Here is an 86,772-nt window from a genome sequence, read left to right as displayed (position 1 = left end):
CCGCCAGCGGGTCTTGCACAACCTCGCCCAGCGTGCCAAGACCATGGGGATGCAACTCGTGGCTACTGAAAATCCCGTTTGAAAACACCATGCAAATCAATCAGTTGTGTGGTGTTTCTTGAGAGCCTCACGGCTGGGGTTGTCGAACGACATCCCCAATGAGTCCAAACCGAGCGGCGGTGTTGCGATAGCGATCGTTACCCGAATGGGACAAGACAAGCCCGGCGATTTGCAGGTTTGGCTTGGTTCGAAGAATAGAGCGCGGGCTGAAAGCATCGTCAAAATTTTCCGGCTTGAACGCAGAAAAAAGTGCGACTTATCTCAAAAACCGCAGCGCAGGAGACACCGGCACAAAACGGGCACACTTCCGGTGCAAAACGGGCGCAATTTTGGCGGAAATTAAGTAATTTGCCATCATAAAAAATCGCATTCAAAATGCGTACAGACGAAAAAAATCCCTTGTAAATTATTGATTTACAAGGGATTTTCAATACTAACTGGCGGAGCAGGCGGGATTCGAACCCGCGGTGGGTTTTACCCCACGCACGCTTTCCAGGCGTGTGACTTAAACCGCTCATCCACCGCTCCGAAGCCCGCTAGTTTAACCGAGCCAGCTGGTTGTTTTTCGCAAAACTGCCAAAGTGGCAACAAAAAGCCATCCGAAGGTGGCTTCCCGGAAGGGGTGGAACTGAATTAATTCAACGCGACCTTCTTGCCGTCCTTGTAGGTGGACAGCGTCATTGACGGGTTTTTCATTTCACCGGTCTTCTCGAACGCGATGTTGGCGGTCACGCCTTTCAGGTTGGTTGACGCGATGAAGGGGATGTACACCTTCGGGTCAGCCGAGTTGGCGCGCTTCATGGCATCTGCCAAAACGAAGGTGGCATCGTACGTGTAGGGGCTGTAAATCTGGAACTGGCCGGGGTACTTGGCATCGTACTTGGCCTTCCATGCCGTGCCACCTGGCATCTTGGCAATGGAGGAACCACCTTCTGCGCAGACCACGCCGTTCAGGGTCTTGGCACCCGCTGCGATTTTGATCAACTCGTTGGTGCAAATGCCATCACCGCCAAAGTACTTGACGTTGGACATGCCCAGCTGTTCCATCTGGCGCAACATTGCACCAGCTTGGGCGTCCATGCCACCAAAGAAGATCGCATCAGGCTTCTTGGACTTGATTTGCGTCAGGATCGCCATGAAGTCGGCTGCTTTGTCGTTGGTGAACTGTTGGTCAACAATTTCAATGCCTTTCGCCTTGGCATCCTTGATGAACACTTCAGCCAGAGGTTGCCCGTAACCGGTGCGGTCATCAATCACGGCAAATTTCTTGAGTTTCATCGTGTCGGCTGCGTAGGCAGCCAAGCCACCGCCCAGCGCCAGGTCATTGGCGATGATGCGGTAGGTGGTGTTGTAACCAGGCTTGGTCAGGCTGGGGTTGGTCGCCGCGCCAGTCACATGAGGAATGCCACAGTCGTTGTAAATTTTGGACGCAGGAATGGTGGTGCCGGAGTTCAGGTGGCCCACCACGCCAGCAACCTTGGCGTCGCACAGTTTTTGTGCAACGGCGGTGCCCTGTTTTGGATCAGCGGCATCGTCTTCGGCTGCCAGTTCGAACTTGACCGTTTTGCCACCAATGGTGACTTTCTGAGCGTTCAGGTCTTCAATGGCCATGCGCACGCCATTTTCGTTGTCTTTGCCGTAATGGGCCTGGCCACCCGACATGGGGGCGACGTGACCAATCTTGACGACCATCTCTTGAGCCAGAGCAACGCCACCGGCCACCGCAATCGCTGCAGCCACAGTCAATTTCAATTTCATTTGCATAGACAACTCCAGGTTAAAAAAAATAATTGTGAATCAAGCGATTCAGCAACGACAACGATACAGCAATTTTTGCGCCAGCCTCATAGGGTGTTCACCAAGGAAGCAGCGGTTATTTGGGTCTCAACCGTGCGGATGGGTGACCGCAGGCGCATTCTGGCTGCCCAGCGCATCAATCACGGCCTGACGCACAAACATGTCCACCTCGACTTGCAGTTTGGCGCTGACATCGTCCCACTGGCGGGCCACCAAGGTACGCACCAGTCGATCAACCTCTTCCTGAAGTCTGCGCTCAAAGATCGGCTGCACCTGGCGCTGCACCTGAGCAATCAGCGCTTCGACATCAGGTTTGCTTTGCCGTGCCGTGGTGGTGAGGCTGGCCGGGTCGACCACCTCGGTCAATGTCGGGATAAAGCGGGGGGGGTGACGGTTGGGGGAGTTCATGGCGTTGTCCTGAAGCCAAGATCATGTTGAATCAGTTCCAGACCCGACTTGGTGTAGTGTTTCCAGCGCAGTCGGGCCTGGCTGCGCTCCATCGGGTCGGCGGTGACCACCTCAATCAGCCGGTTGAACCCTTCAAAACCAACAGGCACAGTGTCCGCCAGATTGAGCAGCACGTTACGCGAGGGAGCACCATGCAAGGATTCGCACAGCAGCACGGCGGACTTCTCCACCAGCGATGCGGGGTCACCGACACGGGCATGGGGCAAAAAATCGGTGGCTGACAGCGCCCACAGGTCCCGGTCAAACTGCGCTAGCACTTCTGGTGGTCCGGTTACCGTCAGTGTGGTGCCCGCAGCCACGGCCTTGCGCACCAGCCGACAGCTGTAATGCAGCCGGTTGTCCACATTGAAGTGAAACGCAACCTGGGTCACGCTTGTTGGTCCTGCGCGTCAAGTGCCATGAGGTAGTCCACCAACAGGCCCACAGGCCGACCGGTCGCACCTTTGGCCTTGCCACTTTTCCAGGCGGTGCCGGCAATGTCCAGATGCGCCCACGGAAACTTGCCGGTAAATTTTTGCAGGAACTTGGCCGCGGTGATGGCACCGCCCGGGCGCCCGGCCACGTTGGCCAGGTCGGCAAAATTGGTTTTGAGGCCCTCGGCGTAGTCGTCATCGAGCGGCATCGGCCAGCACAGGTCTTGGGACGACTCGCCTGCCATGACCATCGCCCGCGACAGGTCTTCATCGGCGCAAAAAAAGCCGCTGCGCACAGCGCCCAGGGCAATCACGCAGGCACCGGTCAAGGTGGCGATGTCGACCACCGCATGGGGTTTGAAACGCTCTGAATAAGTGAGCGAATCACACAGCACCAGCCTGCCTTCAGCATCTGTATTGAGGATCTCAATGGTTTGGCCATTCATGCTGGTGACCACATCACCCGGCTTGATGGAGCGGCCACTTGGCAAATTTTCACAGGCCGGGATCAAGCCCACCACATTGATGCCGGGTTGCAGGTCGGCCAGCGCCCGGAACACCCCCAACACGCTGGCCGCGCCGCACATGTCAAACTTCATCTCGTCCATCTCGGCAGCGGGTTTGATGGAAATGCCGCCGCTGTCAAAGGTGATGCCTTTGCCCACCAACACCACCGGCGCTGCCGATTTGGCCGCACCGCTGTAGCGCAAAACAATGAAGCGAAGTGGCTCGTCAGAGCCTTGCGCCACCGCCTGAAAGGCGCCCATGCCCAGCTTGGCGACTTCCTTGGGGCCCAGAATGTCGCATTTGATCTTGGGCAACTTGGCCAGATCACGCGCGGCGTGGGCCAAATCCGTTGGCGTGGCGTGGTTGGCGGGACGGTTGCCCCATTCCTTGGCCAGCTCAATCCCGGCCACGGCGGCAACTGCGCGGTCAAACTCCACCCGCAGGGACAGCGCATCTGGCAACATGAACGTCGCATTTTGAACCGTGCGGCCTTCGGCTTTGGACTTGGTCGCGGTGTAGACATAAGTGGCATCCGCCAGTGTGGTCACTGCCACGCGCAGCGCCAGCGCCGTTGGCGTTTGCAGAAAACTCAGGGTCAAGGCCTTGGGTTTGGCGCTTTTGATCAGACCCTCAGCGGCCAAGACAGCCTTGCGGATGTCCGCAACCGCACCCTCCCCCACATGCAGCAGCACCAGGCGGGAACAGGCCAGGCCGTCAGGGCGGAAAATATCCAGCACTTGTCCGGCTTGGGGCGTCAGGTCACCAGATTTCATCACCTTGGCGATCCAGTTTGACAAGACGTCTTTCTCGGGCTTGAAGGCGGTGGTCAAAAAAACCAATAAAACGTCTGTTTTTTCGCTGCTTAGGCGGCGCAAATCGAGGGGCTTGAGAGCAAAGTTCATAATCGCGGGTTTCCTTTAGCGCCATGTTATTCCATTCCTCTTTACGCAAAGAGTTGTCCCGCAGTTTCGGCGCCACGCTGGTGGTGTTGGTCACGGTCGTCATGACCATGACGCTGATCCGCACGCTGGGTCGGGCCACACGCGGTACCTTCAACCCGTCGGACGTGACGCTGATCATGGGTTACACGGTGCTGGGGTACATGCCGACCCTGCTGACCATGGGCCTGTTCATCGCCATCATTGCCACCTTGTCGCGCATGTACCGCGAGAGTGAGATGGTGATCTGGTTTTGCAGTGGCAAAGGGCTGGGCAGCCTGGTGGCGCCGCTGATGCGCTTTTCCTGGCCCATTTTTGCCGTGGTGGCGGCCTTGGCGCTGCTGGTGCTGCCCTGGACACAGCAGCGTATTGAAATACTCCGGACCCAGTATGAACAACGGGGTGACTTGGACCGGGTCGAGCCGGGCCAGTTTCAGGAGTCCAGCAACGGTGCACGGGTGTTTTTTGTTGAGAAAAACACCACCGGGGAGGCGTCTGGCTCGAATGTGTTCATTGCCTCCACCGAAAACGGCAAGGAAACGGTGACCTCGGCGCGCAACGGCCGCATCGAGATGTTGCCGCAGGGACAGTTTTTGGTGCTGAGCAATGGCCAACGGCTTGAGCGCACCATTGGCGCCCAGGATTTGAAAATCAGCGATTTTGAGGTCTACGGGGTGCAGGTCAGCGCCAAAGTGGCCGGCGTCAACCAGGCCATACCGGTGGATAACCTGCCCACACTCACCTTGCTGCAAAACCGCACACCCGCGCATCTGGGTGAACTGGCCTGGCGGATCGGGTTGCTGCTGGCTTGCATCAACTTTGTCATCATTGGGGTGGCCATCTCCAACGTCAACCCGCGGGTCAGCAAAAACGTCAACCTGTTTTTTGCCATGTTTGCCTTTATCGCCTACCACAACCTGCTCAATCTGGGCCAGAACTGGATCGCATCGGGCAAGATGTCGTTTGCCGCGTTCATGCTGTTGTTGCACGGCAGTGTGGCGCTGCTGGCGCTGTTGTGGCTGGCCAAGGGGCACAACAACTGGCATTGGCGCAAGCTCATCGGGCGCAGCGTCACCCCCTCAGGGACGACACCATGAAGACACTACGCAAACTGCTGTATGGCGAGGTGATCAGTGCCATCGGTTTTGTGGTGCTGGGGTTTCTGTCGCTTTTTTTCTTCTTTGACTTTGTCGACGAGGTCAAGGCGGTGGGGCAGTACGCGGACGCCGGTTACAGCCTGGGGCGCGCCCTGCTGTATGTGCTGCTGCTGATTCCCAACCACCTGTACGAGTTGATGCCGATTGCGGTGCTGATCGGCACCATTTATGTGATGGCCAGGCTGGCACAAAGCTCGGAGTACACCATCCTGCGCACCAGCGGGCTGGACCCCTGGCGCGCTTTGAAAGCCTTGCTCATTCTGGGGCTGGCGTTTGTGGCGCTGACCTTTGCCATTGGTGACTATGCCTCGCCAGCCGCTGACCGCGCAGCCCAACTGCTCAAGGCGCGCTACACACGGCATATCTCGGTCGGCCAGACCGGTGCCTGGTTAAAGGAGAAACAGGCTGATGGCACCTATGCGGTCAATGTCGGGCAACTCGCGCCCGATGGCAGCTTGCGCAGCATTCGCATTTTTGCGTTTGATAACCGGGGGTTCCTGGCGTCCATGACGCAGGCCACGTCAGCGGAGATCCAGCGCGACGGGGCCTGGGAGCTCAAAGATGTTGACCGCACTGAATTCGCCATCCAAGACGGCACAAGCGCGCAAATTGACCGGGCCAACCAGGCCTCCCTGCGTTGGCCCAATGGCATCAGCGCTGAAATGGTGTCAGCCGCCTTGCTCAAACCCGAGCGCATGAACACGCTGGACCTGTTCCAGTACATCCAGCACCTGCAGGCCAATTCCCAGACCGCCCAGCGCTACGAGATCGAATTCTGGCGCAAGGTGTTTTACCCCTTGAGCTGCCTGGTGATGGTGGTGCTAGCCCTGCCTTTTGCCTACCTGCATTTCCGCGCGGGCGGCATCACCACCTATGTGTTTGGCGGCGTGATGGCAGGCATCAGTTTCTTTTTGCTCAACAACGTGTTTGGCTACATGGGCAACCTGCAGAACTGGCAGCCTTGGCTGACCGCCGCACTGCCCGGCCTGATTTACTCGGTGTTGTCGCTCACGGCGTTTGCCTGGCTGGTCTTGCGAAGGTAGGAAAGTGAATTTATGAACTTGCACCAGTTTCGTTTTGTCCAGGAGGCCGTGCGCCGCGACCTGAACCTGACCGAGGCCGCCAAAGCGCTGCACACCTCGCAACCAGGGGTGTCCAAAGCCATCATCGAGCTGGAGGATGAACTCGGCATCGAGATTTTTGCCCGCCACGGCAAACGCCTCAAACGCGTCACCGAGCCGGGCCAGCAGGTACTGAAAAGTATCGCCATCATCATGCGCGAGGTGGGCAACCTCAAACGCATTGGTGAACAACACTGCCTGGGCGACAGCGGCACCTTGTCCATTGCCACCACGCACACCCAGGCGCGGTACTTTTTGCCCGAACCGGTGGCCAAACTGCGCCAGAACTTTCCCAAGGTCAACATCAGTCTGCACCAGGGTTCTCCCGAACAGGTGGCGCGCATGCTGCTCGATGAGGTGGCAGAGATTGGCATCGCCACCGAATCGCTGGCCAATTTTGAAGACCTGGTCACCCTGCCCTGTTACGAATGGCAGCATGTCTTGGTGCTGCCCGCAGGGCATGCCCTTGCCAGCAAAGAGCACATCACGCTGGAAGACATTGCCAAAGAGCCACTGGTCACTTACCACCCGTCTTACAGCGGACGCACCAAAATCGACCGCGCCTTCGCCACCCGCAAGCTCGAGCCGCGCATTGCGCTGGAAGCCATCGACTCGGACGTGATCAAAACCTATGTGCGCCTGGGGCTGGGTATTGGCATTGCGGCAGAAATGTCGGTACGCGATGTGCTGGAAGAAGGCGCCAAAAGTGCGCTGGTCATCAAACCCGCCGGGCACCTGTTTGGCCAAAACGTGGCGCGGGTGGCCTTCAAGCGCGGCGCCTATCTGCGCCAGTTTGTCTACCAGTTTGCCGAATTCCTCAGCAGCCGGCTCGATCGCAACCTGGTGGCCCGCGCCATGACCGGCCACATCAATGACTACGAACTCTGACCATGCCCTGCCCCACCCTGACCTCCAGGCTGCCCAATGTTGGCACCACCATTTTCACGGTGATGTCGGCGCTGGCGGCTGAAAAAAATGCCGTCAACCTGGGCCAGGGGTTTCCAGACTTTGCTTGCGACCCGCAATTGGTGAATGCCGTCACCCGGGCCATGCAGCAAGGCCTGAACCAGTACCCGCCAATGGCCGGTGTGCCCGTTTTACGAGAAGCCATTGCTACCAAATTACAAGCCATGTATGGCCGCAGCTATTCGGCTGCAACCGAAATTACCGTGACGGCCGGGGCCACACAAGCCATTCTCACCACCATCCTGGCCATTGTTCACCCCGGTGACGAAGTGATCGTGCTGGAGCCGTGTTATGACAGTTATGTGCCCAACATCGAACTGGCAGGCGGGGTGGCGGTGCGGGTGCCACTGACCCCTGGCACGTTTCGCCCCGAATTTGGGCTGATTGGCGCTGCCATCACGCCGCGCACCCGCGCCATCCTCATCAACACCCCGCACAACCCCAGCGGCACCACCTGGTCGGCGGCTGACATGCAGCGACTGGAACAGTTGCTGGCCCCCACCAACGTGCTGCTGATCAGCGACGAGGTGTACGAACACATGGTCTATGACGGCCAGCAGCACCAGAGTGTCGCGCGCTTTCCCGGCTTGGCTGAGCGCGCGTTTGTGATTTCCAGCTTTGGCAAAACCTACCACGTGACGGGTTGGAAAGTCGGCTACGTGGCGGCGCCCGCCGCACTCACGGCTGAATTTCGCAAGGTCCACCAGTTCAATGTGTTCACCGTCAACACGCCGGTGCAATACGCCTTGGCCGACTACATGGCTGACCCGGCGCCCTACCTGACCCTGCCGGACTTTTACCAGCACAAGCGCGACCTGTTTCGTGCGGGCCTGGCCACAACACGCTTCAAACTGCTGCCATGCGAAGGCACTTACTTTCAGTGTGTGGACACCTCGGCCATCAATGACCTGGGTGGCGCCGAGTTTTGCCAGTGGCTGACCGCAGAGGTTGGCGTGGCAGCGATTCCCCTGTCCGCGTTTTACGGCAACGGGTTTGAGCAGCAGGTGGTGCGTTTCTGCTTTGCCAAAAAGACCGAAACGCTGGCGCTGGCGCTTGAAAAGCTGCAGACCATCGGATAAAAAGCGGTTTGTCATTGGGGTGATCACCCAAGCCATACCGGGGTTGGCGCCCCATACCACCAAGGAGTCGTGTCATGCACCTGAGATCAAGCCCGGTCGTCCTGTCGTTCAGTCTGATTTTGGTTTTGTCGGGCTGTGCGTTTGCGCCTCCACAGGGTGCCGAACGCGACAAAACCTACCGCCTGACGGTGCTGCACACCAACGACCACCACGGCCACTTCTGGCAAAACAGCGACGGTGAATACGGCATGGCCGCGCGCAAGACCGTCATTGACGGCGTGCGCAAAGAGGTTGCCGCACAAGGCGGGCAGGTTTTGTTGCTCGATGGCGGCGACGTCAACACCGGCGTGCCCGAGTCTGACCTGCAAGACGCCGTGCCCGACTTCAAAGGCATGAACCTGCTGGGCTACCAGGCCATGGCGGTGGGCAACCACGAGTTTGACAAACCGCTGGCGGTGCTCAAAATGCAGCGCGATCTGGCGCAATTCCCCATGCTTTCGGCCAACATTTACGACAACGGCCAGCGCATGTTCGAGGCCTACAAGGTGTTCAACCTGGGTGGCCTGCGCGTTGGCGTCATGGGTCTGACCACCGAAGACACCCGCAAGCTGGCGTTGCCAGACAACGTGGCGCACCTCGACTTCCGCAACCCAATCACTGAAGCCGCCAAGGTGGTGCCCGAGTTGCGCGCTAAAGCGGATGTGGTGATCGCCGCCACCCACATGGGCCACTATGAAAACGGCCAGCACGGCAACCAGGCCGCGGGTGACGTGGAAATGGCGCGCGCCGTGCCCGGCATTGACCTGGTGGTGGGCGGCCACACCCAAAACCCGGCCTGCATGAAGGCAGAGAATGTGCTGGACCGTGCCTATGTGCCGGGCGCCGCCTGCCAGCCAGATCGTCAAAACGGCGCCTGGATTGTGCAAGCCCACGAATGGGGCAAATATGTGGGGCGGGCCGACTTTGAATATCACAACGGCGAATTCAAGCTGGTCAGCTATGCGCTGATCCCGATCAACCTGAAAAAACCGGTGAAGTCTGCTGACGGTAAAACCACCTTGGTGCCCTACACCAACCCCATCCCCGAGCACCCGGACATGCTGGCGCTGCTGGCGCCCTACCAGAAATTTGGCCAGGACAAACTCGCCATCCAGATCGGCACCACCGATGCCCGGCTGGAAGGTGACCGCAGTGTGGTGCGTAGCCAGCCCACCAACCTGGGTGTTTTGATTGGCCGGGCCATGATGGCCAAAACCGGTGCGGATCTGGCCATCGTCAACGCCGGTGGTGTGCGCGACGCCATGGGTGCGGGCGTGATCACTTACAAAGATGTGCTCAAAGTGCACCCCTTTGGCAACACCGTTTGCACCGTGGATTTGACGGGTCAGGAACTGCTGGACTATCTGAACGCAGCTGCCAGGATGGCACCGGGCTCTGGCGCCTTCCCGCAATTTGCCGGCGTGGCGCTCCACATCAACGCAGGGGTGGTCAGCCAGGTACGTATCGCCGACCAGGCCCTGTTGCCAGGCAAAACCTACCGATTGGCCATCAACAACTTTCAAGCCAGCGGCGGCGACGGCTACCCCAAGCTGTCCAGCCACCCCGGTTTTGTCAACACCGGCTTTGTGGATGCCGATGTTTTGCGTGCCTTCATCAGCAAAAACAGTCCCTTGAAGGCGGCTGACTTTGCGCCCGGCTCGGCCGTGGTGCGCCGATAATCCAAGCACTTCACGCCGCGATGGCGCGCAGGCAATCAACTCAGGAGAACTGTCATGGCCAAAGGTCAGCAAAGCCAAAAAATGGTGAAAAAACCCAAAAAAGACACCTCTCCCCCCAAGCCCGTGTCAGCAGACGCTGTGCGCCCGACCATCGTCACGGTGGTGCCGGTACGTGGCAAGCTTAAAAACGCACCGCGTTGATCCGGCCATGACACGGTGGATGGCAGCGGCACGCGCCGCGCCGTCCTGATGCGGGTGCGCATGAGGAAACCTCTTCGAGCCAGTTCACACCCAGCGCCGTCGGCGCTGCCCGTCAAACAACGGTTGGGCGGCCCTGAGCGCCGGGTGATGCCGTCAGGCGGTGGTGTCTCCACGGCCCGCCTGGTCGATGACCTGCGCCACTACCAGTCAGAGCTGGAAATCCAGAACAAGGCGCTGCGTTTCAGCCAGAGTGCGGCCGAGGGTGCGTATGAACGCTTTGTGACGCTGTTCTCGAACGTCCCGCTGGCGCTGATGGTGGTGGATGACAGCGGCCAGATCCTCGAAAACAACGCCCGGGCCCTGGCCTTGCTGCGCCCGGTGGAGAGTGACCCGCCGCTGACGTATTTTCAGCCGCTGGTCCATGCCAACGACCTGAACGCGGTGCTGGAAGGATTTGCCACCGCGCGGCTGGCCGGTGCCTGCGAGCTCAATGAGTTGCGGTTTGACGGCGCCTCCAATGGCACCATCACCGGTGACCTGCATATCTCGCGCATCGATTCCACCCAGGAAGACCGCAACACCTTCATTTGCGCCATCATTGATCAGGGACCTTTGCTCACCCAGCGCAGCGCGCTGCAAGCCAGCGCCGACACGCTGCAGCAGCGCAACACCGAGTTGTTGCAAAGCAAGACACATCTGGCGGCCATCATCAATTCGTCGCTGGATGCCATCATTTGTGTCGACCGGCTGCAGCGCATCATCGTTTTCAACCCTACCGCCGCGACTCTCTTCCGTTGCCCGGCAGAGCAGGCGCTGGGGCGCTTGCTGGTCGATTTTTTGCCTGACGCGGTGCGTGCCTTGTCCTACAGCGACATCACCAGCCACGCCCAGCTGGGCGAAATGTCCGGCATCACCACCGAGGGCGACACCGTCCCGCTGGACATCAGCCTGTCGTTTGAGCATCACCCGGATGGCGATATCGTCACTTTTTTCGCCCGCGACCTGACGGCGCAAAAAAAGATGGAAGCCCACCGCGCCACGCTGGAGTCGCAGCTGCGTGAATCGCAAAAAATGCAGGCGATCGGCACCATGGCAGGCGGTATTGCGCACGATTTCAACAACATCATCAGCGCCATCCTGGGCAATGTGGAGCTGGCCCGCGAAGACGCCCATCTGGACTCGGCGGTGGCCACCAGCCTGCGCGAGATCGACAAAGCCGCGCGGCGGGCGCGCGATCTGGTGCGGCAAATTCTGACCTTCAGCCGCAATGAGCCGCCGAACCGCATCCCCGTGCAACTGGCCGATGTGGTGATGGAGACCACCCGCCTGCTCAAGGTTACCCTGCCACCGCAGGTGGATCTGGTGATGGACATCCAGCCCGACACCCCCCCGGTGCTGGCCGATGCCACACAAATCGAACAAGTCCTGCTGAACCTGTGCACCAATGCCATTTACGCCATCGGCAAACGCAAAGGCACGATCCGCGTGACGCTGGACTACACCCGGCGCAGCCGCAACACCCCTGGCGAGCGGCGCGCCGGGTTACGTGCGCAGCACATCAAACTCACCGTCAGTGACACTGGCGTAGGCATGTCCGAGGAGGTTTTGCAGCGCGTATTCGAGCCGTTTTTCACCACCAAACCGGTCGGACAAGGCACCGGCCTGGGGCTGTCCGTGGTGCACGGCATCATGCGGGCGCACTTGGGTAGCGTACGGGTCCAAAGCACGCCCGGCCAGGGCAGCACCTTCACCTTGTTGTTTCCGTTCAACGGCGATGTGCCGCCACCGGCCCCCAGCTTGAAGCCGCCAGGCGTCGCGCCAGCCAGCGCCCCCTGCGGCACGGGCCAAAAGGTCATGTATGTGGATGACGACGAGGCACTGGTGTTCCTGGTGCAGCGCTTGCTGACCCGCCGCGGTTACGCGGTCAGCACCTTCACCGACCCGAAACAGGCGCTGCAAGCGCTGCGGGCCGACCCGACCCAGACCGATCTGCTGGTGACGGATTTCAACATGCCAGGCTACAGCGGTGTCGAGTTGATTCGTGATGTGGCCGCCCTGCGGCCCGATCTGCCGACCGCTTTGGCATCGGGTTATGTCACGCCCGAAATCGAACGCGATGCGGTGGCTGCCGGTGCCCGGGCTTTGATCCACAAGCCCAACGACATCGAAGAGCTGTGTGACACGGTTCAAAAACTGCTGTGCCAATGCCGTGTCGACCCCTGAGCCCGATGGTTATGCCATCGTCTACCAGGACGATGCCTTGTTGGTCCTGGACAAACCCGCCGGCTTGTTGAGTGTGCCGGGTCGTGGTGCGGACAAGCAGGACTGTTTGTCGTCGCGGGTACAGCGCAGTTACCCCACCGCCAGCGTTGTCCACAGACTGGATATGGGCACCTCTGGCCTGATGCTCATGGCCCTGAACGCTGAGGTGCAGCGCCTGCTCAACGACGCCTTTGCCAGCCGCACCGTTCACAAGCGCTACCAAGCCGTGGTCGATGGGCTGGTCACCGTGCCTGAAGGCAGCGACAGCGGCGCGTGGCAACAGATCGATTTACCTATCGCACTGGATTGGCCCAACCGGCCTTTGCGTGTCATTGACGTTCAGGCGGGCAAACCCAGCCAGACGCGCTGGCAAGTGGTGTCGGTGAACCGGGCCACCCACACCAGCCGTCTTCAGCTGGAACCCCTGACGGGGCGGTCTCACCAACTGCGGGTGCACCTGCGGGCCATCGGGCACCCCATAGTGGGCGACGCCCTCTACGCGCCTGCCGATGTGGTGGACAAGTCAGCGCGTCTGTTGTTACACGCCACCGAACTGGCCTTGATGCACCCCGTCACCGGGCAGCCCATCCGGTTTGTCAGCCCGACACCGTTTTAAGCCAGGTCCGGGCTGACGGCGCCCTGCGTGTTCGCCGGCACCCTGCGGGCCTGGGCCCACAATCTGTAGATGGTGTAGCTGTTGGTGGCGGCAATGATGACTTCCAACGCAGTGCCGCCAATCGAGCCGGACAGCACGTTGTTGGCAATCCAGAACAGGGTGCCCAGCAACATCAGCAGACGCATGCGAATGCCGGTGAACAGAAACATGGCCAGGGTGCCGGCTGTAGAAGCCATCAGCGGCAACCAGTTCCACCAGACCGTGGCCAGCTTGAAGCCCAGCGCCACATTGATACCGACAAAAATCAACGCGATCCAGACCGACCGGGTGTAAATGGACACCACCGAGCGTGTGACCGACACCAGCGAACTCGCCGCGGCAGACGGGTTGCCCAGCAACATGAAATGGGCCATGTAGGCGCTACATTCCAGCGCCATGAAGATTTTGAAGCGCCTGTCGGTCTTCTGTAAAAAAGACGCCACACCCAGCACAAATGCTGCGTAGCCAAACAGTTGTGCCGTGTCAAGCCAACCCTGCACGACCCGCCCCTCGGGTGCTCAGCTGGCCGCTTGCGCTTTGGACGCACGCCAGGCGCCATAAGCCGCGGCGGTGCCGTTCAGGGTGTTGGCAAACATCTGCCACCATGAATCGTAGGCCCAGGCGTTGTACATCCACAGCGACGCCACACCGATCATGGCCACCCGCAACGCCACACCACGCATGAAAAACATGGCGTAGGTGGCCAGCATCGAGCCTGCCATCGCAAACAAGGTCGTCATGCCGTCCCAGGTCAAGGCACCAATGCCCAGCGTCACCACCAGGAAGGCCAGACAGGTGAACAATTTGGTGCGATCACTTCTCCCCTGCACCGACGATGCCGACACCTGCCGCCCGACACTGAGCACACTCAACGCCGCAGCACTTTGGGCACCGATCAACAAATTGTTGGCAGCCCAGAGCGCAGACGCCCATCCCGTGGAATGGCGCAGTGAGCGGTCGGAGGTCCGCACCAGCCCTGCCACGTTGAGGGTCAGAGCGGCCATACCGGTCACGTCGATGAGATGAAGGGACATGGTGGAAGGCGCCAATGCCTTGGCGCGGATGAGTAAGAATTCAGAAAGGTGTGAATTCTAAGGGTAAACCCTAATCCCTGCCGGCATCGACGGGAACCTGAGCCCGCACCTGTGTCCGGCGCGTTGCCTGCTGTCGCGGCGCTTCAACGGCCCCCGTCAGCTGGAAGCGCTTTCCTGGGAAAGCACCGGTGACAACGCACAGAAACCCTGCGGCGGCACCTGCAGCGCGGCGTTGAACTTGCTCGACAGGTTCTGAAACGAAATCAACGCGGTCAGTTCGATGATGGCGTCGTCGCTGAAATGGCGACGCAGGGTGGTGAACACCTCGCCCGATGACCGCTGATCTGAATGTGTCATGGACTCGGCGTAAGTCAAAGCAGCTTTTTCCCGTTCCGAGAACAAAGGGCTGTCGGCAAAGCTAGCGACAGCCAGCAATTTGGCTTCGCTGATGTCGCGTTTTAACGCTGTGGCCGCATTGACGTCCACACAAAAGCTGCACCAGTTGATTTGGGATACCCGCACCGTGATGAGTGTTCGCAACGACGGCTCAAGGGGTGACGAACGCCGGTCCAGCGCGCCGTACAGCAGCGCCAAGGCCGCAAACACCTTGGGGGTACGGCCCCAAAGGCGAGCGGGCTCCAAAATCGCCCCGTAGCGGCGTTTTTGATTCCAAAAGAACACCCGGACATACCAGGGATAAACATGCGACTCGGGGGTGGTGATGGAGAGCACGGCGCTGCCTTTTCGTGATGCTGTAAGCCGCCGGTATGATAGGCCACGATCTGCCCACGGGCACCGCCGCTCCAGCGTGATGAAGGCACAGGCCTCACACCGGGATGCGGTCCGGCCACCGCGGGCTTGGCTCGCCACACTGACACCCACACCCTGAACGAAAGAAAAAATGATTGATACCGCCGCCCCATGGACGCCGCTTGAAACCTTCGACGACTTTGACAACGGCCTGTCCGAGCTGATCGACCTGTGGTCCGGTCCCTCAACGCCCGACATCAAACAAGCTGCACTGGCCCATTTCAAAGCGGATCTGGAAGCGGCAACCCTCACATGGGTCGACAACCGGGCCAAATCCAAAAAATATGCCGCCATTGCCGCAGAGCTGGCTGAATTTGAACAAGCGCTGGCAGAAGGCGACGACACGGCGCCCCAAGGCACCGCCTGACCACCCGCCAGGCAGGCGCCATGATCCGGCCAGCCCATAGAGCGACGCCCCCATGACCCACACCCGACACTGGAGTCTGGGCGCCAAACTGTTGATGGTGGGGGCGCCGTTCATGCTGCTGGTGTTCATGGCCACGGTGGCCACGCTGTGGGTGTCGTGGCAGCTCGACGGCGGTGCCGCAGCGGTCAATGAAGCCGGGCGCATGCGCATGCAGTCTTACCGGCTGTCGTTGTCCATTGGCACGGGCAACACCCAACTGGTGCCCGAACAGGCCGCCGAATTTGACCGCAGCCTGGCCACGCTGAAACAGGGCGACCCGAACCGACCGCTGTTTGTGCCCTGGGACGACGACACGCGCCAGCGTTTTGCCGTGGTGGAGACCGACTGGGCGCGTTACCAGCAGCGCTGGATCCAGGCCGCCCCGCAACGGTTTGAGGAACTCAGCTCGGATACCGTGCGTTTTGCTGCGGATATTGACCATTTTGTCAACGGCATCGAGGTGCATCTGGCCCGCTGGACCGCGCTGCTGCATTTGTTGCAGCTGAGCATGCTGGGCTCGGTCATCCTGGGTGCCACGGTCCTGCTCTACACCGGTTACATGTTTGTGCTGGAGCCGGTCGGCCAGCTCAAACAAGCCATTGAAAAGATCCAGCTGGGTGACTTTGAGGCCCGGGTGGCGCGCGTCACCAGCGACGAATTCGGCACCCTGGCCGAGGGCTTCAACGGCATGGCCGAACACCTGCAGTCCATGTACCGCAATCTGGAGAGCAAGGTGGCCGAGAAAACCCGGCTGCTGCAGGAAAAGTCCGAGCGGCTGGCGAGCCTGTACGAGGTCACCGCGCTGGTGACCAAGGCCACCTCACTCGACACCTTGGCGCAGGAATTCACCCAAAGTCTGGCCAAGATTTCGCACGCGGATGGTGTCGCGCTGCGCTGGTCCAGCCAGGGTGGGCAGCGTTATCTGCTGCTGGCCACCCATGGGCTGCCGCCGAACATGGTGGACGCTGAACAATGCATTTATTCGGGTGACTGCGCCTGTGGTTCGGCCGACCCGGGCGCGGGCCTGAGCGTGATCCCGATCCACAACCTGTCTGCCACCCAGCAACCTCACTGTGCCCGGGCCGGGTTCGAGACCCTGGTCACCATCCCGGTTCGCCTGCACGGGCATTTCATGGGGGAGGTGGATTTGTTCTTCCACGCCAGAACCGAGCCCACGCCCGCCGAACGCTCGCTGTTTGAAGCCCTGAGCAGCCACCTGGCCAGCGGCATGGAAAACCTGCGCCTCAATGCCCTGGAAAAGGAAGCCGCCGTATCGCAAGAACGCCACCTGCTGGCGCGCGAGTTACATGACTCGATTGCCCAATCACTGGCGTTCCTCAAAATTCAGGTGCAGCTGATGCGTGATGCGCTGAAAACCGGCCAGGCCGACGAGGTGGCCAAAATTCTCGAAGAAATCGATGTGGGCGTGAAAGAGAGTTACGGCGATGTGCGCGAGCTGCTGCTGCACTTTAGGACCCGCACCAACACCGAAGACATCGAACCTGCCCTAGCCACCACCTTGCAAAAGTTTGAACTGCAAAGCGGCATCAAATCAACCTTGAGCATGCAGGGCCAAGGCTTGCCGCTGAGCCCCGACGTGCAGATTCAGGTGCTGCACATCCTGCAAGAGGCTTTGTCCAACATTCGCAAACACGCGCATGCCTCCCAGGCGTGGCTGGACGTGCAGCAGCAACCCAGCTGGCGCTTTGAGGTACGAGACGATGGCATCGGCTTCAACCCGGACGCCGACCAGCACGACCAGACGCATGTCGGCCTGCGCATCATGGCTGAGCGCGCGCAGCGCATCGGGGCCCAGATTGACCTGGTATCCACCCCATTGCGCGGCAGTTCGGTGATTCTGACCTTGCCGTCTGTGCCACACCCCAGCGCGCACAAACCCGTCCAGCGCGAAGCCGTGCCTGCCCTGCCAACCCCATGAGATTGAGATGAACACGCCTGACAACACACCAATCCGGATCCTGGTGGTTGACGACCACACGCTGTTTCTCCGCGGCCTGACCGCCTTGTTGTCGCGCGACCCGCTGCTCACCGTGGTCGGTGATGCGGCGGACGCCGGGCAGGCCCTGCGCAAAGCCCAGGAGCTACAACCCGACGTGATCCTGCTGGACAACCATTTGCCCGGCGTCAGCGGCGTCGATGCCCTGCCCTCGCTGCTGGAAGCCGCGCCCAACTGCTGCATCCTGATGCTCACCGTCAGCGAGGACGAAAGCGACCTGTTGGCCGCCTTGCAGGGCGGCGCCAGCGCCTACCTGCTCAAAACCATGGAAGGTGACGCGCTCACCGCGGCGGTCCACCGCGCGTTTCACGGCGACAGCGTGATCGCCCCGGAAATGATGGGCAAACTGGTGGCCGCCTACAAAGGTGCGTCGACCCGCGTTGCGCCGGTCAGTCAGGCCGAGCCGGTCGCCGACAGCCCCAGCCGCAGCCCCCAAGCCTGCGCACTGGCCAGCCTGTCACCGCGTGAACAGGATGTGCTGCGCGGCATTGCCCGCGGCGCCAGCAACAAGGAGATTGCCCGCGATTACGGCATTGTCGAGACCACCGTCAAGATCCACGTGCAGCACATTCTGCGCAAACTGGGGGTGAGTTCGCGGGTGCACGCCGCCGTGATGGCGTCCGAGCACGGGCTGCTGTGATCAGGACGCAGCGGGGCTTAATCCTCGCGAAACGGGAGCCCAGGAATCGGCTGCAGGTGCCGGGTATTGACCGCAGACGCTGAACGAGCAGGCGCCGCAGACGCCACCAGATCGGCCAGCGTGACGCCGTCCAGCACCGCCAGGTAACGCTGCGTGGCCTGAGAGAGCACCGCTTTGAGTCGGCAATGCTGGCTCATACGGCATTGGTTTTGCACCGGGTCAAAACACTCCACCATCGCGAAATCGGTCTCGGTGGCGCGCACCACCTCACCCAGAGCGATGTCCTGCGCGGGTTTCAGCAGACGAATGCCGCCCCCGCGGCCGCGTGTGGTTTCCAGCCAGCCGCGGGCGCCGAGTTCCTGCACGATTTTGGTCAGGTGGCTGCGCGAGATGCCATGCTGCTCGGCAATCTCGGTGATCGTGACCGGTTGCGCTCGCCCCTGGCAGGCGGCGCAATACATCAGCACACGCAAGGTGTAATCCGTCCACTGGGTCAGGCGCATAGGTCAAAAAGGGGTTCGTTAAAGAAACATCACGCGTGAATGTTAACGTCTAAAATAATATTCATCGTAAATTCACCTTTAAAGGATTTGACCCATGTTTGCGCAACCTGACACCTTGGCAGCCAACACCTACACCCCTGACGCGGCGCATGCCCTGGGTCAGATCGCGGTCAAGCTGCCGGGCGCTACCGCCGTTTTCCGACGCTTGAAACTTGATTTTTGTTGTGGCGGCCAGATCAGTCTGAGCCAGGCCGCCGCCGCCAAGGGGTTGGACGCTCAGGCGGTACTGGCCCAACTGCAGGCCTTGCGGCGCGACGCCAGTCAACCCGTGGCATCAGACCCACCGGCGCTGATCGATCACATCCTGACCCGATACCACGCCGTGCACCGTGACCAGTTGCCAGAGCTGATCCGCATGGCTGATCGGGTGGAAGCGGTGCACCGCAATCACCCGCTGGTGCCGACTGGCCTGGCCGATCTGCTGGAAACCATGGAGCAGGAACTGTTGGCCCACATGGAGAAGGAAGAGACCATTCTTTTCCCCATGCTGCTGGACGGCGGCAACCCGTTCGTGGGCGACCCCATCGACATGATGCGGGCCGAACATCTGGACCACGGCGCCCTGCTGGACCAGTTGGCGGCGCTCACCCACGATGCCACCGCGCCTGAGGACGCATGCACCACCTGGCGGGCGCTGTACGGCGGCGTCAACCAGCTCACCAACGACTTGATGAACCACATCCATCTGGAGAACAACCTGTTGTTTGCGCAGTTTGACGCCCCCGCCAACGGGCAGCCAGAACGGTCGTTGTGAAGAAGCCATCCGCCGCCCGGGTCATCCCGATCCGGCTGGTGCCAGGGGGCGCCGGACCTGACGACGTGTTGTCGCTGTACCAGGAACAGGTCAAGCTCTACCCGCGCGCGGTGGCGGGCTGGTACGCGCGCTGGCGCTGGGTGATGGTGTGGGTCACGCAAATCGTTTTTTATGGCCTGCCCTGGGTGAACTGGAACGAGCGCCAGGCGGTGTTGTTTGACCTGGCGGGTGGCCGGTTTTTCATCTTTGGCCTGGTCTTGCAACCGCAGGACCTGATTTATCTGGCTGCGCTGCTGGTGCTGGCCGCCCTGACGCTGTTTTTCTTCACTGCTGTGGCCGGGCGGCTCTGGTGCGGTTACGCCTGCCCACAAACGGTGTACACCGAGATCTTTCTCTGGCTGGAGCGCCTGAGCGAGGGTGACCGGCTGGCCCGTATGCGGCTGGACGCCAGCGCCTGGGGCGCTGAAAAAGTCGCCCGCAAAACCAGCAAACAGGTCTTGTGGATCGGGCTGAGTCTGGTCACGGGTTTGAGTTTTGTCGGCTATTTCACGCCGATCCGGGAGCTGCTCGGCGACCTGGCGACTTGGTCCTTGTCACCCTGGGAGGGCTTCTGGGTGCTGTTTTACGCGTCAGCCACCTATGGCAACGCCGGTTACCTGCGCGAACAGTTTTGCAAACACATGTGTCCGTACGCCCGGATCCAAAGCGCCCTGACCGACATGGATTCGATGGTCATCGCCTACGACACCGAGCGCGGTGAAGCACGCGGATCACGCTCGCGCAGCGCCGACCCGAAGGCGCTGGGGCTGGGCGACTGCATTGACTGCACGTTGTGTGTGCAGGTCTGCCCCACCGGCATCGACATCCGCGACGGGCTGCAAAACGAGTGTATTGCCTGCGCCGCCTGCATCGACGTCTGTGATGAAGTCATGACCAAGATGGATTACCCCAAGGGGTTGATCCGGTATTCATCGGGCAAGGGCATGACGGAGAAACTGACCCAGCGCCAGATGCTCAAGCGCGTCTGGCGGCCACGGGTCTGGGTCTACGGCTTGCTGCTGCTGGTAGGCAGCGGCCTTTTCATCGGCGGCTTGTCGATGCGCCAAGGTTTCTCGGTGGACGTGATCAAGGACCGCGGGGTGATGGCGCGCGAAGTGGGCAACGGCGATGTGGAGAACGTCTACCGCCTGCAAATCATGAACAACACCGAGCAGGCCCACAGCTACACCACCAGCGTGCACGGTCTGCCGGGCTTGACCCTGGTCACCGACGCCACCCTGAGCGTACCGCCCACCGGCATCGGCTCCTTGACCGTGCGCCTGAGTTTGCCCGCTGGCGCAGCGCAAGGGCTTCGCGGCCAGGCCCACCCGATCCGTTTTAAAGTGCAGACCCAGACGGCCGAGCAGCCGCAGGTCATCGATGAGAAGTCCACGTTCCTGGTCCCGCGCTAGCAGTACGCACACTGAACCCACACCCTGTCATGGCAAAAATATTCCCTATCCACCCGGCCAACCCGCACCGCATCTGCTGGGGCTGTGATCAATACTGCAGCGTGGACGCCATGGGGTGTTCCAACGAACGCTCACCGCACCCGTCAGAACTTTTCGGCGACGACTGGCAGGCCTGGGGCCAGCGGGAACTGGACCGACTGGCGCAGGCGGACGCGCAGCCTGTCGTCTCCGAAAACACGGTGGCCGAGATACCGAAGCCAGGGTCCATCCGCTGAGGTGCTGGCGCCTGGTGTGGGCCATGTGGGGTTGGGCAGGGGGCCTCAGACGCGCAAGCTTTGCGACATCGGCCCCCTACCCAACCCCACACGGCCTGCGCGCGGCGGGTGATTTCACACATTTGAGGACTCCGGTTATTGAACGCTGGCGTACCTGGGCGCCAATACCCCACCCGCTGCCACCCAAGACTGGCGAGCGTCCTTCGTCCGTCCGCCCGCGGCCGTGACGTAGAGGCCGAGCTGATCAGCCACCTATCGGCTGATCTATCCAGCAAAACTGCACGCACCCGCCAAAGAAGTTGATGGCCACGGCCCCAGCCCGTCTTCGAAGCCACCCATTTGATCCAGCGCAAACCAAGCTAAAACAGTTGAACCGGTAGTTCTTCAGAACTAGGCCAGGCTCAGCGACCTAGTTCCAATGCGCGGCGCCACCTGTTCTACAGAGGGATACCGCACAGACGCTGCCAAACCTAAAGTCCTGACCAAAGAAAAGGAATCTTTGTCATGACCAAAAAAGGGCAAGCCCTCTCGGTATTGATCGTCAGCACCCTCGCCTTCACCGTGTGTTTCATGGTGTGGATGATGTTTGCGGTGATTGGCATCCCGATCAAGAAAACGCTGGACCTCAATTCCACCCAGTTCGGCCTGTTGATGGCCACCCCGGTGCTGACCGGCTCGCTGGTCCGGGTCCCGCTGGGCATCTGGACCGACAAGTTTGGCGGGCGCATCGTGATGACGCTGCTGATGGCCTCGACAGTACCGGCGATCTGGCTGATGTCTTACGCCACCGAATACTGGCAATACCTGACGATTGGCTTGTTTGTCGGCCTGGCCGGTGGTTCGTTCTCGGTCGGCACCCCTTACGTGGCGCGCTGGTTCCCCAAGAAGCAGCAGGGTTTTGCCATGGGCATTTACGGTGCTGGCAACTCGGGCGCCGCGGTCAACAAATTTCTGGCGCCAGCGCTGGTGGTGGGTTTTGGCTGGACCATGGTGCCGCAGGTGTACGCGGCCATCATGCTGGGCACGGTGATCCTGTTCTGGTTTTTCAGCCACAGTGACCCGGCCCACCTGGTGCCCAGCCATGTCACCTTCAAGGACCAGCTCAAGACCCTCAAAGACCCCAAGGTCATCAAATACTGCCAGTACTACAGCATTGTGTTTGGCGGTTATGTGGCCTTGTCGCTGTGGATGGTGCAGTACTACGTGGGTGAGTTCGGGCTGGACATCCGCACCGCGGCGCTGCTGGCGGCCTGCTTCTCGCTGCCCGGCGGTGTGCTGCGGGCGGTTGGCGGCTGGTTGTCAGACAAATATGGCGCCCACGCCATCACCTGGTGGGTGTTGTGGGTCAGCTGGGTGTGCCTGTTTTTGCTGAGCTACCCACAAACCGATTTCACCATCGCCACGGTGGACGGCCCGAAAACCTTCCACCTCGGCCTGAACGTGTACGTGTTCACGATCCTGATGTTCACCCTGGGCATTGCCTTTGCGTTTGGCAAGGCCAGCGTTTTCAAGTACATCAGCGACGACTACACCCACAACATCGGCACCATCAGCGGCATGGTCGGCCTGGCCGGAGGTCTGGGCGGATTTGTGCTGCCCATCCTGTTTGGCGCGCTGATGGACCTCACCGGCATCCGGTCCAGCGCTTTCATGCTGATGTACGGCGTGGTCTGGGTGTCGCTGATCTGGATGTACTGGACCGAAGTGCGCACGGGTGATTACCTGGGTCACCCGTCCAAGCGCCTGCAATCGCACACATGAACTCCCCTTCGCTTTGAAAGTCTGACATGAACTCCCCCAAAACCTCTTCCGCCGACCTCACCGACTGGCGCCCCGAAGACCCGGCGTTCTGGGAGAGCACCGGCAAAAAAATCGCCTACCGTAACCTGTGGATCTCGATTCCGTGCCTGCTCTGCGGTTTCGCCATCTGGGGCATGTGGGGCATCATCACGGTGCAGATGCTCAACCTGGGCTTTCCGTTCACCCAGGCTGAGCTGTTCTCGCTCACCGCCATTGCCGGTCTGGCGGGCGCCACCATGCGCATCCCCGCCTCGTTCCTGATCCGGGTGGCTGGTGGCCGCAACACCATCTTTTTGACCACCGCCATGCTGCTGGCCCCGGCGATTGGCACCGGCATCGTGCTGCAGCACCCGGACTGGCCGCTGTGGACCTTCCAGCTGATGGCTTTGTGGTCAGGCGTGGGCGGCGGCAACTTTGCCAGCTCGATGTCCAACATCAGCACCTTTTTCCCCAAGCGCCTGCAAGGCACGGCGCTGGGCCTGAACGCCGGTCTGGGCAATTTTGGCGTGACCACCATGCAGATCGTGATCCCGCTGGTGATGACCATGGGCCTGTTTGGCAGCTTCGGCGGTGAGCCCACCGCCCTGATCAAGGACAGCGGCTGGATCTTCGGCAAGATTGTGGCCGGCACCCCCACCTGGATCCAGAACGCCGGTTTCGCCTGGCTGCTGTCGCTGGTCCCGCTGTCGGCCATCGCCTGGTTCGGCATGAACAACCTGACCACCGTGTCGCCCAACATCGGCAGCACGATCGGCGCCTTCTTGAAGATCATCTGGATCTACACCCTGTCCTTCATACCCGCAGGTCTGGGCCTGTACCTGTACCTGCCCGCCCCTACCGGCCTGGGCCTGCTGAACATGTGGGTGGCGATGCCGCTGATCATTTTCAGCACGCTGATGGTGATGAAGTTCACCGCTTTTGGCACCATGAAGGACAACATCAGCAAGCAGTTTGCCATCTTCGGCAACAAACACACCTGGTCGCTGACCGTGCTCTACATCGTCACCTTCGGCTCGTTCATCGGCTTTTCGATGGCGCTGCCGCTGTCCATCACGGTGATCTTCGGCATCAGCCACGTGCCTGACGCCGAAGGGGTGATGCAGCACACGCTGAAAAACCCGAACGCGGTGTCCGCATTGACCTACGCGTGGATCGGGCCCTTTGTTGGTGCGCTGACGCGGCCCATTGGTGGCTGGATTTCGGACAAGCTGGGCGGTTCCATCGTGACCCAGGTGATTTCGGCCGTGATGGTGGTGGCCTCGGGTGCGGTGGGTTACGTGATGATGCAGGCCTACGCCTCAGCCACGCCTGAGCAGTATTTCTCAACGTTTATGTGGCTGTTCGTGCTGTTGTTTGCCGCCACCGGCATCGGCAATGGCTCAACCTTTCGCACCATCGGCGTGATTTTTGACCGCCAGCAGGCCGGGCCGGTGCTGGGCTGGACCTCGGCGGTGGCTGCATATGGCGCCTTCATCGCCCCGGTGGTGATTGGCGCGCAGATCAAGGCCGGCACGCCGGAGATTGCCATGTACGGGTTTGCCGTCTTCTATGCGCTGTGCCTGGTGCTGAACTGGTGGTTTTACCTGCGCGCTGGCTCAGAGATCAAGAACCCCTGATATCGCTGCTGAATCATGTTGTCCATTGTTGATATGTGCTTTTTTGCCGTTGATCTTTGCTCGCCTGAGCGCAGCTTTGGCGCGGTTCATCGGGTCTCCGGCGCGGGGAAGTCAGGTTCGTTGGAACTCAGGCCGACGCGGCACTCAGCTCCGCGGCTGTCCCCCGGCCTGCGGCCTCCTCCTTTATGCCGCTGCGCCGAGCGCCACGCCGACCTGAGTCGGCCAGCGTTAGGGCACGCACAGGTTGCGAAGACATGGGAGCCGAATGCATTGGGGATGAAAGCCATGGGTACAAATGCCTTGGGTTCTCAATCGTTACGCACCACCACCGCTGGCAGCCGAGGGCAATGGGGTGAATGGTGCAGCGTGGACTTGGGGTTTTGCCAAATAAAGGAGGAGGCCGAAGGCCGGGGGACATTCGCGGAAGCATTTACCCCGTTGCCCTCGGCCTCCACAGATGCCCGCGCACCAAACAACCCACACCAACTTGCGCAACCAAGAAATAACCCTTTTGAACCCGCCATGAACGCCAAAACCCATTTCAACTGGAGCACCCAATGAGCCATTTTCTGGACCGACTCACTTACTTCTCACAACCCAAAGAAGCTTTCGCAGGTGACCACGGTGTCACCACCGGCGAAGACCGCACCTGGGAAGACGCCTACCGCGACCGCTGGGCCCACGACAAGATTGTGCGCAGCACCCACGGCGTGAACTGCACGGGTTCTTGCTCCTGGAAAATTTACGTCAAGGGCGGCATCGTCACGTGGGAAACCCAGCAAACCGACTACCCCCGCACCCGCTGGGACATGCCCAACCACGAACCGCGTGGCTGCGCCCGGGGTGCCAGCTACAGCTGGTATCTGTACAGCGCCAACCGCGTCAAATACCCGATGGTGCGTGGCCGCCTGCTCAAACTTTGGCGCGAAGCGCGTCAAACCATGGACCCGGTGGACGCCTGGGCCTCCATCGCCCAGTCGGATGACAAGCGCAAGAGTTACCAAACCCTGCGCGGCATGGGCGGTTTTGTGCGCGCAGGCTGGGACGAGGCCAACGAGATGGTGGCAGCCGCCAACGTCTACACCATCAAACAATACGGGCCGGACCGCATCATCGGCTTCTCGCCGATTCCCGCCATGTCGATGGTGTCCTACGCTGCCGGCAGCCGCTACCTGGGCCTGATTGGCGGCGTGCCGATCAGCTTCTACGACTGGTATTGCGACCTGCCTCCGGCCAGCCCGCAAATCTGGGGCGAACAGACCGACGTGCCCGAGTCGGCTGACTGGTACAACTCCAGCTACATCATCGCCTGGGGTTCCAACGTGCCGCAGACGCGTACGCCTGACGCCCACTTCTTCACCGAGGTACGTTACAAGGGCACCAAGACCGTGGCCGTGACACCAGATTATTCTGAAGTCGCCAAACTCTCCGACATCTGGATGAAACCCAAACAGGGTACCGACGCCGCTGTGGCCATGGCCATGGGCCACGTGATCCTGAAAGAGTTTTACTTCCCCGACGGTGGCAAGCCGCGCAGCGCCTACTTTGACAACTACGTGCGCAGGTATACCGACATGCCGATGCTGGTGATGCTCAAAGAGCAAACCCTGCCAGACGGCCAAACCGTGATGGTGCCGGACCGGTATGTGCGCGCCTCTGACTTCAATGGCAAGCTCGGCGCCGCCAACAACCCTGACTGGAAAACCGTGGCGCTGGACATGAGCGGCAAAGTGGTGCTGCCCAACGGTGCCATCGGTTTCCGCTGGGGCGCCGACGGACGGGCCGATGAAGGCCAGTGGAATCTGGAAGCCAAGGAAGCGCGCCACGGCACCGATGTGACCCTGAAACTGACCGTGCTCGAAGGTGAACAGGCCAGCAGCGAAACCGCCAAGGTCGGTTTCCCCTACTTCGGTGGCATCGTCAGTGAACACTTCCCCAACAACGCCACGGGTGACGCCGCCAACAACGTGTTGGTGCGCACGGTCCCTGTGCAACGCATTTCGCTCGGCAAGGCGGGCGAAGAACGCAGCGCCCTGGTCGCCACCGTGTTTGACCTGCAGGTCGCCAACTACGGCGTGGCACGCGGTCTGCCCGGTGAAATGGCGGCCAAAGACTTCAACGACGACACACCCTACACCCCGGCCTGGCAGGAACGCATCACTGGCACCCCGCGTGAACAGCTCATCACCGTGGCGCGCCAGTTTGCCGAAAACGCCGACAAAACGCATGGCAAATCGATGGTGATCATTGGCGCGGCCATGAACCACTGGTACCACGCCGACATGAACTACCGCGGTGTCATCAACATGCTGATGATGTGTGGCTGCATCGGCCAGAGCGGCGGCGGCTGGGCGCACTATGTGGGCCAGGAAAAACTGCGCCCGCAGACCGGCTGGACGGCGCTGGCCTTTGCCCTGGACTGGATCCGCCCGCCCCGGCAGATGAACGGCACCAGCTTTTTCTACGCCCACACCGACCAGTGGCGTTACGAGACGGTGGGGGTCGATGAAATCCTCTCGCCGCTGGCCGACAAGTCCAAATTTGGCGGCAGCATGATCGACTACAACGTGCGCGCCGAGCGCATGGGCTGGTTGCCCAGCGCACCACAGCTCAAAGTCAACCCGCTGCAACTGGTGCGCGACGCCACTGCCGCCAAGATGGAGCCGAAAGACTACCTGGTCAAGGGCCTGAAAGACGGCAGTTTGACGATGAGTTGTGAAGACCCGGACCACCCGGCCAACTGGCCGCGCAACCTGTTTGTCTGGCGCTCCAACATCCTGGGCTCCAGCGGCAAGGGGCATGAATACTTCCTGAAGCACCTGCTGGGCACCACCCACGGCGTGCAGGGCAAGGACCTGGGCGCCCAGCAAGCCAAACCGAAAGAAGTGGTCTGGCACGACAAGGCCCCCGAAGGCAAGCTCGACCTGGTCGTGACACTCGACTTCCGCATGAGCACCACCTGTCTGTACTCGGACATCGTGTTGCCCACGGCCACCTGGTACGAGAAGAACGACATGAACACCAGCGACATGCACCCGTTCATCCACCCGCTGTCCACCGCGGTCGACCCGGCCTGGCAATCCCGCAGCGATTGGGAGATCTACAAAGGTTTCGCCAAGAAGTTCAGCGAACTGTGTGTGGGCCATCTGGGTGTGGAGCGCGACATGGTGCTCACCCCCATCATGCATGACACCCCGGCCGAAATGGCCCAGCCGTTTGGTGTGCAGGAGTGGAAAACCGGCGAGATCGACCTGATCCCCGGCAAAACTGCCCCGAGCATGACCGTGGTGGAACGCGACTACCCCAATGTCTACAAACGTTTCACGGCGGTCGGCCCGCTGATGAACAAGGTCGGCAACGGCGGCAAGGGCATCGCCTGGAACACGCAGATCGAGGTCAAACAGCTCGGTGAACTCAACGGTCTGGTGACCGAGCCGGGTGTGACCTGCGGCATGCCCAAGATCGAGAGCGACATTGACGCCTGCGAAGTCATCCTGCAATTTGCGCCCGAGACCAACGGCCATGTGGCAGTCAAAGCCTGGGAGGCCCTGGGCAAACAGACCGGGCTGGACCATACCCACCTGGCGATCCACCGCGAAGACGAAAAAATCCGCTTCCGCGACATCCAGGCGCAGCCGCGCAAGATCATCAGCAGCCCCACCTGGAGCGGCATCGAGAGTGAAACCGTGTCGTACAACGCCGGCTACACCAACGTGCACGAGATGATCCCATGGCGCACCCTGACCGGTCGTCAGCAGTTCTACATGGACCACCCGTGGATGACGGCGTTTGGTGAGGGCTTCAGCAGCTACCGCCCGCCGGTGGACCTGAAAACCACGCACGGCATCCAGAACGTGAAGCCCAACGGCAACACCGAGATTGCGCTGAACTTCATCACGCCGCACCAGAAGTGGGGCATCCACAGCACCTACAGCGACAACCTGCACATGCTGACCCTGAGCCGCGGCGGCCCGATTGTCTGGATCAGCGAAGACGACGCCAAAAGCGCCGGCATTGTGGACAACGACTGGATTGAGCTGTTCAACCTCAACGGCGCGCTCACCGCCCGTGCGGTGGTCAGCCAGCGTGTGCGCAATGGCATGTGTTTGATGTACCACGCGCAGGAAAAACTGGTGAACATGCCGGGCTCCGAAATCACGGGTGGCCGCGGTGGCATCCACAACTCGGTGACGCGGATTGTGCTCAAACCGACCCACATGATCGGCGGCTATGCCCAGTTCAGCTACGGCTTCAACTACTACGGAACCATCGGCACCAACCGTGATGAATTTGTGGTGCTGCGCAAGATGGCCAAGGTGGACTGGCTGGATGACGAAGGCTCATCGACCGATTCAACCGCAACCCACGCTTAGTTACTTGACTTAGCGCCTTGATCACGAAAGGTCAAATATGGCTCAACAACATGCGGCGACCGGGCAAGTGATTGCGGCAGGACCTTTGGGTTCTCAGCTGTCTGCCGCTCAGTCTCTTACTTTGGTCATGGACAGTGATTTGCAAATCTCACGTCTGGTTCTAGCACAAGGACATTACCTCAAACCCCACAGGGTGCGACAGCGTCTGGTCATCCAATGTCTCGAAGGGCAACTGGTCTTTGAAACCATGGGCCGCGTGCTCACACTGACCCCAGGTGATCTTTGTCACATCGCACCCGAAGAGGAACACGCTGTGCGGGCACTCACAAATGCTTCGGCGCTGTTGACCTTATTCGGCACACATACGGATCCATCCGACAATTCTGGAGATATTGCATGAAAATACGCGCCCAAATCGGCATGGTGCTCAACCTGGACAAGTGCATTGGTTGCCACACCTGTTCCGTCACCTGCAAAAACGTCTGGACCAGCCGCCCCGGCATGGAATACGCCTGGTTCAACAACGTCGAGACCAAACCCGGCATCGGCTACCCCAAGGAATGGGAAAACCAGTACAAATGGAACGGCGGCTGGATCCGCAAGGCCGACGGCAAGATCGAGCCGCGCCAGGGTGCCAAGTGGAAGCTGCTGATGCGCATCTTCGCCAACCCGAATTTGCCCGAGATCGACGACTACTACGAACCCTTCACCTTTGACTACGCGCACCTGCAGTCGGCGCCGGAGTCCAAGGCCGTGCCTACCGCGCGCCCGCGCAGCCTGATCACCGGCCAGCGCATGGAAAAAATCGAGTGGGGTCCGAACTGGGAAGAAATCCTCGGCGGCGAGTTCTCCAAGCGCAGCAAGGACAAAAACTTTGACGACATCCAGAAGGACATCTACGGCCAGTTCGAGAACACCTTCATGATGTATCTGCCGCGCCTGTGCGAGCACTGCCTGAACCCGGCGTGTGTCGCATCGTGCCCGTCAGGCAGCATCTACAAGCGCGAGGAAGACGGCATTGTGCTGATCGACCAGGACAAATGCCGCGGCTGGCGCATGTGCATCAGCGGCTGCCCGTACAAGAAGATTTACTACAACTGGAAGAGTGGCAAGGCCGAAAAGTGCATCTTCTGCTACCCACGCATTGAAGCGGGCCAGCCCACCGTGTGTTCCGAGACCTGCGTCGGCCGCATCCGCTATTTGGGTGTGTTGCTGTATGACGCCGACCGCATTCAGGAAGCCGCCAGCGTGGAGCATGACCGCGACCTGTACCAAGCCCAACTCGACATCTTCCTGGACCCCAACGACCCCAAGGTCATTGAGCAGGCCCGCCTGGACGGCATTCCCGACAAATGGATGGAAGCCGCCCGCAACAGCCCGGTTTACAAGATGGCGGTGGACTGGAAGGTGGCCCTGCCGCTGCACCCCGAATACCGCACGCTGCCGATGGTCTGGTATGTGCCGCCGCTCTCGCCGATCAGTGCCGCCGCCAATGCCGGCCACATCGGCAGCAACGGGGTGATTCCTGACGTCAAGCAATTGCGCATTCCGGTCAAGTACCTGGCCAACCTGCTGACGGCCGGTGACACCGCGCCGGTGGAGCGCGCCCTGGAGCGCATGCTGGCCATGCGCGCCTACCAGCGTGAGAAACATGTCGACGGCCGCATCAACACCGCGGCCCTCGACCAGGTGGGTATGACCCAGGCTGAAGTCGAACACATGTACCACGTGATGGCGATCGCCAATTACGAAGACCGCTTCGTCATCCCCAGCACACACCGCGAATACGCCGAAAACACCTTTGACGTGCGTGGCGGTTGCGGCTTCTCGTTTGGCAACGGCTGCTCGGATGGCGCCAGCGAAACCAGTCTGTTTGGCGGCACCAAGCGCCGCACCATCCCAATCCAGGCAGAGGTCTAGAAATGGCTCCCCCCCGTTGCTTGCTCACTGCGTGTAGCCGCATACCCCCTCAAGGGGGCAACGCCAGTGGCCCGGCGAAGCCGGTTCCACGGCATTTCTGGGTTGGCGCGTCACCAGCGCTCGCTATCAGTCCATTTTCAGAGAAGGCTTTTGTATGAATAAGTCATCCTCCATCACCCTGCGCGTGCTGGCACGCCTGCTGTCGTATCCCAACGCCGCCCTCAAAAGCGACCTGGCAGACATGCAAAGCGCCCTGCATGCCGAACAAGCCCTGGCCAAAGACCGCCTGGCCGAGATCGACGCCCTCATCAGCCACCTGGCACACGCTGACCCGCTGGACATCGAGAGCGACTTTGTCGAGTTGTTTGACCGCGGCCATGCCACCTCGCTGCACCTGTTCGAGCATGTGCATGGCGACTCGCGTGACCGGGGCCCGGCCATGGTCGACCTGACCCAGACTTATGAAAAAGCCGGGCTGTTTCTGGCGCCAGACGAGCTGCCCGACTACCTGCCGGTGGTGCTGGAATTTGTGTCGACCCAGCCGCCCAAGGAGGCCAAAGCCTTTCTGGCGGAAATGGCGCACATCTTCAACGCCATTTTCAGCGCCCTGCAAGACCGCAAAACCGCTTACGCCAGCGTGCTGGGCGCCTTGATTGAACTCAGTGGCGAGAAGGCCCAAGCCGTCAAGGTGGCGGCAGACGAGGCGCTGGATGCCACTTGGGAAGAGCCCGAGGTGTTTGGCGGCTGCTCGGTCAAGGGCCAAGGCAAACCCGACCAGCCCCAACCCATCCACTTTGTCAAAACCAATGCAGGCCAGGCCCGCGCCGCTGCATCCGCTGGAGCATCACTATGAACTACCTTGATCACCTGTTGTTTGGTCTGTTCCCCTACGTCGCCCTGGTGGTGTTTCTGGCGGGCAGCCTGTTGCGGTTTGACCGCGACCAGTACACCTGGAAGAGTGATTCATCGCAGATGCTGCGCGCCGGGCAGCTGCGCTGGGGCAGCAACCTGTTTCACATCGGCGTGTTGTTCCTGTTCTTTGGCCACCTGTTTGGCATGCTGACGCCGCACTTTGTGTATGAGAGCTTCATCAGCGCCGGTGACAAACAGCTCATGGCCATGATCAGTGGCGGGCTGGCCGGTGTGCTGGGCTTCATCGGCGTCAGCCTCCTGCTGCACCGGCGCCTGTCTGACCCGCGCATTCGCATCAACTCCAAAACCAGCGACATCGTGCTGCTGGTGTTGTTGTGGGTGCAACTGGCGCTGGGTCTGGCCACCGTGCCTCTGTCGGGCCAGCATCTGGACGGCAGCATGATGATGCAGCTGGCGGGCTGGGCCCAGGCCATCGTCACCTTCCAGCCCGGCGCGGCGGCCATGTTGGCTGACGTCGGCTGGGTCTTCAAGACGCACATGTTGCTCGGCATGGCCATCTTTTTCATCTTCCCGTTCACCCGGTTGGTCCACGTCTGGAGCGGTTTTGGTGCGGTGGCCTATCTGGTGCGACCCTACCAGGTGGTGCGCTCGCGCCGCCTGAATGTGCCCGCCGGGCAAAACCAGCCGCGCCAGCCTGGCGCCGGCGTTTAAGGAGCAAAACATGACCACACTGACCCTTGAACACCCGCTGGCCCGCGCGAACGGCGTGGCTCTCCACGCTGTTGGTGCCACCTTGACCGCTGATGAACTGAACCAGCGGGCCTACTCCGAGCTGCTGCGCCAGACCGCCATTCAAAAAGGACTGCTGGCCATCAGCGACACCCCGAATCTGGACGGCGTGCCCAGCGAAGCCGCATCAAGCGCCATCGAAGCACTGCTGGAACAGGAACTGGTGATCCCGGAGCCGTCCGAGGAAGCCTGCCGCCGCCATCACGCCGCGCATCAGGCCACCTACACCACGGGCGAAAAACTGCGGGTGCGGCACATCCTGTTTGCCGTCACACCGGGTGTGGACCTCAACGCCCTGCGCAAACAGGCCGAGGCCACCCTGCTCAACGTGCGCTGTTTTGACAGCAAAAGCCTTGAGGACGCCTTTGCCAAGGCGGCCAGCACCCTGTCCAACTGCCCCAGCGGCGCCGAAGGTGGCCAACTGGGCTGGCTGGGTAGCGCCGACTGCGCGCCGGAATTTGCCAAGGAGCTGTTTGGCAACAAGGAAATCGGCGTGTTGCCCCGCCTGGTGCACAGCCGTTTTGGCTTGCATGTGGTCGAGGTGCAGGCGCGTGAACCGGGCCTGGCCCAGAGTTTCGAGTCGGTGCAGGGCGCTGTCGCGATGGCGCTCAAGCAGCAAACCTTTGTGACGGCGCTGCGGCAATACCTGAGCCTGCTGGTGGCCGGTGCCGAGCTTGAAGGTCTGGACCTGGACCGGGCCGAGACGCCTTTGGTGCAGTGACCCCCCTGACTTTCAACCGCCTGATGCCCCAGCCCCGCCGGACGATCCAGCCGACATCCTTCACCCGGAACCCAGCCGATGAACATTTCCAACTTTGACGACCTGCTTGCCGCCGCCCGCCAGCAACGCCAGACACAGCGCCTGCTGCTGGTGTTTGCTGCCGCAGAACTGCCAGACGATGCCACGGCCCAACAGCGTCTGGATTATGAGCAGGGCGTGGGCGGTACCCTCGTACCCGCCATGTGTGTCGACAAAGGCGCCCACGAGATCGAGAACTTTGCGGCCATGAAGCAAGAGTCCACCCAGTTTGCGATGCCATGGCAAGTCCTGTTTGCCAGCAGCCTCTCGGGCATTGGCCCGCAAGCCCCGCCCGACGCGCAGGTCAACGCCGCTTTGCAGCGCATGGTGGATGCCATCAAGCAGGGCGCCTTTGCCAACATGGTGGCTTTTGACGAGCTGGGCGAAGCCATTTCTCTTGCCTGACGCGCATCCACCACCAAGGTGGGCGCACAAGCAAAAAAAAGGCCGGCAGCCCTTGCGAACTGCCAGCCTTACCCCTCCTCGGGCTCTTCTTGGGTAACCTGTGCTTAGTGGAACTGCTCTTCTTCGGTGGAACCGGTCAGCGCCTTGACGCTGGAAGAACCGCCTTGTATGACGGTGGTCACGTCGTCAAAGTAACCGGCGCCCACTTCCTGCTGGTGCGACACAAAGGTGTAACCCTTGTCACGCGCCGCAAATTCCTGCTCTTGCACCATTTCGGTGTAGTGCTTCATGCCTTCGCCGCGAGCGTAAGCGTGCGCGAACTGGAAGGTGTTGAACCAGTTGATATGGATACCAGCCAGCGTGATGAACTGGTACTTGTAGCCCAACGCGGCCAGGTCTTCCTGGAAGGACGCGATCTGGCTGTCGTTGAGGTTTTTCTTCCAGTTGAACGACGGCGAGCAGTTGTAAGACAGCAGCTTGCCGGGGCAGGCAGCTTGCACGGCTTGGGCGAATTCACGGGCAAAACCGATGTCTGGCACGCCGGTTTCGCACCACACCAGGTCGGCGTAGGGGGCGTAGGCGATGCCGCGGCTGATGGCTTGCTCCAGACCGTTCTTGACGCGGTAGAAGCCTTCAGGCGTGCGCTCGCCAGTCAGGAAAGGCTTGTCGTTGGCATCGTGGTCAGAAGTGATCAGGTTGGCGGCTTCGGCATCGGTACGGGCCAGCACGATAGTGGACACACCCATGACGTCAGCCGCAAAGCGGGCCGCGATCAGCTTTTCGCAAGCTTCTTGCGTGGGCACCAGCACCTTGCCACCCATGTGGCCGCATTTCTTGACGGCAGCCAGTTGGTCTTCGAAGTGCACGCCAGCAGCGCCGGAGGCAATCATGTTCTTCATCAGCTCAAACGCGTTGAGCACGCCGCCGAAACCGGCTTCCGCATCGGCCACGATCGGCAAGAAGTAGTCGATGAACTCAGGTGAACCCGGCTCGATGCCACGGCTCCACTGGATTTCGTCGGCGCGCTTGAAGGTGTTGTTGATACGGCGCACCATGGTCGGCACCGAGTCGTAGGCATACAGTGACTGGTCGGGGTACATGGTCTCGGACGTGTTGCCGTCGGCGGCAACTTGCCAGCCAGACAGGTACACGGCTTCCAGGCCGGCCTTGGCTTGCTGCATGGCTTGGCCAGCGGTGATGGCGCCGAACGCGTTCACGTAGCCTTTTTTGGCACCGCCGTTGACCTTGGCCCACAGCTTTTCAGCACCGCTCTTGGCCAGCGTGTATTCAGGCTGCAGGCTGCCACGCAGGCGCACCACGTCAGCCGCGCTGTAACCGCGCTTGACACCCTTCCAGCGTGGGTTGGTGGCCCAGTCTTTCTCGAGGGCGGCGATTTGCTCTTGGCGGCTCAAAGGCGCGGTGGTCTGTGACATGAAAACACTCCTGGGTTGGTTGAAACTGGCCCGACCGGCAAAGTTTTTGCGTTGGTGGGATGCATCCATTCTAAGTCTTCTATAAGAGTTAAACCAATCTTATGTCTTATATAAGACATTTATTTAACCCAACAAAATCAACGACTTATTTTCATTTTTTGTGATGCGAAACGTTATTTTTCACTTTAAGAAAAAAATCAACATGCCGAGCCCGTTGAAATATCACGATATGAAATCATATTTACCATATTGCAAAATTTCAGAACGCCTGCGCGTAGCGCTGCAGCTCCCAGGCGCTCACGCTCATGGCATAGGCCTGCCACTCCTGGGTTTTGAGCGAGATGAACTGCTGACAGAAGGCGTCGCCAACCGTCTGCGTCAGCGTCGTATCACACGCCAGCGCCTGAACGGCCGCGCCCAGATCAGCGGGCAGGCGCTGCGGCATGGGCGCGCCTGCGGCAAAACGTTCGTACAAATCTTCGTCACAGGCCGCTGGGGAAGACAGACCCTGGTCCAAGCCGTCCAGCCCGGCGGCCAACGTGGCGGCGATGGCGGCGTAGACGTTGCACGACGGGTCGGGCAAGCGCCACTCCAGCCGCCCGGCCACCGCGCGAACCAGGCAGGTGCGGTTGTTGTCGCCAAAGGCCTTCCACACCGGTGACCAGGTCGTGCCCGAGGCGCTGTGGCTCACCGCCAGGCGTTTGTAGCTGTTCACAGTGGGCGCGCAGATGGCGCTCAAGGCATCTGCGTGTTGCAGCAGCCCGGCCACAAAACTGTAGCCAGGGGCGCTGAGTTGCAACGGGTCACGGGTGTCGGTGAACACCGCCCGGCCTTGGGCGTCGGTGATGCTCAGGTGAAAGTGCAGCCCGCTGCCCGGTGCGCCAGCAAATGGCTTGGGCATGCAGCTGAACACCGCGCCGTGTTGCTGGCAAATAGCGTGCGCCGTCAGCTTGAACAGCATGTAACGGTCAGCAGCGGCGAGCGCGTCATCAAACTTGTAATTGATCTCGTACTGGCCGCAGGCGTCTTCATGGTCGATCTGCTGCAGCTCAAAACCCAGTTCGGTCAGCGCGACACGCATGTCGTCCAGAAAAGCGCGGTTGCGGTGGATGGCTTTGAGGTCGTAGGAGGGTTTGTCCAGGTCGTCCTGCGCATCAAAGGGCAGCCATTGGCCGTCAGGCGACTTTTTCAGCACAAAGAACTCGGGCTCAATGCCGACCCACAACGTCCAACCGCGCTCTTTGAGCCGCTCGACCTGGCGTTTGAGCAGCTGGCGTGAATCGGTCGCCAGTGGCTGGCCACCGGCGAAGCCATCACACACGGCATGGGCCACACCGGGCATGAACGGCAACGGGCGCAGACTCTCGGGCAGGACACGGCCGTAGTACTCGCTGCGCGCACCAAAGCGCCCCAAACCCGTGCCCCAGATGCTGGGTCCGGCAAATCCGGCACCGCTCTCGACCCACTCGCGCAAGTTGCCCAGCGGCACCAGTTTGCCTTTGGCCACGCCGTGGATGTCGCAGAACTGAGTCAGGATGGAATGGATACCGCGCCCTTTCAGGTCCGCGATGAGGCTCTCGTAGTTGTTCATTTTTTGGCTTCCAACCCTTATTTAGCTTTGACTGATAGCTATGCCTTGCGTAGCGCCCTGAGCATTATCCGACACGGCACCCAGCCAAAGTGTTACACGCTGTCGGCCTTGTGTGCTGTCGTGCCTTCGCGCTGCAACCAGGTCACCAGGGCGGCTGTCACGGCGTCGGGCTGCTCCAGCGTGCTCATGTGGCCACAACGCGGCACCACATGGAGCACCGCATCAGCCACCTTGCGGGCGATGGCGGCATGCTGCTCGGGCGGGCTCCACAGGTCCTGCTCGCCGGTGAGCAGCAAGGTCGGGCAGCGGATGATGGGCAGTACCGGTGCCGCATCGGGCCGCGCCAGAAGCGCCTGCGTCTGCGCGGCCAACTGGTCCGCGTTGCTGCGCACCAGCATGTCGATGATGGCCACAAACAACGGTGTTCCGCGCACGGTCGGGTGCACCATGTTGGCCAGCCACTGCTGGGCCATGGTGCGCATCCCTTGCTCACGCGCCAGGGCGACCAGGCCCAGTCGTCCGGCTTTCTCCGTGGCACCGGGCGTGCCCACAGCCAGCGGGTGGATACCGGTGTCCAACAGCGCGAGGTGGCTGACCCGATCAGGTGCGATGCGCATCACCTCCAACGCCACCCGGCCCCCCATGGAATGACCAGCCACGGCAAAACGCTCGGCGGGCGCGGTGGCCAACACATGGCGCGCCATGTCGGCCAGCGAATCGCGCAAGCCGTAGTCCACCACCACGCAGGTCCGCGTGGCCGACAAGGCCTGGACCTGCGGTGCCCAAACAACGGCGTCACACATCAGACCGGGGCAAAGCATCAAAACGGACGGCATGGTCAAGTCTCCAGTCAAAAGAGGGTTGGGCAAGATGCGCGCGCCAGCGTCGCGGCACTGCGGCAAACCCCCAGGTCAGTGTCAAGATCGGGATCGGTGTCAAACACGCTGCCACGGCGAGCGTCTTTCAGATTCCATCCAGCCCGCTGAGGCACGTTTTGTGCCACACCGATCATCGCCGCCAGACCGACCATGCCAGTTGACCACACAAGGCCGTCGGTTGAGCGTGACACGCGCTTGACCTGACGCACGGCGGTGTCACCGTAAGGTCAGGTCAGGTCAGGACATGTCGTGTCGTGTCAAGGGGAAATAGGAACAGGGCCGAGCGCCAACCTATGCCACCCGCGCAATCGACGCTGGTTTGAAGCCCAGATCGGCCAGCTTGCCCTTGCGCGCACGCGCGGCCCGGGCGTTGTTGAGACTGCGGATTTCCAGGGTTTCGTCACGCACTTTGCCACCGCGGCCAATGCCGTCGATGCGCACACTGCGGTTGTAGGCGCAGGCACCAGCCAGCGTGTCTTTGTCTTCCAGGTCGATCAACATCAGACCACGCCCGCCATTGGCCATGGTTTTGAGTTCACTGAGCTCAAACGTCAAAATCCGCCCGCCGGTCGACGCACAGGCCACATGGGTGGCGGCTGGCCACGGCGCCGAGCCCGCATCACAGGCCACCACCGAAGGCGCGCACAACACCTCGCCCTCGTTGACCGTGACAAAGGCCTTGCCCGCCTTGAACTTGCTGACCATGTTCTCCACCGAGGCCAGGAAACCATACGCGGCGGAGCTAGAGAGCAGCAGCGTGGCGCTCACCGGCCCGGCAAAGTAATACAGCAGCTGGGTGCCTGCTTCCAATTCGATCAGGCTGGTGATCGGCTGACCGTCACCACGGCCACCCGGCAACAGCGACACTGGCACTGAATAGACACGGCCGTTGCTGCCAAAAGCCAGCAAGGTGTCGATGGTGCGGCATTCAAAGGTTCCGTACAACGCGTCACCAGCCTTGAAGGTGTATTCCGGCTGAGTTGCACTGGTAGTTGCCGTGCCGGCACCCGCCGCACGCTCTTTGGCCCAGCCCTTTTGGGCGCGCACCCAGCCTTTTTGGCTGACCACCACCGTCACCGGTTCGTCCACCACCTTGACTTCCAGCACGACTTTTTTCTCCGCCTGGATCAGGGTGCGGCGCGGGTCGGCAAAGGTTTTGGCATCGGCCTCAATTTCCTTGACCATCAGGCGGCGCAACACGGCGGGGTTGCCCAGCAGTTCTTCGAGCTTTTGCTGCTCACCACGCAGACCAGCCAACTCCTGCTCAATCTTGATCGCTTCCAGCCGGGCCAATTGGCGCAAGCGGATTTCGAGGATGTCTTCGGCTTGGCGTTCAGACAATCTAAAACGCTCAATCAACGCAGCCTTGGGCTCGTCCGCCTGGCGGATGATGGCGATCACCTCGTCAATGTTGAGCAGCACCAGCGCCCTGCCCTCCAGGATGTGAATGCGATCGAGCACCTTGTTCAAACGGTGTTGCGAACGCCGCTCAATGGTGGTCTGGCGGAACGCAATCCACTCGGTGAACATCTGGCGCAGCGACTTTTGGGTCGGTCGGCCGTCCAGGCCAATCATGGTCAGGTTGATCGGGCTGCTGGTTTCCAGGCTGGTGTGCGCCAGCAAGGTGTTGATCAACTCTTGCTGGCCGATGCGGCTGGTTTTGGGCTCACACACCAGGCGCACGGCGGCGTCTTTGCTGGACTCGTCACGCACGCCGTCAAGCACCGACAGCAGCGTGGCCTTGAGCTGGTTTTGCTCCAGCGTGAGCGCTTTTTTGCCGGCCTTGACCTTGGGGTTGCTCAGGTCCTCAATCTCTTCGAGCACACGCTGGGTGCTGACACCGGGCGGCAACTCAGTGACCACCAGCTGCCACTGGCCACGCGCCAGGTCCTCGATCTTCCAGCGCGCACGGCATTTGAGCGAGCCCCGGCCTGTGCGATACGCCTCGGCAATTTCACCCGCGCTGCTGATGATCTGGCCTCCGCCTGGGTAATCCGGCCCGGGCACCAGGGAGAACAACTCGTCGTCAGTCAGCTCGGGGTTCTTGATCAGCGCCACACAAGCTTGTGCCACTTCACCCAGGTTGTGGCTCGGGATTTCGGTGGCCAAACCGACCGCAATACCGCTGGCGCCGTTGAGCAGCGCAAACGGCAGGCGGGCGGGCAGCTGGCGAGGCTCTTCGGTGGATCCGTCGTAATTCGGTGTGAAGTCGACCGTGCCTTCGTCGATTTCGTCGAGCAGCAGGCTGGTGATTTTGGCCAGGCGCGCTTCGGTGTAACGCATGGCAGCGGCACCGTCGCCGTCACGGCTGCCAAAGTTGCCCTGGCCGTCGATCAGCGGGTAACGCTGGGAAAAGTCTTGCGCCATACGCACCAGCGCGTCATAAGCCGCGCTGTCGCCGTGCGGGTGGTAACGGCCCAGCACATCACCCACCACGCGGGCGCACTTGACCGGCTTGGCTCCGACATTGCCATTGGCGCCACCAAACCCTAAGCCCATGCGCGACATGGCGTACAAGATGCGGCGCTGCACCGGCTTCTGGCCGTCACAGACGTCGGGCAAGGCGCGGCCCTTGACCACACTGAGCGCGTACTCCAGGTAAGCACGCTGGGCGTAACTGGCCAGGCTGGGGGTCTCGTCCGCATCAGGTTGGCTGGGCTGCGGTGGGTCAATCAAAATGATGTCGGTCATGGGGAAACTCTTGTGATCTGCTCTGACTGTTGTAGCTGTTAGCCCTTGACTTGTAAGGGCTGAAGGCAAAAATGACTAAATATCCAGGTCCACCGAATCGCCGTGCAACTCCATCAGGTCGCGCCGGGCACCGGCTTCACCCTTGCCCATGAGCTTGGTCATCAGCTCGGCGGTCTGTGTGGTGTCTAAACCGCCCAGCCCCACCTGCAGCAGGCGGCGGGTGTCGGGGTTCAGGGTGGTGTCCCACAGCTGTTCGGCATTCATCTCGCCCAGGCCTTTGAAGCGGCTGATGGTCCAGGCGCCTTCGCGCACGCCTTCCTTGCGCAACTTGTCCAGGATCACAGTCAGTTCACCGTCATCCAGCGCATAGGCCTTGGACGCCGGCTTCTTGCCACGCGCTGGCGCATCCACCCGGAACAGCGGTGGACGGGCGACATAGATGTGGCCAGCGTCGACTAACTTGGGAAAGTGTTTGAAAAACAGCGTGAGCAGCAGCACCTGGATGTGTGAACCGTCCACGTCCGCATCACTCAGGATACAAATCTTGCCGTAACGCAGACCGCTCAAGTCCGGTGCATCGTTGGCGCCGTGCGGGTCCACACCAATCGCCACCGCGATGTCGTGGATTTCGTTGTTGGCAAACAGCCGGTCGCGCTCAACCTCCCAGGTGTTGAGCACCTTGCCGCGCAAGGGCAGCACCGCCTGGCTTTCCTTGTTGCGGCCCATCTTGGCGCTGCCACCGGCCGAGTCACCTTCAACCAGGAACATCTCGTTCTCAAGAATATCTCGGCTTTCGCAGTCGGTCAGTTTGCCGGGCAACACCGCCACGCCTGAGCCTTTGCGTTTTTCAACCTTCTGGCTTGCCTTCTGGCGGCTTTGGGCGGCCTTGATCGCGAGTTCGGCCAGCTTCTTGCCGTGTTCCACGTTCTGGTTGAGCCATAACTCCAGCGCCGGGCGCACAAAACTCGACACCAGCCGCACCGCGTCGCGCGAGTTGAGGCGCTCCTTGATCTGACCCTGGAACTGCGGGTCCAGCACCTTGGTCGAGAGCACATAACTGGCGCGCGCAAACACATCGTCAGGCAACAGCTTGACGCCCTTGGGCAGCAGCGAATGCAACTCGACAAAACTCTTGACCGCGGTGAACAAGCCATCACGCAGGCCGGACTCGTGGGTGCCACCGGCCGTGGTCGGGATCAGATTCACATAACTCTCACGCACCGGCTGACCGTCTTCGGTGAAGGCCACACACCAGGCCGCACCTTCACCGTCGGCAAAACTGTCGTTCTGCGCGTCGGCAAAACCGGCGCCTTCAAACAGCGGGATCACCGGCTCGGCCGTCAGGGTCTGGGTCACATAGTCACGCAGGCCACCTTTGAACAGCCAGGTCTGGGTTTCCTTGGTTTTTTCTTGCGTCAGGCTCACCGTGACACCAGGCATCAACACCGCCTTGCTGCGCAGCAGATGCTCCAGGTGCGCCATTGGCAAGCTCATCGATTCAAAATACTTGGCATCGGGCCAGACCCGCACCAAGGTGCCGCTGCGCCGCTCGCCGTCACCAGCTGGTCGCACATTCAAAGGCTCGATCACATCACCGCCCGAGAACACCAACCGTGCCACCTGGCTCTCGCGGTAGGTGGTGGCCTCCAGTCGGCTGCTCAAGGCATTGGTCACGCTGACACCCACACCGTGTAGCCCGCCCGAGAAGCTGTAGGCACCGCCGCTGCCCTTGTCGAACTTGCCGCCAGCGTGCAACTGGGTGAACACCAGCTCAATCACCGGTGCGTTTTCTGTTGGGTGCAGACCAAACGGGATGCCACGGCCATCGTCCTCAATGCTGACCGAGCCGTCGGCAAACACCGTGACCTTGATTTTTTTGCCATGCCCGGCCAGCGCTTCGTCGGCCGCGTTGTCCAGCACTTCCTGGATGATGTGCAAGGGGTTGTCGGTGCGGGTGTACATGCCCGGACGCTGTTTGACGGGCTCGAGCCCCTTCAAAACGCGGATCGAACCTTCAGAGTATTCAGAGTTGGGTTTGGTAGCCATAGCCTACGATTCTAATCTTGGCATGCCAAACAACTGGATGCATCCACAGCTCCTGACGTGAGCGCTCTTGGCTGTCGTGTTGTCTGGCGCTTTCGCCCCGGACTTGAAGTGACTTCCCCAGGCCACGACCCGAGACGGGTCTCACACTTCAGGGGCGATGAAAAACGACGAGACCCGGACGCGGAAATTCGTCGGTCATTTCGGTATATTCGACCGATGCCTTACACCACCCGCCAACTCTCCACCCAGCAAATCCTGATCTGCGGCGCCGCCATCGTGACCGTGTCCATGGGCATCCGGCACGGCTTTGGCTTGTGGCTGCAACCCATCACGCAAGACCAGAACTGGGGCCGGGAAACCTTTGCGCTGGCGCTGGCGCTGCAAAACCTGGTGTGGGGGTTGGCCGGTATTTTTGCCGGCATGCTGGCCGACCGGTTTGGCGCCTTTCGGGTGATTGTGGCCGGGGCGGTCTTTTACGCGCTGGGGCTGGTGGGCATGGCCTATGCCACCTCGCCGGTGATGTTTGCGCTCACGACCGGGGTGCTGATCGGGCTGGCGCAGGCGGGCACCACTTACGCCATCGTGTATGGCGTGATCGGGCGCAACGTGCATGCCAGCAAACGCTCCTGGGCCATGGGCATTGCCGCTGCGGCCGGGTCGTTTGGCCAGTTTTTGATGGTGCCCACCGAAGGTTTTCTGATCGACCGGTTCGGCTGGCAAGAGGCGCTGGTGGTGCTGGCGGGCGCCTCATTGCTGATGATTCCGCTGGCCTGGTGGCTGCGCGAGCCGGACTTTCGGGGTGGTGCCGGGCATTTTCGTGAGCAGTCGATTTTGCAGGCGCTGCGCGAAGCACTGCACTACCGCAGCTTCCAGCTGCTGATGGCAGGCTACTTTGTCTGCGGGTTCCAGGTGGTGTTTATCGGCGTGCATATGCCCAGCTACCTGAAAGACCACGGCCTGTCGCCGCAGGTGGCGAGTTATTCGCTGGCGCTGATCGGGCTGTTCAATGTGTTTGGCACCTATGCATCAGGCGTATTGGGGCAGCGGATGCAGAAGAAACACATCCTGGCGTTCATTTATTTCACCCGCGCCATCGTCATCAGCGTGTTTTTGCTGGTGCCTTTGACACCGATGAGTGTGTATGTGTTTTCCGCCGTGATGGGCTTGTTGTGGCTGTCCACCGTGCCGCCTACCAACGCGGCGGTGGCGCAGATTTTTGGTGTGGCGCATTTGTCGATGCTGGGCGGGTTTGTGTTTTTCAGCCACCAGATCGGCTCGTTTCTGGGGGTCTGGCTCGGCGGTGTGTTGTATGACAGCACGGGCAGTTATGACATCGTCTGGTACATCGCCATTGCGCTGGGTGTGGTGGCGGCGCTGCTGAACCTGCCGATCAAAGAGGCAGCCATCGTGCGTGCGCCCGCGCCACAAGCCGCCTGACGCCATGAAACCCGCCGTCAAACTGATCGGGGTCGCCGCCTTGCTGGGCGTTCTGATGCTGGTGTTCAGCCTGTATGGCCGACCCGACTTCTTGATGAGCCTGGCCAACCAGCTCTGGAGCTGCTTCTGAACGCGACCCCACCTGCCGCCATGTCCCAGGCCAGCGCACACGGCACGGGCGAACCCTCGGCCTGGGTGCGCCGCTGGGCGCATCTGGCCCAACCCGGCGGCAGTGCACTGGATGTGGCCTGTGGCCACGGCCGACACATGGCCTGGCTGGCGGCGCAGGGGTTCCAAGTCACCGGCCTGGACCGCTCCGAAGAAGCCCTGAGCAGCGCCCGCGCCCATGGCCATGCCATCCAAGCCGATCTGGAGAACGCCCCCTGGCCGTTGCTTGAAGATGGCGCACCCCGGCAGTTTGATCTGGTGGTGGTCACCAACTACCTGTGGCGGACGCTGTTCCCCACCCTGTTACACAGCCTCGCGCCGGGCGGTGTGCTGCTGTACGAGACCTTCGCCGCTGGCAACGAGACGGTGGGTAAACCCTCTCGGCCCGACTTTTTGCTGCAGCCTGGCGAGTTGCTGCACCTGTGCCAAGGCTTGAACGTGGTGGCATACGAAAACGGCTTTTTACCCCGACCAGAGCGTTTTGTGCAGCGCATTGCGGCCGTCGCCGCGCCCGGGTTCACCAGCGAGGCATGCGGCCCGTCGCGCTACCCACTCTCGCTAGAATAAGCGGCTAACCTGGAGCACGCCCCCAAGATGACCACTCTTTCCCGCCCCATCACCGGCAGCATCGTTGCGCTGATCACCCCCATGTTGCCTGACGGCGCCGTCGATTACCCGGCGCTGCGCAAACTGATCGACTGGCACATTGCCGAGGGCACCGACTGCATCGGCGTGGTGGGGACCACCGGCGAATCCCCCACCGTCAGCATCCAGGAAAACTGCGAAGTGATCCGCGTGTCGGTCGAGCAGGCCGCGGGCCGGGTGCCGATCATGGCGGGCTGTGGCTCCAACTGCACCGCCGAGGCCATTGAGCTCGCGGGTTTTGCCAAAAAAGTTGGCGCGGATTGCCAGCTGCAAGTGGTGCCGTACTACAACAAGCCCACCCAAGAGGGTCAATACCGGCACTTCAAGGCGATTGCCGAGGCGGTTGACTTGCCCATGGTGCTGTACAACGTGCCCGGCCGTTCGGTGGCCGACATGGCGCTGGAGACCGTGCTGCGTCTGACGCAGGTGCCTGGCATCATCGGCATCAAGGAAGCCACCGGCGACATCGCCCGCGCCCAGTGGCTGATCCGCGAAACCCCGGAAGACTTTGCCATTTACTCGGGTGACGACCCCACCGCCGTGGCGCTCATGCTGTGCGGTGGCCAGGGCAACATCAGCGTCACCGCCAACGTGGCACCCCGCTTGATGCACGAGCTGTGCGTAGCGGCCATCGCTGGTGACGTGAAGGCCGCCATGGCGATCCAATTCAAACTGATGCCGCTGCACAAGAACCTGTTTGTGGAAGCCAACCCCATTCCCGTGAAGTGGGCCGCCAGCCGCCTGGGCCTGTGTGGCCCGACCCTGCGCCTGCCCTTGACTGAACTCTCGCCCGCCAGCCAGCCCGTGGTGGAAGCTGCGCTGCGTGACGTGGGCCTGCTGTAAGCGGGCACCGCCGACTTCTTTTCCTGAAGGGTATTTCGTGAACCATTTCCCCAAATTTGCGCTGCTTGGCCTGACCGTTGCATTGAGCGCCTGCTCGGTACTGCAAAGCGACAAGGTGGACTACAAAAGCGCCGCCGTCAAGGCCCCCACGCTGGAAGTGCCGCCCGATCTGACCCAGCTGTCCAAAGACACGCGTTACAACGTGCCCGGCGCTGCCGTGACCGCGTCCAGCTACCAGCTCGGCCAGACCACCGTGCAGGCGACCCCGACCGCCACCGCCAGCCTGGGTGATGTGCGCATCGAGCGCGCGGGCAACACACGCTGGCTGGTGGTCAGCCGCCCGGCCGACAAGCTGTGGGAGCCGGTCAAAGAGTTCTGGCAGGACAACGGCTTCTTGCTGGCGATGGACCAGGCCAATCTGGGCATCATGGAAACCGACTGGGCCGAGAACCGCGCCAAGATCCCGCAGGATTTCGTCCGCGCCACACTGGGCAAGGTGTTTGACTCGCTGTATTCCACCGGTGAGCGCGACAAGTTCCGCACCCGGCTGGAGCGCAGTGCCGATGGCAGCACCGAGATTTTCATCAGCCACCGTGGCATGGTCGAGGTGTACGACAGCAAGGAACAAGACCGCACCGTGTGGCAGCCCCGCGCGGCTGACCCCGAGCTGGAAGCGGAATTTTTGCGCCGCCTGATGGTCAAACTGGGCGTCTCGCAAGAGCAGTCCAAGGCCCTGGTGGCGGCAGGTGTGGTCAAGGAAACCACCCAGGTTGCAGCCGTTGGCGGCCAGCCGGTGCTGCAACTGGCTGATGGGTTTGACCGCGCCTGGCGCCGGGTCGGCCTCTCCTTGGACCGCACCAACTTCACCGTGGAAGACCGTGACCGCAGCAAGGGCCTGTACTTTGTGCGTTATGTGGCCCCCAACGCCGACAAGGAAAAAGAAGAACCCGGCTTCTTCAGCAAGCTGTTCAGTGGTTCCAAACCTGATGCCAAGCCGCAAAGGTTCCGCGTGTCGGTGGTCAGCCAGGGCAACGCCAGCACCGTCTCGGTACAAAACGCCGATGGTTCTGCGGCCGTGGTGGCAGATGCCCAGCGCATCATCAACGTGCTGGCTGAAGACCTGAAATAGTCGCTCTCCAAGCGAGCCACCTGCGGCCATGGGTTGCAGGTGGCTTTTTTGTGGCTGTTGATCCAGCCAAATCAGCGGCCAGACCTTTTTCTATCTGGCCCAACGTTGGCGACCACCGTGGTCAGCACGGCAGCGCAAGCCGTCTGTCATATCCTCTTTAACCGGGGTGATCAGAGCGATCTTGTGCGTGGCCTTGGCAGACCTATTTCACCTTGGCGCGGATCTCTGGCAGCGCCTTTTGCAGGTAATACACCATCGACCAGATGGTCATGATGGCGGCAATCCAGATCAGCCAGACACCCCAGACATGGGTGTCGATCAGGCCCATGAACACGCCGTCATAGAGCAAGAACGGGATCGCCACCATCTGCGCGGTGGTTTTGAGTTTGCCGATCATGTGCACCGCCACGCTGCGCGAGGCGCCAATCTGCGCCATCCACTCGCGCAGCGCCGAGATGGCGATCTCGCGGCCAATGATGATCAGCCCGACAAACACGTCGGCCCGGCCCAGGTGCACCAGCACCAGCACACAGGCGCAGACCAGAAACTTGTCAGCCACCGGGTCCAGAAAGGCACCAAAAGCCGACACCTGGTTGAGCTTGCGCGCCAGAAAACCGTCGAGCCAGTCGGTGGCGGCAAACACCACAAACATCACCGTGGCAATTTCGTTGCGGTGCGCGGGCGCAATCGGCAAATAAAACACGCCCACAATCAGCGGGATGGCCGCGATGCGGGCCCAGGTCATCAGGGTGGGAATCGTCCAGAACATGACGCAATTGTGGCATGCAGCCACGTCAGCCGTTCCACTCAAGAAAGAGAGGGACGATGGCTGTCAATGCAACGCCCGGTAAATCTCCTCAGCCAGTTCATGCGAGATGCCTTCAACCGTGGCCATGTCATCCACCGAGGCCATCGCCACGCCACGCACACCCCCAAAACGCTGCAACAGCCGGGCACGCCGTTTCGGGCCGATGCCGGGGATGTCTTCAAGCTTGCCACCATCCATGCGCACCTTGGCGCGCGCCGCACGCATGCCGGTGATGGCAAAACGGTGCGCCTCGTCGCGGATCTGCGCCACCAGCATCAGCGCGGCCGAATCCTTGCCCAGGTAGACCTTCTCGCGCCCGTCGGCAAACACCAGCTCTTCCAGGCCGATACGCCTGCCCTCACCTTTCTCGACACCGACGATCAGCGACAGATCGAGGCCCAGTTGCGTGAACACCTCACGCGCCATGCTGACCTGGCCCTTGCCACCATCGACCAGCACCAGGTCCGGCAAACGGCCAGTCCCTGGCGGAGTTTCGCCCGTGCGTTTGGCCTCCTGCAACACCTCAGCCAGTTTCCCGTAACGGCGCAACAGCACCTGGCGCATTGCGGCGTAATCGTCACCCGGCGTGATGTCGGTGATTTTGTAGCGCCGGTACTCGGCGTTTTGCATCTTGTGGTGGTGGAACACCACACACGAGGCCTGGGTCGACTCACCTGCGGTGTGTGAAATGTCAAAACACTCGATGCGCAGTTCGTCCAGGTCGTCCAGCCCCAGATCCAGCGCCTCGTAGAGGGCGCGGGTACGCGCCTGTTGGGAGCCTTCTTCTGACAGCAGCCGGGCCAGCTGCAGGTTGGCATTGGTTTGGGCCATCTCGAGCCAAACACGGCGCTGTTCACGCGGGGCGTGTACGGCGCTGACCTTGATGCCGGTTTGAGCCGTCAGGGCCTTTAACAAGGCTTTGTCCACCGGCGCGCTGACCACCAGCGAGGGCGGTACCGGCACGTTGAGGTAATGCTGGGCGATGAAGGCGTCCAGGATGTGTGATTCGACTGAACGGACCTCAGCGCCCTCTTCTTCCAGCTCCAGCGCGGCGCCGTCCTGCACCTGCACCGGAAAGTAGGGCCGGTCGCCCAGATGCCGCCCGCCGCGCACCATGGCCAGGTTGACACAGGCGCGCCCGCCCTGCACCTTGACCGCGAGGATGTCGACATCGCGGTCGCTGACGTTGTCCACACTCTGCTGGTGCAACACACTGGAGAGAGCAGCGGTCTGGTTGCGCAATTCGGCGGCCTGCTCGAACTCGAGTTTGTCGGCGTGCGCCATCATGCGTGCCTGCAAGCTGCTCATCACCTCTTGTGCGTCGCCATTCAAAAAGCGTTCAGCATCCGCCACATCCTGGGCGTAGTCGGCGGGTGAAATGTGGCCCACACAGGGGCCGGAGCAGCGTTTGATCTGGTACAGCAAACAGGGCCGGGTGCGGTTGGCAAACACCGACTCCTCACAAGTGCGCAGTTTGAACACCTTTTGCATCAGCAAAATTGCCTCCTTGACCGCCCAGGCGCTTGGGTACGGGCCAAAGTAATGGTGCTTTTTCTCGACCGCACCCCGGTAATAAGACACCCTGGGGAACCAGTCACCGTTGATTCGGGTCACCGACGATGGTGTGTCTTTTGAGTCTGTAGCCCTCATAGATAAAGAACCAGTCGCTACATTTTTTGAAAAAACGCCACCTTCTTTGGGCAGTGGCGCCGGAGCGCTGATCTTCAGATACGGGTAACTTTTGTCGTCCCGAAACAGGATGTTGTACTTGGGGTTGAGCGTCTTGATCAGGTTGTTTTCAAGCAGCAGCGCCTCGGCCTCGGAGCGCACCACGGTGGTCTCCAGCCGCACGATCTTGCCCACCATGTGGCCAATGCGGGTGCCGCCGTGGTTCTTCTGGAAATAACTCGACACCCGTTTTTTGAGGTTGATCGCCTTGCCAACATACAGAACCTGGCCTTGGGCATCAAAGTAGCGGTAGACCCCCGGCAGCGCGGGCAAGCTGGCCACATCATTGAGCAGTTGCTCGGGGTGGGTGCCCGCTGGCACTTCAGACGCAGGCAAATCAGTAGCAGCAGCCGCGGGCTGGATCGACAGTGTGTCGGGTAGCACAGCAGAGGACAGAGCAGGCGCAACAGGTGGCACGGGTTTTTCGGGCAAATCAGACATAGGGCGCTATTGTGGACAATCCCGGCCATGAATCAAACCGCGCCTCAACCCAAATTGCACTGGGACATTTTTTGCCGCGTGATCGACAACTTTGGTGACATTGGGGTGTGTTGGCGTCTGGCTCTGAATCTGGCGCAGCGCGGTCAGACGGTGCGGCTGTGGGTGGACGATGCCAGTGCGCTGAGCTGGATGGCCCCGGTCGGTGCGCCAGGCGTGCAGGTACTGGCGTGGACAACACCCTTTGAGAGCCACGGCGTCGCACCCGGGGATGTTTTGGTGGAGGCTTTTGGGTGTGACATCGACCCTGAATTCATCACGCGCTACACCAGCAACCTCCAGGCTAGGGACCAAGCTGCGTTGTGGTTCAACCTCGAGTACCTGAGCGCCGAAGACTATGCCAAGCGCTGCCACGGCCTACCCTCACCGGTGATGAGCGGACCCGGACGCGGTCTGACCAAACACTTTTTTTACCCTGGTTTCACGTCTGACACCGGCGGCCTGCTGCGCGAACCCGACCTGCTGTCAAGGCAAACCAGTTTTGACCGGGCGACATGGCTGGGCGCCCAGGGCGTTGCCTGGACAGGCCAGCGTCTGGTGTCGCTTTTCTGTTACGAGCCCGCCGGGCTGTCCGCCTTGCTGCAGGCGCTGGCGGCGGACCAGGTGCCCACGATCCTGTTGGTCACCCCGGGTCGGGCTGCCGCCGCGCTGCACCGGGTTCTTGACGAAGAGCTAGGCTTCCAAGCCATGTTCAATCGGGACAAAACGCTCTCTTTCTTTTATCTTCCCACGCTCTCTCAAACCGATTTTGACCACTTGCTGTGGGCATGTGACCTCAATTTGGTGCGTGGTGAAGACTCGCTGGTGCGCGCCTTGTGGGCGGGCAAACCCTTGATATGGCAGCTTTATCCGCAAGCGGACGATGCACACCACCCCAAGCTAGGCGCGTTTCTGGACTGGCTGCAAGCACCGCCTTCGCTGCGCCACGCCCACCATGTCTGGAATGGTGTGCATCCGACGCCACCCTGGCAGCCCACGGCACAGCTCATCAGCCAACAGCAGTGGCCCGAATGGCAAGCCACCTGCCTCGCGGCACGCCAGCGGCTGCTGCAACAGCACGATCTGGTCAGCCAACTGCTCGCTTTTGTGGCAAATACCCCCTAAAATAGCGGGCTTTGCGGCGTGTGGTCGATGTTTCATCGAAAGCGTCAGCCGCCCTCGCCGCCGGATGCGCGGCCTAACTTCACCCTCTGATTATGAAAATCGCTCAAGAAATTCGTGCTGGCAATGTGATCATGCACGGCAAAGACCCCATGGTCGTCCTGAAAACCGAATACGCCCGTGGGGGCCGCGGTGCCGCCACCGTGCGCATGAAACTCAAAAGCCTGATCGCCAACTTCGGCACCGAAGTGGTGTTCAAGGCCGACGATAAGATCGACAACGTGATTCTCGACAAGAAGGATTGCACCTACTCCTATTTCGCCGACCCGATGTATGTGTGTATGGACGCCGAGTACAACCAGTACGAAGTCGAAGCCGAAAACATGGGCGACTCGCTCAACTACCTCGAAGACGGCATGGCCGTTGAAGTGGTGTTCTACGACGGCAAGGCGATCTCGGTTGAACTGCCCACCACCGTGGTGCGTGAAATCACCTGGACAGAACCCGCCGTCAAGGGTGACACCTCTGGCAAGGTTCTGAAGCCTGCCAAGATCGCCACCGGTTTTGAGATTGGTGTGCCAATTTTTGTGGCGCAAGGCGACAAGGTCGAAATCGACACCCGCACCGGCGAATACCGCAAACGGGTCTAAACACCGTGGCTGGCACCATTGCCAAAAACAAGCAGGGCTTCACATCGTGAGGCCCTTTTTTTTGCCTGAAAATTTACGCCATGGAACACACCCAATCCCTGCCCCAACACGTCACCGAACACAAACTGGCCGATGCGCTGGCGGATTTACTGAAACACCCAGCGGATGACACCGTGCTGCACCCGAACGCCTATCGGCTGGCGTTTGCGGACCCCGAGTTTTTGTTGCGCCGCGAAACGCGCGGCATCCGCATCCAGCTGGAGATGCTCAAGCCCGATGTGGACCAGAGTGAACAGGGCATTGACAACACCATCGTGGTGTTTGGCAGCGCGCGCTTTCCCTCGCCCGAGACCGCCAACACGGCCATGGAAGCCGCCCAAGCCAGCGGCGATGCGGCCGCCATCCAACTGGCCGAACGCCACCTGCGTAACGCATTTTTTTATGACCAGGCGCGCCTGTTTGCCCGGCTGGTGGCCGCTTACAGCAACGACCAAGCCCACAGTGCCAAGCTGTACATCTGCACCGGGGGTGGCCCGGGCATCATGGAAGCCGCCAACCGCGGTGCCCATGAGCTGGGTGCGCCCACGGTCGGGTTAAACATCGCGCTGCCACACGAGCAGTCTGCCAACCCTTATGTCACGCCCGCGTTGAGCTTCAAATTCCATTATTTTGCGATCCGCAAAATGCATTTCATGATGCGTGCCAAGGCGCTGGTGGCATACCCTGGCGGTTTTGGTACGCTTGACGAGTTGTTTGAAGTGGTCACTCTGGTGCAGACACGCAAGTCACAACCGGTGCCGATCGTCCTGTTTGGCAGCAGCTACTGGAAACGCCTGCTCAACATCGATGTGATGATCGAAGAAGGCGTGATCTCACCTGAAGACGTGAAGTTGTTCCACTACGTCGATACGCCCGAGGCCGCCTGGGACGTGATCAAACGTTTTTACGCGCTGTAAGCCGTCAGGACCGCCGACATCGCGGTCCAACGGCTCAACAGCTCAATGGCCCATCAACTTCATCTCAAAGATGTAAAACAGGGCACCGGCAAAATAGCCGATCAGCGCCAGCCAGCTGATTTTTTTGACATACCAAAAGAAGTCAATTTTTTCGAGCCCCATGGCGGCCACACCTGCGGCCGAGCCAATGATCAGGATCGAGCCGCCAGTTCCGGCGCAATACGCCATGAACTCCCACAGGAAACTGTCCGCCGGATATTGCTCCAGGCTGTACATGCCCATGGAGGCGGCCACCAGCGGCACGTTGTCGACGACGGCACTGACCAAGCCGATGATCAGCACAATGATGTCCTGGCGGCCCACAGTGTTATCCAGCCACGTGGCCAGAGAGCCCAGAATGTGCGTGTGCTCCAGCGTGGCTACGGCCAACAAAATACCGATGAAGAACACGATAGAACCCATGTCGATCTTGGACAGGGCGTGAACCAGCGTGAAGTGATCCTTGTCTTCGTCGGCCTTGTTGCGGTGCAGCAGATCACCCACCAGCCACAAAATCCCCAGGCCAAACAGGATGCCCATGAAAGGAGGCAAGTGCGTCATCGTCTTGAACACCGGCACGGCCACCAGAATGGCCAGCCCCAAAAAGAACATGATGTTGCGCTCGGCATCCGTGGAGGCCATGCCCTTGCGGGCCGCTCCACCACCGACGGGGGACACCACGGGCTTGCCTTTCAAAATAAAGGCGGTCACTGCCAGCGGCACCAACAGATTGATCATCGACGGGATGAACAGTTCTTTCATGATGTTGAGCGCGGTGATCTGGCCACCAATCCACAGCATGGTGGTGGTCACGTCACCAATCGGGGTCCAGGCACCACCAGCGTTGGCGGCAATGACGATGATGCCGGCAAAAAACAGCCGGTCATCACGTTTGTCGAGCAGCTTTTTCATCAACGAGACCATCACGATGGTCGTGGTCAGGTTGTCCAAGATGGCGCTGAGGAAAAAAGACACAAATCCCACCATCCACATCAATGTGGAAAGTTTTGTCGTCTTGATGCGTGAGGTGATCACCTCAAAGCCGTTGTGCGCGTCAACCACTTCAACAATGGTCATGGCACCCATCAGGAAAAACACAATTTGCGCCGTGCCCATCAGTGACTCGGACAAATGCTCACCGACCAGACCCGAATCACCGCTTGCCAGGGCATAGATCGTCCACAGCAAGCCTGCGCCAATCAGGGCCGAAGCGGATTTGTTGATTTTGATAGGGTGTTCGAGCGCGATGGCCGCATAAGCCAGCACAAAAACGATGACCAGAGCTGTCAGCATGAAAATTACCTTTGCTTTCTATTGAACGACCGCACAATTATCACTGTCGGCTTTGTCGGAATTCCAACCCGAGGGCGCCGAAAGACCGATCTCGCACCCCGCGGTACACGCTCTAAGCAAAAAAAAAGCCACCTGAAGGTGGCGTTTGTATGAAATCGCTTAACGCTACTTAACCGATTGAGGTCACTGATCTTGCTCGGCTATTTGGTGCTGTATGACACGTAGCGCGCGCCAGCGTCAAGGCTGCCCAGGCGCGGGCGGCACGTTGGGCGGACGCAGCCGCCAGGCAGAGCGGGCCCCCAGAGCGACTGCCGTGCCCACGGTCCAGAAGACCAATGACACACCCAACGCCGCCCCGGCAGAACCAAACAACATCGGCATCAGCACACTTGACGCATTGATGGCCATCAAGCGCATGCCCAGCGCCTCGCCATGGCGCGCCTCGGGCGTGATCTGGTGCAGCGTGCTCATGATCATCGGTTGCACCGAGCCCAAAGAGAGCCCCAGCAGCGCCGAGCAGACGCCCATGGCCCAAGCCGTCTGCATCAACGGGTAGACGGCAAACAGCACCGCCGTGCACAACATGGCGCCGCTCACCACCACCCATTCGCGCAGGTGCGCCGCCAGAAACGGCAACACCACACGCACCGCGGTGGCCGCGAGCGCAAAACCGCCCAAAATGGCGCCAATGCTCGACGCACTGATGCCGCGTTCATGCCCCAGCACCGGCACCACAAAGGTGTGCACGTCCCAGCAGGACGACAGCAACCAGTTCACCACCAGCAGGCGGCGCATCATCGGCTCACGCAGCAGGTCCCAGGTACGGCCCTTTTTGTCACCAGGCTGCACCACCACGGGTGGCAGCTCCAGCGTGTGGCGCACCCACGCCCAAGTCAACAGCGGGAAACACGCGAGGCACAAAAAGGTCAGCCGAAAACCGCCCTGGTCAATCAAGATACCGGCTGCCAGCGGCCCGACAAAATTGGCCAGCGCCGGGCCAATGGAGAGCCAGCTGAACATCGATTTGAGCTGCGCCGTGTCTTGCGCCGAGCGCCCCACATGGCGCTGCAGGCTGATCGACGCGGCACCGACTGAACCACCGGTCATCAGCGCGCTCAGGCACAGCACCGGAAACACCGGGAACACAAACGCCAAGGCCGCCCCGCTGCTGGCCACCAACACCGCCAAGCCCACCGGTCGCTTGAAACCTTTGCGGTCGGCATACCGCCCAGCAGGCAGGGCCAGAAACACCTGCGTCAGCGCAAACAGCGACAGCAACAAGCCCACCGCCAGCGCGCTGTAACCCTCACGCAGCGCCATTAGCGGCGCCGCCATGCGCATGCCCGCCATGCAGGCGTGCAAGCTCACGTGGCCGGCAATTAGGCGCGCCAGCGCCACTTGGGTCAACACCGGGTGTGGCACTGCGGGTTCAGGCACGTTGGCAGCACTCACGCGCCGGGTGTCCCGTCAGCACTGTCAAAGTCGCGGTCCAGCGCGATCAGCGAACTGGCCTGCGTGTCGGGCAAGGCGTCCACGGTTTTGAGCGCGCGTCCCATCGCCCGGCTGCGGGTTTGCGCACTGTCCAGCGTTTTGAGCACGGTTTCGGTCTGGGCCTTGACCTTGGCCAGCACATCGCCAAACTTGCCGAATTCGGTTTTGACGGCGCCCAACACCTGCCAGACCTCGCTGGAACGTTTTTCCAGCGCCAGGGTTCGAAAGCCCATTTGCAGCGAACTCAGCATCGCCAGCAGCGTGGTCGGCCCGGCCAGTGTGATGCGGCAATCGCGCTGCAGCGCTTCCATCAGGCCCGGGCGGCGCAGCACCTCGGCGTACAGCCCTTCGGTGGGCAAAAACAGAATGGCAAAGTCGGTGGTGTAAGGCGGCTCGATGTACTTGTCGGCGATGGATTTCGCTTCCAGCCGAATGCGCTGCTCCAGGGCGCGGCCCGCCAGCTCAGCGGCCACAGCATCGGCGCGGCCCTGGGCATCGAGCAGCCGCTCGTAGTCTTCGTTGGGGAATTTGGCGTCGATCGGCAACCACAGCGGCTCACCAGATTCGGATTTCCCCGGCAGTTTGATGGCGAAATCGACCACGTTTTTGTTGCCGGGCCGGGTGGCAATTTGCGCAGCGTACTGGTCCGGCACAAACACCTGCTCCAGCAGGCCGGCGAGTTGCGCCTCGCCAAAAATGCCGCGGGTCTTGACGTTGGTGAGCAAGTGTTTGAGGTCGCCCACGCCTTGCGCCAGCGTCTGCATTTCGCCCAGGCCTTTGTGCACCTGCTCCAGCCGATCGGCCACCTGCTTGAAACTCTCGCCCAGGCGGGTTTGCAAGGTGTTCTGCAGTTTTTCATCGACCGTGGCACGCATTTCATCGAGCTTGGTGGCGTTGCTGGCTTGTAACTGCGCCAGTTGCTTCTCCAGCGTTTCGCGGATTTCACTCATGCGGCGCACGTTGGCTTCGCTCAAACTGCCGAGTTGGCTGGACAAGGTGTCAGACAGCGTTTTTTGCAGCAGCGCGAGCTGCTGGCCAAACGCGTCGATCTGGGTGTTCTGCGTGCGCGTGGCTTCAGCGCCCTGCTGCACCAGCGTCTGCTGGAAGGTGGCCAGGTTTTGCGCCAGCTCCTGCCGTGCGTTGCGGGACGAGTCAGCCAAGTCCCGCTGCAGGTCGCGCGCCAGCCTGTCATGACTTTGTGAGATGTGAGTCAGCACCGCCTGATGCCTGGCCAGCTGCGCCTGCTGCTCCAGTTGCTGGCTGGCCAGCTGCGTCGCACTGGCCTGGGCAGGCTGTCCATGGCGCAACAGCAGCACCAGCAACACCACCCCATTGATCACACCCAGCGCCAAAGCGCCCCACATCACCAAGTCAGTCACGTTTGAACATCTCCTAGGGGTTGATTGTGGTTCAAAACCTCAGCAGGCAAACAGCGCCCTGCCACACCTGTCGGCCAAGGCCGTGTGCCCCGGGCAGTCAAGCGGCCAGCACTTGCGGGTTAAGCGGCGTCAGCGCCTTGCCATGCCGCAGAAAACCCACCAGGTTGTCGGCCGCCAGCTGCGCCATGGCCAGACGGGTGGACTGGGTGGCGCTGGCGATATGCGGGGTCAGGACCACGTTGTGGCAGGCCAGCAAGTCCGGGTGCACCTGGGGTTCGCCTTCAAACACATCCAGCCCGGCGGCAGCGAGGGTGCCTGCGCGCAGCGCCGCCGCCAAGGCCGCGTCGTCCACAATGCCACCTCGGGCGATGTTGACCAGGGTGGCGGTGGGTTTCATTTGCGCCAGCTCGGCCTCGCCAATGCTGTGGTGCGTCTGCGCGCTGTAGGGCAGCACCAGCAGCAAGTGGTCGCAGCTTGCCAGCAACTCTTCTTTGCTGACGTAACGGGCACCACAGGCGGCTTCGGTCGCGGCATCCAGTCGGGTGCGGTTGTGGTAGATCACCTGCATGCCAAAACCCAAGGCACCGCGTTTGGCAATGCCCTGCCCGATACGACCCATGCCCAGAATGCCCAGCGTGCTGCCATGCACCTCGGCCCCAGCAAACAGGTCGTAACGCCAGCGGTTCCACAAACCGGCTCGCAAAAAGTGTTCAGACTCGGTGATGCGCCGCGCCGTGGCCAGCAGCAGCGCAAAACCGAAATCGGCGGTGGTTTCCGTCAGCACGTCCGGGGTGTTGGTGGCCAGCACGCCAGCGGCGGTCATGGCAGGCAGGTCAAAGTTATTAAACCCGACCATCATGTTGGCGCAGATCTTCAGGTCAGGGCACGCTGCCAGCAGAGCCGAGTCGATGCGCTCGCTGCCCATCGTCAAAACGCCCTGCTTGCCCTGCAACTGCTGCGTCAACTCGGCGGGCGTCCACGCCACGTCGTCCTGGTTAGCGGTAACTTCAAAATGGTCCGCCAGCTGCGTCAGAACCTGCGGAAAAATCGCACGTGCAACCAGGATGGAGGGCTTCATGGGTTGCGTCAAGTCTTAAGAAAAAAAACCTAAGCAAAATCAATTGCTTAGGCGTTGTATGGTGGAGCTGGGGGGATTTGAACCCCCGTCCGCAAACCTTCTTCGAACAGTTCTACATGTGTAGCCGTCTGATTTGGATCTCGCTTTTCACATCGCGCAGTGGCACGCTATGCAAATCGCCAGCAACCTATTTTCTCGACCTGCCCTAAGTTACCCAAGGCAGACCCAGCCGAATGAAATTACCCCACAGCCTGGACAGCTAGACCTCTCGATCTGACCGCCCTTGCCCAGCCTATCGGCTTGCTGTTGTGAGGCTCACCTGCAATTAAGCAGCGAGTGCGAAACGTTCGTCGTTTGCAGTTAGTTTTTTTGAATCAGTTTTACGAGCGCATTCAGCTCGACATGCCCTGCTGCGCGTCCGAATCCACGTCGAAACCAGTGCAGCCCCAAGCCTGACATTTTAGGGCGTAGCGATCAATTGCAATAGCTCGTGGGGAGAATTAATCGTGACATGTGCGCCCCACTGGCTGGTATCGGACTTTTGACCGAGGTATCCGTAAGTGACCGCCACCGTTTTCATGCCCGCGGCCAGTCCCGCCACAATGTCACGCTCGTCATCCCCGACGTACACACAGCGCTCTGGCGCCACCTGGAGTTGCCGGGCCGCTTCCAGCAAGGGCAGCGGATGCGGTTTGGCATGCACCGTGGTATCGCCACTGATGATGGTTCCCGCCGATGCAAACAAGGGCATCGCCCGGGTCAGCGGCAGCGTGAAGCGCGCTGACTTGTTGGTCACCACACCCCAGCGTGTTCCCCGCTGCACCAGATCACCCAGCAATTCAGTCACCCCCGGAAAGATCAGCGTATTCTGGGTCAGCCGCTGTTCGTAGTTGCTGAAGAACTCTTCACGCATACTCAGGAAATCAGGGTGCTCAGGCGTCATGTCAAACGCAATACCCAGCATGCCCCGGGCGCCTGCCCCGGCCATGGGTCGATACGCTGACAATGCAATCGGCGGCAAGCCGCGCGTTGTTCGCATCAAATCTGCCGCGGCACCCAAATCAGGCGCACTGTCAATCAGTGTGCCGTCCAAGTCGAACAGCACCGCCTGAATATCTCGGAACATGACCGGCTGATGCCTCACACGCAACGGCTTACACCGGTTTTTGGGTCGCCAGCATGTAGTTGACGCTGGTGTCTGCGTTAAGCCAGAAGCGTTTGGTGAACGGGTTGTATGACAAACCCCGGCTATGCGACACCGTCAACCCGGCGTCGCGGCAAAAGCCCGCCAGCTCGCTGGGGCGCAGCAGCTTGGCATATTCGTGGGTGCCCCGCGGCACCATGTTGAGCACGTACTCCGCGCCAAAAATCGCCATCACAAAGGATTTCGGATTGCGGTTGATGGTGGAGAAAAACACCCAGCCACCCGGCTTGACCAGCGCGGCGCATGCCCGCACGACCGACGCCGGGTCGGGCACGTGCTCCAGCATTTCCATGCAGGTCACCACATCAAATTTCTCGGGTTGCTCGGCGGCCATGGCCTCCGCACTGATTTCCCGGTACTGCACATTTTGGGTTTGTGCATCCAGCGCGTGCAACTGTGCCACCCGCAGCACCTTGGTGGACAGGTCGATACCGGTGGCGGTAGCGCCTGAGCGGGCGATGGCGTCGGTCAGGATCCCGCCACCACAGCCCACATCCAGCACATTCAAACCGTTCAGCGGGCACAAACTGTTGATCCAGCCCAGCCGCAAGGGGTTGATCTGGTGCAGTGCACGCATTTCACCTTCGGTATCCCACCAATGGAGTGCCAGTTCGGAAAACCGGGCCAATTCGGATGCATCAGCATTGAGTGTCGTGTTCATGGCTCAATTATCGGAAATTTGTGCTGAAAAAAACGCGGCCCGCGAGGGGTACCCCTAAAAAACAAAACCCACCGCGAAGGTGGGTTTGTTGGTTGGCAAGTTGGCTTATGCCTTCTTGGCGTAGGCGCTGCACCAGCCTTTGGCGGTCACTTCCTTGCCAGGGAACAGCGGGCAGCCACCTTGAGGGGCTGTCTTGCCTTGATACAAGGCGCAGCTGGCACAGGACTGGTCTTTGGTGTGCTTGGGATACTTGGTCTTATCAGCCTTGGTGGTGTCCGCGACATAACCCAAGCTCTTGGCGTTGGCATCTGTTTCAGCGACCAAAGGCGCTGCGGCCATTGCCATGCCAGAAGCCAATGCGCTGGTACCGATCACTGATTGCAGAATAAATACGCGACGATTTGTCATATGTCTGTTTCCTGAGTAGTTAATGGAACTGCCGCTGTCACACCTTGATTGCAGCTGCGAGCGGTATTGTGAGCCCTGCCGGACCGAATGTCATTGCGATCCGTCAAATATCCCATTAAATGAGTCAGGCGTGAAGAAGCGCGTGTTTTTCAAACGCTGACTTCAAGGCATTCACATCCTGCTGGCTCAAACGATTGCCAACTTGTGACACCACTTTCGCCGCACACTGGTTGGCGAGCAACGCAGCCTGTGCGTGGCTGTGGCCATGGGTGACCGCATACAAAAAAGCGCCGGCAAACATGTCCCCCGCACCATTGGTGTCAACGGCCTTGACTTTGACTGCAGGAACTTCAATCACCTTATCGCCTTCCAGCACCAGGCAGCCTTTGGCACTGCGCGTGAGGCAAACCACCCTCGCCTGCTGGCTGAGCTGGCGGCAGATCTGCGCCAGATCCGTGCTGCCGCACCACACCTGGGCCTCCTCCTCGTTGCAGAACAGGTAGTCCAACGTGCCAGTCTCCGGGCTGCCCACCATGGCGTCCAGCCCGGGTCGGCAGAAGTTGATCATGGTCATGTCGCTCAAGGTGGTGGCCAGTGCCACGCCAGCGTCCACAGCCATTTGGCGACCCTTGAGGGCGGCGTCCAGCCCGGTGGGTGAGGCAGCCAGATAACCTTCCATGTAATACACCTTGGACTTGGCGATGTCGTGCGGGTGCAAAGACGTGGCGTCAATGTCTGCCGTGGCGCCCAAAAAGGTGCTCATGCTGCGCTCCGCATCGGGGGTGACCATCACCAGGCAGACACCGGTTTGCCCTTCAGGAGCGCGTGTATGGGCGAGGTTGGTCGCCACACCGTGGCTGAGCAAATCCTGGGTGTAAAAGTCACCCAATTCATCATCCGCGACGCGGCAGGAGTAAAACGCCTTGCCACCCAACTGGGCCACCGCCACCACCGTGTTGCCCGCCGAACCACCGCCAGTGCGGTGAGCGGGCACACCATACACATGGCTGAGCAACTCGGTGCGCCGGGCAGCGTCGATCAGGGTCATGTGACGCTTTTCAACACCCGCGGCATTCAACTGCGCATCAGACACCTCGTACTGCGAGTCCACCAGCGCGTTGCCAATGGCGTAAACGTCGTAATGGCTCATGCTTACTGCTCAACAAACGCGCGTTCAACCACAAAGTCGCCCGGCTTGGTGGTGTTGCCTTCCAGGAAGCCACGGCTTTCCAGCAGGTGCTTCATGTCTTTGAGCAGCGCCGGGCTGCCGCACAACATGGCGCGGTCGTACTCGGGGTCAAACTTGGGCAGACCCAGGTCTTTTTGCAGCTTGCCGTTTTCCAGCAGCGTGGTGATACGGCCCTGGTTCTTGAAAGGTTCACGCGTCACGGTGGGGTAATACAGCATCTGCTCGGTCACCATGTCGCCCAAAAACTCGTGATCTGGCAACTCTTGGGTCAAGTAGTCGTGATACGCCAGTTCAGCCACTTCACGCACGCCGTGCACCAAAATGACTTTTTCAAATTTTTCATAGGTTTCCGGGTCACGCACGACGCTCAGGAACGGCGCCAGACCGGTGCCGGTGCCAAACAGGTACAGGTTTTTGCCGGGCAGCAGGTAGTCGATCAGCAAGGTACCGGTGGGCTTTTTACCAACCACAATCTGGTCACCCACTTTGATGTGCTGCAGCTTGGAGGTGAGCGGGCCGTCTTGCACCTTGATGCTCAGAAACTCCAGGTGGTCTTCGTAATTGGGGCTGACGATGCTGTAGGCGCGCAGCAGTGGCTTGCCGCCTTCCAGGCGCAGGCCAATCATGGTGAAGTGGCCGTTCGAGAACCGCAAAGCCTGGTCACGGGTGGTGGTGAAACTGAACAGTCGGTCTGTCCAATGGTGAACGCTTAATACGGTTTCATTCAAAAATGCACTCATGGATCGCCTTGAATTGTGGATAAAACGAAAACTTGCGAGTGTAAAAGGCCCGGCCGCTGACGACCTGACCTATATCAACTCTGCAGCAAAATTACATCATCAATTAGCTTTTAACCCTTTCGCAACAAGGGCTAAAAGCTACTATTTAAATAGCATTTAGAGCTTGGGTTCAACCCAGGCCGTCACGCTTTCAAGTGCGGCGGCAAGCTTGCCCGGCTCGGTGCCGCCGGCCATGGCCATGTCGGGCTTGCCACCGCCTTTGCCACCGACCTGGCCCGCCACAAAGTTGACCAGCTCGCCTGCTTTGACTTTGCCGGTGGTGTCGTTTGTCACGCCCACGGCAATCTGCACCTTGGCACCGTCGACCACGCCGAGCACGATCACGGCGGTTTTCAGCTTGTCTTTGAGCTTGTCCATGGTATCGCGCAAGGTCTTGACATCGGCACCCTCCAGGCGCGCCACCAGCAGCTTCACGCCCTTGATGTCTTGCGCCTGGCTCAGCAGCTCGTCGCCTTGGGCGCTGGCCAGCTTGCCTTTGAGGGCTGCCAACTCTTTGTCCAGGGTTTTGACGTGTTCCAGCACCGAACTGATGCGGTCCGTCACTTCGGCGACCGGTGCTTTCAGCAACCCGGCAGCTTGGCCCACGGTGTCTTCCAGATGCTGCAGATAGGCCAGCGCATGGGCGCCCGTGACCGCTTCGATGCGGCGCACGCCCGAGGCCACGCCACTTTCTGCCACGATCTTGAACAGGCCGATGTCGCCGGTGCGCTGCACATGCGTGCCGCCGCACAGTTCGCGGCTGCTGCCGATGTCGAGCACACGCACGGTTTCGCCGTACTTTTCACCAAACAGCATCATGGCGCCGGTTTTCTGGGCCGATTCGATGTCCATGACACGCGCCTCGGTGGCGGCGTTGCTCAAGATTTCAGCGTTGACACGGGCCTCGATCTCGCGGATTTCGGTATCGGTCACCGGCGCGTTGTGGGCAAAGTCAAAACGGGTGCGATCCGGGTTCACCAAACTGCCCTTTTGCTGCACATGGCTGCCCAGCACTTCGCGCAGCGCCTTGTGCATCAGGTGGGTGGCGGAGTGGTTGCGCATGGTGGCGGCGCGTTGGCTGGAATTGACGTGGGCCGTGACACCATCGCCCACTTTCAGGCTGCCGGTTTTCAGCAGACCGTGGTGGCCAAACACATCGGCCTTGATCTTTTGCGTGTCATTAACCTCAAACAACGCATGATCCGAAAAGATCGCGCCAGCGTCGCCCACCTGCCCGCCGCTTTCGCCGTAAAACGGCGTCGCAGCCAGCACCACCACGCCAGACTGACCTTCTTTTAGAACCTCAGACCTTGTACCGTCGATGTAAATAGCGACCACTTCAGTCGCTGTGGTCAGGTGCTCGTAACCCAGAAATTCATTGCCCGCGCCGGTATAGTCCAGCGCCTTGTCCTGCTTGAACTTGCCAGCAGCGCGGCCTTGCGCCTTTTGGTGGGCCATGGCGGCATCAAAGCCCGTCGAGTCCACGGTCACACCGCGTTCCCGGCACACGTCTGCCGACAGATCCAGCGGGAAGCCAAACGTGTCGTGCAACTTGAAGGCGACATCACCCGGCAGCAGCTTGGCGTCGCCCGCCAGCGCTTCATCCAGTATGTGCATACCAGTCGCCAGCGTCTCGTAAAAGCGCTCTTCTTCCACCCGCAGCACCTCCATGATGCGATCTGCCTGCGAGGCCAGGCTCGGGTAAGCGTCACCCATCTGCGCCACCAGGTCGGGCACCAGTTTGTGAAAGAACGGCGTTTTTTGCCCCAGCTTGTAACCGTGGCGGATGGCGCGGCGGATGATGCGGCGTTGCACGTAGCCCCTGCCCTCGTTGCTCGGCAACACACCGTCGCTCACCAGAAACGCGGTGGCGCGAATGTGGTCGGAGATCACCCGCAGCGAAGGGTTGCTCAGATCGGTCGTGTGGGTTTCACGTGCAGCCGCCTTGATCAGCGCGTCAAAAATGTCGATTTCGTAGTTGCTATGCACGTGCTGCAAGATGGCGGCCAGGCGCTCCAAGCCCATGCCGGTGTCGACACAAGGTGCGGGCAGCGGCGTGACGGCACCGGTCTCGTCCATGTTGAACTGCATGAACACGTGGTTCCAGATCTCGATGAAGCGGTCGCCGTCTTCGTCCGGGCTGCCGGGCGGGCCGCCGGGAATGTGCGCGCCGTGGTCGTAAAAGATCTCGGAGCACGGGCCACAGGGGCCGGTGTCGGCCATCATCCAGAAGTTGTCAGACTTGTAGCGGCCGCCCTTGTTGTCGCCAATGCGGATCACGCGCTCGGGCGGCAGGCCGATCTCTTGGGTCCAGATGTCATACGCCTCGTCGTCTTCGGCGTACACCGTGGCCAGCAGGCGCTCGGCGGGCAACTTGAACACTTGCGTCAGCAGTTCCCAGCCCCAGTGGATGGATTCGCGTTTGAAATAGTCGCCAAAACTCCAGTTGCCCAGCATCTCGAAAAACGTGTGGTGACGGGCGGTGTAACCCACGTTTTCCAGATCGTTGTGTTTACCACCCGCACGCAGGCAGGCCTGCACCGACGCGGCACGCACATAACTGCGTTTGTCGGTGCCCAGAAACACGTCCTTGAACTGCACCATGCCCGAGTTGGTGAACATCAGCGTGGGGTCGTTGCCGGGCACCAGCGGGCTGGATGCCACCACGGTGTGGCCTTTGGAGGCAAAAAAATCGAGGAAAGTCTTGCGGATGTCGGCGACTGTCATCGGTGCAGCAGTTGGGTTCATGGCGTGAGGGACCTGGGTTTGGATGTCGACAAGAGTTGAGACTGCGGGGAAGACGGCCCTGTTTAAAGAGGTGGCACCCGCCAGTAAAACCGTCAATTTTAGAAGAACCAGCCGCCGCCAAACGCCCGGCGCCCCTACGGCCGGGTTTTGGCCACAATGGCCCCATCCGCGGCGGGCCAAGTGTCACTGTGTCCAAGGCGGTTGCACCCTAGAATTTGCCGCAACGCCAGGGTCGGCAAGCCTCTGGCTGGCCTTTCAACTTGTTCGCGCTTAACTTCCAGGAACGATATGACCGCTGTTCAAACCACCAATGCCGCCTTGATGGCGCGTCGCCGTGCCGCCATTCCCCGTGGCGTGGGCCAAAGCCACGAAGTCTTCATTGCCCGCGGTGACAACGCCGAGGTGTGGGACGTGGAGGGCAACCGCTACATCGACTTTGCCGGTGGCATTGCGGTGCTCAACACCGGCCACTGCCGCCCCGAGATTGTTGAAGCGGTCAAAAAACAGCTGGACCTGTACACCCACACCTGCTTTCAGGTGCTGGCGTACGAGCCCTATGTGGAACTGGCCGAGCGCATCAACGCCCTGGCACCCGGCAACTTTGACAAGAAAACGCTGTTTTTGAGCACCGGGGCCGAGGCGGTTGAAAACGCCGTCAAGATTGCCCGCGCCCACACCAAACGCAGCGCGGTGATTGCCTTCACCAGCGGTTACCACGGCCGCACCCTGCTCACGCTGGGGCTGACCGGCAAGGTGGCGCCTTACAAACTGGGTTTTGGGCCCTTCCCCAACGAAATTTTCCACGCCCAGTTTCCCAACGCGCTGCATGGCGTGAGTGTGGATGACGCCATGGCCTCGATCGAGCTGATCTTCAAAAACGATGTGGAAGCCAGCCGGGTGGCGGCCATCATTGTCGAGCCGGTGCAGGGTGAAGGCGGCTTTAACGTGGCGCCGTTTGACTTCTTGCAGCGCCTGCGCGCGTTGTGTGACCAGCACGGCATCTTGCTGATTGCCGACGAAATCCAGACCGGCGCCGGGCGCACGGGCACCTGGTTTGCCATCGAGCAAAGCGGCGTGGCCCCCGACATGATCACCATGGCCAAGTCGATGGCCGGGGGCTACCCCATTTCTGCCGTGGTGGGCCGTGCCGAAGTGATGGACGCCCCCGCCGCCGGTGGCCTGGGCGGCACCTACGCGGGCAGCCCGCTGGCCTGCGCGGCGGCACTGGCCGTGCTGGATGTGTTTGACAAAGAGCAACTGTTACAACGCAGCCAGGCCATGGGCGCGCGGCTGATGACAAGTTTGCAAGCCCTGGCGGCCAAAGACCCACGCATTGCCGAGGTGCGCGGCCTGGGCGCGATGGTGGCTTTTGAGCTGTGCAAAAACGGTGACGTCCATCAGCCTGACGCCGATCTCGCCAAGCGCCTGTCCGTTGAAGCGACCCAACGCGGCCTGATCCTGCTGACCTGCGGCACCTATGGCAACGTGGTGCGCATTCTGGTGCCGCTGACCGCCAGCGACGCGATTGTGGACGAGGGCCTGGCCATCATCGAAGCCGCTCTGGCCGCCATCTGACTCGCCAGTCATTTGGCCAGGGTCTGTGCCAGGCAGACTGATGTGCTATGTTTCATATAGCTGCTACCTTTCAATTTCATGAGGGGTAGGGCCTGAATATTGATCTAAACCGAGGAGTTGTCATGTCCACCCCAGTTTCACCGCTGTCCCTGCTCAAAGACCCCAGCCTGCTCAAAACCGATGCGTTGATCAACGGCACCTGGGTTTCAGGCAGCAGCCGCTTTGCCGTGACTGACCCGGCCACCGGTGGCCATCTGGCCGACGTGGCCAACCTGGGCCCAGCAGACGCTGAAGTCGCCATCGCCGCCGCCAACGCCGCTTGGCCTGCGTGGCGGAACAAAACCGCCAAAGAACGCAGCATCATCTTGCGCAAGTGGTTTGACCTGATCATGGCCAATCAGGATGACCTGGGCCGCATCATGACGGCCGAACAAGGCAAACCGCTGCCCGAAGCCAAGGGCGAAGTCGCCTACGGCGCCAGCTTTGTCGAGTGGTTTGCCGAAGAAGCCAAACGCGTCAACGGCGAAACCCTGCCGCAGTTTGACAACAACCGCCGTCTGCTGGTGCTGCGCCAGCCGATTGGCGTGTGCGCCGCCATCACGCCATGGAACTTTCCGATTGCCATGATCACCCGCAAGGTCGCGCCCGCGCTGGCTGCGGGTTGCCCGGTGATCATCAAACCCGCTGAACTCACCCCGCTCACTGCGCTGGCCGCCGCCGAACTGGCGATTCGCGCTGGTATTCCCGCCGGTGTGCTGAACATGCTGACGGCGGATGCTGACAACTCGATCGCCATTGGCAAGGTACTGTGCGCCAGCGATGTGGTGCGCCACATCAGCTTCACCGGCAGTACCGAGGTCGGCCGCATCCTGATGGCGCAGTCGGCCCCCACGGTGAAAAAACTGAGCCTGGAGCTGGGTGGCAACGCGCCCTTCATCGTGTTCGACGATGCCGACATCGACAGCGCGGTCGAAGGTGCCTTTGCCTCAAAGTATCGCAACGCCGGACAAACCTGCGTGTGCAGCAACCGGTTTTACGTGCAGGATGGCGTGTACGAAGAATTTGTCACCAAGTTTGCCGCCAAGGTCAGCACCGCCAAGGTGGGCAACGGGTTTGAGGCCGACGTCAACCAGGGGCCATTGATTGAAGAGGCCGCCATTCAAAAAGTAGAGCGCCATGTGCAAGATGCCATTGGTCTCGGAGCTCGTTTGTTATGCGGTGGTCAGCGTCTGACCGGCATCGGCAGCGGTCAGTTTTATGCGCCGACTGTCGTGGCCGACGCCACCGCCGACATGCTGTGCGCCCGGGAAGAAACCTTTGGCCCGTTTGCGCCCGTGTTCCGATTCAGCACCGAGCAGGAGGCCATCGACGCCGCCAATGCCACCGAGTTTGGCCTGGCCAGCTACTTCTACAGCCGCGACATCGGCCGCATCTGGCGCGTGAGCGAGGCGCTGGAATATGGCATGGTGGGCGTCAACGTCGGCATCCTGGCCACCGAGCACGTGCCCTTTGGCGGTGTCAAACAAAGTGGCCTCGGCCGCGAAGGATCGCACCATGGCATGGATGACTATGTCGAAATCAAATACGTCTGCATGGGCGACATTCTGAAATAGCCCGGATGACGCCGATAGCGATGGGCGCAAAGCAACTTGTTGCTGGGCTTTGGCTTGCACGTAAACCCTGATAAGACCACACCAAGATTTCAAGCAAAATAAAACCGTTCAGTCACATCAAGTCTGAAGCGTTTGATTTATCTACCGGTCGGATCATTTTGTTTACAGCCATTCTTTGGAGGTGTCCATGCACGCTGATCTGAAAGACTTTGTTACCCAATACCTGTCGATCGTTGGCGCCACGGTGATGGTGGTAGGTTTTGTGGCCTTTGTGGTGACGGCCCCCGATGACAATCGCAGCAGTCCATCGACCGCAGTACCGCTGAGCGCGCCAGGTCAGCCCCCGAGCGTGGGCTCCTGAGGATTTGAACTGGCGCAAATACAGCATTGAGCACTCACCAAGCTTGGGTTCGCTTGTCAGTAAAATGTCGGGTTGACCGGTCTCCGACTGGCAGGCTATGCCCCATCACCCCACTCCACAGGACCCCTCATGTCACTTTTCTCCGCTGTCGAAATGGCACCCCGCGACCCGATTCTGGGTCTGAACGAGCAGTACAACGCCGACACCAACCCCGCCAAGGTTAATTTGGGCGTGGGCGTTTACTTTGACGACAACGGCAAACTGCCGCTGCTGCAATGTGTGCAGGCGTTTGAAAAAACCATGATGGACAAACCCGCGGCGCGGGGTTACCTGCCCATCGACGGCATCGCCGCTTACGACAACGCTGTCAAGAGCCTTGTGTTTGGCGCTGACAGCGAGCCGGTCAAGAGCGGCCGCGTGGCCACCATACAAGCACTCGGCGGCACCGGTGGCCTGAAAGTGGGTGCGGATTTCATCAAGCGGATCAGCCCCAACGCCAAGGTTTTGATCTCTGACCCGAGCTGGGAAAACCACCGCGCGCTGTTCACCAATGCCGGTTTCACGGTGGAGAGCTACCGCTATTACGACGCCACCACCCGTGGCCTGGACTTCGACGGCATGCTGGCGGACCTGAATGCCGCACCCACCGGCACGGTGGTGGTGTTGCACGCGTGCTGCCACAACCCGACCGGCTACGACATCACGCCCGCCCAGTGGGACGAGGTGGTTGCCGTCGTCAAGTCGAAGGCGCTGACACCGTTCCTGGACTTGGCGTACCAGGGCTTTGGTTATGGCATTGCCGAGGACGGCGCCGTGATCGGCAAGTTTGTGGATGCCGGGCTGGATTTCTTCGTCTCGACGTCGTTCAGCAAAAGCTTCAGCCTGTACGGCGAGCGTGTGGGTGCCCTGAGTGTGTTGTGCGCCAGCAAGGAAGAAGCTGCCCGCGTGCTGAGCCAATTGAAAATTGTGATCCGCACCAACTACAGCAACCCGCCCACCCATGGCGGCGCCATCGTGGCCGGCGTGCTGAACAACCCCGAGTTGCGCACCCTGTGGGAAAGCGAGCTGGGTGAAATGCGCGTGCGCATCAAGGCCATGCGCCAAAAGCTGGTTGACGGCCTGAAGGCCGCGGGGGTCCAACAGGACATGAGTTTCATCACCCGGCAGATCGGCATGTTCAGCTACTCGGGCTTGTCCAAAGACCAGATGGTGCGCCTGCGCGACGAGTTTGGCGTGTATGGCACCGACACCGGCCGCATGTGTGTGGCGGCGCTCAACAGCAAAAACATTGACTACGTTTGCGCCAGCATCGCCAAAGTGATCTGATCTTTTACACAAGTTCCACCAAATAGCTGTCCAACCCTTATGCAGTAAGGGCCGGCAGCTATTTTTTTACACCTGATAGTCGACGAGGTCAGCATCAAAACGCTCAACATTCTGGGTGCGGGTCGGGTCGGCCAGACGCTGGGGCGGCTGTTTCACGAGGCGGGTGTGTTCAGCATCCAGGCGGTGGTGGCGCGCTCTGACGCCAGCGCGCGGGCCGCGGCGGCCTTCATCGGGGCCGGTCTGCCTGGCACTGCCGCGCCGCAGCACCCCAAGCTGCCAGACGCCGATGTGTGGATGCTGTCGGTGCCCGACAGTCAACTGGCAGCGCTGGCCGCCAGTTTGGCCGCCCATGCCATCGCGGGCCAGCGTCATCCTTTGGCGTTCCATTGCAGCGGCGCCTTGGGCTCTGACGCGCTGGGGCCGCTACGCGACGCGGGCTGGCAGGTGGCCAGCGCGCACCCACTGCTGAGTTTTGCCAGCCCGGCGTTGGCCGCAGGGCAATTTGCCGGCACGCCCTGCGCGCTCGAAGGTGATACCGCAGCCTTGTCGGAACTGGGCGCCGCTTTCAGCCGCATCGGTGGCCGGTGCTTCACCCTGGCCGCGCAAGACAAACTGCTCTACCACGCCGGTGCGGTGTTTGCCACCAACTTTTTGCCGGTGCTGCAAGACCTGGCCGAGCGTTTGTGGCAGCGCAGCGGCATGCCCGAAGATCTGGCGCAGCAGCTGCGCACCACCTTGCTGCACAACGCGGTGAACAACATCGTGGCGCTGGGCCCGCAGGCTGCGCTCACCGGCCCGGCAGCACGGGGCGACGTGGCCCTGGTGGCCCGTCAGGCGCAGGCCGTTGCCCACTGGTGCCCTGAGGCCGGTGCTGCCTACGCCGCCTTGAGCCAACTTGCCAGCGCGCTGGCGCACCCGCAGCCTGCCGCCAGCGCTCAAAGGTTGCCCACCCATGGATGACCAGCATGGATGGCCCCGGATCAAGCGCGTGGTAGGCGCCTCGGGTCCGCCATGACTAACGGGACGCTGGTTTTCTTTGTCATGCCAGCGTAACAACTGATGTTTTTTTCGCCCACTCCTGCTATATTGCACTGCAACATTTCTTCCATCCAAAGGCTCTCCCGTGCTCTATAAATTTTATGAAACCCAGCGCTCGCTGATGGAGCCGCTGACCGATTTGGCCGCCTCGGCTGCCAAGCTGTATGCCAACCCACAGTCCATTTGGGGCCAGCACCCGTTGTCACAGCGTATTTCGGCGGGTTATGACCTGCTGCACCGCCTGGGTAAAGACTATGAAAAGCCGGAGTTCGGCCTGCGCACCGCCGATGTGGACGGGGTGGATGTGGCCATCCATGAACGGGTGGAGCTGAAAAAGCCCTTTTGCGAGCTGCGCCGCTTCAAGCGTTACACCGACGACCAGGCCACGCTGTCCAAGCTGAAAGACCAGCCCGCCGTGCTGATCGTGGCGCCCCTCTCGGGCCACTACGCCACGTTGTTGCGCGACACCGTGCGCACCATGCTCAAGGACCACAAGGTCTACATCACCGACTGGACCAATGCCCGCCTGGTGCCCTTGAGTGAAGGCGACTTCCACCTGGATGACTACGTCAACTATGTGCAGGAATTCATCCGCCATGTGCAAAAGCTCTATGGCAACTGCCATGTGATGAGTGTTTGCCAACCCACCGTGCCGGTGCTGGCGGCCGTGTCGCTGATGGCCAGCCGGGGCGAGTTGACCCCGTTGAGCATGGTGATGATGGGCGGCCCGATTGACGCCCGCAAGTCACCCACCAAAGTCAACAACTTGGCCATGAACAAGAAACTGGACTGGTTTGAGCGCCACGTGATCTACCGCGTGCCCACACGTTTCCCCGGTGCCGGGCGCAAGGTGTACCCGGGTTTTTTGCAGCACTCAGGCTTTGTCGCCATGAACCCGAGCAACCACGCCCGTAGCCATTACGACTATTTCCAGGACCTGATCAAGGGTGACCGCTCCAGCGCCCAAAGCCACCGCCAGTTTTACGACGAATACAACGCCGTGCTGGACATGGATGCCAACTACTACTTGCAAACCATCCAGACCGTGTTCCAGGACTTCAAGCTGGTCAACGGCACCTGGGACGTGCGCGGTGTGGACGGCCAGATTGAGCATGTGAACCCCAACGACATCAAGACCACTGCGCTGTTGAGCGTGGAAGGTGAGCTGGACGACATTTCCGGCTCGGGCCAGACCGAGGCGGTACACAGCATCTGTGGCGGCGTCCCCAAAACCATGCAGGCGCATTTTGAGGTGGAAGGTGCCGGCCACTACGGCATTTTTGCCGGGCGCCGCTGGCGCGAGATGGTGTACCCGAAGGTGAAGGCGTTCATCCTGCGTTACCAGCCGCAGTCCGTGGCGAGCACACCGGCCCCGCTGCCCAGCCCAGCTTCGGCCAAACCGGCTCCCCGCAAAAAGGCCGCGCTGCGCACCACATGACCGGTCTGGCCGAGCGACTGCTGGCGGCGCTGCCGCACACGCAATGCACCCGCTGCGGTTACCCAGACTGCGCTGCCTACGCGCACGCCATCACACAAGGTGACGCCGACATCAACCAGTGCCCGCCCGGTGGCGCGGAAGGTGTCAGGCGGCTGGCAGCCCTCACGGGCCAAAGCGTGAAGCCGCTCAACCCGGACAACGGTCTGGAGGCGCCGCGCAGCATGATGTGGATCGACGAGGACTGGTGTATTGGTTGCACGCTCTGCATCAAGGCCTGCCCGGTGGACGCCATCGTGGGCGCCAACAAGCTGATGCACACGGTGTTGGAGACCTACTGCACCGGCTGCGCCTTGTGTTTGCCGGTGTGCCCGGTGGACTGTATCCAAGTGGAAAACGCAACCGGCACCGCCACCGGCTGGGCCGCCTGGTCAGCCGCCGCTGCCGACCAAGCCCGTGATCGTTATGCTTTTCATAACAACCGGGTCCAACGGAACGAACAGGAAAACAACACCAAACTGGAGACCAAGGCACCGGTCGAACCGGCTGACCTGGCCCATCACACCCAACACACCGATGCCGGTGTGCTGGACAAAAAGCGCGCCGTGATTGAAGCCGCGTTGGCCCGCGCCCGGGCCAAACGCACCCACCAAGCCGCAGACATGGACGCCGGGCTTAACCCGGCATCCCTGCCTTAACCCGCCAGCTTGGCAAACGCCTCGATCACTTCCGGGGGCGCCTGCACCATCTCGATCAGCACACCTTCACCGCTGATCGGGAACTCTTCATTGCCCTTGGGGTGCAAAAAGCAGATGTCAAACCCGGCCGCGCCCTTGCGGATGCCACCGGGTGCAAACCGCACACCTTGGGCAGTGAGCCATTCCACGGCCTTGGGCAGGTCGTCGATCCAGATGCCCACGTGGTTCAGCGGCGTGGCGTGCACCGCGGGCTTTTTATCGATGTCCACCGGTTGCATCAGGTCCACCTCGACCTTGAACGGGCCCTTGCCCATGGCGCAAATGTCTTCGTCGACGTTTTCACGCTCGCTTTTGAAGGTGCCGGTCAGCTCCAGCCCGAGCATGTCCACCCACAGTGTTTGCAGGCGCTGCTTGCTGGTGGCGCCAATGGCGATCTGCTGGATGCCCAGCACTTTGAAGGGGCGAAGGGTGTCGCTCATGGTGACCTCTTTCCAAATGACGTGATATCAAAGTTAGAGCTGCCAGCCCTGGATGGATAACGGCTGGCAACCTGGCTTCTTTTAAACAAACTCGACAATGGGCTGGTCCACCGCCAGGCTTTCACCCTTGTTGGCCAGCACTTTGCCCACCACGCCATCGGCCGTGGCGAACAGCACATTTTCCATCTTCATGGCTTCGATCACCGCCACACGTTCACCCGCCACCACTTTTTGGCCGGGCTGCACCGCCACCTCGACCAACAGGCCCGGCATCGGTGACAACACATAACGGCTCATGTCCGGCGGGGCTTTGTAAGGCATCAGCGCGTGCAGTTCGGCAGCGCGCGGCAGCAGCACCATCATGTCCAGCTGGGTGCCGTTGTGGATGACGCGAATGGCCAGTGGTTTTTTCGGTGTGCCACGCTCCACTTGGGCGGTGAAATGCTCACCGTTGCAGGTGCCCACCATGCGCACCTGGCCAAACTTGGTTTCACTGTGAATTTCGTAGCTGTTGTCGCCCACAATCATGCGGCCCGAGCGGGTTTTGTCGTTGAACTCGGCAAAGTGCACGGGGTAGGAGGTGCCGTTGCCTTGCTGGCCGATCGTCACCGCTACAAAGTCGTTGCCAATACGCAGTTCGTGGCCTTCGAGCTGACCACTGATGGCTTTGGAGCGGCTCAGGTAACGGCGGTTGACAAACGCGGCCAGCGCCACCAGAAACTCCACATCGGTGTGCGGCACGTCTTCGGCGCGGAAACCTTTGCCGTAGTTTTCAGCGATGAAGCCCGTGTTGAAATCACCAGCGACAAATTTCGGGTGCGCCAGCAGCGCGGCCTGGAACGGGATGTTGCTCGACACGCCGCGGATCACAAAGCCATTGAGCGCTTCACGCATCTTGGCAATGGCTTCCAGGCGGTCTTTGCCATGCACGATGAGCTTGGCGATCATCGAGTCGTAATACATCGGGATTTCGCCGCCGTCCTGCACACCGGTGTCCACCCGCACGCCGTGCCACTTCGACACGTCAGAGGCAAACATGGTTTCTTGCGGTGGCTGGAACTTGACCAGGCGGCCGGTGGAGGGCAAAAAGTTGCGGAACGGGTCTTCCGCGTTGATGCGGCACTCCATGGCCCAGCCGTCGCGCTTGACGTCGGCTTGGGTCAAGGGCAGCGGCTCGCCCGCGGCCACGCGGATCATCAGCTCCACCAGGTCCAGCCCGGTGATGCACTCGGTCACCGGGTGCTCCACCTGCAGACGGGTGTTCATCTCCAGGAAGTAGAACGACTGGTCTTTGCCCACAACAAATTCGACCGTGCCGGCGCTCTGGTACTTGACCGCCTTGGCCAGTGCCACGGCCTGCTCACCCATGGCTTTGCGGGTGGCATCAGAAATGAAGGGGCTGGGCGCCTCTTCAATCACCTTCTGGTGACGGCGCTGGATGGAGCATTCACGCTCGTTGAGGTACACCACATTGCCCTGGCTGTCGCCAATCAACTGGATTTCGATGTGGCGGGGTTCTTCGACAAATTTTTCGATGAACACGCGGTCGTCACCAAAGCTGTTGCGTGCTTCGTTCTTGCAGCTGGTGAAGCCTTCAAACGCTTCCTTGTCGTTGAACGCCACCCGCAGCCCCTTGCCACCGCCACCGGCGCTGGCCTTGATCATGACCGGGTAACCAATGCTTTTGGCGATTTCGACCGCTTGCTCGGCGGTGTCGATGGCGTCGTTCACGCCGGGGATGCAGTTCACACCGGCGAGGCCCGCGAGTTTTTTGGACTCGATCTTGTCACCCATGGCAGCAATCGAGTGGTGTTTGGGGCCGATGAAAACAATGCCCTCTTCTTCAATACGTTTGGCAAAAGCGGCGTTTTCGCTCAGAAAGCCGTAGCCCGGGTGCACGGCCTGTGCCCCCGTCTGTTTGCAGGCGGCAATGATCTTGTCGACCACCAGGTAGCTGTCGCGGCTGGGTGCCGGGCCAATCAGCACCGACTCGTCGGCCAATTCAACATGGCGCGCGTCGCGGTCAGCTTCAGAATAAACAGCCACCGTCTTGATGCCCATCTTGCGGGCAGTGAGGATGACGCGGCAGGCGATTTCACCGCGGTTGGCGATCAGAATTTTGGTAAACATGGTTTTCCTAGCGATTTTCAGTCTGCAAATATGATTTTTGGTCAGCAAATATGGGTATCAGGTACGGCGGCCTGCGGACCCCACGCTCGAATACCTGCTGCCCAGCAGGCGTGGGCTGTCTGGGCGTTTTGCGCAGGTCAAGGAGGAGCGCGCAGCGCGGGGGACACGGAGCAAAGCGCCCGGACAGCCCGCGCCAGCGAAATCAAAGCGATTCGGCGTGCACATCACAAAAATTACAGCGGAATATTGCCGTGTTTGCGCCAAGGGTTCTCGATTTTTTTCTCGCGCAGCATGACCAGACTGCGGCAAATGCGCTTGCGGGTTTCGTGCGGCTGGATCACGTCGTCAATGAAGCCGCGGGCACCCGCCACAAACGGGTTGGCAAAGCGTTTTTTGTATTCGGCCTCTCTGGCGGCCAGCTTTTCTGGGTCGCCCTTGTCTTCGCGGAAGATGATTTCCACCGCGCCCTTGGCACCCATCACCGCAATTTCAGCATTGGGCCAGGCCAAATTGACGTCGCCACGCAGGTGTTTGGAGCTCATCACGTCATACGCACCGCCGTAAGCCTTGCGGGTGATGAGGGTGATCTTGGGTACGGTGCACTCGGCGTAGGCATACAGCAGCTTGGCGCCGTGTTTGATGATGCCGCCGTACTCTTGCGCGGTGCCGGGCATGAAGCCGGGCACGTCCACAAAAGTGATCACCGGGATGTTGAAGGCGTCGCAGAAACGCACAAAACGCGCCGCCTTGATGGCACTCTTGATGTCCAGGCAACCGGCCAGCACCAGCGGCTGGTTGGCCACAAAACCGACCGTCTGACCTTCCATGCGGCCAAAACCGATGATGATGTTTTTGGCGTATTCGGGCTGCAGCTCAAAGAAATCGCCGTCATCCACCGTCTTGGTGATCAGCTCTTTCATGTCGTAGGCCTTGTTGGGGTTGTCAGGCACCAGCGTGTCCAGACTGAAGTCTTGCCGGTCAGCCGGGTCGCCGCTCTTACGCACCGGCGGCTTCTCGCGGTTGTTGAGCGGTAGGTAGTTGTACAGGCGGCGCAACATCAGCAGCGCTTCCACATCGTTCTCGAAAGCCATGTCGGCCACGCCGCTCTTGGTGGAGTGGCTGATGGCGCCGCCCAGCTCTTCCGCGGTCACGTCTTCGTGCGTGACGGTTTTGACCACTTCGGGGCCGGTCACAAACATGTAGCTCGAATCTTTCACCATGAAGATGAAATCGGTCATGGCCGGGGAATACACCGCACCACCCGCGCACGGGCCCATGATCATGCTGATTTGCGGAATCACGCCGCTGGCCATCACATTGCGCTGGAACACATCGGCATAACCGCCCAGGGACGCCACACCCTCCTGAATGCGCGCGCCACCCGAGTCGTTCAAACCGATGACAGGCGCACCCACCTTCATCGCCTGGTCCATGATCTTGCAAATTTTTTCAGCGTGGGCCTCCGACAACGCGCCGCCAAACACGGTGAAGTCCTGACTGAACACAAACACCAGGCGCCCGCTGATCATGCCGTAACCAGTGACCACACCGTCACCGGGAATCTTGTTGTCTTCCATCCCGAAGTCGATACAACGGTGCTCGACAAACATGTCCCATTCTTCGAACGTGCCTTCATCGAGCAGCATCTCGATGCGCTCGCGGGCGGTGAGCTTGCCCTTTTTGTGCTGGGCATCGATACGCTTTTGGCCGCCACCAAGGCGGGCGAGTTCGCGCTTTTTGTCAAGAAGTTGAATGATGTCGTGCATGGTTGAAGTCTCGGAGGTCAGGAAAAGTCAAGGAAAACAATGATTTTGAAAGCTGCCGGTCGTCACAGCCCCTGGGCTGCCAGCATGTTGCGCGCCGCTGTCGAGGCCGCCATGCGGCCCTCAAGCACCTCTTGCGTGAGCTTGGGCAACAGCGCTTGAACCGCCGGATGCTGCCTGAACGCTTGTTTCAGACCCGCGTCAATACGCTCCCACATCCAGGCCAGCGCTTGGCTTTGCCGGCGGGCGCCCTGCTTGCCGTTGGCCAGTTGCAAGGTTTGGAAGTCATGCACCTTGGTCCAGAACGCCGCCACGCCAGTGCCCTGCAAGGCGCTGAGCTGGATCACCTGGGGGTGCCAGACGGCTTCGTTGTGGTGAGCGTTGTCGGGGTTGCCATGCAGGCCGAGCAGGCGCAGGCTGGAGGTGATCTGCGCCTGCGCGCGGGTGGCGGCGTTGGCATCCAGATCCGCCTTGTTGATGACCACCAGGTCGGCGAGTTCCATCACACCTTTTTTGATGGCCTGCAGATCGTCACCCGCGTTGGGCAATTGCAGCAGCACAAACATATCGGTCATGTTGGCCACGGTGGTCTCGGATTGCCCGACGCCCACGGTTTCCACAATCACCACGTCGTAACCGGCAGCCTCGCAGACCAGCATGGCTTCGCGGGTTTTTTCGGCCACACCACCCAGCGTGCCGCTGCTGGGACTGGGTCGGATGTAGGCTTGCGGGTGGACGGACAGGTGTTCCATGCGGGTCTTGTCACCCAGAATCGAGCCGCCCGAGACGCTGCTGGACGGGTCCACCGCCAGCACCGCCACCCGGTGGCCCTGGCTGATTAGGTACAAACCCAGCGCTTCGATGAAGGTGGATTTACCCACCCCCGGCACACCGCTGATGCCCAGCCGAAACGATTGGCCGGTGTGCGGCAGCAGGGCCGTCAGCAACGCATCGGCCTGTGCCCGGTGGTCACTGCGGGTGGACTCCAGCAGGGTGATGGCCTTGGCCATGGCACGGCGCTGGCGTGGTGCCTCACCCTGCAGAATGTCCTGCAGCCAGGCGTTTGAAGGGACAAGTGACGGTCTTACCGGGTCCGGTCGATGGGTCTCAAGCATCTTGAAGGCGGGGATGTGGGTCAGTACCGGCCGCTTTAGCCCAAGGCCTTTTTGATTTGCTCGAGCACGTCCTTGGCGCTGGCCGGAATCGGTGTGCCCGGGCCGTAGATGCCCTTGACACCCGCTTCATACAACACGTCATAGTCCTGACGCGGGATCACGCCGCCAACAAACACCACGATGTCATCCGCACCCTGCTTTTTCAGCTCGGCAATGATGGCGGGCACCAGCGTCTTGTGACCAGCAGCCAGCGTCGAAACACCAACCGCGTGCACATCGTTTTCGATGGCCTGGCGGGCACATTCTTCGGGCGTCTGAAACAGGGGGCCAATGTCCACGTCAAAGCCGAGGTCGGCAAACGCGGTGGAGACCACCTTGGCACCCCGGTCATGGCCATCCTGACCCAGTTTGGCAATCATCACCCGCGGGCGGCGACCTTGGGCGGTGGCGAAGTCAGCGATTTCGGCTTTGAGTTTGTCCCAACCTTCGGCGCTGTCATAAGCGGCTGCGTACACACCGGTCACCTTTTGTGTATCGGCGCGGTGGCGCCCGAACGATTTTTCCATGGCGTCGCTGACCTCCCCCACGGTGGCGCGGGCGCGCATGGCGTTGATGGTCAGCTCCAGCAGGTTACCCTGGCCGCTGGCTGCGGCGCTCTCGATCGCTGCCAGCGCTTGCTGCACATGTGCGGCATCACGTCTTTGCTTGATGGCGTTGAGCCGGGCGATTTGTGAATCACGCACCGCCACGTTGTCAATGTCGCGCGCTTCAATGGCGTCTTCGGTCTTGAGCTTGTATTTGTTGACGCCAACGATGACGTCTTTGCCACTGTCGATGCGCGCTTGTTTTTGCGCAGCCGCGGCTTCGATCTTGAGCTTGGCCCAGCCCGAATCCACGGCCTTGGTCATGCCACCCATCGCTTCAACTTCTTCGATGATGGCCCAGGCGGCGTCCGCCATGTCTTGCGTGAGCTTTTCCATCATGTAGCTGCCCGCCCAGGGGTCGATCACGCTGGTGATGTGGGTTTCTTCCTGGATGATCAGTTGGGTGTTGCGCGCAATCCGGCTGGAAAACTCGGTCGGCAAGGCGATGGCTTCGTCAAACGAGTTGGTGTGCAGGCTTTGTGTGCCGCCAAACACCGCAGCCATGGCCTCGATGGTGGTGCGCACCACATTGTTGTAGGGGTCTTGTTCGGTCAAGCTCCAGCCGCTGGTCTGGCTGTGGGTGCGCAGCATCAGGCTCTTGGGTTTTTTGGCATCGAAGCCCTTCATGATGCGACACCACAACAGGCGCGCCGCACGCATCTTGGCCACCTCCAGGTAGAAGTTCATACCCACCGCCCAGAAGAAGCTCAGGCGGCCGGCAAAATCGTCCACGTCCATGCCCTTGGCAATGGCGGTTTTGACGTATTCCTTGCCGTCCGCCAGGGTGAAGGCGAGTTCCAGCGCCTGATTCGCGCCAGCCTCCTGCATGTGGTAACCGCTGATGCTGATCGAGTTGAACTTCGGCATGTTTTTGGCCGTGTACTCGATGATGTCGCCAATGATTTTCATCGACGGCTCGGGCGGGTAGATGTAGGTGTTGCGCACCATGAACTCTTTCAGAATGTCGTTCTGAATCGTTCCGCTCAACTTGTCCTGACTCACGCCCTGCTCTTCCGCCGCCACCACATAACCCGCCAACACCGGCAACACCGCGCCGTTCATGGTCATGGACACGCTCACCTTGTCCAACGGTATCTCGTTGAACAAAATCTTCATGTCTTCCACTGAATCGATGGCCACGCCGGCCTTGCCGACATCGCCGGTCACGCGTGGGTGATCGGAGTCGTAACCGCGGTGGGTGGCCAGATCGAACGCCACACTGACACCCTGACCGCCAGCAGCCAAGGCCTTGCGGTAAAAAGCATTCGATTCTTCAGCGGTGGAAAAACCTGCGTACTGACGAATAGTCCAAGGGCGCACTGCGTACATCGTGGCTTGCGGACCCCGCACATAAGGCTCAAAGCCAGGCAAGGTGTTGCTATAGGGCAGCGCTTGGGTGTCTTCCGCGGTGTACAACGGCTTGACGCTGATGCCATCAGGCGTGACCCAGTTCAGTGCATCCACATCGCCATGGGGTGCTGACTTGGCGGCGGCCTTGGCCCAGGCCTGGAGGTCAGCGGTTTGGAATTCGGGGGCTTTTTGTGTCATTTCAGGAGACTCCAATCGGAGGTTCAAACAGTACCCCGACACCACAAAACCTGCAATGGCGGGGTGGGATACAGCCTATGGAGTTTACGTTATTTATAATTATTGATACAAAAAATTCCGCCCACCTTACAATTTCAGCGATGGCCGCACACTCCTTAGCTCCCCGGGCACTTTATGAAGAAGTGGCTGAATTATTGCGGCAACGTATTTTCAGTCATGAGCTGGAACCCGGCAGTTGGATTGACGAGCTCAAAATTGCCGAGGCTTACGGCATCAGCCGCACGCCGCTGCGTGAAGCCTTGAAAGTGTTGGCTGCGGAAGGCTTGGTCACCATGAAGGTTCGCCGTGGCGCCTATGTGACCGAAGTATCGGACCGCGACCTGAAAGACGTTTACCACCTGCTCGGCCTGCTCGAATCCGACGCCGCCGCCGTGGTGGCGCAAAGCGCAACAGACGCCCAACTGCAAAAATTGCAAGTCTTGCATGATGCACTGGAACAGTCAGCGCAGCCCGAGCATGTCAATCTCGAGCAGTTTTTCATTGCCAACGAGCAGTTTCATATGCTGCTGCTGGACATTGCCGACAACCGCTGGCGCAACCAGATGGTGGCCGACTTGCGCAAGGTGATGAAACTCAATCGACACAACTCGTTATTGAAGTCTGGCCGCGTGGCAGAGTCACTGAACGAACACCGAGCTTTGATGGCAGCTTTGCAGGCGCGGGACGCCGATGAATGCCGCCAACGCATGATGGCGCATTTCAAAAACGGCTTGGAAGCCGCAAACTGATGTGTTGGAAATGGCGAGGGCAACTGCGTTGATGGCCTGCCCGGAGGGGATCGAACCCCCGACCCACAGCTTAGAAGGCTGTTGCTCTATCCAACTGAGCTACGGGCAGAGATCACGAGAATTGAATGGTCGGGGCGAAAGGATTCGAACCTTCGACCCTCTGGTCCCAAACCAGATGCGCTACCAGGCTGCGCTACGCCCCGACTTCACTATTGTAATGTGTCGCGGCCTGGTTTTTCCCTCAATGACCCCTGACACGAAACATCTCTTTTTGTTTGCGCCAATTTATTACCGCTCGCACGCGGCCTGTGGACCTGCCACCCGATGAGTATTGATCACCCGACGTTGCCATGGCTGGAGCCAGGCGATCCGTTCCCCAGTGTCGATCTCACTTGGGGAAGCCACTCTGATGCGCCCGGCTTGTTGTGCGCCGGTGGCGATTTGTCCGTCGCCACGCTACGGCGCGCCTACGGATCGGGTATCTTTCCATGGTTCAGCCAGGGTCAACCTGTGTTGTGGTGGAGCCCCGCGCCAAGAATGGTGCTGGATGTGGCTGACTTCAAATTGCATCCTTCGCTGAAAAAGCGGATCAGGCAATTTGCCCGATCATCCACCGCCGAAATCAGGGTCGACTCGGCGTTTGATGCGGTTATCCAAGCTTGTGCAGCCAGTGATCGATCTGGTCAGTCGGGTACATGGATCGTGCCAGCCATGGTGCAGGCCTACATCCGCCTGCATCAGGCCGGGTTGGCACACAGTGTCGAGACCTGGGTGGACGGCGAACTGGTGGGCGGCTTGTATTTTGTCGCCTTGGGGCGCGCCGTTTTTGGCGAGTCGATGTTTCACCGCGCGACCGATGCCTCAAAAATTGCACTGGCAGCACTTGTGGCCATGTGCCGCAGCTTGGGTGTGCAGCATATCGACTGTCAACAAAATACACCCCATCTGGCCTCGATGGGTGCCGCAGAAATTCCAAGATCGGTCTTTGTTGACCGTGTGGCGCGTGCACAGTCCATGCCATCGCCGGTGTGGCGATTCTCGCCCGTATACTGGACCGGTCTTCTGGCTTCCACCTCTGCCACAACGTGAACCATTCACAGCGATTTGTCACAGACATTCAGTACTACACGACCGCAGCCTACCCTTGCAGTTACCTGAATGGGCAAATGGCCCGATCACAGGTGGCTGCGCCCAGTGAAGCTATCGACGCCGTGAACTATGACGTACTGATCCGGCATGGCTTCAGACGCAGTGGTTCCTTTGTCTATCGCCCCCAGTGTGACAGTTGCAGCGCCTGCCTGTCCATTCGACTGCCAGTGGCAAACTTCCAGCCCAATCGAAGCCAGAAACGCGCCTGGAAGCAGCACGCCTCGCTGGTGTGCCGTGTGATCGAACCCACTTTTTCCAGCGAACACTACGATCTTTACAAACGCTATCAAAAGTCCCGCCATCCCGGTGGCGGCATGGACATTGATGACGAAACCCAGTACACAGACTTTCTGGTGCGCAGCAAAGTGCGCTCTTGGATGGTGGAGTTTCGTGAGCCATCCACCCAGCAACAACCCGGAGAGCTGAAGATGGTGTCCATCATCGACCAACTGCACGATGGCTTGTCAGCGGTCTACACCTTTTACACACCGGAACCGGGTCAGAATCTGGGCACCTTCAATGTGCTTTGGCAAATCCAACAAGCGCAGGCCATGAACTTGCGCTATCTGTATCTGGGTTACTGGATTGAAGGTTGTCAAAAAATGGCCTACAAATCCCACTTCAAACCGTATGAACTCATGTTGAACGGCACCTGGCAACCCATGCCCAGAATTTCATAAGGTAAAATCTGCCGATAATTTGTTGGGGGTTGTATGCGAGAGGCAGATCCGGGAGTTGTTTCATTACCTACCGTTCAGGTTATTGAACGGATGTTCACATTGATTGATATTTTGGCGTCGCGCGAAGAGGCCATGTCACTCAAGGAGATCAGCGAAAAGGCGGGGTTACACGCATCAACTGCCCATCGCATCCTCAACGATCTCGCCACCGGGCGTTTTGTCGATCGTCCCCAAGCTGGCAATTACCGCTTAGGCATGCGATTGCTGGAACTGGGCAATCTGGTCAAGAACCGGCTCAACGTGCGTGATGCGGCGCTGGAACCCATGCGCGAGTTGCATCGCATCACACAACAACCCGTCAATTTGAGCATGCGCCAAGGCGACGAAATCGTGTATGTCGAGCGCGCCTACAGCGAGCGTTCCGGCATGCAGGTCATACGGGCGATTGGTGGCCGGGCGCCCTTGCACCTGACATCCGTGGGCAAGCTCTTTCTGGCATCGGATGACCCACAAAAAATCCGCGCCTACGCCACCCGAACCGGTCTGGCGGGCCACACCAAAAACAGTTTGACGCAATTGTCGACACTTGAAAAGGAATTGAGCAAGGTCCGCCGGGAAACCTACGCCACTGACAACGAAGAGCTTGAGCTGGGTGTGCGATGCATGGCCGCGGGCATCTTTGACGATCAGAAAAAATTGGTCGCGGGCTTGTCCATTTCCGCCCCCGCCAGCCGGATGGATGAAGCGTGGTTGTCGAAACTGATGGCAACCGCTGCCGATATCTCCAGGAATTTGGGCTACCAAACGCCTTAAGGCGCTCACCTGGGGTGTGCGGGCCCGTTGACCATTGGGCCCGATCTAGCCGCCGTGCACGCCTGTGACACCTTTGACAGAAACCGCTTGATCGGTGGACTCCAGCCAGTGGCGAACCCGCTCGGCATCACCCAGGCGGCTCAACTTGCCGGCGGAATCCAGAAAAACCATGATCAACTTGCGCCCGGCCACGCTGGCCTGCATCACCAGACAACGTCCTGCCTCAGAGATGTAGCCCGTCTTTTGCAGCCCGATATCCCAGGTGGGATTTTTGACCAACCGGTTGGTGTTGTTGAATTGAAGCATGCGATTGCCCACTTCCACCTCGTAGCCTTGTGATGTTGACAGGTCACGCAGCAAAGGATGCCGGTGCGCGACATCCACCAGTTTCACCAGGTCATGCGCACTGGAGCGGTTGCTGCTCGACAAACCGGTGGGCTCCACATAAACCGTGTTGATCATGCCAAGCGCGCGCGCCTTGGCGTTCATTTGCGCAACAAAAGTTGCCATGCCGCCCGGTGCTGTCCTGGCCAGCGCATGGGCTGCCCGGTTTTCACTCGACATCAAAGCCAAGTGCATCAGTTCACCTCGGGTGAGCGAACTTCCGACGCGAAGGCGCGAACTGCTGCCTTTTTCCGTATCCACATCTTCCGAGGTGATACTGATCACCTCATCCATGGGAAGACGCGACTCGCTGATCACCAGACCCGTCATCAACTTGGTCAGTGAAGCAATGGGCAAGACCGCTTTGTCATTTTTGCTGTAGAGCACTTCGTTGGTCTGCTGGTCAACCACCAGAGCCACACTTGATTTCAGGTTAAGCACATCCGATGTGGCATGCAAACCCGCCATCTGACCAAAAGACGGTCTGGCGGCCACCACCACTCGGGCGCGTTGTGGCGCTTTTTTACGGGCCGATGCAACGACCGCCCGGCGCTTGGTCTGCGCCACTGTTTTCTTGGCTTTGGCCGTTTTCGCCTTGACGACATAGGTCTTGGCAACACGGCCCTTGCTGGTCGCAGCTTGAGAAAAAGTCAAGGGCGCCAATGCCAGAGAGACAAAAAGGCCCAATAGACAAATCACCCGGCGAGACTGGTTGCCCAAAGTGAGCTGAAGAAAATTTGTCATGACGAAGGCTCCTGACCGCGCGAAACAGAAAGCGGAAGTTTAAACGGAAAAAGTCTCGCAGTACCAAGTACTTGCGAGACTTTCTTAAACCTTTTAAGTCTGTTTAACCTTGCGCCGCCACCCGGTCTGCTTGACTGCTGAGTTTGTTGAGCGCACTCAGGTAGGCTTTAGCCGAGGCCACCACGATGTCGGGGTCGGCACCCACCCCATTGACCACCCGGCCACTGTTTTGCAGGCGCACCGTCACCTCGCCCTGGCTCTCGGTCGACCCACTGATGGCGTTGACCGAGTACAACACCATGTCAGCACCACTGCTGACCAGCGACTCGATCGCTTTCAGCGAGGCATCGACCGGCCCGTTGCCATCCGACTGACCTTTAAATTCTTTGCCGTCAATGGTCATCACGATGCTGGCGTGCGGGCGTTCACCGGTTTCACTGCTCTGCGCGAGTGACACAAACCCGAGGCGGTCATGGCTTTGGGCGACGTTTTCCTCGCTGACCAGCGCCAGAATGTCTTCGTCAAAAATTTCACTCTTTCGGTCCGCCAGTTCCTTGAACTTGATGAACGCGTTGTTGATCTCGGACTCGCTGTCCATCGTCACACCCAGTTCCTGCAAGCGGAGTTTGAACGCATTACGCCCACTCAACTTGCCCATCACGATCTTGTTGGTGGTCCAGCCCACGTCTTCGGCACGCATGATTTCATAGGTATCGCGGGCTTTCAACACACCGTCCTGATGGATGCCGGACGCATGGGCAAATGCATTCGCACCGACGACGGCCTTGTTGGGCTGCACGACAAAACCGGTGGTCTGGCTGACCAGCCGGCTTGCCGCCACGATGTGTTTGGTATCAATGCCGACATCCAGACCAAAATAGTCCTTGCGTGTTTTGACGGCCATGACAATTTCTTCCAGCGAACAGTTACCCGCACGTTCGCCCAAGCCATTGATGGTGCATTCCACCTGACGCGCGCCGCCGATCTTCACACCGGCCAGCGAGTTGGCCACCGCCATGCCCAGATCATTGTGGCAATGCACCGACCAGATGGCCTTATCACTATTGGGGATGCGTTCCCGCAAGTCCTTGATGAAGTTGCCGTACAGCTCAGGAATGGCATAACCCACGGTGTCGGGCACGTTGATGGTGGTGGCGCCTTCGTTGATGACGGCTTCAAACACCCGGCACAAAAAGTCCGGGTCAGAACGGTACGCGTCCTCGGCGCTGAACTCAATATCACCCATCAGGTTGCGGGCAAACCGCACGGCCAGTTTGGACTGCTCAAACACCTGGTCCGGCGTCATGCGCAACTTCTTCTCCATGTGCAGCGGGCTGGTGGCCAAAAACAGGTGCAACCGGCCCGAGTTGGCGGGCTTGAGCGCCTCCGCAGCACGCGAGATATCACGGTCGCTGGCGCGCGCCAGTGAACAGACGGTGGAATCCTTGACCACTTCGGCAATCGCCTTGATGCACTCGAAGTCGCCGTTGGAACTGGCGGCAAACCCGGCTTCGATCACATCCACCTTCAGACGTTCAAGCTGACGGGCAATGCGCAGCTTTTCGTCACGGGTCATGGAGGCGCCCGGCGACTGCTCGCCGTCGCGCAAGGTGGTGTCAAAAATCACTCTCAAGAAACACCACACAACTGATTGATTTGCATGGTGTTTTCAAACGGGATTTTCAGTAGCCACGAGTTGCATCCCCATGGTCTTGGCACGCTGGGCGAGGTTGTGCAAGACCCGCTGGCGG

76 protein-coding genes, 3 tRNA genes and 1 other RNA gene are annotated in these 86,772 nt (G+C 60.4%); 43 read left to right on the top strand and 37 right to left on the bottom strand.

The genetic code is table 11. From position 1 onward, the window contains the following. Nucleotides 1–498: 498 nt before the first annotated feature. From LHU53_RS17680 to LHU53_RS19905, 6 genes are all read right to left on the bottom strand, one after another. Nucleotides 499–588, bottom strand: a tRNA-Ser gene (locus LHU53_RS17680). 105 nt (nucleotides 589–693) lie between these two features. After that, nucleotides 694–1,824 (bottom strand): branched-chain amino acid ABC transporter substrate-binding protein, encoded by a 1,131-nt coding sequence (locus LHU53_RS17675; RefSeq protein ID WP_227334107.1) that lies wholly within the window; start codon nucleotides 1,822–1,824, stop codon nucleotides 694–696. Between the two features lie 120 nt (nucleotides 1,825–1,944). Beyond that, nucleotides 1,945–2,265 carry a hypothetical protein gene (locus LHU53_RS17670; RefSeq protein WP_227334106.1) on the bottom strand — a complete coding sequence of 107 codons (321 nt, stop codon included), beginning with the start codon at nucleotides 2,263–2,265 and terminating at the stop codon, nucleotides 1,945–1,947. Continuing rightward, nucleotides 2,262–2,696 carry a DNA polymerase III subunit chi gene (locus LHU53_RS17665; RefSeq protein ID WP_227334105.1) on the bottom strand — a complete coding sequence of 145 codons (435 nt, stop codon included), beginning with the start codon at nucleotides 2,694–2,696 and terminating at the stop codon, nucleotides 2,262–2,264. The genes LHU53_RS17670 and LHU53_RS17665 overlap by 4 nt, the downstream gene beginning before the upstream one ends. Continuing rightward, nucleotides 2,693–4,120 (bottom strand): leucyl aminopeptidase, encoded by a 1,428-nt coding sequence (locus LHU53_RS17660; RefSeq protein ID WP_370632343.1) that lies wholly within the window; start codon nucleotides 4,118–4,120, stop codon nucleotides 2,693–2,695. Before LHU53_RS17660 ends, LHU53_RS17665 begins: the two co-directional genes overlap by 4 nt. Then, the gene (locus tag LHU53_RS19905; protein ID WP_227334113.1) at nucleotides 4,005–4,241 is read right to left on the bottom strand and encodes a hypothetical protein; all 237 of its coding nucleotides are present in this window, start codon (nucleotides 4,239–4,241) and stop codon (nucleotides 4,005–4,007) included. The genes LHU53_RS17660 and LHU53_RS19905 overlap by 116 nt, the downstream gene beginning before the upstream one ends. Here LHU53_RS19905 and lptF point away from each other — a divergent pair. The 8 genes from lptF to LHU53_RS17615 all read left to right on the top strand — a co-directional run bounded on the left by lptF (nucleotide 4,171) and on the right by LHU53_RS17615 (nucleotide 13,303). Then, nucleotides 4,171–5,280: an LPS export ABC transporter permease LptF gene (lptF, locus tag LHU53_RS17650; RefSeq protein ID WP_227334104.1), complete on the top strand. Its 1,110-nt coding sequence runs from the start codon at nucleotides 4,171–4,173 to the stop codon at nucleotides 5,278–5,280. The two genes, LHU53_RS19905 and lptF, sit on opposite strands and share 71 nt — an antisense overlap. Continuing rightward, on the top strand, nucleotides 5,277–6,383 hold the full coding sequence (lptG, locus tag LHU53_RS17645; RefSeq protein WP_227334103.1) for an LPS export ABC transporter permease LptG: 1,107 nt from the start codon (nucleotides 5,277–5,279) through the stop codon (nucleotides 6,381–6,383). Before lptF ends, lptG begins: the two co-directional genes overlap by 4 nt. A 12-nt stretch (nucleotides 6,384–6,395) precedes the next feature. After that, nucleotides 6,396–7,349, top strand: coding sequence for a CysB family HTH-type transcriptional regulator (locus LHU53_RS17640; protein ID WP_227334102.1), 954 nt, complete (start codon nucleotides 6,396–6,398; stop codon nucleotides 7,347–7,349). A 2-nt stretch (nucleotides 7,350–7,351) separates the two neighbouring features. Then, on the top strand, nucleotides 7,352–8,506 hold the full coding sequence (locus LHU53_RS17635) for a pyridoxal phosphate-dependent aminotransferase (RefSeq protein WP_227334101.1): 1,155 nt from the start codon (nucleotides 7,352–7,354) through the stop codon (nucleotides 8,504–8,506). 74 nt (nucleotides 8,507–8,580) lie between these two features. Continuing rightward, nucleotides 8,581–10,224, top strand: a complete 1,644-nt coding sequence (gene ushA / locus LHU53_RS17630) for a bifunctional UDP-sugar hydrolase/5'-nucleotidase UshA (RefSeq protein WP_227334100.1) — start codon at nucleotides 8,581–8,583, stop codon at nucleotides 10,222–10,224. A gap of 54 nt (nucleotides 10,225–10,278) precedes the next feature. After that, nucleotides 10,279–10,425, top strand: a complete 147-nt coding sequence (locus tag LHU53_RS17625) for a hypothetical protein (protein ID WP_227334099.1) — start codon at nucleotides 10,279–10,281, stop codon at nucleotides 10,423–10,425. Between the two features lie 60 nt (nucleotides 10,426–10,485). Continuing rightward, the gene (locus tag LHU53_RS17620) at nucleotides 10,486–12,648 is read left to right on the top strand and encodes an ATP-binding protein (RefSeq protein WP_227334098.1); all 2,163 of its coding nucleotides are present in this window, start codon (nucleotides 10,486–10,488) and stop codon (nucleotides 12,646–12,648) included. Next, entirely contained in the window at nucleotides 12,602–13,303 is a 702-nt protein-coding gene (locus LHU53_RS17615) for an RluA family pseudouridine synthase (protein WP_227334097.1), read from the top strand. Before LHU53_RS17620 ends, LHU53_RS17615 begins: the two co-directional genes overlap by 47 nt. Here the strand turns inward: LHU53_RS17615 and LHU53_RS17610 are convergent. The 3 genes from LHU53_RS17610 to LHU53_RS17600 all read right to left on the bottom strand — a co-directional run bounded on the left by LHU53_RS17610 (nucleotide 13,300) and on the right by LHU53_RS17600 (nucleotide 15,108). Further along, nucleotides 13,300–13,842: a YgjV family protein gene (locus LHU53_RS17610; RefSeq protein ID WP_227334096.1), complete on the bottom strand. Its 543-nt coding sequence runs from the start codon at nucleotides 13,840–13,842 to the stop codon at nucleotides 13,300–13,302. The two genes, LHU53_RS17615 and LHU53_RS17610, sit on opposite strands and share 4 nt — an antisense overlap. 18 nt (nucleotides 13,843–13,860) lie before the next feature. Further along, the gene (locus tag LHU53_RS17605) at nucleotides 13,861–14,376 is read right to left on the bottom strand and encodes a YgjV family protein (protein WP_227334095.1); all 516 of its coding nucleotides are present in this window, start codon (nucleotides 14,374–14,376) and stop codon (nucleotides 13,861–13,863) included. A gap of 156 nt (nucleotides 14,377–14,532) precedes the next feature. Further along, complete coding sequence (locus LHU53_RS17600) at nucleotides 14,533–15,108, bottom strand: carboxymuconolactone decarboxylase family protein (protein ID WP_227334094.1); 576 nt, start codon at nucleotides 15,106–15,108, stop codon at nucleotides 14,533–14,535. 169 nt (nucleotides 15,109–15,277) lie between these two features. On the opposite strand from LHU53_RS17600, the gene LHU53_RS17595 reads away from it, so the two are divergent. From LHU53_RS17595 to LHU53_RS17585, 3 genes are read left to right on the top strand one after another with little or no spacing between them, the layout of a single operon-like run. Next, entirely contained in the window at nucleotides 15,278–15,553 is a 276-nt protein-coding gene (locus tag LHU53_RS17595; RefSeq protein ID WP_227334093.1) for a hypothetical protein, read from the top strand. A gap of 52 nt (nucleotides 15,554–15,605) precedes the next feature. After that, complete coding sequence (locus LHU53_RS17590) at nucleotides 15,606–17,531, top strand: type IV pili methyl-accepting chemotaxis transducer N-terminal domain-containing protein (RefSeq protein ID WP_227334092.1); 1,926 nt, start codon at nucleotides 15,606–15,608, stop codon at nucleotides 17,529–17,531. A gap of 7 nt (nucleotides 17,532–17,538) precedes the next feature. Continuing rightward, nucleotides 17,539–18,249, top strand: coding sequence for a response regulator (locus tag LHU53_RS17585; RefSeq protein WP_227334091.1), 711 nt, complete (start codon nucleotides 17,539–17,541; stop codon nucleotides 18,247–18,249). 17 nt (nucleotides 18,250–18,266) lie between these two features. Here the strand turns inward: LHU53_RS17585 and LHU53_RS17580 are convergent, their stop codons facing one another. Further along, nucleotides 18,267–18,752, bottom strand: coding sequence for an Rrf2 family transcriptional regulator (locus tag LHU53_RS17580; RefSeq protein ID WP_227334090.1), 486 nt, complete (start codon nucleotides 18,750–18,752; stop codon nucleotides 18,267–18,269). Between the two features lie 94 nt (nucleotides 18,753–18,846). Here LHU53_RS17580 and ytfE point away from each other — a divergent pair, with 94 nt between their 5' ends. The 12 genes from ytfE (at nucleotide 18,847) to LHU53_RS17525 (ending at nucleotide 33,867) form a co-directional block, all read left to right on the top strand. Next, the gene (ytfE, locus tag LHU53_RS17575; protein WP_227334089.1) at nucleotides 18,847–19,566 is read left to right on the top strand and encodes an iron-sulfur cluster repair protein YtfE; all 720 of its coding nucleotides are present in this window, start codon (nucleotides 18,847–18,849) and stop codon (nucleotides 19,564–19,566) included. Beyond that, on the top strand, nucleotides 19,563–21,017 hold the full coding sequence (gene ccoG / locus LHU53_RS17570) for a cytochrome c oxidase accessory protein CcoG (RefSeq protein ID WP_227334088.1): 1,455 nt from the start codon (nucleotides 19,563–19,565) through the stop codon (nucleotides 21,015–21,017). The genes ytfE and ccoG overlap by 4 nt, the downstream gene beginning before the upstream one ends. A 29-nt stretch (nucleotides 21,018–21,046) precedes the next feature. After that, nucleotides 21,047–21,292: a DUF3079 domain-containing protein gene (locus LHU53_RS17565; protein ID WP_227334087.1), complete on the top strand. Its 246-nt coding sequence runs from the start codon at nucleotides 21,047–21,049 to the stop codon at nucleotides 21,290–21,292. 504 nt (nucleotides 21,293–21,796) lie between these two features. Then, entirely contained in the window at nucleotides 21,797–23,053 is a 1,257-nt protein-coding gene (locus tag LHU53_RS19770; protein ID WP_255632081.1) for a nitrate/nitrite transporter, read from the top strand. Between the two features lie 26 nt (nucleotides 23,054–23,079). Further along, nucleotides 23,080–24,708: an MFS transporter gene (locus LHU53_RS19765; protein ID WP_255632080.1), complete on the top strand. Its 1,629-nt coding sequence runs from the start codon at nucleotides 23,080–23,082 to the stop codon at nucleotides 24,706–24,708. A 557-nt stretch (nucleotides 24,709–25,265) separates the two neighbouring features. Beyond that, complete coding sequence (locus tag LHU53_RS17555) at nucleotides 25,266–29,081, top strand: nitrate reductase subunit alpha (RefSeq protein ID WP_227334086.1); 3,816 nt, start codon at nucleotides 25,266–25,268, stop codon at nucleotides 29,079–29,081. A gap of 37 nt (nucleotides 29,082–29,118) precedes the next feature. Then, nucleotides 29,119–29,481: a cupin domain-containing protein gene (locus LHU53_RS17550; protein WP_227334085.1), complete on the top strand. Its 363-nt coding sequence runs from the start codon at nucleotides 29,119–29,121 to the stop codon at nucleotides 29,479–29,481. After that, the gene (gene narH, locus LHU53_RS17545) at nucleotides 29,478–31,001 is read left to right on the top strand and encodes a nitrate reductase subunit beta (protein ID WP_227334084.1); all 1,524 of its coding nucleotides are present in this window, start codon (nucleotides 29,478–29,480) and stop codon (nucleotides 30,999–31,001) included. Before LHU53_RS17550 ends, narH begins: the two co-directional genes overlap by 4 nt. A 154-nt stretch (nucleotides 31,002–31,155) precedes the next feature. After that, nucleotides 31,156–31,854, top strand: a complete 699-nt coding sequence (gene narJ, locus LHU53_RS17540; protein WP_227334083.1) for a nitrate reductase molybdenum cofactor assembly chaperone — start codon at nucleotides 31,156–31,158, stop codon at nucleotides 31,852–31,854. Beyond that, a complete protein-coding gene (narI, locus tag LHU53_RS17535; RefSeq protein WP_227334082.1) occupies nucleotides 31,851–32,585 on the top strand; it encodes a respiratory nitrate reductase subunit gamma in 735 nt (244 codons plus the stop codon). The genes narJ and narI overlap by 4 nt, the downstream gene beginning before the upstream one ends. 10 nt (nucleotides 32,586–32,595) lie before the next feature. Further along, on the top strand, nucleotides 32,596–33,384 hold the full coding sequence (locus LHU53_RS17530; protein ID WP_227334081.1) for a peptidylprolyl isomerase: 789 nt from the start codon (nucleotides 32,596–32,598) through the stop codon (nucleotides 33,382–33,384). Between the two features lie 78 nt (nucleotides 33,385–33,462). Further along, entirely contained in the window at nucleotides 33,463–33,867 is a 405-nt protein-coding gene (locus tag LHU53_RS17525; RefSeq protein WP_227334080.1) for a ribonucleotide reductase subunit alpha, read from the top strand. Nucleotides 33,868–33,971: 104 nt separating this feature from the next. Here LHU53_RS17525 and aceA read toward each other — a convergent pair whose 3' ends face one another. From aceA to LHU53_RS17500, 5 genes are all read right to left on the bottom strand, one after another. Beyond that, on the bottom strand, nucleotides 33,972–35,300 hold the full coding sequence (aceA, locus tag LHU53_RS17520) for an isocitrate lyase (protein WP_227334079.1): 1,329 nt from the start codon (nucleotides 35,298–35,300) through the stop codon (nucleotides 33,972–33,974). A gap of 259 nt (nucleotides 35,301–35,559) precedes the next feature. Continuing rightward, entirely contained in the window at nucleotides 35,560–36,891 is a 1,332-nt protein-coding gene (gene glnT / locus LHU53_RS17515) for a type III glutamate--ammonia ligase (protein ID WP_227334078.1), read from the bottom strand. Nucleotides 36,892–36,983: 92 nt separating this feature from the next. Beyond that, nucleotides 36,984–37,727 (bottom strand): alpha/beta fold hydrolase, encoded by a 744-nt coding sequence (locus LHU53_RS17510; protein WP_227334077.1) that lies wholly within the window; start codon nucleotides 37,725–37,727, stop codon nucleotides 36,984–36,986. A gap of 333 nt (nucleotides 37,728–38,060) precedes the next feature. After that, complete coding sequence (parC, locus tag LHU53_RS17505; RefSeq protein WP_227334076.1) at nucleotides 38,061–40,460, bottom strand: DNA topoisomerase IV subunit A; 2,400 nt, start codon at nucleotides 40,458–40,460, stop codon at nucleotides 38,061–38,063. Nucleotides 40,461–40,535: 75 nt separating this feature from the next. After that, nucleotides 40,536–42,506 (bottom strand): DNA topoisomerase IV subunit B, encoded by a 1,971-nt coding sequence (locus LHU53_RS17500; protein WP_227334075.1) that lies wholly within the window; start codon nucleotides 42,504–42,506, stop codon nucleotides 40,536–40,538. 216 nt (nucleotides 42,507–42,722) lie between these two features. On the opposite strand from LHU53_RS17500, the gene LHU53_RS17495 reads away from it, so the two are divergent. The 5 genes from LHU53_RS17495 to bamC are packed head-to-tail and all read left to right on the top strand — an operon-like array spanning nucleotide 42,723 to nucleotide 46,728. Then, complete coding sequence (locus tag LHU53_RS17495) at nucleotides 42,723–43,943, top strand: MFS transporter (RefSeq protein ID WP_227334074.1); 1,221 nt, start codon at nucleotides 42,723–42,725, stop codon at nucleotides 43,941–43,943. Nucleotides 43,944–43,947: 4 nt separating this feature from the next. Further along, complete coding sequence (locus tag LHU53_RS19760; protein ID WP_255632079.1) at nucleotides 43,948–44,073, top strand: hypothetical protein; 126 nt, start codon at nucleotides 43,948–43,950, stop codon at nucleotides 44,071–44,073. A 20-nt stretch (nucleotides 44,074–44,093) separates the two neighbouring features. After that, nucleotides 44,094–44,678: a bifunctional 2-polyprenyl-6-hydroxyphenol methylase/3-demethylubiquinol 3-O-methyltransferase UbiG gene (locus tag LHU53_RS17490; protein WP_227334073.1), complete on the top strand. Its 585-nt coding sequence runs from the start codon at nucleotides 44,094–44,096 to the stop codon at nucleotides 44,676–44,678. A gap of 27 nt (nucleotides 44,679–44,705) precedes the next feature. Further along, nucleotides 44,706–45,599 carry a 4-hydroxy-tetrahydrodipicolinate synthase gene (gene dapA / locus LHU53_RS17485; RefSeq protein WP_227334072.1) on the top strand — a complete coding sequence of 298 codons (894 nt, stop codon included), beginning with the start codon at nucleotides 44,706–44,708 and terminating at the stop codon, nucleotides 45,597–45,599. 37 nt (nucleotides 45,600–45,636) lie between these two features. Then, nucleotides 45,637–46,728: an outer membrane protein assembly factor BamC gene (gene bamC, locus LHU53_RS17480; protein ID WP_227334071.1), complete on the top strand. Its 1,092-nt coding sequence runs from the start codon at nucleotides 45,637–45,639 to the stop codon at nucleotides 46,726–46,728. A gap of 202 nt (nucleotides 46,729–46,930) precedes the next feature. On the opposite strand, the gene pgsA is transcribed toward bamC, so the two are convergent. Then, on the bottom strand, nucleotides 46,931–47,497 hold the full coding sequence (gene pgsA / locus LHU53_RS17475; RefSeq protein ID WP_227334070.1) for a CDP-diacylglycerol--glycerol-3-phosphate 3-phosphatidyltransferase: 567 nt from the start codon (nucleotides 47,495–47,497) through the stop codon (nucleotides 46,931–46,933). Between the two features lie 63 nt (nucleotides 47,498–47,560). Then, on the bottom strand, nucleotides 47,561–49,705 hold the full coding sequence (uvrC, locus tag LHU53_RS17470; protein WP_227334069.1) for an excinuclease ABC subunit UvrC: 2,145 nt from the start codon (nucleotides 49,703–49,705) through the stop codon (nucleotides 47,561–47,563). A 27-nt stretch (nucleotides 49,706–49,732) separates the two neighbouring features. Here uvrC and earP point away from each other — a divergent pair, with 27 nt between their 5' ends. The 3 genes from earP to LHU53_RS17455 all read left to right on the top strand — a co-directional run bounded on the left by earP (nucleotide 49,733) and on the right by LHU53_RS17455 (nucleotide 52,469). Beyond that, the gene (earP, locus tag LHU53_RS17465; protein WP_227334068.1) at nucleotides 49,733–50,866 is read left to right on the top strand and encodes an elongation factor P maturation arginine rhamnosyltransferase EarP; all 1,134 of its coding nucleotides are present in this window, start codon (nucleotides 49,733–49,735) and stop codon (nucleotides 50,864–50,866) included. Nucleotides 50,867–50,958: 92 nt separating this feature from the next. Then, entirely contained in the window at nucleotides 50,959–51,513 is a 555-nt protein-coding gene (gene efp, locus LHU53_RS17460; protein WP_227334067.1) for an elongation factor P, read from the top strand. 80 nt (nucleotides 51,514–51,593) lie between these two features. Further along, the gene (locus LHU53_RS17455; protein ID WP_227334066.1) at nucleotides 51,594–52,469 is read left to right on the top strand and encodes a TIGR00730 family Rossman fold protein; all 876 of its coding nucleotides are present in this window, start codon (nucleotides 51,594–51,596) and stop codon (nucleotides 52,467–52,469) included. A gap of 42 nt (nucleotides 52,470–52,511) precedes the next feature. Here the strand turns inward: LHU53_RS17455 and nhaD are convergent, their stop codons facing one another. The 10 genes from nhaD to LHU53_RS17405 all read right to left on the bottom strand — a co-directional run bounded on the left by nhaD (nucleotide 52,512) and on the right by LHU53_RS17405 (nucleotide 61,951). Continuing rightward, complete coding sequence (gene nhaD, locus LHU53_RS17450; protein ID WP_227334065.1) at nucleotides 52,512–53,801, bottom strand: sodium:proton antiporter NhaD; 1,290 nt, start codon at nucleotides 53,799–53,801, stop codon at nucleotides 52,512–52,514. A gap of 237 nt (nucleotides 53,802–54,038) precedes the next feature. After that, nucleotides 54,039–55,151 (bottom strand): MFS transporter, encoded by a 1,113-nt coding sequence (locus tag LHU53_RS17445; RefSeq protein ID WP_370632342.1) that lies wholly within the window; start codon nucleotides 55,149–55,151, stop codon nucleotides 54,039–54,041. A gap of 98 nt (nucleotides 55,152–55,249) precedes the next feature. Beyond that, the gene (gene rmuC, locus LHU53_RS17440) at nucleotides 55,250–56,656 is read right to left on the bottom strand and encodes a DNA recombination protein RmuC (protein WP_227334111.1); all 1,407 of its coding nucleotides are present in this window, start codon (nucleotides 56,654–56,656) and stop codon (nucleotides 55,250–55,252) included. A gap of 112 nt (nucleotides 56,657–56,768) precedes the next feature. Beyond that, entirely contained in the window at nucleotides 56,769–57,749 is a 981-nt protein-coding gene (locus LHU53_RS17435; RefSeq protein WP_227334063.1) for a D-glycerate dehydrogenase, read from the bottom strand. A 59-nt stretch (nucleotides 57,750–57,808) separates the two neighbouring features. Beyond that, nucleotides 57,809–58,197, bottom strand: a transfer-messenger RNA (tmRNA) gene (ssrA, locus tag LHU53_RS17430). A 12-nt stretch (nucleotides 58,198–58,209) separates the two neighbouring features. Further along, on the bottom strand, nucleotides 58,210–58,875 hold the full coding sequence (locus LHU53_RS17425; protein WP_227334062.1) for an HAD-IA family hydrolase: 666 nt from the start codon (nucleotides 58,873–58,875) through the stop codon (nucleotides 58,210–58,212). 28 nt (nucleotides 58,876–58,903) lie between these two features. Further along, nucleotides 58,904–59,614, bottom strand: a complete 711-nt coding sequence (gene ubiG, locus LHU53_RS17420; RefSeq protein ID WP_227334061.1) for a bifunctional 2-polyprenyl-6-hydroxyphenol methylase/3-demethylubiquinol 3-O-methyltransferase UbiG — start codon at nucleotides 59,612–59,614, stop codon at nucleotides 58,904–58,906. Nucleotides 59,615–59,719: 105 nt separating this feature from the next. After that, nucleotides 59,720–60,022 (bottom strand): high-potential iron-sulfur protein, encoded by a 303-nt coding sequence (locus LHU53_RS17415; protein WP_227334060.1) that lies wholly within the window; start codon nucleotides 60,020–60,022, stop codon nucleotides 59,720–59,722. 124 nt (nucleotides 60,023–60,146) lie between these two features. Next, nucleotides 60,147–61,172: an adenosine kinase gene (locus LHU53_RS17410; RefSeq protein ID WP_227334059.1), complete on the bottom strand. Its 1,026-nt coding sequence runs from the start codon at nucleotides 61,170–61,172 to the stop codon at nucleotides 60,147–60,149. Between the two features lie 2 nt (nucleotides 61,173–61,174). Next, the gene (locus tag LHU53_RS17405) at nucleotides 61,175–61,951 is read right to left on the bottom strand and encodes a ferredoxin--NADP reductase (RefSeq protein WP_227334058.1); all 777 of its coding nucleotides are present in this window, start codon (nucleotides 61,949–61,951) and stop codon (nucleotides 61,175–61,177) included. Between LHU53_RS17405 and LHU53_RS17400 the strand changes: the two genes are divergently transcribed. Next, nucleotides 61,950–62,111, top strand: a complete 162-nt coding sequence (locus LHU53_RS17400; RefSeq protein ID WP_227334057.1) for a hypothetical protein — start codon at nucleotides 61,950–61,952, stop codon at nucleotides 62,109–62,111. The two genes, LHU53_RS17405 and LHU53_RS17400, sit on opposite strands and share 2 nt — an antisense overlap. Here LHU53_RS17400 and alaS read toward each other — a convergent pair. Continuing rightward, a complete protein-coding gene (alaS, locus tag LHU53_RS17395; RefSeq protein ID WP_227334056.1) occupies nucleotides 62,108–64,738 on the bottom strand; it encodes an alanine--tRNA ligase in 2,631 nt (876 codons plus the stop codon). The two genes, LHU53_RS17400 and alaS, sit on opposite strands and share 4 nt — an antisense overlap. A gap of 288 nt (nucleotides 64,739–65,026) precedes the next feature. Here alaS and gabT point away from each other — a divergent pair, with 288 nt between their 5' ends. The 7 genes from gabT to rsxB all read left to right on the top strand — a co-directional run bounded on the left by gabT (nucleotide 65,027) and on the right by rsxB (nucleotide 72,784). Then, the gene (gene gabT, locus LHU53_RS17390) at nucleotides 65,027–66,313 is read left to right on the top strand and encodes a 4-aminobutyrate--2-oxoglutarate transaminase (RefSeq protein ID WP_227334055.1); all 1,287 of its coding nucleotides are present in this window, start codon (nucleotides 65,027–65,029) and stop codon (nucleotides 66,311–66,313) included. Between the two features lie 122 nt (nucleotides 66,314–66,435). Continuing rightward, nucleotides 66,436–67,926 (top strand): NAD-dependent succinate-semialdehyde dehydrogenase, encoded by a 1,491-nt coding sequence (locus LHU53_RS17385; protein WP_227334054.1) that lies wholly within the window; start codon nucleotides 66,436–66,438, stop codon nucleotides 67,924–67,926. A gap of 187 nt (nucleotides 67,927–68,113) precedes the next feature. Next, the gene (locus LHU53_RS17380) at nucleotides 68,114–68,287 is read left to right on the top strand and encodes a hypothetical protein (protein WP_227334053.1); all 174 of its coding nucleotides are present in this window, start codon (nucleotides 68,114–68,116) and stop codon (nucleotides 68,285–68,287) included. Between the two features lie 129 nt (nucleotides 68,288–68,416). Further along, entirely contained in the window at nucleotides 68,417–69,613 is a 1,197-nt protein-coding gene (locus LHU53_RS17375) for an amino acid aminotransferase (protein ID WP_227334052.1), read from the top strand. Nucleotides 69,614–69,751: 138 nt separating this feature from the next. Next, on the top strand, nucleotides 69,752–70,573 hold the full coding sequence (locus LHU53_RS17370; RefSeq protein WP_227334110.1) for a DUF2520 domain-containing protein: 822 nt from the start codon (nucleotides 69,752–69,754) through the stop codon (nucleotides 70,571–70,573). A gap of 163 nt (nucleotides 70,574–70,736) precedes the next feature. Further along, entirely contained in the window at nucleotides 70,737–72,089 is a 1,353-nt protein-coding gene (locus tag LHU53_RS17365; RefSeq protein WP_227334051.1) for a polyhydroxyalkanoate depolymerase, read from the top strand. Beyond that, the gene (gene rsxB, locus LHU53_RS17360; protein ID WP_227334050.1) at nucleotides 72,086–72,784 is read left to right on the top strand and encodes an electron transport complex subunit RsxB; all 699 of its coding nucleotides are present in this window, start codon (nucleotides 72,086–72,088) and stop codon (nucleotides 72,782–72,784) included. The genes LHU53_RS17365 and rsxB overlap by 4 nt, the downstream gene beginning before the upstream one ends. Here the strand turns inward: rsxB and LHU53_RS17355 are convergent. From LHU53_RS17355 to scpA, 5 genes are all read right to left on the bottom strand, one after another. After that, the gene (locus LHU53_RS17355) at nucleotides 72,781–73,263 is read right to left on the bottom strand and encodes a VOC family protein (RefSeq protein ID WP_227334049.1); all 483 of its coding nucleotides are present in this window, start codon (nucleotides 73,261–73,263) and stop codon (nucleotides 72,781–72,783) included. The two genes, rsxB and LHU53_RS17355, sit on opposite strands and share 4 nt — an antisense overlap. Nucleotides 73,264–73,344: 81 nt before the next feature. After that, nucleotides 73,345–75,393, bottom strand: coding sequence for an acetyl/propionyl/methylcrotonyl-CoA carboxylase subunit alpha (locus LHU53_RS17350; protein WP_227334048.1), 2,049 nt, complete (start codon nucleotides 75,391–75,393; stop codon nucleotides 73,345–73,347). Between the two features lie 233 nt (nucleotides 75,394–75,626). Further along, the gene (locus tag LHU53_RS17345; protein ID WP_227334047.1) at nucleotides 75,627–77,159 is read right to left on the bottom strand and encodes an acyl-CoA carboxylase subunit beta; all 1,533 of its coding nucleotides are present in this window, start codon (nucleotides 77,157–77,159) and stop codon (nucleotides 75,627–75,629) included. Nucleotides 77,160–77,221: 62 nt separating this feature from the next. Then, nucleotides 77,222–78,166 (bottom strand): methylmalonyl Co-A mutase-associated GTPase MeaB, encoded by a 945-nt coding sequence (gene meaB / locus LHU53_RS17340; RefSeq protein WP_370632341.1) that lies wholly within the window; start codon nucleotides 78,164–78,166, stop codon nucleotides 77,222–77,224. Between the two features lie 140 nt (nucleotides 78,167–78,306). Next, the gene (scpA, locus tag LHU53_RS17335) at nucleotides 78,307–80,463 is read right to left on the bottom strand and encodes a methylmalonyl-CoA mutase (protein WP_227334046.1); all 2,157 of its coding nucleotides are present in this window, start codon (nucleotides 80,461–80,463) and stop codon (nucleotides 78,307–78,309) included. A 140-nt stretch (nucleotides 80,464–80,603) separates the two neighbouring features. On the opposite strand from scpA, the gene LHU53_RS17330 reads away from it, so the two are divergent. After that, nucleotides 80,604–81,251: a GntR family transcriptional regulator gene (locus LHU53_RS17330; RefSeq protein ID WP_227334108.1), complete on the top strand. Its 648-nt coding sequence runs from the start codon at nucleotides 80,604–80,606 to the stop codon at nucleotides 81,249–81,251. A gap of 32 nt (nucleotides 81,252–81,283) precedes the next feature. On the opposite strand, the gene LHU53_RS17325 is transcribed toward LHU53_RS17330, so the two are convergent. Then, nucleotides 81,284–81,360 (bottom strand) — tRNA-Arg (locus LHU53_RS17325). Between the two features lie 17 nt (nucleotides 81,361–81,377). Next, a tRNA-Pro gene (locus tag LHU53_RS17320) sits at nucleotides 81,378–81,454 on the bottom strand. Nucleotides 81,455–81,575: 121 nt separating this feature from the next. On the opposite strand from LHU53_RS17320, the gene aat reads away from it, so the two are divergent. The 3 genes from aat to LHU53_RS17305 are packed head-to-tail and all read left to right on the top strand — an operon-like array spanning nucleotide 81,576 to nucleotide 83,893. Continuing rightward, nucleotides 81,576–82,340 (top strand): leucyl/phenylalanyl-tRNA--protein transferase, encoded by a 765-nt coding sequence (gene aat, locus LHU53_RS17315; protein ID WP_227334045.1) that lies wholly within the window; start codon nucleotides 81,576–81,578, stop codon nucleotides 82,338–82,340. Continuing rightward, the gene (locus tag LHU53_RS17310) at nucleotides 82,337–83,080 is read left to right on the top strand and encodes an arginyltransferase (protein ID WP_227334044.1); all 744 of its coding nucleotides are present in this window, start codon (nucleotides 82,337–82,339) and stop codon (nucleotides 83,078–83,080) included. The genes aat and LHU53_RS17310 overlap by 4 nt, the downstream gene beginning before the upstream one ends. Nucleotides 83,081–83,113: 33 nt before the next feature. Next, complete coding sequence (locus tag LHU53_RS17305; protein ID WP_227334043.1) at nucleotides 83,114–83,893, top strand: IclR family transcriptional regulator; 780 nt, start codon at nucleotides 83,114–83,116, stop codon at nucleotides 83,891–83,893. 45 nt (nucleotides 83,894–83,938) lie between these two features. On the opposite strand, the gene pbpG is transcribed toward LHU53_RS17305, so the two are convergent. Together pbpG and LHU53_RS17295 are read right to left on the bottom strand one after the other, a co-directional pair. Then, nucleotides 83,939–85,021, bottom strand: a complete 1,083-nt coding sequence (pbpG, locus tag LHU53_RS17300; RefSeq protein ID WP_227334042.1) for a D-alanyl-D-alanine endopeptidase — start codon at nucleotides 85,019–85,021, stop codon at nucleotides 83,939–83,941. Nucleotides 85,022–85,124: 103 nt separating this feature from the next. After that, the gene (locus tag LHU53_RS17295) at nucleotides 85,125–86,654 is read right to left on the bottom strand and encodes a 2-isopropylmalate synthase (protein ID WP_227334041.1); all 1,530 of its coding nucleotides are present in this window, start codon (nucleotides 86,652–86,654) and stop codon (nucleotides 85,125–85,127) included. Nucleotides 86,655–86,772 lie beyond the last annotated feature (118 nt).

The sequence above is a fragment of the Rhodoferax sp. U2-2l genome (genome assembly GCF_020594515.1).
GTDB lineage: Bacteria > Pseudomonadota > Gammaproteobacteria > Burkholderiales > Burkholderiaceae_C > Rhodoferax.
The sequence above is the reverse complement of the archived record's forward strand: the minus strand, read 5'-3'. Positions and strand labels throughout refer to the sequence as shown.

What these genes read in the sequence shown, in the direction of transcription:
- LHU53_RS17675 (WP_227334107.1), bottom strand. Translation starts at nt 1,824, where the DNA reads ATGCAAATGAAATTGAAATTGACTGTGGCTGCAGCGATTGCGGTGGCC.
- LHU53_RS17670 (WP_227334106.1), bottom strand. Translation starts at nt 2,265, where the DNA reads ATGAACTCCCCCAACCGTCACCCCCCCCGCTTTATCCCGACATTGACC.
- lptF (WP_227334104.1), top strand. Translation starts at nt 4,171, where the DNA reads ATGTTATTCCATTCCTCTTTACGCAAAGAGTTGTCCCGCAGTTTCGGC.
- lptG (WP_227334103.1), top strand. Translation starts at nt 5,277, where the DNA reads ATGAAGACACTACGCAAACTGCTGTATGGCGAGGTGATCAGTGCCATC.
- LHU53_RS17640 (WP_227334102.1), top strand. Translation starts at nt 6,396, where the DNA reads ATGAACTTGCACCAGTTTCGTTTTGTCCAGGAGGCCGTGCGCCGCGAC.
- LHU53_RS17635 (WP_227334101.1), top strand. Translation starts at nt 7,352, where the DNA reads ATGCCCTGCCCCACCCTGACCTCCAGGCTGCCCAATGTTGGCACCACC.
- ushA (WP_227334100.1), top strand. Translation starts at nt 8,581, where the DNA reads ATGCACCTGAGATCAAGCCCGGTCGTCCTGTCGTTCAGTCTGATTTTG.
- LHU53_RS17625 (WP_227334099.1), top strand. Translation starts at nt 10,279, where the DNA reads ATGGCCAAAGGTCAGCAAAGCCAAAAAATGGTGAAAAAACCCAAAAAA.
- LHU53_RS17620 (WP_227334098.1), top strand. Translation starts at nt 10,486, where the DNA reads ATGAGGAAACCTCTTCGAGCCAGTTCACACCCAGCGCCGTCGGCGCTG.
- LHU53_RS17605 (WP_227334095.1), bottom strand. Translation starts at nt 14,376, where the DNA reads ATGTCCCTTCATCTCATCGACGTGACCGGTATGGCCGCTCTGACCCTC.
- LHU53_RS17595 (WP_227334093.1), top strand. Translation starts at nt 15,278, where the DNA reads ATGATTGATACCGCCGCCCCATGGACGCCGCTTGAAACCTTCGACGAC.
- LHU53_RS17590 (WP_227334092.1), top strand. Translation starts at nt 15,606, where the DNA reads ATGACCCACACCCGACACTGGAGTCTGGGCGCCAAACTGTTGATGGTG.
- LHU53_RS17585 (WP_227334091.1), top strand. Translation starts at nt 17,539, where the DNA reads ATGAACACGCCTGACAACACACCAATCCGGATCCTGGTGGTTGACGAC.
- LHU53_RS17580 (WP_227334090.1), bottom strand. Translation starts at nt 18,752, where the DNA reads ATGCGCCTGACCCAGTGGACGGATTACACCTTGCGTGTGCTGATGTAT.
- ytfE (WP_227334089.1), top strand. Translation starts at nt 18,847, where the DNA reads ATGTTTGCGCAACCTGACACCTTGGCAGCCAACACCTACACCCCTGAC.
- LHU53_RS17565 (WP_227334087.1), top strand. Translation starts at nt 21,047, where the DNA reads ATGGCAAAAATATTCCCTATCCACCCGGCCAACCCGCACCGCATCTGC.
- LHU53_RS19770 (WP_255632081.1), top strand. Translation starts at nt 21,797, where the DNA reads ATGACCAAAAAAGGGCAAGCCCTCTCGGTATTGATCGTCAGCACCCTC.
- LHU53_RS19765 (WP_255632080.1), top strand. Translation starts at nt 23,080, where the DNA reads ATGAACTCCCCCAAAACCTCTTCCGCCGACCTCACCGACTGGCGCCCC.
- LHU53_RS17555 (WP_227334086.1), top strand. Translation starts at nt 25,266, where the DNA reads ATGAGCCATTTTCTGGACCGACTCACTTACTTCTCACAACCCAAAGAA.
- LHU53_RS17550 (WP_227334085.1), top strand. Translation starts at nt 29,119, where the DNA reads ATGGCTCAACAACATGCGGCGACCGGGCAAGTGATTGCGGCAGGACCT.
- narH (WP_227334084.1), top strand. Translation starts at nt 29,478, where the DNA reads ATGAAAATACGCGCCCAAATCGGCATGGTGCTCAACCTGGACAAGTGC.
- narJ (WP_227334083.1), top strand. Translation starts at nt 31,156, where the DNA reads ATGAATAAGTCATCCTCCATCACCCTGCGCGTGCTGGCACGCCTGCTG.
- narI (WP_227334082.1), top strand. Translation starts at nt 31,851, where the DNA reads ATGAACTACCTTGATCACCTGTTGTTTGGTCTGTTCCCCTACGTCGCC.
- LHU53_RS17530 (WP_227334081.1), top strand. Translation starts at nt 32,596, where the DNA reads ATGACCACACTGACCCTTGAACACCCGCTGGCCCGCGCGAACGGCGTG.
- LHU53_RS17525 (WP_227334080.1), top strand. Translation starts at nt 33,463, where the DNA reads ATGAACATTTCCAACTTTGACGACCTGCTTGCCGCCGCCCGCCAGCAA.
- aceA (WP_227334079.1), bottom strand. Translation starts at nt 35,300, where the DNA reads ATGTCACAGACCACCGCGCCTTTGAGCCGCCAAGAGCAAATCGCCGCC.
- glnT (WP_227334078.1), bottom strand. Translation starts at nt 36,891, where the DNA reads ATGAACAACTACGAGAGCCTCATCGCGGACCTGAAAGGGCGCGGTATC.
- LHU53_RS17510 (WP_227334077.1), bottom strand. Translation starts at nt 37,727, where the DNA reads ATGCCGTCCGTTTTGATGCTTTGCCCCGGTCTGATGTGTGACGCCGTT.
- parC (WP_227334076.1), bottom strand. Translation starts at nt 40,460, where the DNA reads ATGACCGACATCATTTTGATTGACCCACCGCAGCCCAGCCAACCTGAT.
- LHU53_RS17500 (WP_227334075.1), bottom strand. Translation starts at nt 42,506, where the DNA reads ATGGCTACCAAACCCAACTCTGAATACTCTGAAGGTTCGATCCGCGTT.
- LHU53_RS17495 (WP_227334074.1), top strand. Translation starts at nt 42,723, where the DNA reads ATGCCTTACACCACCCGCCAACTCTCCACCCAGCAAATCCTGATCTGC.
- LHU53_RS19760 (WP_255632079.1), top strand. Translation starts at nt 43,948, where the DNA reads ATGAAACCCGCCGTCAAACTGATCGGGGTCGCCGCCTTGCTGGGCGTT.
- LHU53_RS17490 (WP_227334073.1), top strand. Translation starts at nt 44,094, where the DNA reads ATGTCCCAGGCCAGCGCACACGGCACGGGCGAACCCTCGGCCTGGGTG.
- dapA (WP_227334072.1), top strand. Translation starts at nt 44,706, where the DNA reads ATGACCACTCTTTCCCGCCCCATCACCGGCAGCATCGTTGCGCTGATC.
- pgsA (WP_227334070.1), bottom strand. Translation starts at nt 47,497, where the DNA reads ATGTTCTGGACGATTCCCACCCTGATGACCTGGGCCCGCATCGCGGCC.
- uvrC (WP_227334069.1), bottom strand. Translation starts at nt 49,705, where the DNA reads ATGTCTGATTTGCCCGAAAAACCCGTGCCACCTGTTGCGCCTGCTCTG.
- earP (WP_227334068.1), top strand. Translation starts at nt 49,733, where the DNA reads ATGAATCAAACCGCGCCTCAACCCAAATTGCACTGGGACATTTTTTGC.
- efp (WP_227334067.1), top strand. Translation starts at nt 50,959, where the DNA reads ATGAAAATCGCTCAAGAAATTCGTGCTGGCAATGTGATCATGCACGGC.
- LHU53_RS17455 (WP_227334066.1), top strand. Translation starts at nt 51,594, where the DNA reads ATGGAACACACCCAATCCCTGCCCCAACACGTCACCGAACACAAACTG.
- nhaD (WP_227334065.1), bottom strand. Translation starts at nt 53,801, where the DNA reads ATGCTGACAGCTCTGGTCATCGTTTTTGTGCTGGCTTATGCGGCCATC.
- LHU53_RS17445 (WP_370632342.1), bottom strand. Translation starts at nt 55,151, where the DNA reads ATGGCGGGCATGCGCATGGCGGCGCCGCTAATGGCGCTGCGTGAGGGT.
- rmuC (WP_227334111.1), bottom strand. Translation starts at nt 56,656, where the DNA reads ATGTGGGGCGCTTTGGCGCTGGGTGTGATCAATGGGGTGGTGTTGCTG.
- LHU53_RS17435 (WP_227334063.1), bottom strand. Translation starts at nt 57,749, where the DNA reads ATGAAGCCCTCCATCCTGGTTGCACGTGCGATTTTTCCGCAGGTTCTG.
- LHU53_RS17425 (WP_227334062.1), bottom strand. Translation starts at nt 58,875, where the DNA reads ATGTTCCGAGATATTCAGGCGGTGCTGTTCGACTTGGACGGCACACTG.
- ubiG (WP_227334061.1), bottom strand. Translation starts at nt 59,614, where the DNA reads ATGAACACGACACTCAATGCTGATGCATCCGAATTGGCCCGGTTTTCC.
- LHU53_RS17415 (WP_227334060.1), bottom strand. Translation starts at nt 60,022, where the DNA reads ATGACAAATCGTCGCGTATTTATTCTGCAATCAGTGATCGGTACCAGC.
- LHU53_RS17410 (WP_227334059.1), bottom strand. Translation starts at nt 61,172, where the DNA reads ATGAGCCATTACGACGTTTACGCCATTGGCAACGCGCTGGTGGACTCG.
- LHU53_RS17400 (WP_227334057.1), top strand. Translation starts at nt 61,950, where the DNA reads ATGGATCGCCTTGAATTGTGGATAAAACGAAAACTTGCGAGTGTAAAA.
- LHU53_RS17405 (WP_227334058.1), bottom strand. Translation starts at nt 61,951, where the DNA reads ATGAGTGCATTTTTGAATGAAACCGTATTAAGCGTTCACCATTGGACA.
- alaS (WP_227334056.1), bottom strand. Translation starts at nt 64,738, where the DNA reads ATGAACCCAACTGCTGCACCGATGACAGTCGCCGACATCCGCAAGACT.
- gabT (WP_227334055.1), top strand. Translation starts at nt 65,027, where the DNA reads ATGACCGCTGTTCAAACCACCAATGCCGCCTTGATGGCGCGTCGCCGT.
- LHU53_RS17385 (WP_227334054.1), top strand. Translation starts at nt 66,436, where the DNA reads ATGTCCACCCCAGTTTCACCGCTGTCCCTGCTCAAAGACCCCAGCCTG.
- LHU53_RS17380 (WP_227334053.1), top strand. Translation starts at nt 68,114, where the DNA reads ATGCACGCTGATCTGAAAGACTTTGTTACCCAATACCTGTCGATCGTT.
- LHU53_RS17375 (WP_227334052.1), top strand. Translation starts at nt 68,417, where the DNA reads ATGTCACTTTTCTCCGCTGTCGAAATGGCACCCCGCGACCCGATTCTG.
- rsxB (WP_227334050.1), top strand. Translation starts at nt 72,086, where the DNA reads ATGACCGGTCTGGCCGAGCGACTGCTGGCGGCGCTGCCGCACACGCAA.
- LHU53_RS17355 (WP_227334049.1), bottom strand. Translation starts at nt 73,263, where the DNA reads ATGAGCGACACCCTTCGCCCCTTCAAAGTGCTGGGCATCCAGCAGATC.
- LHU53_RS17350 (WP_227334048.1), bottom strand. Translation starts at nt 75,393, where the DNA reads ATGTTTACCAAAATTCTGATCGCCAACCGCGGTGAAATCGCCTGCCGC.
- LHU53_RS17345 (WP_227334047.1), bottom strand. Translation starts at nt 77,159, where the DNA reads ATGCACGACATCATTCAACTTCTTGACAAAAAGCGCGAACTCGCCCGC.
- meaB (WP_370632341.1), bottom strand. Translation starts at nt 78,166, where the DNA reads ATGGCCAAGGCCATCACCCTGCTGGAGTCCACCCGCAGTGACCACCGG.
- scpA (WP_227334046.1), bottom strand. Translation starts at nt 80,463, where the DNA reads ATGACACAAAAAGCCCCCGAATTCCAAACCGCTGACCTCCAGGCCTGG.
- LHU53_RS17330 (WP_227334108.1), top strand. Translation starts at nt 80,604, where the DNA reads ATGGCCGCACACTCCTTAGCTCCCCGGGCACTTTATGAAGAAGTGGCT.
- aat (WP_227334045.1), top strand. Translation starts at nt 81,576, where the DNA reads ATGAGTATTGATCACCCGACGTTGCCATGGCTGGAGCCAGGCGATCCG.
- LHU53_RS17305 (WP_227334043.1), top strand. Translation starts at nt 83,114, where the DNA reads ATGCGAGAGGCAGATCCGGGAGTTGTTTCATTACCTACCGTTCAGGTT.
- pbpG (WP_227334042.1), bottom strand. Translation starts at nt 85,021, where the DNA reads ATGACAAATTTTCTTCAGCTCACTTTGGGCAACCAGTCTCGCCGGGTG.